This is a genomic window from Flavobacterium aestivum, from assembly GCF_026870175.2.
Classification (GTDB): domain Bacteria; phylum Bacteroidota; class Bacteroidia; order Flavobacteriales; family Flavobacteriaceae; genus Flavobacterium; species Flavobacterium aestivum.
Genome location: NZ_CP113977.2, coordinates 979,925 through 1,095,267, shown reverse-complemented (window position 1 = coordinate 1,095,267; position 115,343 = coordinate 979,925). Strand labels below are relative to the sequence as shown.

96 protein-coding genes, 3 tRNA genes and 1 pseudogene (2 of these 100 running past the window's edge) are annotated in these 115,343 nt (G+C 33.7%); 48 read left to right on the top strand and 52 right to left on the bottom strand.

What is annotated here, in order from left to right:
- Window positions 1-436, top strand: partial view of a hypothetical protein gene (locus OZP08_RS04745; RefSeq protein ID WP_268848160.1) — the 3' portion only. Its footprint begins 143 nt before the window's first position; 436 of the gene's 579 nt are visible here — the last part of the coding sequence; its start codon lies beyond the left edge, outside the window; the stop codon is at window positions 434-436.
- A 340-nt stretch (window positions 437-776) separates the two neighbouring features.
- On the top strand, window positions 777-1,625 hold the full coding sequence (locus OZP08_RS04740; protein ID WP_281322893.1) for a DNA adenine methylase: 849 nt from the start codon (window positions 777-779) through the stop codon (window positions 1,623-1,625).
- An 81-nt stretch (window positions 1,626-1,706) separates the two neighbouring features.
- Here the strand turns inward: OZP08_RS04740 and OZP08_RS04735 are convergent, their stop codons facing one another.
- Window positions 1,707-2,111 carry a hypothetical protein gene (locus OZP08_RS04735; protein WP_268848163.1) on the bottom strand — a complete coding sequence of 135 codons (405 nt, stop codon included), beginning with the start codon at window positions 2,109-2,111 and terminating at the stop codon, window positions 1,707-1,709.
- The gene (locus OZP08_RS04730; RefSeq protein WP_281322894.1) at window positions 2,102-3,343 is read right to left on the bottom strand and encodes a hypothetical protein; all 1,242 of its coding nucleotides are present in this window, start codon (window positions 3,341-3,343) and stop codon (window positions 2,102-2,104) included. Before OZP08_RS04730 ends, OZP08_RS04735 begins: the two co-directional genes overlap by 10 nt.
- A 653-nt stretch (window positions 3,344-3,996) precedes the next feature.
- On the opposite strand from OZP08_RS04730, the pseudogene OZP08_RS19695 reads away from it, so the two are divergent.
- The 3 genes and pseudogenes from OZP08_RS19695 to OZP08_RS04720 form a co-directional block, all read left to right on the top strand.
- A pseudogene (locus OZP08_RS19695) lies at window positions 3,997-4,353 on the top strand (tetratricopeptide repeat protein); the annotation flags it as partial.
- A gap of 78 nt (window positions 4,354-4,431) precedes the next feature.
- On the top strand, window positions 4,432-5,649 hold the full coding sequence (locus OZP08_RS04725) for a sensor histidine kinase (RefSeq protein WP_281323132.1): 1,218 nt from the start codon (window positions 4,432-4,434) through the stop codon (window positions 5,647-5,649).
- The gene (locus OZP08_RS04720) at window positions 5,646-6,341 is read left to right on the top strand and encodes a response regulator (protein WP_268848563.1); all 696 of its coding nucleotides are present in this window, start codon (window positions 5,646-5,648) and stop codon (window positions 6,339-6,341) included. Before OZP08_RS04725 ends, OZP08_RS04720 begins: the two co-directional genes overlap by 4 nt.
- 89 nt (window positions 6,342-6,430) lie before the next feature.
- On the opposite strand, the gene thiL is transcribed toward OZP08_RS04720, so the two are convergent.
- Window positions 6,431-7,477 (bottom strand): thiamine-phosphate kinase, encoded by a 1,047-nt coding sequence (gene thiL / locus OZP08_RS04715; RefSeq protein ID WP_268848562.1) that lies wholly within the window; start codon window positions 7,475-7,477, stop codon window positions 6,431-6,433.
- 189 nt (window positions 7,478-7,666) lie between these two features.
- Between thiL and OZP08_RS04710 the strand changes: the two genes are divergently transcribed.
- Window positions 7,667-8,152 (top strand): DinB family protein, encoded by a 486-nt coding sequence (locus tag OZP08_RS04710; RefSeq protein WP_268848561.1) that lies wholly within the window; start codon window positions 7,667-7,669, stop codon window positions 8,150-8,152.
- A gap of 68 nt (window positions 8,153-8,220) precedes the next feature.
- The gene (locus tag OZP08_RS04705; RefSeq protein ID WP_281323131.1) at window positions 8,221-8,721 is read left to right on the top strand and encodes a DinB family protein; all 501 of its coding nucleotides are present in this window, start codon (window positions 8,221-8,223) and stop codon (window positions 8,719-8,721) included.
- 79 nt (window positions 8,722-8,800) lie between these two features.
- Here OZP08_RS04705 and OZP08_RS04700 read toward each other — a convergent pair whose 3' ends face one another.
- Window positions 8,801-9,760 carry a helix-turn-helix transcriptional regulator gene (locus OZP08_RS04700; RefSeq protein ID WP_268849440.1) on the bottom strand — a complete coding sequence of 320 codons (960 nt, stop codon included), beginning with the start codon at window positions 9,758-9,760 and terminating at the stop codon, window positions 8,801-8,803.
- Window positions 9,761-9,877: 117 nt separating this feature from the next.
- Window positions 9,878-11,674, bottom strand: coding sequence for a translation elongation factor 4 (gene lepA, locus OZP08_RS04695; protein ID WP_281323130.1), 1,797 nt, complete (start codon window positions 11,672-11,674; stop codon window positions 9,878-9,880).
- Between the two features lie 321 nt (window positions 11,675-11,995).
- On the opposite strand from lepA, the gene dusB reads away from it, so the two are divergent.
- Window positions 11,996-12,988: a tRNA dihydrouridine synthase DusB gene (gene dusB, locus OZP08_RS04690; protein ID WP_268848560.1), complete on the top strand. Its 993-nt coding sequence runs from the start codon at window positions 11,996-11,998 to the stop codon at window positions 12,986-12,988.
- A gap of 40 nt (window positions 12,989-13,028) precedes the next feature.
- Here the strand turns inward: dusB and OZP08_RS04685 are convergent, their stop codons facing one another.
- Window positions 13,029-14,228: an ABC transporter permease gene (locus OZP08_RS04685; RefSeq protein WP_281323129.1), complete on the bottom strand. Its 1,200-nt coding sequence runs from the start codon at window positions 14,226-14,228 to the stop codon at window positions 13,029-13,031.
- Between the two features lie 2 nt (window positions 14,229-14,230).
- On the bottom strand, window positions 14,231-14,623 hold the full coding sequence (rbfA, locus tag OZP08_RS04680) for a 30S ribosome-binding factor RbfA (protein WP_268848559.1): 393 nt from the start codon (window positions 14,621-14,623) through the stop codon (window positions 14,231-14,233).
- A 268-nt stretch (window positions 14,624-14,891) separates the two neighbouring features.
- Between rbfA and mce the strand changes: the two genes are divergently transcribed.
- The 3 genes from mce (at window position 14,892) to OZP08_RS04665 (ending at window position 16,135) form a co-directional block, all read left to right on the top strand.
- Entirely contained in the window at window positions 14,892-15,293 is a 402-nt protein-coding gene (mce, locus tag OZP08_RS04675; protein ID WP_281323128.1) for a methylmalonyl-CoA epimerase, read from the top strand.
- 138 nt (window positions 15,294-15,431) lie between these two features.
- A tRNA-Ile gene (locus OZP08_RS04670) sits at window positions 15,432-15,505 on the top strand.
- Window positions 15,506-15,910: 405 nt separating this feature from the next.
- Window positions 15,911-16,135 (top strand): hypothetical protein, encoded by a 225-nt coding sequence (locus tag OZP08_RS04665; RefSeq protein ID WP_281323127.1) that lies wholly within the window; start codon window positions 15,911-15,913, stop codon window positions 16,133-16,135.
- Window positions 16,136-16,178: 43 nt separating this feature from the next.
- On the opposite strand, the gene OZP08_RS04660 is transcribed toward OZP08_RS04665, so the two are convergent.
- On the bottom strand, window positions 16,179-16,766 hold the full coding sequence (locus tag OZP08_RS04660) for a riboflavin synthase (protein WP_268848557.1): 588 nt from the start codon (window positions 16,764-16,766) through the stop codon (window positions 16,179-16,181).
- A 58-nt stretch (window positions 16,767-16,824) separates the two neighbouring features.
- On the opposite strand from OZP08_RS04660, the gene pdxA reads away from it, so the two are divergent.
- From pdxA to OZP08_RS04615, 9 genes are all read left to right on the top strand, one after another.
- Window positions 16,825-17,874, top strand: a complete 1,050-nt coding sequence (gene pdxA, locus OZP08_RS04655) for a 4-hydroxythreonine-4-phosphate dehydrogenase PdxA (protein ID WP_281323596.1) — start codon at window positions 16,825-16,827, stop codon at window positions 17,872-17,874.
- An 84-nt stretch (window positions 17,875-17,958) separates the two neighbouring features.
- Entirely contained in the window at window positions 17,959-18,510 is a 552-nt protein-coding gene (locus tag OZP08_RS04650; RefSeq protein WP_281323126.1) for a YceD family protein, read from the top strand.
- A gap of 9 nt (window positions 18,511-18,519) precedes the next feature.
- Window positions 18,520-18,714 carry a 50S ribosomal protein L32 gene (gene rpmF, locus OZP08_RS04645; protein ID WP_268848556.1) on the top strand — a complete coding sequence of 65 codons (195 nt, stop codon included), beginning with the start codon at window positions 18,520-18,522 and terminating at the stop codon, window positions 18,712-18,714.
- 174 nt (window positions 18,715-18,888) lie between these two features.
- Window positions 18,889-19,887, top strand: a complete 999-nt coding sequence (locus tag OZP08_RS04640; protein ID WP_268848555.1) for a beta-ketoacyl-ACP synthase III — start codon at window positions 18,889-18,891, stop codon at window positions 19,885-19,887.
- A 21-nt stretch (window positions 19,888-19,908) separates the two neighbouring features.
- Window positions 19,909-20,394, top strand: a complete 486-nt coding sequence (gene accB, locus OZP08_RS04635) for an acetyl-CoA carboxylase biotin carboxyl carrier protein (protein WP_268848554.1) — start codon at window positions 19,909-19,911, stop codon at window positions 20,392-20,394.
- 92 nt (window positions 20,395-20,486) lie between these two features.
- Window positions 20,487-21,833, top strand: coding sequence for an acetyl-CoA carboxylase biotin carboxylase subunit (gene accC, locus OZP08_RS04630; protein WP_281323125.1), 1,347 nt, complete (start codon window positions 20,487-20,489; stop codon window positions 21,831-21,833).
- Between the two features lie 362 nt (window positions 21,834-22,195).
- A complete protein-coding gene (locus OZP08_RS04625) occupies window positions 22,196-22,507 on the top strand; it encodes a hypothetical protein (protein ID WP_268848553.1) in 312 nt (103 codons plus the stop codon).
- A 48-nt stretch (window positions 22,508-22,555) separates the two neighbouring features.
- Window positions 22,556-22,852, top strand: coding sequence for a hypothetical protein (locus tag OZP08_RS04620; RefSeq protein WP_281323124.1), 297 nt, complete (start codon window positions 22,556-22,558; stop codon window positions 22,850-22,852).
- 126 nt (window positions 22,853-22,978) lie between these two features.
- On the top strand, window positions 22,979-24,316 hold the full coding sequence (locus OZP08_RS04615) for a sigma-54-dependent transcriptional regulator (RefSeq protein WP_281323123.1): 1,338 nt from the start codon (window positions 22,979-22,981) through the stop codon (window positions 24,314-24,316).
- Here OZP08_RS04615 and OZP08_RS04610 read toward each other — a convergent pair.
- From OZP08_RS04610 to OZP08_RS04590, 5 genes are all read right to left on the bottom strand, one after another.
- Window positions 24,313-26,754, bottom strand: a complete 2,442-nt coding sequence (locus tag OZP08_RS04610; protein ID WP_281323122.1) for an ATP-binding response regulator — start codon at window positions 26,752-26,754, stop codon at window positions 24,313-24,315. The genes OZP08_RS04615 and OZP08_RS04610 overlap by 4 nt on opposite strands.
- Before the next feature lie 147 nt (window positions 26,755-26,901).
- The gene (locus tag OZP08_RS04605) at window positions 26,902-28,098 is read right to left on the bottom strand and encodes a C1 family peptidase (protein WP_281323121.1); all 1,197 of its coding nucleotides are present in this window, start codon (window positions 28,096-28,098) and stop codon (window positions 26,902-26,904) included.
- Window positions 28,099-28,184: 86 nt separating this feature from the next.
- A complete protein-coding gene (locus OZP08_RS04600) occupies window positions 28,185-30,086 on the bottom strand; it encodes a S9 family peptidase (protein WP_268848548.1) in 1,902 nt (633 codons plus the stop codon).
- Window positions 30,087-30,209: 123 nt separating this feature from the next.
- Window positions 30,210-30,623 (bottom strand): hypothetical protein, encoded by a 414-nt coding sequence (locus OZP08_RS04595; RefSeq protein ID WP_268848547.1) that lies wholly within the window; start codon window positions 30,621-30,623, stop codon window positions 30,210-30,212.
- 274 nt (window positions 30,624-30,897) lie between these two features.
- Window positions 30,898-34,878 carry a reprolysin-like metallopeptidase gene (locus OZP08_RS04590; RefSeq protein ID WP_281323120.1) on the bottom strand — a complete coding sequence of 1,327 codons (3,981 nt, stop codon included), beginning with the start codon at window positions 34,876-34,878 and terminating at the stop codon, window positions 30,898-30,900.
- A gap of 250 nt (window positions 34,879-35,128) precedes the next feature.
- On the opposite strand from OZP08_RS04590, the gene OZP08_RS04585 reads away from it, so the two are divergent.
- Together OZP08_RS04585 and mtgA are read left to right on the top strand one after the other, a co-directional pair.
- On the top strand, window positions 35,129-36,241 hold the full coding sequence (locus OZP08_RS04585; RefSeq protein ID WP_281323119.1) for an NAD(P)/FAD-dependent oxidoreductase: 1,113 nt from the start codon (window positions 35,129-35,131) through the stop codon (window positions 36,239-36,241).
- Between the two features lies 1 nt (window position 36,242).
- Window positions 36,243-36,986, top strand: coding sequence for a monofunctional biosynthetic peptidoglycan transglycosylase (gene mtgA, locus OZP08_RS04580; RefSeq protein ID WP_268848544.1), 744 nt, complete (start codon window positions 36,243-36,245; stop codon window positions 36,984-36,986).
- Between the two features lie 54 nt (window positions 36,987-37,040).
- On the opposite strand, the gene OZP08_RS04575 is transcribed toward mtgA, so the two are convergent.
- The 4 genes from OZP08_RS04575 to OZP08_RS04560 all read right to left on the bottom strand — a co-directional run bounded on the left by OZP08_RS04575 (window position 37,041) and on the right by OZP08_RS04560 (window position 41,704).
- Entirely contained in the window at window positions 37,041-37,631 is a 591-nt protein-coding gene (locus tag OZP08_RS04575) for a GNAT family N-acetyltransferase (RefSeq protein ID WP_268848543.1), read from the bottom strand.
- 185 nt (window positions 37,632-37,816) lie between these two features.
- Window positions 37,817-40,024, bottom strand: a complete 2,208-nt coding sequence (locus OZP08_RS04570) for a TonB-dependent receptor (RefSeq protein WP_268848542.1) — start codon at window positions 40,022-40,024, stop codon at window positions 37,817-37,819.
- 244 nt (window positions 40,025-40,268) lie between these two features.
- A complete protein-coding gene (locus OZP08_RS04565; protein ID WP_281323118.1) occupies window positions 40,269-40,613 on the bottom strand; it encodes a hypothetical protein in 345 nt (114 codons plus the stop codon).
- Window positions 40,614-40,714: 101 nt separating this feature from the next.
- Window positions 40,715-41,704, bottom strand: a complete 990-nt coding sequence (locus tag OZP08_RS04560; RefSeq protein WP_268848541.1) for an aspartate-semialdehyde dehydrogenase — start codon at window positions 41,702-41,704, stop codon at window positions 40,715-40,717.
- A 355-nt stretch (window positions 41,705-42,059) separates the two neighbouring features.
- Between OZP08_RS04560 and OZP08_RS04555 the strand changes: the two genes are divergently transcribed.
- On the top strand, window positions 42,060-44,024 hold the full coding sequence (locus tag OZP08_RS04555) for a T9SS type A sorting domain-containing protein (RefSeq protein ID WP_268848540.1): 1,965 nt from the start codon (window positions 42,060-42,062) through the stop codon (window positions 44,022-44,024).
- A 63-nt stretch (window positions 44,025-44,087) separates the two neighbouring features.
- Entirely contained in the window at window positions 44,088-44,507 is a 420-nt protein-coding gene (locus OZP08_RS04550) for a hypothetical protein (RefSeq protein ID WP_268848539.1), read from the top strand.
- 39 nt (window positions 44,508-44,546) lie between these two features.
- Here the strand turns inward: OZP08_RS04550 and mscL are convergent, their stop codons facing one another.
- The 3 genes from mscL to OZP08_RS04535 all read right to left on the bottom strand — a co-directional run bounded on the left by mscL (window position 44,547) and on the right by OZP08_RS04535 (window position 48,104).
- Window positions 44,547-44,960 carry a large conductance mechanosensitive channel protein MscL gene (gene mscL / locus OZP08_RS04545; protein ID WP_268848538.1) on the bottom strand — a complete coding sequence of 138 codons (414 nt, stop codon included), beginning with the start codon at window positions 44,958-44,960 and terminating at the stop codon, window positions 44,547-44,549.
- A gap of 66 nt (window positions 44,961-45,026) precedes the next feature.
- Window positions 45,027-47,474, bottom strand: coding sequence for a bifunctional UDP-N-acetylmuramoyl-tripeptide:D-alanyl-D-alanine ligase/alanine racemase (locus tag OZP08_RS04540; RefSeq protein ID WP_281323117.1), 2,448 nt, complete (start codon window positions 47,472-47,474; stop codon window positions 45,027-45,029).
- Between the two features lie 3 nt (window positions 47,475-47,477).
- Window positions 47,478-48,104: a thymidine kinase gene (locus OZP08_RS04535; protein ID WP_281323116.1), complete on the bottom strand. Its 627-nt coding sequence runs from the start codon at window positions 48,102-48,104 to the stop codon at window positions 47,478-47,480.
- A gap of 236 nt (window positions 48,105-48,340) precedes the next feature.
- Here OZP08_RS04535 and OZP08_RS04530 point away from each other — a divergent pair, with 236 nt between their 5' ends.
- From OZP08_RS04530 to OZP08_RS04510, 5 genes are all read left to right on the top strand, one after another.
- Entirely contained in the window at window positions 48,341-49,378 is a 1,038-nt protein-coding gene (locus OZP08_RS04530) for a DUF8457 domain-containing protein (protein WP_281323115.1), read from the top strand.
- 63 nt (window positions 49,379-49,441) lie between these two features.
- The gene (gene rsmI / locus OZP08_RS04525) at window positions 49,442-50,155 is read left to right on the top strand and encodes a 16S rRNA (cytidine(1402)-2'-O)-methyltransferase (protein WP_281323114.1); all 714 of its coding nucleotides are present in this window, start codon (window positions 49,442-49,444) and stop codon (window positions 50,153-50,155) included.
- Between the two features lie 10 nt (window positions 50,156-50,165).
- Complete coding sequence (locus tag OZP08_RS04520) at window positions 50,166-50,510, top strand: HopJ type III effector protein (protein WP_268848535.1); 345 nt, start codon at window positions 50,166-50,168, stop codon at window positions 50,508-50,510.
- Window positions 50,511-50,551: 41 nt separating this feature from the next.
- Complete coding sequence (gene recJ / locus OZP08_RS04515) at window positions 50,552-52,240, top strand: single-stranded-DNA-specific exonuclease RecJ (RefSeq protein ID WP_281323113.1); 1,689 nt, start codon at window positions 50,552-50,554, stop codon at window positions 52,238-52,240.
- An 11-nt stretch (window positions 52,241-52,251) separates the two neighbouring features.
- Window positions 52,252-53,520, top strand: coding sequence for an MFS transporter (locus OZP08_RS04510; RefSeq protein ID WP_281323112.1), 1,269 nt, complete (start codon window positions 52,252-52,254; stop codon window positions 53,518-53,520).
- Window positions 53,521-53,608: 88 nt separating this feature from the next.
- Here the strand turns inward: OZP08_RS04510 and OZP08_RS04505 are convergent, their stop codons facing one another.
- The 4 genes from OZP08_RS04505 to OZP08_RS04490 form a co-directional block, all read right to left on the bottom strand.
- Entirely contained in the window at window positions 53,609-54,331 is a 723-nt protein-coding gene (locus OZP08_RS04505; RefSeq protein WP_281323111.1) for a CHAD domain-containing protein, read from the bottom strand.
- A gap of 214 nt (window positions 54,332-54,545) precedes the next feature.
- A complete protein-coding gene (locus OZP08_RS04500; RefSeq protein ID WP_281323110.1) occupies window positions 54,546-55,229 on the bottom strand; it encodes a GNAT family N-acetyltransferase in 684 nt (227 codons plus the stop codon).
- A 53-nt stretch (window positions 55,230-55,282) separates the two neighbouring features.
- Complete coding sequence (locus tag OZP08_RS04495) at window positions 55,283-56,038, bottom strand: UDP-2,3-diacylglucosamine diphosphatase (RefSeq protein WP_268848531.1); 756 nt, start codon at window positions 56,036-56,038, stop codon at window positions 55,283-55,285.
- 14 nt (window positions 56,039-56,052) lie between these two features.
- Entirely contained in the window at window positions 56,053-56,505 is a 453-nt protein-coding gene (locus tag OZP08_RS04490; protein WP_268848530.1) for a 6-pyruvoyl trahydropterin synthase family protein, read from the bottom strand.
- A 360-nt stretch (window positions 56,506-56,865) separates the two neighbouring features.
- Between OZP08_RS04490 and OZP08_RS04485 the strand changes: the two genes are divergently transcribed.
- Window positions 56,866-58,545 (top strand): Ig-like domain-containing domain, encoded by a 1,680-nt coding sequence (locus tag OZP08_RS04485; protein WP_268848529.1) that lies wholly within the window; start codon window positions 56,866-56,868, stop codon window positions 58,543-58,545.
- On the opposite strand, the gene OZP08_RS04480 is transcribed toward OZP08_RS04485, so the two are convergent.
- The 4 genes from OZP08_RS04480 to OZP08_RS04465 all read right to left on the bottom strand — a co-directional run bounded on the left by OZP08_RS04480 (window position 58,537) and on the right by OZP08_RS04465 (window position 62,956).
- Window positions 58,537-59,301 carry a nitrilase family protein gene (locus OZP08_RS04480; RefSeq protein ID WP_268848528.1) on the bottom strand — a complete coding sequence of 255 codons (765 nt, stop codon included), beginning with the start codon at window positions 59,299-59,301 and terminating at the stop codon, window positions 58,537-58,539. The two genes, OZP08_RS04485 and OZP08_RS04480, sit on opposite strands and share 9 nt — an antisense overlap.
- 119 nt (window positions 59,302-59,420) lie before the next feature.
- Window positions 59,421-60,182, bottom strand: a complete 762-nt coding sequence (locus OZP08_RS04475; RefSeq protein ID WP_268848527.1) for a succinate dehydrogenase/fumarate reductase iron-sulfur subunit — start codon at window positions 60,180-60,182, stop codon at window positions 59,421-59,423.
- A 6-nt stretch (window positions 60,183-60,188) separates the two neighbouring features.
- Window positions 60,189-62,198 carry a fumarate reductase/succinate dehydrogenase flavoprotein subunit gene (locus OZP08_RS04470; protein WP_268848526.1) on the bottom strand — a complete coding sequence of 670 codons (2,010 nt, stop codon included), beginning with the start codon at window positions 62,196-62,198 and terminating at the stop codon, window positions 60,189-60,191.
- A gap of 92 nt (window positions 62,199-62,290) precedes the next feature.
- On the bottom strand, window positions 62,291-62,956 hold the full coding sequence (locus OZP08_RS04465) for a succinate dehydrogenase cytochrome b subunit (RefSeq protein WP_268848525.1): 666 nt from the start codon (window positions 62,954-62,956) through the stop codon (window positions 62,291-62,293).
- 384 nt (window positions 62,957-63,340) lie between these two features.
- Between OZP08_RS04465 and OZP08_RS04460 the strand changes: the two genes are divergently transcribed.
- Window positions 63,341-64,702, top strand: coding sequence for a hydroxymethylglutaryl-CoA synthase family protein (locus OZP08_RS04460; protein ID WP_268848524.1), 1,362 nt, complete (start codon window positions 63,341-63,343; stop codon window positions 64,700-64,702).
- Window positions 64,703-64,767: 65 nt separating this feature from the next.
- Here OZP08_RS04460 and OZP08_RS04455 read toward each other — a convergent pair whose 3' ends face one another.
- A complete protein-coding gene (locus OZP08_RS04455; protein WP_281323109.1) occupies window positions 64,768-66,249 on the bottom strand; it encodes a helix-turn-helix domain-containing protein in 1,482 nt (493 codons plus the stop codon).
- 121 nt (window positions 66,250-66,370) lie between these two features.
- Between OZP08_RS04455 and aceB the strand changes: the two genes are divergently transcribed.
- The 7 genes from aceB (at window position 66,371) to OZP08_RS04420 (ending at window position 73,717) form a co-directional block, all read left to right on the top strand.
- Window positions 66,371-67,972 carry a malate synthase A gene (gene aceB, locus OZP08_RS04450; protein ID WP_268848523.1) on the top strand — a complete coding sequence of 534 codons (1,602 nt, stop codon included), beginning with the start codon at window positions 66,371-66,373 and terminating at the stop codon, window positions 67,970-67,972.
- A 64-nt stretch (window positions 67,973-68,036) separates the two neighbouring features.
- Window positions 68,037-69,317 (top strand): isocitrate lyase, encoded by a 1,281-nt coding sequence (gene aceA / locus OZP08_RS04445; RefSeq protein WP_281323108.1) that lies wholly within the window; start codon window positions 68,037-68,039, stop codon window positions 69,315-69,317.
- 330 nt (window positions 69,318-69,647) lie between these two features.
- Complete coding sequence (locus OZP08_RS04440; RefSeq protein ID WP_268848522.1) at window positions 69,648-70,940, top strand: aminopeptidase P family protein; 1,293 nt, start codon at window positions 69,648-69,650, stop codon at window positions 70,938-70,940.
- A gap of 6 nt (window positions 70,941-70,946) precedes the next feature.
- Window positions 70,947-71,363, top strand: coding sequence for an alpha/beta fold hydrolase (locus OZP08_RS04435; RefSeq protein WP_281323107.1), 417 nt, complete (start codon window positions 70,947-70,949; stop codon window positions 71,361-71,363).
- A gap of 2 nt (window positions 71,364-71,365) precedes the next feature.
- Window positions 71,366-71,848 carry an alpha/beta fold hydrolase gene (locus OZP08_RS04430; protein WP_268848520.1) on the top strand — a complete coding sequence of 161 codons (483 nt, stop codon included), beginning with the start codon at window positions 71,366-71,368 and terminating at the stop codon, window positions 71,846-71,848.
- 135 nt (window positions 71,849-71,983) lie between these two features.
- Window positions 71,984-72,790: a TIGR00266 family protein gene (locus OZP08_RS04425; RefSeq protein ID WP_281323106.1), complete on the top strand. Its 807-nt coding sequence runs from the start codon at window positions 71,984-71,986 to the stop codon at window positions 72,788-72,790.
- Between the two features lie 144 nt (window positions 72,791-72,934).
- Window positions 72,935-73,717: an alpha/beta fold hydrolase gene (locus tag OZP08_RS04420; RefSeq protein ID WP_268848519.1), complete on the top strand. Its 783-nt coding sequence runs from the start codon at window positions 72,935-72,937 to the stop codon at window positions 73,715-73,717.
- Here OZP08_RS04420 and OZP08_RS04415 read toward each other — a convergent pair.
- The 5 genes from OZP08_RS04415 to OZP08_RS04395 form a co-directional block, all read right to left on the bottom strand.
- Window positions 73,691-74,383 carry an ATP-binding cassette domain-containing protein gene (locus OZP08_RS04415; protein WP_268848518.1) on the bottom strand — a complete coding sequence of 231 codons (693 nt, stop codon included), beginning with the start codon at window positions 74,381-74,383 and terminating at the stop codon, window positions 73,691-73,693. The genes OZP08_RS04420 and OZP08_RS04415 overlap by 27 nt on opposite strands.
- A gap of 297 nt (window positions 74,384-74,680) precedes the next feature.
- On the bottom strand, window positions 74,681-77,446 hold the full coding sequence (locus OZP08_RS04410; RefSeq protein ID WP_281323105.1) for a PD-(D/E)XK nuclease family protein: 2,766 nt from the start codon (window positions 77,444-77,446) through the stop codon (window positions 74,681-74,683).
- 63 nt (window positions 77,447-77,509) lie between these two features.
- Entirely contained in the window at window positions 77,510-78,967 is a 1,458-nt protein-coding gene (locus OZP08_RS04405) for a thrombospondin type 3 repeat-containing protein (protein ID WP_268848516.1), read from the bottom strand.
- Window positions 78,968-79,080: 113 nt separating this feature from the next.
- Complete coding sequence (gene kbl, locus OZP08_RS04400; RefSeq protein ID WP_268848515.1) at window positions 79,081-80,274, bottom strand: glycine C-acetyltransferase; 1,194 nt, start codon at window positions 80,272-80,274, stop codon at window positions 79,081-79,083.
- A gap of 66 nt (window positions 80,275-80,340) precedes the next feature.
- Entirely contained in the window at window positions 80,341-83,514 is a 3,174-nt protein-coding gene (locus OZP08_RS04395) for a UvrD-helicase domain-containing protein (RefSeq protein ID WP_281323104.1), read from the bottom strand.
- Window positions 83,515-83,795: 281 nt separating this feature from the next.
- On the opposite strand from OZP08_RS04395, the gene OZP08_RS04390 reads away from it, so the two are divergent.
- Entirely contained in the window at window positions 83,796-84,404 is a 609-nt protein-coding gene (locus OZP08_RS04390; protein ID WP_268848514.1) for a superoxide dismutase, read from the top strand.
- 731 nt (window positions 84,405-85,135) lie between these two features.
- Here OZP08_RS04390 and OZP08_RS04385 read toward each other — a convergent pair.
- From OZP08_RS04385 to purN, 4 genes are all read right to left on the bottom strand, one after another.
- Entirely contained in the window at window positions 85,136-87,034 is a 1,899-nt protein-coding gene (locus tag OZP08_RS04385; protein WP_281323103.1) for an amidophosphoribosyltransferase, read from the bottom strand.
- A 143-nt stretch (window positions 87,035-87,177) separates the two neighbouring features.
- Entirely contained in the window at window positions 87,178-88,101 is a 924-nt protein-coding gene (locus tag OZP08_RS04380; RefSeq protein ID WP_281323102.1) for a PfkB family carbohydrate kinase, read from the bottom strand.
- A 75-nt stretch (window positions 88,102-88,176) separates the two neighbouring features.
- Window positions 88,177-88,656, bottom strand: a complete 480-nt coding sequence (rnhA, locus tag OZP08_RS04375; protein WP_281323101.1) for a ribonuclease HI — start codon at window positions 88,654-88,656, stop codon at window positions 88,177-88,179.
- A 10-nt stretch (window positions 88,657-88,666) separates the two neighbouring features.
- Window positions 88,667-89,236, bottom strand: coding sequence for a phosphoribosylglycinamide formyltransferase (gene purN, locus OZP08_RS04370; RefSeq protein ID WP_268848512.1), 570 nt, complete (start codon window positions 89,234-89,236; stop codon window positions 88,667-88,669).
- Window positions 89,237-89,413: 177 nt separating this feature from the next.
- On the opposite strand from purN, the gene OZP08_RS04365 reads away from it, so the two are divergent.
- The 5 genes from OZP08_RS04365 to pyk all read left to right on the top strand — a co-directional run bounded on the left by OZP08_RS04365 (window position 89,414) and on the right by pyk (window position 93,866).
- Window positions 89,414-89,650: an acyl carrier protein gene (locus OZP08_RS04365; RefSeq protein WP_007137004.1), complete on the top strand. Its 237-nt coding sequence runs from the start codon at window positions 89,414-89,416 to the stop codon at window positions 89,648-89,650.
- 179 nt (window positions 89,651-89,829) lie between these two features.
- Window positions 89,830-91,089, top strand: a complete 1,260-nt coding sequence (fabF, locus tag OZP08_RS04360; RefSeq protein WP_268848511.1) for a beta-ketoacyl-ACP synthase II — start codon at window positions 89,830-89,832, stop codon at window positions 91,087-91,089.
- Window positions 91,090-91,836, top strand: a complete 747-nt coding sequence (rnc, locus tag OZP08_RS04355) for a ribonuclease III (protein ID WP_281323100.1) — start codon at window positions 91,090-91,092, stop codon at window positions 91,834-91,836. It abuts the gene before it with no gap.
- A 108-nt stretch (window positions 91,837-91,944) separates the two neighbouring features.
- Window positions 91,945-92,430, top strand: a complete 486-nt coding sequence (locus OZP08_RS04350; protein WP_281323099.1) for an IPExxxVDY family protein — start codon at window positions 91,945-91,947, stop codon at window positions 92,428-92,430.
- A gap of 5 nt (window positions 92,431-92,435) precedes the next feature.
- Window positions 92,436-93,866 (top strand): pyruvate kinase, encoded by a 1,431-nt coding sequence (gene pyk, locus OZP08_RS04345; protein ID WP_281323098.1) that lies wholly within the window; start codon window positions 92,436-92,438, stop codon window positions 93,864-93,866.
- 65 nt (window positions 93,867-93,931) lie between these two features.
- Here pyk and OZP08_RS04340 read toward each other — a convergent pair whose 3' ends face one another.
- From OZP08_RS04340 to OZP08_RS04320, 5 genes are all read right to left on the bottom strand, one after another.
- Entirely contained in the window at window positions 93,932-95,281 is a 1,350-nt protein-coding gene (locus OZP08_RS04340; RefSeq protein ID WP_268848508.1) for a DUF5689 domain-containing protein, read from the bottom strand.
- Window positions 95,282-95,299: 18 nt separating this feature from the next.
- Window positions 95,300-98,137 (bottom strand): carboxypeptidase-like regulatory domain-containing protein, encoded by a 2,838-nt coding sequence (locus OZP08_RS04335; protein ID WP_281323097.1) that lies wholly within the window; start codon window positions 98,135-98,137, stop codon window positions 95,300-95,302.
- Between the two features lie 272 nt (window positions 98,138-98,409).
- Entirely contained in the window at window positions 98,410-99,621 is a 1,212-nt protein-coding gene (locus tag OZP08_RS04330) for an MFS transporter (RefSeq protein ID WP_268848507.1), read from the bottom strand.
- 237 nt (window positions 99,622-99,858) lie between these two features.
- Window positions 99,859-100,905, bottom strand: coding sequence for a Gfo/Idh/MocA family oxidoreductase (locus tag OZP08_RS04325; RefSeq protein ID WP_281323096.1), 1,047 nt, complete (start codon window positions 100,903-100,905; stop codon window positions 99,859-99,861).
- Window position 100,906: 1 nt separating this feature from the next.
- On the bottom strand, window positions 100,907-101,977 hold the full coding sequence (locus tag OZP08_RS04320; protein ID WP_281323095.1) for an NADH:flavin oxidoreductase/NADH oxidase: 1,071 nt from the start codon (window positions 101,975-101,977) through the stop codon (window positions 100,907-100,909).
- Window positions 101,978-102,176: 199 nt separating this feature from the next.
- Here OZP08_RS04320 and rseP point away from each other — a divergent pair, with 199 nt between their 5' ends.
- The 3 genes from rseP (at window position 102,177) to OZP08_RS04305 (ending at window position 103,789) form a co-directional block, all read left to right on the top strand.
- The gene (gene rseP / locus OZP08_RS04315; protein WP_268848505.1) at window positions 102,177-103,520 is read left to right on the top strand and encodes an RIP metalloprotease RseP; all 1,344 of its coding nucleotides are present in this window, start codon (window positions 102,177-102,179) and stop codon (window positions 103,518-103,520) included.
- 83 nt (window positions 103,521-103,603) lie between these two features.
- A tRNA-Asn gene (locus tag OZP08_RS04310) sits at window positions 103,604-103,677 on the top strand.
- A gap of 38 nt (window positions 103,678-103,715) precedes the next feature.
- A tRNA-Asn gene (locus OZP08_RS04305) sits at window positions 103,716-103,789 on the top strand.
- A gap of 105 nt (window positions 103,790-103,894) precedes the next feature.
- Here the strand turns inward: OZP08_RS04305 and dinB are convergent.
- A complete protein-coding gene (gene dinB / locus OZP08_RS04300) occupies window positions 103,895-104,977 on the bottom strand; it encodes a DNA polymerase IV (protein WP_281323094.1) in 1,083 nt (360 codons plus the stop codon).
- A gap of 139 nt (window positions 104,978-105,116) precedes the next feature.
- Between dinB and OZP08_RS04295 the strand changes: the two genes are divergently transcribed.
- Complete coding sequence (locus tag OZP08_RS04295) at window positions 105,117-105,584, top strand: CYTH domain-containing protein (protein ID WP_268848504.1); 468 nt, start codon at window positions 105,117-105,119, stop codon at window positions 105,582-105,584.
- 99 nt (window positions 105,585-105,683) lie between these two features.
- Here the strand turns inward: OZP08_RS04295 and OZP08_RS04290 are convergent, their stop codons facing one another.
- The 8 genes from OZP08_RS04290 to hppD all read right to left on the bottom strand — a co-directional run.
- Complete coding sequence (locus tag OZP08_RS04290; RefSeq protein WP_281323093.1) at window positions 105,684-106,187, bottom strand: septal ring lytic transglycosylase RlpA family protein; 504 nt, start codon at window positions 106,185-106,187, stop codon at window positions 105,684-105,686.
- Window positions 106,188-106,268: 81 nt separating this feature from the next.
- The gene (locus tag OZP08_RS04285; protein ID WP_268848503.1) at window positions 106,269-106,691 is read right to left on the bottom strand and encodes a hypothetical protein; all 423 of its coding nucleotides are present in this window, start codon (window positions 106,689-106,691) and stop codon (window positions 106,269-106,271) included.
- Window positions 106,692-106,795: 104 nt separating this feature from the next.
- The gene (locus OZP08_RS04280; RefSeq protein ID WP_281323092.1) at window positions 106,796-109,606 is read right to left on the bottom strand and encodes a TonB-dependent receptor; all 2,811 of its coding nucleotides are present in this window, start codon (window positions 109,604-109,606) and stop codon (window positions 106,796-106,798) included.
- Between the two features lie 302 nt (window positions 109,607-109,908).
- Window positions 109,909-111,552, bottom strand: coding sequence for a glucose-6-phosphate isomerase (gene pgi, locus OZP08_RS04275; protein ID WP_281323091.1), 1,644 nt, complete (start codon window positions 111,550-111,552; stop codon window positions 109,909-109,911).
- Window positions 111,553-111,828: 276 nt separating this feature from the next.
- On the bottom strand, window positions 111,829-113,049 hold the full coding sequence (locus tag OZP08_RS04270; protein ID WP_281323090.1) for a M23 family metallopeptidase: 1,221 nt from the start codon (window positions 113,047-113,049) through the stop codon (window positions 111,829-111,831).
- A gap of 23 nt (window positions 113,050-113,072) precedes the next feature.
- Window positions 113,073-114,005, bottom strand: a complete 933-nt coding sequence (locus OZP08_RS04265; protein ID WP_281323089.1) for a tryptophan 2,3-dioxygenase family protein — start codon at window positions 114,003-114,005, stop codon at window positions 113,073-113,075.
- Window positions 114,002-114,775 carry a DUF3108 domain-containing protein gene (locus OZP08_RS04260; RefSeq protein ID WP_281323088.1) on the bottom strand — a complete coding sequence of 258 codons (774 nt, stop codon included), beginning with the start codon at window positions 114,773-114,775 and terminating at the stop codon, window positions 114,002-114,004. The genes OZP08_RS04265 and OZP08_RS04260 overlap by 4 nt, the downstream gene beginning before the upstream one ends.
- Window positions 114,776-115,188: 413 nt before the next feature.
- Window positions 115,189-115,343, bottom strand: partial view of a 4-hydroxyphenylpyruvate dioxygenase gene (hppD, locus tag OZP08_RS04255; protein ID WP_268848500.1) — the end only. The gene runs 1,006 nt beyond the window's last position; 155 of the gene's 1,161 nt are visible here — the last part of the coding sequence; its start codon lies off the right edge, out of view; its stop codon occupies window positions 115,189-115,191.

The following is a 115,343-nucleotide window of genomic DNA, read 5'->3' as shown; positions in this document are numbered from 1 at the left end:
TCAATTAGATTGGCAAAAAAATCAGTTGGCCATCAATAGTAATTTGGTTTTAACTAGTGTTTCGGAGCTGGATAGTTCCGGGAATAGAATACCATTTCATTACAAACATTTTGTTGATGGTAATTTGAAAGAAGAAATCTATTTAGAAGGAGGCGAAATCAACACCCAAACTGAAACCAAAGAGGCTAAAGCCATCGAAAAAAAGGAAGAATCTAAAGTCGAAAAAGGTAGAATTGAGGTTGATGTTGGACAGAAAAAAGCGATCGAAAAAAGCAAGGCAAAGAAAGCGAAAGTAGCTAAAGTAAAAGGCTTTCAATTTGGCTTTTATGTTTGGTTATTCCTGCTGATTGTAGTAATTATTATACTCAATTGGGTAGCCAAAAAGTTTAAACTTCCAGATAGGTTTAAATCATTATTCAATACAAAAGGAGGGTAAAAAATAGTCCTCCGACATTTAAAAACTTTCTCAGGGTATTTTAAACTTGACGCACTAAAGGTCGTCGGAGGACATAGGTCTTCTGACTCTTTAGTGCGTTTTGTTTTTTTAACCCTGAGAGATGCAAATATACAATCAATAATCATCAATCAAAAAGCGAACATGAATAAATGTCGCTAATTATTAAATTAAATTTTAGGTAGAGGAAAGGAACAAACCTTAATAGGTTATTAAGAGAAGAAACAGCAACTTTTAACCTAAAAAGAGGTAATTAATCACTTCCTAATATACTATGAAGATAGTGTAAAACAATCAATTACGCAAATATTCAATTAAAAAAATGACACAAAAAAGTAAAAAATTCACACAAGCGCCACTACCATTTATGGGGCAAAAGAGACGGTTTTTAAATCAAGTTAAGAAAGTATTAAGCGGTTGTCCAAATGATGCAACATACGTCGATTTATTCGGCGGTTCGGGCTTATTATCACACACTGTTAAGCAACATTATCCATCAGCAAAAGTGGTGTATAATGATTATGATAATTATAGGTTGCGTCTTGACAATGTCAGCCATACCAATAGGTTGATAAGTGATATAAGGACTATCGTATCCAACTGTCCAAAAGATAAACGTATCGTGGAACCTGAACGGGATTTGGTTATCAAAAGAGTACTGCAGGAAGAACAAACAACGGGCTATGTTGACTATATTACTTTGTCGAGTAATGTTCTATTTAGTATGAAGTATGTGCAATCATACGCAGAACTGGAAAAGGAAACGCTATATAATTGCGTTAGAATGAGTGATTATAATACTGAAAACTATTTAGAAGGTGTTGTCATTGAATCCCTTGATTACAAAGAATTGTTCACGAAGTACCAAGACTATACTAATGTGGTGTTTTTAGTTGACCCACCATACTTAAGTACAGAGGTTGGAACGTATAAGAATTATTGGAAATTAAAGGACTATCTTGATGTTCTTGATGTGTTAAACGGTACGAATTATATATACTTTACATCTAATAAATCGCATATAATTGAGCTGTGTGAATGGATGGTAAACAAGCCAGCATTATATAATCCTTTTGCTGGTTCAACCACAAGCACAGTAAACAATCAGGTTAATTTTAGTGCCAGTTATACCGATATAATGTTGCATAAGATAAACTATAAATTTAAATAGGTTTTAAACCCTGTTTAAACTAATGAAAAAAGCTCTCAAATTGAGAGCTTCGGTTTTTTTTGTGTTTTCTCTTAACTAATCTTATTGGACGATTTTTTCACTATTATCCTTTTTTTGAGCTAATAGTATCACTGCTATTGATGTTATTATAAAAGTTCCATATGTAAATACAAACCAAAAATCAATTCTGGCATAGTTCTTTATTAGCCCAGTTGCATACGTTAATGGTAATAATAAAATTAAAAAACAAATAAACAAGATTTTATAGTTTTTACTTTTATAGAAAATAACTAAAGCTGTAAGTATTGGTATAAGAATAAGACCTTCCCAAAATATATGTATAGAATTATTAAATATATCATGAAAAGATTGAAACAAACAGAGTGCTATAAAGGCAAAATTTGGAACTGTATTTTCGTCCAATCCAGGTATCAATAAAAAAGTGACTATTGATACAATTTTTAAAATATTGATAACTAAGGACATGTTCTTTGTGTTTTTGGTGCGTAAGTTGAGTTTGATGTGTGATTCGGTAATGTTGCTAAAATATCTGCAACAGTGTTTGGAGTATCAATCCAGCCTGATGACGAAACTCCTGCAATATTCAGTACTTGAGTTGCAAAATCCGAACAATTATTAAAACCTAAATCGTAAAAGCTATTCTGATATTTTTCTGATAAAGTAATAATTTGTTGCAACTTTTGTGGCGAAATTTGCCCCATGTTGGCTGATACATCATAACGATGTCCTCCATTTTCTCCCATTATACCTGGCCCCGTCATTGCTTGACCTCCACCATTTTTTGGATAATACCCAAAAACCATAGTATTATTGCCTTGTGAGATAGAAATAAATGCATGTCCCACATTTTTGTTTGATAAATTCATATTTTCTGCATAAACAGTTAGATTTACATTTGCAGATTTATTAAAGCAACTTAAGAATTTTATAATATCAGAAATTGGTATTTCTGGTGGAGGAGGCATTATTAATGTTACACCGCCGCCACCGACACCGCCACCGCTAGGTGAAGTAAAACCACCTGTATTTGTTCCGCCCGTCACAGGATTACGCGGCATATATACTACCGGAGTTCCAGTACTGGGACCCGTTATAATAACTGGTCTTAGTGGAATTGGATTTCCGCCGCCGACGCCAGTATTGCAATCCCCATCTTGACAGGGAAGGACAGGCGGTGCTTTACCAGTAACTTTGTCTATCGAAAGTGGTTTTGCAATTCCATTTTCTACAACCTGATTATCCACAAATTTAGCAGCTCTTACAAACCCCGTTTTTATGTCCCAAGTAGTTATATAGCCATTAAAATCTCCTCCATCAATCGTTTGACTGCTTATTTCAGCATTCTTGTCAGGATATATTTCAAACAAGAGTGCTTTGTAATTACCAGTATCTAATTTATAAAGATACAATTTCTGTTCCCATATTTCTTTTTTATCTTGTTTTAATTCAATAATAGGCACAATAATAGTTTCCGTTCCATCTTGAGACTTCGTAATTTTTGCTTGATTCCAGTCGTATTGTGTTTTCTGAAATAATTCATAATTAATTCCATTAGATTCATAATGATTAAACCAATTTTTTGCTTCAATCATTTTGGCATCTTCCGCAGTCAATGGGTTGTCATTTTCGCAACCCAATGTAATAAGAAGAAAGCAGCACAATGCCACTTTTGCAATTCTTTGTAATTTGTTTTTCATTTTTTTTGTTAAGTTATTTAAAAGTTTGATATGAGAAATTATTGAAATTCAAAGCATTATGTACTAATAAGATTCAGACAGATTTTAGGAAATTACATAAAAAAAATCAAGCTACTATCCAGAAGTAACAAGCGAAATGATTTACGCAATAATCATCAATAAATCGACTAGAATTAGGAAAATTTATTGCCTATGGAAAAGTAAATTCTTTTAAATGCTACTAGAAAAATCAACTATTATTTTATCACGATGATTTTGCTTTTGTAATACGAGTGGTATTTATTACAGTTTTTTCCTAAGAAAACGTGAATGTAGATAATTTTATTATAGGAAACAATTTTCAAAATGATTTTTTGACTTTGATGAAGAATATTAATCATTGATATTACCTTGTTAAGGATAAAATTAAAAATCTGGACTTTTTTCCAAAATCTGTTTACGATAAACTTCTTTTACTACTTTGGCATAACGCATAGTCATCATTTTTGAGGTATGTCCATAAAGTTCGCGTAATGTATCAAGGTCAATACCAGCCAATATTTTTTTACTAATTTTTTCCAGAGTTTAGAAGCGCAATCACGGTTTAATCTTCGTGGTCCGGGTCTAAAATCTTCTTGTACTTTTAATCCTCGATTTGAGAGCTTTCTTTTTGTATTTTTGAGGTCAAACCTGTTTGCAATTTTTGCATTTTTGGTTTTGCCGATTATAATCTTGCCAAAACACTATTAAGCAAAGCTAATTTACAATACAATGAAAGTGATTTTTTCAATAGCGAAATAACTATTTTCAAAGTTTTACGAGCTCTAAAAAGAGAAAAATCTAACGAGTTACTTTACGAGGCCTACAATCTGTTAGGTATTTTATACAACGAACAAGAAGAATATACTAAGGCATTAGAATATCATAACAAAGCTTTAAAGAGCCTAGACGATAAATCAATTCCTTTAGATTTCCAGTCCAAAGCCACCTCCTTAAACAATATAGGATATGTATATCTGAACCTGAAAAATTATAATCAAGCCAAGGTCTATTTTCAAAAAGGATTACAAGAAAAAAATTTATTTTTAGACAAACCCAAATTATATGCCATGTTATTGGATAATTTGGCTTATTCTAAATTTAAACTCCAAGAATCTAATGAAGTTCTGAAACAATTTAACAGAGCTCTTAAAATCAGGGATAGTCTACATCTCACTTCAGGAGTTATCATCAATAAAACCCATTTGTCTGAATACTTTGCTGCTAAAAAAGACACTCTTAAAGCAATTCAATATGCTAAGCAAGCACTTGCTTTGTCTCGGAATTCTAACCGTTTAAGAAGTACTCTGGAATCCCTCAATCAAATGAGTATTGTAGATCCAAAAAATGCTTCTGCTTATTCTAAAGAGTACATCGATATTAATGATCGTTTACAAAAAGCAGAACGAAAAATAGGAGAAAAGTTCTCTAGAATAGAGTATGAAACTGATGAGATCATAGACAAAAACAATAGTCTCGAAGATCAGAACAAAAAATTATTATTTATTTTTGCTGGGTTAGCAATTTTTGCCGCATTACTATATACCATTAAAGCACAAAAAGTTAAACAACGAGAGTTATTATTTATGCAACAGCAACAACAAGCCAATACTGACATATACAACTTAATGATTTCTCAACAAAATACTATAGAAATAAATAGTATAAAAGAGAAAAAAAGAGTTGCGCAAGAACTACATGACGGTGTTTTGGGTAGGATGTTTGGTGTTCGAATTAATCTCGACAGTTTAAACAAAATTAAGGATGACTCTGGGATTGAAAAAAGGTTAAATTACTTAACCGAACTCAAGAATATAGAACAAGATATACGTGAGATTTCACATAATCTAAATAGAGAGAAGTCAGAGTTGATTAATAACTTCGTAGCAATAGTCACTAATTTATTTGAAGAGCAAAAGAAAACATATCAATCTGAATTTACTTTTCAAATTGACACAACGATAAAATGGGATTTGATTGATAATGCCGTTAAAATTAATTTATACCGAATACTTCAGGAATCTTTACAAAATTGCAACAAATATGCAAATGCAACAGCTATAAACGTTGATATCATTGAAGAGAATAACGATTTGATTGTAAAAATTATTGATGATGGAATCGGTTTTAATGTAACCAAAGCCAAAAAAGGTATTGGATTACAAAATATAAAATCACGCACGAAAGAATGTAATGGAACACTGGAGCTAAAATCAAAAAAAGGGGAAGGTACCTCTATAACAGTAATTGTGCCGATAGAAGAAATACAAAAAACTATAACAAAATGATAGTTGATTCAAACATAGAGCCATTAATTAAGAAAAATATCTTAATAGTAGATGATCATCCCTTTATCATCGATGGTTATAAAAACGCAATTACAAGATACAATCCTAACCTTTATGAATATTCTTTTTCTCAAGGTAAAGATTGCGAATCAGGATATGAGATTATAACAGATCCGGAAGTACTTCCTTTTGATGTCGCTTTTTTAGACATTAGCATGCCTGCTTTTCCAGAAAAAGGGATCCAATCCGGTGAAGATTTAGCAAAGCTAATCATGGAAATAATGCCCAATTGCAAAATTATTTTGCTCACCATGTATACTGAATTGCTTAAAATAAAAAACATAATAGACACTATTAACCCTACTGGTCTAGTCATAAAAAATGATTTGACATTTGACGAATTGATTTTTGGTTTTGACAAAGTATTAAAAGGTGAAATCTATTACAGTCATTCAATAATCAAAATGTCAAGCCATATTGAAAATGACATCGATGGAATTGATCAGTTTGACAAACTAATTTTATTTCACATCTCTAAGGGAACCAAAACTAGAGAGATAACCCAATACATACCAATCTCTCTAAGCGCCATAGAACGAAGAAAAATTCAATTAAAAGAGTTATTTAAAATTGATGGCGGAAGTGATATAGAATTAGTAAGAGAAGCCAAAAGCAAAGGCATTATTTTCTAAATCAATTAAAAAACAAAAAAAGACACTTAAATAAGTGTCTTTTCTATTTTTAATACTCTCTGTCTAAGAAAAGATCTCTTTCAAAGTATCTATTCACGTATAGCATCCCAACCTCTCGCTTTTAAAGCAATTTTGGTATTGGCTCGAGTAATTAAATGTACTCCTTCACTTTCTTGAGTCATGTGACCAATAATACTGAAATTTGGATTCCCTTTTATCTTATCAAAATCCTCTATCGCAATGGTAAAAAGCAATTCATAATCCTCACCTCCATTGATGGCTACTGTTGTACTATCAATATTAAATTCTTCGCAAACATTTATAAATTGAGGGTCTATTGGTAATTTATCTTCATATAAATTACAACCTACCCCAGATTGTTTACATAAATGCATAATCTCAGAAGACAATCCATCTGAAATATCAATCATAGATGTAGGTTTTATTTCTAAAGCATGCAACAAGGTACGTACATCTTTACGCGCTTCTGGCTTTAGTTGTCGCTCAATCAAATATGTATAAGCATCTAAATCAGGTTGTGAATTAGGATTCACTTGAAAAACCTGTTTTTCTCTTTCTAATACTTGCAATCCCATATATGCAGCTCCGATATCACCAGTAACTACCAATAAATCGGTTTGTTTTGCGCCATTTCTATAGACAATTTCATTTTCATCAGCTTCCCCAATAGCTGTGATACTAATGATCAATCCTTTTTGAGAAGAAGTTGTATCACCACCTATTAGATCTACTTTATACTCTTGGGCTGCGTGGGCAATCCCTTCATACAGCTCTTCTAATGCTTCTAATGGAAAACGATTGGATACCGCTATAGAAACTGTAATTTGAGTTGCTTTAGCATTCATGGCGCAAATATCAGATACATTCACCACAACAGCTTTATATCCCAAATGTTTCAAGGGCACATAAGCCAAATCAAAATGCACACCTTCAATCAACAAATCTGTAGAAACAACAACTTTCTTTTCCTTGAAATCTAATATGGCTGCATCATCCCCAATTCCTTTTAGCGTAGAAAGCTGATTGATTTTGAAGTTCTTTGTTAAATGGTCTATTAAACCAAATTCACCTAGTTGCGCTATACTGGTTCGTTGCGGATTTTTATCTTCGATCATTTTTTTCTTTGTTTTGAGATTGCAAATATACAAAGAAATATCCGCCTTGAATCACGGGGACTTTTACTGATTTCACCCCTAAATAGATTAAAAACTTCAAAAAAATTATAAAATAAAATTACTACTGACAAACTGTTGTCACCAGCCCTATTTAATTTTGGAGAAGTAAAAAAACAAAACTTTAAAATTATGAAAACATTAGCTGCTCAAGTTATTACTCCAGAAGATCTATTAAAACATTGGCAAGGACATCGTGCATTAACACGTCGTGTCATTGAAGCTTTTCCAGAAAAAGATTTTTTTGAATTTTCAATCGCTGGATTGCGTCCTTTTTCGAAACTGACAAATGAACTTTTATCAATTGCTTCACCAGCCTTGAAAGGAATTGTTAATCGAGACAGTCAACCTTTTAGCGAAAAAGATACAGAAGAATTAACTACCAAATCCCAATATCTTGAAAGATGGGATAAAGCCACAGAAGAAATCAATGAAAACTGGCAAAAACTAGCTATCGAAGATTTTGGTGAGACCTTTAACCTTTTTGGGCAATATGAATTTCCAATCATTCACAATATTTTATACTTTATTGATAATGAAGTACATCATAGAGGACAAGGTTACGTATATTTGCGAGCATTAGGTATTGAACCTCCTTTTTTCTGGGAAAGAGAGTAAGTAGTACTCTAAAAAAACAAAAACGTTAAAACAATCAATTTTCAATTATCAATCAAATAAAAAAAATCATGAGCCTAAAAAAATTAATGACTAATTATGCTGACTACAATCTATGGGCCAATCAACAATTTGCCAACTGGCTTTCTACAAAATCTGATGAATTGCTTCATAAAGAACTTCCTTCAAGTTATTCTAGCATTATTAAAACACTTAATCACATTTGGGCTACCGAAGAATATTGGTTTTCTATAATAGCCGAAACCTCAGAATTTGACAAAAGAGATAACGTCGAATTAGTAACGGAGGAAATACTGAAGGGATTATTAAACAGATCAACTCATTTGGCGACACTTATTAAATCATTATCTGAAGAAGAATTGGCAAAAAAAATTAAAATTGATAACCCTTGGTTTCAATGTGAATTGCCAAAATACGATTACCTATTACAAGTCATAAACCACGGAACCTATCATAGAGGACAAATAGTTACTATTGGGCGAAACTTTGGTATTACTGATGCAACAAATACTGACTACAATTTTTATAACGTAGTGAATGCACCTAAATAGGCAAATTTATTAATTCTACTATTTTCAAAAAATTAAACAATCCTGAGAATGACTAAAATCATTTTTAGGATTGTTTTTTTTAAAGAACTCTGCTTTTGTTTATTTCCAACAATTCTAGAATTCTTTCTTTTAATCTTTCTGGTTCCTGTATTGTGGCATAATCTCCAAACGTCAAATACCAACGCGAAAAACCTTCTTTAATATCTTGTGACATAAAAGTCATTTCGATTTTATCTTCTATTTCTTTTTCAGAAACAAAACCATGATATTTTCTCTCGTGCTTTAGATATTGTGCTATTTTTTTATCTACGAGAATACGGACTTTGGTAGTTGAAACATTTTTATTTTTATCCAAAAAAGTTTCTAATGAGTTATGTTCTAATGAAAAAGGAATTTCTGTTTTTTTGATTCCGTGAACACGATCTGCACGGAATTGTCTATAATCTTTACGCAAATGACAATAACCCAACATATACCAATTGTTATGATCGTGAAAAACACCAACAGGCTCTATATGCCGCACAGTAATTCCATTTGAATCAAAAGCCTCATACGAAAGAATGACTTGTGCTTTTTCGGCAATGCTTTCAAAAAGAGTGGCTAAAGTATTTGGGGATTTCTCATTAAAAAGCTTCTCCGATGATTGCATTACAACACTAGACTCAATATTTGAAACCCAGTCTTTATCATCGCTTCTAAGCACGGCTTTTAATTTGTACATAGCCGAGGCATAATAATTCCCAAGAGTTGTATCGGTAAATTTCTGCATTAATTTTTCTGCAGCAATAAAACTACTGGCTTCTTCTCGAGTAAACATTACAGGCGGCAATCTGTAGCCATCCATTAAGGCATAACCAACTCCTGCTTCACTATAAATTGGCACTCCAGAAGCTTCTAACGTTCTAATATCTCTATAGATTGTTCTTAAACTGACTTCAAAACGATCTGCCAATTCTTGAGCTTTTACTATTTTTTTGGATTGCAATTGGATGAGAATTGCTACGATTCGGTCAAACCGCTTTGGGGCTTCATCAAGCATAATAGTAACCTTTTCTGTCAAAGATACTGTTTTAGAAAAGTATTTAGATTACAATTCAAACAAAAAAACCTGACAACTTTCGTCATCAGGTTTTGAATTATTTAATCTTAAAATCTTTTAATCGTTCAATTTAAGAACCGCCATAAACGCTTCTTGTGGGATTTCTACGTTTCCTACTTGACGCATACGTTTTTTACCTTTTTTCTGTTTTTCCAATAATTTACGTTTACGGGAAATATCTCCTCCATAACATTTGGCAGTAACGTCTTTACGTAAGGCTTTTATCGTTTCACGGGCAATAATTTTAGCACCAATCGCCGCCTGAATCGGAATGTCAAATTGCTGTCTCGGAATCAACTCACGTAATTTCTCGCACATTTTCTTTCCGATGTTATACGCATTATCCTCATGAATCAAAGCTGAAAGTGCATCAACAGATTGCGCATTCAATAACACATCCAGTTTTACTAATTTTGAGGTACGCATTCCAATCGGAGAATAATCAAAGGAAGCATATCCTTTAGAAACCGTTTTCAATCTATCATAAAAATCGAATACAATTTCAGCTAATGGCATATCAAAATTCAATTCTACACGCTCAGTTGTCAAATATGTTTGGTTGGTAATCAATCCGCGTTTTTCAATACACAAACTCATAACGTTCCCAACAAAGTCAGCTTTCGTGATTATTGTTGCTTTAATGAAAGGCTCTTCAACTCTATCTAATTTTGATGGTTCCGGTAAATCAGATGGATTGTTAACCACTATAGCTGTTTCCGGTTCTTTTTTGGTGTAAGCCAAATACGAAACGTTAGGAACCGTCGTGATTACTGTCATGTCAAACTCACGCTCCAATCGCTCCTGGATAATCTCCATGTGCAACATTCCCAAGAATCCACAACGGAAACCAAACCCTAAAGCAGCTGAACTCTCAGCAGCAAATACCAAAGAAGCATCATTCAATTGCAGTTTTTCCATAGAAGAACGCAAATCCTCATAATCCTCTGTATCTACAGGATAAATCCCTGCAAATACCATTGGTTTTACATCTTCAAAACCAGTAATCATATTAGTTGTAGGCGTTTTGGCATCGGTAATCGTATCCCCTACTTTTACTTCTTTGGCTTCTTTAATTCCAGAAATCAAATACCCAACATCTCCTGTCGAAATTACATTTTTAGGAACTTGATTCAATTTCAATGTTCCCACTTCATCGGCAAAATATTCATTGCCAGTAGCCATGAATTTTATTTTTTGCCCTTTCTTTATCTCCCCATTCATAACTCTAAAAATAACTTCGATTCCACGAAACGGGTTATAATGAGAGTCAAAAATCAAAGCTTGTAAAGGTTCTTCTTTGTTCCCTTTTGGAGCTGGAATTTTTTCGATAATCGCAGCCAATATATTTTCTACACCAAAACCAGTTTTACCTGAAGCATGTATAATATCTTCTAATTTACATCCCAGTAAATCAATAATATCATCACTTACTTCTTCTGGATTAGCACTTGGTAGATCTACTTTGTTCAAAACAGGAATAATTTCCAAATCATTCTCCAAAGCCAAATACAAGTTAGAAATTGTTTGCGCCTGAATACTCTGTGCAGCATCAACAATCAATAACGCTCCTTCGCAAGCGGCAATAGAACGAGAAACCTCATAGGAGAAATCCACGTGACCCGGAGTATCGATTAGGTTTAAGATGTATTCTTCTCCCTTATACTTATATTCCATTTGTATGGCGTGACTCTTGATCGTGATACCACGTTCACGCTCCAAGTCCATATTGTCAAGCAATTGCGCTTTTTCTTCACGAGCTGTTACGGTTTGAGTTGCACCCAATAATCGGTCAGCCAATGTACTTTTCCCGTGGTCAATATGTGCAATAATGCAAAAATTTCTAATATGTTTCATGTGTAATGATATCTATGTTATTCCGAACAGTCACTGGCTGTTCTCCTCTTAATCTCACCCTATCGATAGCGAATTGGCGAAGCAAATCTCACGCAAACGCCTTAAAGTGACAATTAATCTGCAAATATAATCTAAATTCAGCAGTTTCAAAGTTTCAAAATAGGAAACTCAAGCATTTGACTAAAGTCTTTCCAAATTGTAATACATATTCCCTCCATTTGACTCAAATAGTATTCAAAATCACCCTCTTACCTATCTATTATCATTAAGTCTTTTATCCTTTCATTGAAAAAATGTAATTTTGCAAAAAATTTAAGGACGATGATTAAGATTGGCAACATTATATTACCCGAATTCCCCCTACTGTTAGCACCTATGGAAGATGTGAGCGACCCTCCGTTTCGCCGTTTGTGTAAAGCACATGGTGCCGACTTAATGTACTCTGAATTTATTTCCTCAGAAGGGTTGATTCGTGACGCCATCAAAAGTCGAATGAAATTAGACATCTTCGATTACGAAAGACCTGTAGGAATCCAAATTTTTGGAGGAGACGAAGAAGCAATGGCTTTATCATCTAAAATAGTGTCTACTGTAAATCCTGATTTAATAGACATCAATTTTGGTTGCCCAGTTAAAAAAGTCGTTTGCAAAGGTGCTGGTGCCGGAGTTCTTAAAGATGTAGATTTAATGGTTCGTTTAACCAAAGCCGTTATTGATAGTACACACTTACCAGTTACTGTAAAAACACGTTTGGGTTGGGACGACAACTCCATAAATATAGACGAAGTAGCCGAGCGTTTACAAGATATTGGTGTTGCTGCTTTGAGTATTCACGCTAGAACCCGCGCCCAAATGTACAAAGGCCATTCTGACTGGTCTCATATTGCCCGTGTCAAAAACAACCCTAGAATCACAATGCCTATTTTTGGAAATGGAGATATTGATTCTCCTGAAAAAGCATTGCATTATAAAAATGAATATGGTATCAACGGAATTATGATAGGTCGCGCTGCCATTGGTTACCCATGGATTTTTAACGAAATTAAACATTACTTTAAGACAGGGGAACATTTAGCAAAACCAACCGTTGCAGATAGAGTCGAAGCAGTGAGAAATCACCTCACTTGGGCTATGGAATGGAAAGGAGAAAGACTCGGAATTGTAGAAACGAGACCTCACTATACCAATTATTTCAAAGGAATTCATTCTTTTAAAACATTCAGACAAAAATTAGTTACCCTAGACCGTCCGGAAGAATTATTTGCTCATTTAGATGAGATAAAAGAAGCCTATGCAGATTATGAGGTTGTATAAAGACGCACAGTAGTGCATCTCCATTTCTTGTAACGCAGTTCTAATCCAACAACTTCTTGCTCACACGGCTACTAGCAATTAGCGAAGCAATAAACCCAAGTGTAACAATCGTTGCCATAACAATCCCTACATTTTCGAGGGTAAAAACCACCGGATAAGCCAGTGTAGGCGTTATCATAATCAATTGATATTGTTGTTGCAATAACACAAAAACAATTCCTAATAACAATCCTATAATCCCTCCAAAGACACTCAACAAAGTACCTTGCAGCAAAAATATATTACGCAAATCTTTGATGGCAGTTCCTAGATTAAAAAGTGTTTTGAGGTTTCCTTTCTTATCCAAAATCATCATAATAAGCGCCCCAATCAAATTAAAAAGAGCCACAATAATCACCAAAGTAAATATCAAATACACCGCTATATTCTCTGTATTCAACATTTTATATAAAGCCTCATTCAGTTGCTCTTTATTTTTTATGGTAATTTTATTTTCAAAAATAGACTTCAATTTACCAATAACAGCACTTTCATCAGCTCCTTTTTTTAATTTAATTTCAAGACCAGAAACCTGATTAGTTTTATATTCTAATAATTCCTGTGCTAAACCCAAATCTGCAAAAACATATTTAGAGTCTAAATCCTCACTAATCGCATAAATCCCAACCGGAAAAACATCGGTCGAATTAAACGCTTGAGCTGGATTTTCAATAGCACCCTTTCCTGGTTTAGGAGCAAAAACTTCAAAAGCATTGTTATAGTCTAGCAAGCCCATTGAGAACTTTTGAGCAATACCATATCCCACTACCACTTGATACGTGTTTGGTTTCAGCCATTGCCCGTTGTATAATTTTTTATTAAAATCACTAACAGTGCTAAAAGTAGAATCAACACCTTTTAGATAAGTAACTTCTTGTTTTCCATTAAAAGTAAACAACACCCTTTCCTCAACAATCTTCGAATAGGATGCTACACCTTCAATTTTCTTAATCTCTTCTTCCTGTTTTGGTACAATAAAAAAAGATTTTCCAAGTGTACTGGTTACTTTAAGATCGGGATCAATATCATTCGTAAACGAAAGACTAAATTCCTTCAACCCCGTAAAAACTGAGAGCACGACAAACAATGCCATTGCTCCCACAATAATCCCCATACTGGCAATACGATTAATAATATTGATAGCATTATTTTTACTTTTGCTAAAAATATATCGTTTGGCTATGTAAAGAGGAAAATTCAAATCTATGAATGTCTGCGTTTTTCCAAAAGATCTCTATTCTCAATTGGATTTTCTTTATTTGCCAAAGCATTGTCAATCTTCTCGATATAATCTAAAGAATCATCAATAAAGAAAACCAAATTTGGCACTCTACGCAATTGCAAACGTACTCTTTGCGATAAATCATGCTTAATCAAAGTCGAATTGGTCTTAATTGCTTGCAACGTTTCCTTTGCTTTTTCCTGAGGAAAAATACTTAAATACACAGTTGCTACAGACAAATCTGTAGTCACCGTAACTTTGGATACTGAAATTATCAAATTCGTAATTCCATTTTTTCTCACTTCACCTTGCAAAATGTCAACCAAATCTTTTTGGATAACCCCGCCTATTTTTTTCTGTCTATTTGTTTCCATAGTGCAAAAATACTATTTTTTTGAGAGACCACCTTACAAAGTCATAAACTCATAAAGTTTTTTATATTTGTTTTATGATTTAGGAGCAAAATGTCAGGCATTTTTCAGGAGACAAAGTTCCTGCTGTCCGCTATATTCCCAATTAACAAAAACTACGGCAAAAGCCTTGTTTTTCTAAATCGGGAGATGCCACTTCCATCAGGGCTAAAGAGAAACAGTAGCTCTTTTTTGAAAATATTTAAAAAATAAAAACACAAAATATCACACAATGAGAAAAATAGAACACATTGGCATCGCTGTCAAAAACCTTGAAGTATCCAATTTGCTATTCGAAAAACTCTTTGGCGCACCAGCCTACAAACAAGAAGAAGTTGTCAGCGAAGGTGTAAAAACATCTTTCTTCATGAACGGTCCTAATAAAATAGAACTACTCGAAGCCACCAATCCCGAAAGTCCAATAGCTAAGTTCCTAGAAAAAAAAGGAGAAGGAATTCACCACATCGCTTTTGATGTAGAAGACATCCTTTCCGAAATTGAGCGCCTCAAATCAGAAGGTTTTACTATCCTAAATGAAACCCCAAAAAAAGGAGCCGACAACAAATTAGTCGCTTTTTTACACCCAAAAGGCACTAATGGTGTATTAATTGAATTGTGTCAGGAAATAAAATAAAGAAAATTAAAAATTTAGTCAATTCATAATCAGTCATTTTCAGAATAGTTTAACTCCAATCTCTAAACTACTTAAAAATCTACTGTAAAAATACTTGTAGCAATAAAAAATTTGTAGTAATATTGCAAACTCTTAACCGGTCCTATAGCTCAGTTGGTTAGAGCACCTGACTCATAATCAGGTGGTCCCTGGTTCGAGCCCAGGTGGGACCACAAAAGACCCCTCATATCAACTGATATTGAGGGGTTTATTTTTTGTTACAACCAAGACAAATCCATCACTTATACACTTAAACCAAAAAAACATACAATTCATCGTAATCCTGATTAGAACACACCATAATCTGTATTTTGTTTTAAAAAAAAGCAGTAACTTAGTTGCTTCATTTCGCTAGACATTATAAGCCAAATCTATCTTGCTGTTTTTGTAGGGATTAGATTAATTACAACTTAAAAAGATAAATTTTATCGTTAAAATAAGCATTTTAGGCAATTATCATTTGCCCTTCAAAATATATATCTATAACTTCGCGGCATTGATTTTATAATGTTAGGAGTTTTTAAGTAAAAAGATTCTGTTATTATTTAATAAAATTGATTTATCATTATTATAAAAACATGAAGACTTTCTTAAACAAGACCTTTACTACGGCATTCCTTTTGCTTTTGAGCATTAGCGGATTTGCTGCGCCTGCTCCACCAGCCCCTAATGGACCTAACGGAATTGGTGACCCTCCTCCATTACCTATTGATGAAAACCTTGCAATTTTAACACTTACAGCCTCATTATTTGGCATATATTCAATTTATAAACATTTACAAAAAAGTAAAACGTCAATATAAATACAATTGACGTTTTACTTTTTTGTAGTTTCTTAAAATGAAATTATTTATTACTATACAATCTGGAAACGTATTTCCCAATAACATCAAACTCTAGATTAACTTTTGTGCCAACCACAAAATTCTTAAAATTGGTATATTCATGAGTATATGGAATTATTGCTACACTAAATTCATTTTTTCCAGAATCCACCACTGTCAAGCTCACGCCATTAACAGTAATTGACCCCTTTTCGATAGTAATATTCTGTAATGACGGATCATACTCAAAAGTATAAGCCCAACTCCCATTAGTTTCCTCAACAGCCACACAAGTACCTATTTGATCTACATGTCCCTGCACAATATGACCATCTAAACGATCACCCAACTTCATTGCTCTTTCCAGATTTACACTATCCCCAACTTGCCAATACCCAAGGTTCGTCTTTTTAATCGTCTCACCTATTGCCGTTACCGTATAACAATGATCCGCAATAGCAACAACTGTTAAACACACCCCATTATGAGCCACACTTTGGTCAATTTTCAACTCTCCAGTGATAGAAGAATCTATAGTAATATGAATATTATCTTGTTCTTTTTTAACCTCTTGAACAACCCCTAGGGTTTCTATAATTCCTGTAAACATTTCTTGTTTTATTTTACTAAATTTGCAGTTCAAAATTAGCAATAAATAACTAGAGAGCATTATGAAAAAAGCAGAAAATATAATCGTTGGAATTTCAATAGGAGATTTAAACGGTATTGGAAGCGAGGTCGTCCTTAAAACATTTGAGGATTCTCGAATGCTGGAACTTTGCACCCCCGTTATTTTTGCCAATGTAAAAATACTATCTTTTATTAGAAAAAATCTCGAGTCCACAGTACCACTTCACGGCATAGATAAATTAGACCAAATTGTAATTGGAAAAGTCAATGTATTTAATTTATGGAAGGAAGGAATCGATTTAAACCTTGGAACCAACGATGACAAAGTAGGCCAATACGCTATAAAATCCTTTGTTGCAGCAACCAAAGCTTTAAAAGAAAATACTATTGATGTATTAGTAACTGCTCCGATAAATAAATACAATATTCAATCTGACACTTTCAAATTTCCAGGTCATACAGATTATTTAAACCAAGAATTAGAAGGCGATGCTTTGATGCTAATGGTAAATGACAATTTAAGAGTTGGATTATTAACAGATCACATTCCCCTTAATGAAGTAGCATCACATCTGACAGAAGAACTAATTTTCAAAAAAATTGAAACCATAAAACAATGTCTGATTCAGGATTTCAGTATCAACAAACCTAAAATTGCAGTTCTGGGCTTAAATCCTCATTGTGGCGATGGAGGAGTAATTGGCACAGAAGATGACGTAATTTTAAAGCCTGCATTAAAAAAAATGTTCGATAAAGGAACTTTAGTTTTTGGCCCTTTCGCCGCAGATGGCTTTTTTGGAAGCAATCAATATGAAAAATACGATGCCATTGTAGCAACCTATCACGATCAAGGATTAATACCATTCAAAACACTTTCGTTTGGCAATGGGGTAAATTATACTGCTGGTCTAAATAAAATCAGAACTTCACCTGATCATGGAACCGCTTATGATATCGCTGGAAAAAACATAGCCGACTATAATTCTTTCAAAGAGGCGGTTTATCTTGCAATTGATGTTTATAACTCAAGAAATCAATACGCAGAAATAAGCCAAAAACCCCTAAAAACAAAAGAAAAACAGTTATAAACAAAAAAACGTGAATAACATTATTAGATTTACATTTATTTTATATCTTTGCACTCCCGAAGTTTAGGGCAAATTGTTGTTGAAATGAGCAAGACAAAAGAATATGTAATTCCTTTCGTAGGATTGAAGCTAGGCAAACATAAATTTGAGTATCAAATAAATAACGCGTTCTTTGAAATCTTTGATTATAATGAATTTCAAAATTCAGACATCAGAGTAAATGTAGTTTTAGAAAAAAGAAGTAACATGTTAGAACTAAGTTTTAAACATGTTGGTACGATAAATGTCCCATGCGATCTTACAAGTGAAGATTTTGACATGCCTATAAAAGGAAACATAAAGTTAATTGTTCGATTTGGCGAAGTTTTCAATAATGACAACGAAGAGTTATTGATTTTGCCTTTTGGTGAATTTGAAATAGACATTGCACAGTACATTTATGAAATGATCGTGCTTTCTATACCACTAAAACGAGTACATCCAGGAATCAAAGATGGAAGTTTAAAAACAGAAGCTTTGACAAAACTGAATGAACTAACAATTAAAGAACAAAAGAAAGAAAACAAAAAAGAAGAAAAAGAAGAAAATATTGACCCACGATGGGACAAATTAAAGCAACTATTAACGGATAAATAATATAGTAAAATGGCACATCCTAAGAGAAAAACCTCGAAAACTAGAAGAGATAAAAGAAGAACTCATTACAAAGCTACTGTAGCTCAAATCGCTACTTGTCCAATCACTGGAGAAGCTCATTTATACCACAGAGCCTACTGGCATGAAGGTAAAATGTACTACAGAGGACAAGTTGTTATAGATAAATCTGTAGCTCTTGCATAATACATTTTTCTAAATAATACTGGAACTCTCACCTTGTGAGAGTTTTTTTTGTTGTTTATAATTTTCCGTAAATAAGAAACACTAAGACAGCTAGTTTAGTTTTTTTTATTGTAATTTTAAAGTCTTTTAAAAATTTTTCAAATGGCAACATTTGATAATAAATAATCGCATTCAATGAGTACAATTACAGCCGCAATTACCGCAGTTGGAGGTTATGTTCCAGACTTTGTTCTTTCGAATAAAGTGCTAGAAACCATGGTCGACACTAATGACGAATGGATAACTTCACGCACAGGAATTAAAGAAAGAAGAATCCTTAAAGACGCAGACAAGGGAACTTCATTTCTAGCTATAAAAGCTGCACAAGATTTAATATCCAAAGCAAATATTGACCCCCTAGAAATAGATTTAATACTCATGGCAACTGCAACAGCAGATATGCCAGTTGCAGCAACAGGTGTTTATGTAGCTACCGAAATAGGTGCTACCAATGCTTTTGCTTACGATTTACAAGCCGCTTGTTCTAGTTTCTTATACGGAATGTCAACTGCCGCTGCTTATATTCAATCTGGAAGATATAAAAAAGTATTACTTATTGGAGCAGATAAAATGTCTTCAATAGTAGATTATAAAGATCGTTCAACCTGTATTATTTTTGGTGACGGAGCCGGTGCTGTATTATTCGAACCTAATTATGAAGGTTACGGTTTACAAGACGAGTATTTACGCAGTGATAGCGTAGGTCGTGATTTCTTGAAAATTCCTGCTGGAGGTTCTATTCTTCCTACTTCTTTAGATACGGTAAACAACAATATGCACAATATCATCCAAGATGGTAAAACCGTTTTTAAATATGCAGTTACAAACATGGCAGATGCAAGTGAATTGATTTTGAAAAGAAACAATTTAACTAATGAAGATGTTAGCTGGTTAGTCCCTCATCAAGCAAACAAACGTATTATAGACGCTACTGCTCATAGAATGAATTTAGAAGATGAAAAAGTATTAATGAATATTGAAAAATACGGAAATACTACATCTGCAACTTTACCTTTAGTGTTACATGATTTTGAGCATTTATTCAAAAAAGGTGATACTATCATTTTTGCCGCTTTTGGCGGTGGTTTTACTTGGGGATCCATTTACCTAACATGGGCTTACGATAAAAAATAATTTAAACTAAAAAAAATAATTATGGATTTAAAAGAAATTCAAAATCTAATCAAATTTGTAGCAAATTCAGGTGTTGCAGAAGTAAAATTAGAAATGGATGATGTTAAAATCACCATCAGAACTACTTTAGAAGGAAGTACTACTGAGACAACTTATGTACAACACATACCTGCTCAAGGTGCACTTCCACAAGCTGTAGCTCCTCAACAAATTGCTCCAGTTGCAGCTGCAACTCCAGAAGCACCAGCTGCTGCAGAAAGCTCACGCTATATCACTATAAAATCTCCAATCATTGGTACTTTTTATAGAAAACCATCTCCAGACAAACCAGTATTTGTTGAAGTAGGTAACTCTATCGCAAAAGGAGATGTACTTTGTGTTATTGAAGCAATGAAGTTATTCAACGAAATTGAATCTGAAATATCTGGTAAAATTGTAAAAATATTAGTAGACGATATGTCTCCTGTAGAATTTGACCAACCTTTATTCTTAGTAGATCCATCATAATTTTAGATTACAGATTTTAGATTGCAGATTTGATTTAAAAATCAAATCAAAAAACTAATTATCTAATTGTCTAATTATCTAATTGAAAAAAAATGTTTAAAAAAATACTAATAGCAAATAGAGGGGAAATAGCACTTCGTGTTATTCGTACATGCAAGGAAATGGGTATCAAAACTGTAGCCGTTTATTCTACTGCAGATGCTGAAAGCTTACATGTAAAATTTGCAGATGAAGCCGTTTGTATAGGACCACCACCAAGTAATTTGTCTTACTTAAAAATGTCCAATATTATTGCTGCTGCAGAAATCACAAATGCAGATGCAATTCATCCTGGATACGGATTTTTGTCTGAAAATGCGAAATTTTCTAAAATTTGTCAAGAGCACAACATAAAATTCATAGGCGCATCTCCAGAAATGATTGATAGAATGGGAGACAAAGCTTCTGCGAAAGCAACTATGATTGAAGCTGGTGTACCTTGCGTTCCAGGTTCAGTTGGAATTCTAGAATCTTTTGAACAAGCCGCTGAATTAGCCAATCAATTCGGATACCCTGTCATGCTAAAAGCAACTGCTGGAGGTGGAGGAAAAGGGATGCGTGCTGTTTGGGCTCCAGAAGATTTATTAAAAGCTTGGGAAGGAGCTCGTCAAGAATCAGCTGCCGCATTTGGAAATGACGGAATGTACCTAGAGAAACTAATTGAAGAGCCTCGTCATATCGAAATTCAAATCGTTGGTGATTCTTATGGTAAAGCATGCCACCTTTCAGAAAGAGATTGTTCAGTTCAACGTCGTCACCAAAAATTGACCGAAGAAACTCCTTCGCCATTTATGACAGACGAGTTGCGTTCTAAAATGGGAGAAGCTGCTGTAAAAGCTGCAGAATATATAAAATACGAAGGTGCTGGAACAGTTGAGTTTTTGGTTGACAAACACAGAAACTTTTACTTCATGGAAATGAATACTCGTATCCAAGTAGAACACCCTATTACTGAACAAGTAGTAGATTACGACTTAATTCGTGAGCAAATCTTAGTAGCTGCCGGTGTGCCAATTTCCGGTCGTAACTATTTGCCACAATTACACGCTATAGAATGTCGTATTAATGCTGAAGATCCTTTTAACGACTTTAGACCTTCTCCAGGAAAAATTACTACACTTCATATGCCAGGTGGTCATGGTGTTCGTTTAGACACACACGTATACTCAGGTTATACAATTCCGCCTAATTACGATTCAATGATTGCAAAATTGATTACTACTGCCCAAACTCGTGAAGAAGCTATTAGTAAAATGAGAAGAGCATTAGATGAATTTGTTATTGAAGGAATAAAAACAACCATTCCGTTTCACAGACAGTTAATGGATGACCCTAAATATATCTTAGGTGATTATACCACCGCTTTCATGGATGATTTTAAAATGAATGATCCTGAATAAATCAAATAAAAAATCCCATTCGAATGAATGGGATTTTTTTTGCCCTTAGCTGAACAAAAAAATTGATAAAGTAATCCTTTTCACAGTCGTAGATTAAAATCATTTGTAAACAAAAAGACAATTAAGTCCCGATAAATCAAAAAGTCTTACACAACCGTAAGGCTTTTTTTGTTGCAATCTGAAAAAAGTGTGTAAAATTTACCCAATTGCTATTACAAAATACACACTTTTTGTGAATCTAAAATTTCAAACATTTTTGCAAACATCTACAAATCAACATACTATACAAATAAGAAACAAATTAAATAAGTTGGCATAATAATTTCATTAAGTAAAATGTAAAAATTAAAAAACCTATTACTATGAAAAAATTAATCTTATCAGCCGCAATCCTTTTAGGAAGTTTATCAACATTCGCACAACAATCTATTCAACCAAAAACGGAACAAGCAAAAGCTGAACAAACAACTCAAACTATTCAAGAAAAATATACTGAGATTAAAGTTGAAGAAGTACCAGAAACAGTAAAAAAAGCATTAGTAAAAGCGTATCCAACTGCTATAATTGACAAAGCTTATATAAACGAGAAAAAAGAATACAAACTAGAAATCAAAGTTGGCGAAAAAGCAGGAGCCCTATATGCCGATGCCTCTGGAAACTGGATAAAAAAATAATCATACAAAACAAACAACTCTATTAAATCATTTAAAAAAACAATTATCATGAAAAAATTAATCTTATCAGCAGCAATCATTTTGGGAAGTTTCTCCACATTTGCACAAACTTCTGTAGCCACAAAAACAATTGTTAAAGCACAAACAACTGAAGAAAAATACACAGAAATCAAATTAGAAGAAGTACCAAGTTCCGTAATGTTAGCCATAAAAACTGCTAACCCTGAAGCGGTTATTGAAAAAGCTTATATCAATGAAAAAAAAGAATACAAACTTGATATAAAAGTTGGTGACCAGAAATCTACTGTTTACACAGATGCAACTGGTAACCTAACAAAAAAATAAGTTGGAGAAATCTATCATTCAGACTGAAGAGGAGAGAGATTAATTGAATCTCTCTCCTCTTTTTTTATAAGTTTATTATGAATAACTAATTTTAATAACTTTACTTTAGCAAATAAAGTTATACCCATGTCAAAAATTTTATTGATAGAAGATGATGTTTCCTTTTGCAAGATGTTGGAAAATTTTCTCGTAAAAAAATCTTATTCTGTTACGACTGCTTTTACAGCAGAAGAAGCAAAAATTAAAATCAAAAATCAAAATTTTGATCTTATAATTACAGATTTAAGACTTCCTAATTACGATGGAATTCAACTTATGTCTGAATTTAAAAGCTCATACCCTACCATTCCGGTTATTCTAATGACTGGTTATTCTGATGTTAATACTGCCGTAAAAGCCATAAAAAATGGCGCTGCAGATTATATTTCTAAACCATTTAATCCAGAAGAAGTTTTGCTTGTTATTGCTAATACACTGCAAATTCCTAATGCCAATTTGACGAATGAAACCATTCCAAACAACAATAACAAAACAAAGACTGCAGATGAAGAAACTGTTTTAGGAATTTCTGCCGCTTCAAAAAAATTAGCAGAATACATTAAACTTGTAAGTCCAACTGACATGTCCGTTTTAATTATTGGCGAAAGCGGAACGGGAAAAGAAGTTATTGCAAAAAGCATTCATAAAAATAGCTCTAGAAAAAACAACAATTTCATAGCTGTTGATTGTGGAGCCATTCCAAAAGAATTGGCTGCCAGTGAGTTTTTTGGTCATATAAAAGGTTCTTTTACTGGAGCTATAAATGACAAAGTTGGTTGCTTTGAGGCCGCTAATAAAGGAACCCTTTTCCTTGATGAGATAGGCAATCTTTCTTATGAAAACCAAATTCAGCTCTTAAGAGCTTTACAGGAAAGAAAAATAAAACCTGTAGGAAGTAATAAAGAAATCAATGTTGATATCCGAATAATTACTGCAACGAATGAAGACTTAAGAGAAGCCGTAAAGAAAGGAACCTTTCGTGAAGACCTATACCACAGAATCAATGAATTCTCAATTCAATCACCTTCTCTGAATGAAAGGAATGAAGATTTAATGATTTTTGCAGATTTCTTTCTTGACAAAGCAAATCAACAATTAAATAAAAGCATTATTGGGTTTTCCCCAGAAGTGGTGACTATTTTTGAAAATTACAGATGGCCTGGAAATTTAAGAGAACTCCAAAATGTTATTAAGAGAGCCACCCTATTATCCCAAGGTGATTTTATTGAAAAAAACACGCTCCCAATTGAAGTTTTTCAAGCAGAAAACAGAACTGCTAATGATTTTTCTTTGTTTGAAAATGAAAAAGAAGCCATTTTGAATGCCTTAGAACAAGCAAAAAACAACAAATCTGAAGCAGCTAAATTGCTCAAAATAAACAGAAAAACATTATATAATAAATTAAAACAGTACGATATCAATTAGTTTAGTTCTTTTTCTAAAAGCAGAAAAAGCGATACAATTGCTGTCTTCAAAATTTTGAATTTAACACCCAATTCCTCAAATGAAGATTCCTTAAGCTCCAAATCACTTAAGATTTGGACAATTTCATGAGCTTCAATCTGTTTAAACATTGGTCCCATTCTATGAGCAGTCTCTCTTACTTTTAAAATATCTTTTTCAGAAATACCATCTTCTAATACTACTAAATTTTCTTTTGTAGATGTTATAAAAGGTAACAAAAGCTCTTTCAAAGCTCCCTCTTCATTTGATAAAAATAATTTCAAAGAAGTTAACGAATATTTTTTTGTTGAATCCTCTCCTTGCTCTATTGCATGATTAGTAGATGTGTGTGACTCATTATTATTCAAAATTGAATCTATAATTTCCAGCAATATTTTTGGAGAATATGGTTTTCGTATCACATCTGCAAATCCTGCTTTTATATAAATTTCCCTTTCCAAATCTGTTCTTCCAGTCATTGCTATAACTGGTTTTTTGTCAAAATTTATTATAGTTGACTCTTTTAATTTTTTCAAAAATAGAAATCCGTCTATTTCAGGCATTTGAATATCGGTAATTATAAAATCAAACGGGTTGTTTTCTAGTGCTTCAAGTGCAGCCAAAGCATTGCTAAAAGACAAAACTTTAAAATTATTCTGGTGCAAAATTTCGGTCGTCAAGTTCAGCAAATTAATATCATCATCAACAACAACGGCTGTCAGCTTATTACTGGAATGATCGATTACAGGATTTTTTGAAGCAGAAGAAGGAGATGAATCAAACAACAATGGAAGTTGAATTTCAAAAATACTTCCTTTTCCATAAACACTCTTTAAACTCAATTTACCACCTAAAATTTCAACCATTTTTTTTGAAATTGTAAGCCCTAAACCTGTCCCTCCGTATATTTTCTCAATATTTTTATTGGCTTGAGTAAATTCTTCAAAAATTAATTGTTGTTTATCTTCTTGTATTCCTATTCCAGAATCTTCGATTTTGATTGTAATAAAATGGTTTTCAATATTGGCCTTTACTTCAATCCTAATAAATCCTTCGGAGGTAAATTTAAAGGCGTTGCCTATTATATTCGTAACTATTTGCCGTAATCGGAATGGATCTCCTATAATTTTATTTTGAAAAACCTCCTCAATGTCAATCGAAAGATGGATTGGCTTTTGTTCATACACAGATTGAATACTTTTCGCTACTTCGTTAATAACGTCATACAAAGAAAAAGGAAGTTTCTCAATCGTTATTTTTCCTGCTTCAATTTGTGTAAAATCAAGTAAATCCTGAATCAACTTTGTGATGTATTCGGAAGAACCTTTTATGTTTTTTGCAAAATACAATTGCTTTTTTGTCAATTCAGAATTCCCTAAAAGCTCAGTATACCCTACAATTGTATTTAATGGTGTTTTTAGATCATGGCTTACTGTAGAGATAAGCTGTTCACGATTTCTGAGCAATTTTTTAGTTGTACTGTTGGCTTCCTCAAGTTGCTTTTTATAGGATTGCGTTTTAGAAAAATCATTTAGGATTAAAATTAAAAAAAACAAAGTTGAGAACAATCCAAGTATTGCCGCTATAGTAACGATTTGATTATTCCGTTTTAATGACCTTTCTTTTTCCAGATAGTTTCTTGTTGTATTTCTAATGATTTCTGTTTCGATAATACTCAAAACTTTCCTTAGTTGATCTGAAATTAAAAGTTCATTTTGAAGCAACTTATTTTCTTCAAAATTTAATGTATACTTCTTTTTTAAAGTTGCATTTTTAACCGCATTAAGTAAGGTTTTTGATACCGTTATAATCGAATCCGATTCTTTTTTACTTAATGTATTTGTACTATCATCTGGAATATTTTCGTTTAGATAAGCAACATATTTTTTAAGGACGTTTCGCTGATAATTCCCCAATTCTTCCGGATGTCTGATAAAATCTTCCAACTGGAGTTTTCTAAGCGACGATTCCATTTTTGTCAAATCATTAATGGCTTTTTTGAGTGCCGCTTCATCATTTGATTTATTTTTTATGCTTTTAAGCTCCTTTATATTATTTGTTTTTTTGGATAATAAAAGCTTCACACTATCCAATAATGTAATCTGATATTGAGTAGTGACCAATAGTTTTAAAGAATCAATCTCCACTTTTAAGGAATCTGTCTTGGAAATATAATTTTTAAAATCCTTTTCTGAATCCGATTGAATCGTTATTCTAGCTAAACTTTCGGTTTTATATATATTCGAAAGTAAATTACTAACTTTTAAAATCTTATTATTCTCCTTGGCAGCTTTACTCTCTGTCTCAGAAAAACCTCTGTTTTCAGAATATAAAAACCAGCTTACACCAACAAACAATGCAGCCAAAACCAGATAGCTGATTAAGACTTTTATAGGAATATAGCTTTTTTTATTGTTCATCTTTCAAAGATAAGAATTACAAAAATGAATGGAATTAGATTCTTAAGTAGACTTCATTAAAAACTCTACCTAAGCTCAAATTAGGATTATAAACAAAAACCTCACAATGACGTGAGGTTTCTGTTGTTATTATAGACTTAGATTTAACTAAGCTCCTATTTTCTTAGCGATATCAGCTGGAACACCACCTTTATTTACCATCAGAGAAGTGGTTTTGTATTTTACAAAATTCTTAGTCACGTATAAATAACCTTTATAGTCATTTGTTGCTCCCCAAGAATTTTTCACGATATAATACTCTTTACCCATTTGATCTTTAGCAATTCCAACAATATGCATTGCATGATCATCTGTAGTTTGGTAGTTGTCAAATGCTTTCTGGCGCAATTCATCAGTGATTTCAAGTTCTTGTTTTGGACCGTTGAACATGTTTTCTTTTTCTTCACCGTTCATTTCGTCAAACTTTTTTGTTGGAACATAAGCTATACCATTTTTCCAACTAAAGCTCTTTTCACTCACATCAGACGCCCAAGCAACTGTATAACCGTTTCTTAATGCGTTATCGATGATCGTTGTCATATCGTTCATTTTCACATTATAAACCAAACTAAAAGCCCAGTTGTCCGGAACCATCATCATTGTTTTTTCATAATATGGCTCATTTGAATAAGAAGCAAACTCAACATACTCATCTGGATTAATCCCTACTATTTCTTTTGCGAAACTTTTAGGAGTATAACTTTTTCCTTTATACGTAAAATTTTCCGGAACTTGACCTAAATAAGAATCAATAACAGCTGCATAGGCTTTTTCCCAATTTGGAGTTAGTTCCCCATTTGGATTCTTCACAACTGCCGCCAACATAGCTTCAGTTAAAGCTGACATTTCAGCAAACTTGTTTTTGTTTGTACCGTAATTTAATCCAGTATATATTTCTTGAGGAACTGCACCATATTTTCTGTACATATTAATAACATCATGCAATTCTCCACCATCACCAAGTGTTACGGCTCCATGCATACGCACATAATTTTTTCCTTTTTCTACATAAGCATTTCTAGCCGAAAAAATTTGGGAAAGCTCAACAGGTTGTTTCCCTATTCTAATCATTTCAGATTCTAGAAATGAATTGGTAGTATAACTCCAACAAGTCCCTGAAGATCCTTGATTCTTTATAGAAGTGTTTGCAAGATTGATTACATCTGTAAACTTAAAACTTTCTACACTTTTCTCACTAGCGTTTACTTTTAGAGAATTGACTAATCCGTCTTGGGCCGTCATTGTATTTACACCAACAACTAGAGTTGTTGCAATAAAAAGCGATTTAATTGGAAATTTGTACATCTTAAATATGTTTTTGTTTTACAATATGTAATCAAAGTTATTTTTTTGTTACATATTGATTTCTTAAATATTAATATATTGAGGTTTTACAAAGTTTCTTGTAACCATTTGTAAAACTCTTTTTGCCAAACTTGTGCATTTTGAGGTTTTAACACCCAGTGATTTTCTTCTGGAAAATACAAAAATCTACTTTTTATTCCACGAAGTTGAGCTGCTTGAAAAGCTTCTTGTGACTGACCTATCGCTACTCTAAAATCATTCCCTCCTTGTATAATCAATATTGGGGTATTCCAATTTTGTACAAAATTTATAGGGTTGAAAGTAGTGTATGTTTTTTGGGCAGCTGCATTATCTTTCTCCCAATAAGCACCACCAAAATCCCAATTATTAAAGAAAACTTCTTCTGTAGTTCCAAACATACTTTGAGTGTTAAACACTCCATCATGTGCAATAAATGTTTTAAACCTGTTATTATGTATTCCTGCTAAATAAAACACAGAATATCCTCCATAACTAGCACCAACACAACCTAAACGAGCTTTATCTACATAGCTTTCTTTGGCTACATCATCTATTGCAGATAAATAGTCATTCATTACTTGACCTCCCCAATCTTTACTGATTTGCTCGTTCCATGCTACTCCATGACCTTGCATTCCACGACGGTTTGGCGCCACAACTACATATCCTTGAGCAGCCATTAATGAAAAATTCCAACGGAAAGAATACGCTTGTGTCAATGGAGATTGTGGTCCTCCCTGACAAAACAAAAGAGTTGGGTATTTTTTGGTAGCATCAAAATTAGGTGGCAATATTACCCATACCAACATTTTTTTACCATCTGTTGTAGTTACATAACGCTTCTCTGTTTTACTTAATGCTAATTTTGAGTAAGTATCAGTGTTCACATTAGTCAATTGCTTCCATGTATTTTTCTTTAGATTATAAGAGAAAATCTCAGCAGCATGATTCATATCTGTTCTTGTAACAATCAAATCATCTCCAGAAAAGCCAACCAAATCATGTACATCAAATATACCATCTGTAATTTGTCTTACTGTAACTGCAATTTTAGTCAAACCTGGAAAGTTAACCTCAAAAAGTTGAACTGTTCCATCAACTGGTGCTGTAAAATAGATCTTTCTTCCGTCATTGCTCCATTTGAAACTATTTACTGTTCCGTCCCAATTAGCCGTAAGGTTCATTTTCATTCCTTTGAAACTAACTATCAAATCGTTTTTGTCTGCTTCATAACCATCGCGTTTCATTTGCAACCAAGTTAAATCTCCAGAAGGTGAGAACTGAGGCGCAGTATCGTATCCAAAATTACCTTCGGTTCTATTGATGGTTTTCCCGGTTTCAAGATTGTACTCATAAATGTTTGTATCCGTAGAAATAGCATATTGAGTTCCTGCTTTTTTCTTGCATACATATAGAATGCTTTTACTGTCTGGTGACCAGATATAATCTTCATCTCCTCCAAAAGGTTTTTGTGGACTATCGAAGTTTTCTCCTTTTAGGATGTCTATTCCAACAGCTCCTTCTTTATTTTCTTTATAAAAAACGTGATTAAACTTCCCTACATTCCAAGTGTCCCAATGACGATAATCTAATCCATCGTAGATTTGCACATCTGATTTTTCTAAATTAGGATAATAATCTTTCCCTAACACTTTTGCTTCTTTTACTTCTTCATTATAAACAATAAATTTTCCATCAGCGGAAATGTTTTTATCTGCAAGTATTTCTTTTGTGTCTTTAATTTCTACTGCATTCCCACCATTTACTGGAATTGAGTACAATTTTGAATTGGATTTATTCTCTTCTACAGAAGGTGTAGAGACTTTGTAAACTATATTTTTACCATCTTTAGAAACTCCTAATGGGGTAATTCGTCCTAACTTCCACAGTAATTCTGGAGTCATTACGTTTTGGGCAGTTGCGGTCAAACTTATCATAGTAAACATTAAAAAGAGTGTTTTTCTCATAATTATATAAATATTTATATTCCGATTTCAAATGTACTATTATAATTTTCAAATTAAATAAATAACAGTATATAAAAATATCATAAAATAAGGCACCTGAATTAAATATGAATATCAAAAATGCTAAAACCCTTTTAAAAGTCCTATCGTTAAAAGTGTGATGAGAAAACACAATACCAACACAACTAAACTAGTAATTATCAGCTTTTTGTGAAATAATTGTTTTATTTTTTCAACTTCAGAATTCATATCCGCAACCGGATTGAATTTAGTATATGATTGTATTGTCGAAATGTATTTCATCCATCCTCCATTCTCGAATACATGACGACCAAAATCAGTTAAATCACAGCGAAATCCCTGACTTGATTCTAGTCTCACCAAACCTTTACTGTCTAATATTTCAGAAAACTTCTTAGTGTTCTTGAGATTATATCCAAATTCATCTTTGAAATTGATTCGCATCATGAATTGTGATTTAGATGTATATAGTAATTTTAAATTTACATCTATAAGCTCATCTATATTTTTAAACATAACTGAATAATTTGATTGTCACTTTTATGGAATTAGTCCTTCTATATTTCTTGAAATTATTTACAGGATGAAAAGTGCTCACCCCTTTGAAATACTAATAGCATTGCCTCAATTATAATGCCAAAACATCCTTTTGTAAAAAAAACAACACTAATTTAGACTAGATATAGGTTCCCAAATTTGGTCCAAAAAAAAACTACCTCGTTTGAGGTAGTTTTTAGTTTTAATTTTCTCACCTCATCCTTTTCTGGAATGAGTGAGGAATAATGGATTCTTATTTTTTAATAAAACGTTTTATTGAAGTTGTTTCTTTATCAGTAATTTCTAAAATATAGTTCCCCGCACCTATGTTAGAAACATTAACTGAACCATCAGATAATTTACCTTTTTCAACCACTTGACCCAATAGGTTGTAAACTCTAAATGTAGCATTTTCAGATACTGAAGTTACATTTAAGATTGAAGATGTTGGGTTAGGATATAATTTAATATCTGTTATACTATTACTAGATGTTTCATTTCTAGACGATTCATTTCTGGATATTTCAGATTCTTTAGCACCAGAAACAATGTTCACTGTATAGTCTTCTACTTGACCATAAGAGAAAGCTTCACAAGCAGTTGGAACTCCGTTGTATTTCATGGAAACTCTCATTCTTGTTGCACCTAAAGTAGCTGTAACTGGAATAGTAAATGTCCCTGAAACAGGAGTTGTTGTAGAAGCGGCTTTTGTCCAAACTTGTTCTCCAGAATCAGCGAAATCGCCATCTTGATTATAGTCTATCCAAACAGAATAACCTTCGCTGTAAACTGTGCTGGTCCATGCTGGAGTTACTGTAATAGTGTTAGCTGTTCCAACTGTTAGATTCGTTGAAATACTTGTAAAATCAGTATAACCCGTTCCTCCTGTTGATGTATTACTTATTGTTCCTAACTGAACTTTACCTATTTTCTCATCAGCAACACTGTTCCCTTGAGAAGTACAATACGCTACTGTAGAAGATAAAGTCGTAACATTAACAACATTACTTGAGGCAGATATATTTCCGGCAGCGTCTTTTGCTTTCACTGAAAAAGTATAAGCCGTTGCAGCTGTCAATCCAGTTACAGCATAGGTTGTCCCAGTAACAGTTGCTTTCAAAGTAGCACCTTGATAAACATCATAACCTGTTACTCCAACATTATCCGTAGAAGCTGTCCAAGATAAATTAGTTGTAGTTTGAGCAGTTCCGGATGCTGTTAAGGCGGCTGGAACGGTTGGAGCTTGAGTATCTGCAGCTCCTCCAATAAGATTTACTGTGTAATCTTCTACCTGACCATAAGAAAAAGCTTCGCAAGAAGTTGGAACTCCATTGTATTTCATGGAAACTCTCATTCTGGTTACTCCTTGAGTTGCTGTTGCAGGAATAGTAAATGTTCCGCTCACAGGCGTTGTGGTAGAAGCTGCATTTGTCCATACTTGTTCTCCAGCATCAGCAAAATCACCATCCACATTGTAATCAATCCAAACCGCATAGCCTTCTGGATAAGAAGTACCTGTCCATGTTGGAGTAATGGTAATTGTGTTTGTTGTCCCTAGAGTTGCATTAGTTGAAATGGATGTAAAATCAGTATAACCAGTTCCTCCTGTTGAAGCATTATCGATAGTTCCAAATTTGACTCTTCCAATTAGTTCATCTGTTGCTGAATTTCCTTGAGAAGCACAATAGGTTATCGTTACGGCTGAAGTAGTCACATTTGCTACATTACTTGCTGCAGAAATATTTCCAGCTGCATCTTTTGCTTTTACTGAGAAAGCATAAGCCGTTGATGCGGTTAATCCAGTTACATTATAAGTAGTACCTGTTGCTGTACCTAATAAAGCTGCTCCTTGATAAACATCATAACCAGTTACACCAATATTATCTGTAGATGCTGTCCAAGATAAATTTGTAGTTGTAGCAGTAGTTCCAGATGCTGTCAAAGCTGTAGGCACTGTAGGTGCTGTAGTATCAACAACTGGTGCTAGCGTAGTAACATTTACTACATTACTTGAAGCAGAAATATTTCCGGCTGCATCTTTTGCTTTTACTGAGAAAGTATAAGCTGTTGAAGCAGTTAATCCAGTTACATTATAAGTAGTACCTGTTACTGTACCTAATAGAGTTGCTCCTTGATAAACATCATAACCAGTCACTCCTACATTGTCTGTAGAAGCTGTCCAAGACAAATTAGTTGTTGTTTGTGTAGTTCCTGATGCAGCTAAAGCAGATGGTGCAGATGGTGCAACAGTGTCAGTAGAACCTGCTGTAATTGTAAAGTTCGTATTTGAAACATCAAAAAAGATATGATTCGTTCCTTTAATCATGATTCTGTTTTGTGTTCCAGCCATGTTAGGAATGATTACCGCTTGGGTTCCGTCGTTTGGAGTGGCAGCCAATAATGTAGTTGGGAATGTCAAACCACCATCGGTAGATAATAGAATATCAACATTAGCACAATTTACACCATTTGCAGTTGTTCCTGCAACAGCCCAAGTTACAGTTTGTGAACTTCCACCAACATATGAAACAGCAGTATTTGGTGAACTAACTGCGAATGGTCCAGCGGTAGCATTTACCGTAACTATCATGTCATCACTATTATTTGCAGGTCCACCGGCATGATTGTCACGAACTGTAAGCCTAAAGTTTAATGTTCTGGCTACTGAAGATAAAGCTTCTACCGTAAGTTCTGTTCCTGCTGTGGTTGTTGCACCAGCTAAAACAGAAGGCATTTGAGGAAAATATCTTGTTGGTGAAGTCGAAGAATTATAAGATCTAAAATTCACTCCACTTGTTTTTGTTGCGCTTGGTGCGGCTGAAGTAGTTTGAGAATCCATTTGTTCCCAATTGTAAGTAAGAACATCTCCATTGGCATCCGTTCCTGCTCCTGTTAACATGAATGGAGTACTTTTTGGGATTGTGTAATCCAAACCTGCACTTGCTGTTGGAACTGCATTTCCTGTAGTGATGTTAACAGAACACGTTTTGGCTTTAATATTATTGGTTATTTGTTGAATGGTTACAGCGTGAAAAAAAGCATCTGAATGCGGTTGAACATCAAGAGAGGTTATTCCCGCATACCCCATAATAGTTGAACCACTTCCTGGTTCCATTTGAACACCAGTACCTTCATTACTATGAGTAAAAGTATGGTTTCCACCAAATTGATGACCCATTTCGTGAGCCACATAATCAATGTCGAAATTATCTCCCTGAGGAATCCCATCATTTGGAGAAGTAAATCCACTTCCTTTATTTTTATCAGTCGTACTTGAAGTGTCATCAACACAAACACAACCAATACAACCCGCATTTCCACCTCCTCCAGAAGCACCAAATAAATGCCCAATATCATAAGCGGCGTTGCCTATAACGGAAGTTAACGTGTTTTGTAATTCTGTATTCCAAGCACCGCCGGAACCAGTTGACGCATCTGAATAGGGATCAGTTGAGCCATTGGTGTAAATTACCAGATCAGTATTGGCAATAAGATTCATGTGAACACCACAATCGGTTTCAAAAACGCCATTCACACGTGTCATTGTATTGTTTATTGCTGCCAGAGCCAGTGCTTTTGTCCCTCCAAAATAGGTGGTGTACTCGCCGGTAACCGACATTGCCAAACGGAACGTTCTTAGCTTACCATCATCAGCATTGGGTCTGCTAGTGAGTCTACTGGTATTTAAATCTGTCTTTGCTGTTTCAATTAATCGACACTCAAACTTATTTAATGAAGCGGCTTTGTCTGTTTTTCTGTAAACAGAATAAGTTGACAAATCGGTTGTGTAAGGTTCAATAAAAACTGCTGATTTATCTGCATTGATAGTCATAGTTTGCAAACCTAGTGGCGAAACACTGAAATAGATTGTAGATGCTTTGTTTTCTATTCCTTGTCCAACATATGATTTAATTTCTGGATATTTAGCCGCCAAAGCCGGATCCATGTTAGACATTTCATAAATTCTAAAATTATCTAAACCCCCATCTGCATTAGGAAATGCTATGACTGTACTAGATTTTTTTGAAACATCTCCTCTTTTTGATGCATTTGCCAATGCCTTCTTTAGTTCAATTACATCCAATGCATATAGCTTTGGACTTTTTAGTTCTAATTTGTTCCGAGAAACTGTCGAACTGTTTTTTACCGTTGTCGCTTTCCATAAAGCCCCTCCTTGGGCAAAAGAAAAACTCGTCATGGCAATTAATGCCATTGATAGTAGGTTTTTTTTCATAATGTAGTTTGGTTATTTGGTTAATTATTTAACAGCCAAATATATAACTAATTCTACATTTTTGTTAACAATATAACAAATTAATCTTAATTTGTGTTAAATTACGATTATGATTGAGCTCGCAAGGCTTAATTTTATTAGGATATTTATTAATTAAATGTTAATTCATTTCTCATTAAATTCATATTAAAAATTCTCTGCAATTGAATATAGCATCAAAAAAATATTAATTTTATAAAAAATTTATCTGATGCAACTAAGTTATTGGGAATTAAAAAACTGGTTTACAAATGTAGACTACACCATAGTGGGAAGCGGAATTGTAGGCTTACATACAGCACTACGGTTACGGGAAAAATTTCCTGATAAAAAAATTCTAGTCTTAGAGAAAGGAATTTTACCCCAAGGAGCCAGCACGAAAAATGCCGGTTTTGCATGTTTCGGAAGCCTTTCTGAAATCATTAATGATTTAAAAACACATACCGAGGAAGAGGTCATCCAACTCATCCAAAAAAGATGGAACGGTTTACAACTATTGAGAAAACGCCTTGGAGATTCTACAATAGATTTTAAACCCTTTGGTGGTTATGAGTTGTTCCTAAAGGAAGATGAAAGCAATTATGCTGAATGTTCAAACAAATTATCTTTTGTAAATGAAATTTTAAAGCCTCTTTTTAAAGCTGAAGTTTTTACCAAAGAGGTAGATCGTTTTGGTTTTGGAGGCATTCAGGAATATTTGATTTTCAATCCATTTGAAGCTCAAATTGACACCGGAAATATGATGCAGGCTTTATTGAAACAAGCCGTTGCCGAAGATATTTTAATCCTGAATCAACAAACCGTCACTTCATTTTTGGATAAAGGAAATGATGTAGAAGTTGCATTGGACGATTTTAGCTTTACCACCAAAAAATTATTATTTGCCACCAATGGTTTTGCAAACACACTAACCAAAGGTGCTGTAAAACCAGCAAGGGCACAAGTTTTAATCACTGAACCCATTCCTAACTTAGACATCAAGGGAACGTTTCATTTAGACAAAGGCTATTATTATTTTAGAAATATTGGCGACCGCATATTATTTGGCGGTGGCCGAAATTTAGATTTTGAGACCGAAACGACTACCGAATTTGGTGAAACAGAAATTATTCAAAAAAAATTGGAAGACTTATTAAAAAAAGTAATTTTGCCTAATCAAGATGTCAAAATCCACCATCGCTGGAGCGGAATTATGGGCATTGGTAACAGCAAAAACCCAATTGTAACACAACTGTCTGAAAACGTATACTGTGGCGTTCGACTAGGCGGAATGGGTGTAGCAATAGGCAGTTTAATAGGAACAGAATTAGCAGATTTAGTATAAAATGGCAACCAAAATAACCCCAAAAAAAACAACAAAAAAACCCACTAAAAAAAACTCCGGAAGTTTTATAACCAAAGTAAAATGGTTTCTGCTAAAAGCTTTGATGTGGTTTTTTGGAATTTCAATATTTTTTGTAGTGCTCTTCAAATTTGTACCCGTACCATTTACCCCGCTAATGGTGATGCGTTATTTTGAAAACAAAGCCGCTGGGAAAGAAAATCATTTTAGTCATAACTGGGAACCCATCGATAAAATTTCAATGAACTTACAAAAAGCTGTAATTGCCAGCGAAGATGGAACTTTCCTGACTCATAATGGTTTTGATTTTATTGCCATGCAAAAAGCTTATAAAAGCAATGAGAGAGGTAGGAAGATAAAAGGTGGAAGTACCATATCCCAACAAACCGCCAAAAATGTTTTTCTTTGGCAAGGCCGTAGTTATGTTCGAAAAGGGCTTGAAGCTTATTTTACAGTTCTAATAGAACTCATTTGGGGCAAAAAACGGATCATGGAAGTATACCTCAACAGTATCGAAATGGGCGATGGAGTATACGGAGCCTATGCTGCCACGGAGCATTGGTACAGGAAAGATGCATCGAGCCTTACCCCTATTCAAGCTGCGGGTATTGCTGCTATATTACCCAACCCTAGAAAATTCAAAGCCACTAGCTCATCTTCCTATATCAACAATAGAAAAACAAAAATTGTTCGGATTATGAGACAGATAGGAAAAATAGAATATTAAAATAAAACCCCAATAACATAGCTATTGGGGTTTCTTTTTTTTTAGAACATTAAATTAAAACTCTGAAAAATATTCTCTTTTAGTAGTTTCCCAATCTTTTGAAATAATGCTGTAATAAACATCATCTTTACTTTTTCCTTCAGAATCGATGTAGTTATTTCTAAACAAACCTTCTTTTATAGCACCTAGTTTTTCTATCGCTCTTTGAGATTTTTCATTTTCAAGATCGGCGCTAAATTGTATTCTTCTAAATTGAATATTTTCAAAACCAAAGTTTAGCAACTCAAATTTACAGGCTTTATTTAATCCTGTTCCCTGAAACTCTTTACCATACCATGTCCAACCTATTTCGCATTTTTGGCTTGCGTGGTTTAAATATCCGTATCTGGTACTTCCAGCAACTTTATTTGTGAATTTATCAATAATCAAAAACGGATAACATATTCCATCTCTCTTTTGTTTTAATGTACTTTCAATATAATTTTCAAAATCGGCATCATCTCGAACATACATTCCCATGTATTTCCATATTTCATTATCAAAAATAATTGATTTGAGTTCTATATTTCTTTCATTTTCAAAAGGAATCAATAAAACTTTTTCATTTTCTAAAATGATTTCAGATTGTAATATTTCGCTTTTCATTATTGTTACTTTACTGTTACTTTATTAAAGTGCAAGATAATTATTTTGACATTCTAAATAATTCAATAATAGAAGAAAATTGTTACAAAACCACCACTCGCAGGTGTCCTCAAGTAACAATAGAATATTAAAACAAAATCCCAATAGCTATGTTATTGGGGTTTATTTTTTGGATGAATTTATCTTTAGAATTTAAACGCAACTCCAAGAACAAAATTGGTTCCCAGATTTGGTATTCCAGCTGTTGCCAAACGAGACAAGTGTGGAATATATGTTTTGTTGAGTAAATTATTTCCGTTAAGATTAAGATCGAAAGCTGTCTTACCCAATTTCACTTTACCCCCAAAACCCATATTCAGCAACGTATATCCATCTGAGGAAATATCATATCCGCTTACTTTATCTTGGCTAAAAGTGGTTGAAACATTCAAAGTGGCAAATCCTTCCTCAAGCCATTTACCAATTGTAAAATCTGTTTTTATGGTATTATCCCAATTATTTGCAGGGATTTGAGGTAAATAATCTCCATTTTGCAGCTTACCTGTAACGGTTTCAAAACTGGTTTCAAAATGCAACCAATCTAAAGGATGTGGATGAAAATGCAAAGCTACTTCTCCTCCATACAAATTGGCATTATTCTGAACATAATCATAAACCTTAAATCCATCAATTTCTACACCGGATGGTGATGAGTAAATATAATCGTTGATATGATTGTAAAAAGCACTTACACTAAACTCAAAATGACTTACTTTATATTCCAAGTCCAAATCAGTTTGCAAATTTTGTTCTGTTGTTAAATTAGAATTTCCTATTTCATAACGGAAAGTACCTTCATGGACTCCATTTGATGATAACTCCGCTAAATTTGGCGCTCTAAAACCCGTTGCTGTATTCAATCGGAAAGTCAAATCCTTAGCAAAATTGGTTTTATAACCCAATGAAGCATTAAAACTATCATAGTTTTTATCCAACGTTTCAAAGTATCCTTCTTCATCTACAACGCCATGTTCTTCGGAAACCAAATGTCTGTAATCAAATCGAATGCCGGCTTGCAACGAGTTCACTCCCCAATTGTAAATTCCAGTGGCAAAAACACCAAAATCATTTGTGGTTGCATTTGGGATTAAAAACTCATCGGCTAGATTTTTATTCTCCTGAGACATCCCTTGAATTCCAACAATAGTTTCAACTTTACCCAAAGCTGGCAAATAGTATTTGATATTATAATCAAAAGTATTTAAAATCATATGTAATGCTGCTACCTTGCTGTCTTCAAATTCACTACGATCATTGCGGATATAACCTAAATTTACATCCAATTTTGAATCGCTAAAAAACAGTGTATTATTCAAAGAAAATAAATTATTATAAACACCTTGTTTGGGATAGGTTGTTTTTTTAGTCGTTGTTTGATCTGCAATACCTTCTTCTGGAATTCCAACATCTAAATTATTGTAATTGTATCTCAATACACTAGAAAACTTAGCATTGCTATAACCGATTCCTGCTTTAAAATCCATTTCTTGAAAACGTGTATTGGTTACACGATCACCATCTGGAATTTTATAATCAGATTGTGTATTATAAGCACCACGAATTAGATATTTCCAATTATTGGTAGATGTTTTTAGACCCAAAATAGCATTACTGCCAAGTGTATTCGAAAATAATCTTTGCTCAAAATCCCCTTCAAAGGTATTGGCCGTTGCAAATTTTTCAGGATTAAAAAACAAGACTCCTCCCAACGCATCAGAACCATAAAGCAAAGAGGCCGGTCCTTTTATCACCTCAACATTTTCTACTCCGGAATCGTTCAATCCCAGTCCGTGTTCATCTCCAAATTGCTGGTTCTCTAATCGTATTCCTTGTGTATATACCAAAACCCGGTTTCCGCTTAAACCTCGAATTACCGGTTTTCCTATTGAAGTTCCTGTCGAAACTTGTGAAACTCCAGGAATTGTTGCCAAACCTTCGATCAAAGTGGCGCTTCCTTTTTCCTGCATAGATTTGACACTTTCACGATCTACTTTCATCACGTTTTGGGATTGCAATTTAGAGAAAGGTGTAGACACAATAACCTCATCCATTTGGAAAGCTGTTTCTTCCAGAACAATATCTAGTGTTTGGGTATTTTGGACTTTATCAATTGTTTTATTTTGAGTTGTAAATCCCTCATAAGAAAAAGTTAGGGTTACATTTCCGTTCGGCAGTTGCTTCAATGTGTAATTTCCATTTTCATCAGTGGTAGTGTTTTCATGCAATTCTATAGCTTCGACTGAAACTCCTTTTAATGGATTATTATGGGAATCGATAACTCTTCCGGAAATCGAATTTTGTGCTTGTAAAAAAGTGGTGAGCCCTAGCAATAGAGCCAATATATATGGTTTCATATGTAGATAATATTTGTTTTTTTTGAATATGGAATTCGCATATCTTCATTGGTTTTTGCCACCAATTTAAGATCATGCTCATTTCATTAGAATAACTGTATTGTTTTCCCTAATCAAAGTACTTTATACGAAAGCAAATGATTGAGAATGTTTTATAAATGATTGAGTTACCAATAACATCTCTCAAAAAAAGAAGCTATCAGCAAATGATTTTAAAAACGAAACAACCCGAAAAACGAGTTATTTAAATACAAGTTGGGGGACCGCGATGGGAATACAAACTACCTGAAAATGAAAAAACAGATTCTGTGTTTGTAAAAAAATAAGGTATTTTCCATTTCCCTGCATAAAAAGCATAGGAAAAACTGGTTGGAGTTGTAAAACTACTGAACCCAAATTGACAAACATAACAATGATCAAAATTGTGATGCTGATGGGTAAATTCAGATTTGGAATTGTAGGTATGATGACATTCTTTTTGAGAAAACTTCTCTTGCAAATGGCTTATACTATCAAAAGATTGAAACACTATTGAGAACAATACTGCAACAACCAAAGAAAGATTAAGTATGAGCTGTTTTCTTTTCATCTTTGCAAAGGTAACGAAACAAGAAAAAAGGAAGGTCATTAAAAAACAAAAAACTACAACCGTTTAAAGTTGTAGTTTCTGTTTAATTATTTAAAAATGGATTAAACCAGTTTTGCAGCAATTAAGTATTCAGCTATTTGAATTGTGTTCGTTGCTGCTCCTTTTCTTAAATTATCTGCAACAATCCACATATTCAAAGTGTTTGCTTGGCTTTCGTCACGACGAATTCTACCTACAAAAACATCATTCTTTCCTTCAGCATATCTAGGCATAGGGTATGTAAAAGTATCTAAGTTGTCTTGTACCACTACTCCGTCTGTATGGTGCAAAATGTTTCTAACCTCGCTTACATCAAAATCATTAGTAAATTCTACGTTTACAGCTTCACTATGTCCACCTACAACTGGTACACGAACTGCAGTTGCCGTTACAGCAATCGTTTTATCACTTAATATTTTTTGAGTTTCACGAACCAATTTCATTTCTTCTTTGGTATATCCGTTATCTTCAAAACTATCACATTGTGGAATACAGTTTCTGTTGATTTTGTATTTGTAAACCATATCTCCTTCAACACCTACACACTCATTTTCGAACTGTTGAACCGCTTTTACACCGGTACCGGTAATAGATTGGTAAGTCGAAACAATAATACGTTTAATGTTGTATTTTTTATGCAATGGTGCCAAAGTCAATACCATTTGAATAGTAGAGCAGTTTGGATTAGCAATTATTTTGTCTTCTTTAGTCAATTCTCCAGCATTGATTTCCGGAACAATTAATTTTTTAGTTGAATCCATTCTCCAAGCCGAAGAATTATCAATAACAGTAGTTCCAGCTGCTGCAAATTTTGGAGCCCACTCTAATGATGTTTCTCCTCCTGCAGAGAACAAAGCAATATCCGCTTTCATATCAACTGCAGTTTGCAATCCAACAACTTTGTATTTTTTTCCTTGAAACTCAATCTCTTTTCCTACTGATTTTTCAGAAGCAACAGGAATTAATTCGGTTACAGGAAAATTTCTTTCTGCTAATACTTTTAACATTATTTCGCCAACCATTCCGGTAGCACCTACAACTGCTATTCTCATCGTATATATTTTATAATTACTTAGTCCGTTCGCCTTTCAGGCTCTGGTGAATATTAATTTTTGAAATGCAAAAGTATGTAATATTCAAAACATAACAAGCGGCTTCACAAAAAATAACAAAATGTTACAATTTAAACAATTTGATTTTAGAAGTAAATAACAATGAGCTTTACTTCACTTTTAAAGGGCCAATCAAAAGCGACCTAACTATAAATAATAAACAAACCTGTGCGAAAAACACATAAACCACTGAAAATCAAAAATTTTACATTAATTTTAATAATATTTTATTAATATTAAATTTACAAACAGTGATGCTCAAATAACTAATTTAGCTATCAAACTAACTAAACTTATGAAAAAAACTACCTTTTTGTTACTACTATTTTTTATAGTAATAACCATTAACGCTCAAACTACATTAGTAGCCCAAGGATCCTCTTGGAAGTATATAACTGATGGTTCTAACCAAGGAACAGCTTGGAAAAGCACCACATTTAGCGACACAACCTGGCCATCAGGCCCAGCTCAATTAGGCTACGGAGACGGAGATGAAGCCACTGTTCTTAGTTACGGAACGAATTCTAGCAAAAAATACATTACCACTTATTTTAGAAAAACATTCAATTTAGCAGACCCTTCAATTTTCTCTAATTACACTTTAAATGTAAAAAGAGATGATGGAGTTGTTATTTACATTAATGGAGTCGAAGTATACAGAAACAACATGCCGACAGGAACAATCGCCTACAACACTTTGGCCTCGGCTGCATGTAGTGATGATGGAAGTACTTTTTTGTCTACTACATTAACCCCAGCACAAACAGGATTTATAGCAGGTAATAATACTATTGCTGTTGAAATTCATCAAAATGCTCTTAACAGTTCTGATATTAGTTTTGACTTTTCGCTTACTGGTAATACAAACACTGTTGCATCGGCTATAAAGCAAATACGATGGGGAAGTACTAGTAATCCTTTGGAAGGATTGACGGTTACATGGAGAAATGTTGGGACTGCAGACAAAATAAAATGGGGATATACCAATACTTATGAGCAAGGTACCTTTTCCGCAATAGTAAGAAATGGTTATGCTGATAAGTTTTTCAAATATACTTTCCCTACTGTAACTCCGGATGCCACAATATACTACAGACTTTTTGACGCTACGGCTGGTGTATGGACAGCAGAAAAAACATATCAAACTGCACCACCATTAAACACAACAGCATTCTCCTTTTTAGCTATTGGAGATAGCCGTTCCGGAATGAGTATTTGGAATCAGGTTGCCGCATTGGCAAATACAAAAACACCTGATTTTACAATTTTTAATGGAGATATTGTTAACAATGGAGGATCTACCGCTGATTGGGACAGTTGGTTTACCAACGGAAATACTTTTATAGAAAATAATTTGGTGTATCATTCTATGGGAAATCATGACGCAGCGAGTGTACCTACTTATCAAAATGTTTTTGAGTTACCAAAATCTACTCCTACTAATGGTACCAATCTTTATTACTCATTTACCTATGGTGATGCCGTATTTATTTCTCTTAATTCTGAAGATCCTTCAAATACGACTCAATACAACTGGCTAGTGAGTACATTGCAAGCTAATGCCGGCAAAAAATGGAAAATCATCTTTTTCCACAAACCATTTTTCACTATCGGAAACCATGCCGGAGAGATGAATTCATATTATAACACTTGGTGGAAAGCATTTGATGATTATGGTGTAGATTTAGTCGTTAATGGTCATGACCACATGTACGAGCGTACAAAACCAATGAATCGTAATGTCAGCACTACAGCTCCTGTAGCACAATATGGAAGTCAACCAACACAAGGACGTTGCCAAATAGTTTGTGGTGGTGCTGGTGCTCCATTATACACAGGAAATGCAACTTGGTTTGTAGAAAAATACAAAAGCACATACAATTTTTGCAAATTTGATGTGACTTCTGATTCCATTTGCAATACAACATATGACAATAACGGGAATACTATTGATTCTTTTTGTCTCACCAAAAGCACAGCTATTGCCGCCAAATCTAGTGTTCAAAATTTCAACGCGATCAAAATTATACCAAATCCGGTTACAGACCATTTTACATTAGAATACAATTCCCCTGAAATTGGTGAAGCTACTATCGTAATTTCAGACATGAGCGGAAATGTGGTTATCAACAAAAAAGCCAAAAAAGATGCCGTTGATTTCAAATTCGAAGAAGATATGTCTAAATTTTCTAAAGGAATCTATATCCTTCAAATAACTGTGGGAAATCAAAAAGATTCTTCGTTGCTTAATCTAAAATAATTCTTCAATTAAATATCAAACCACTAATACTTGTCTATTAGTGGTTTTTTTTAACTATACATAATGAAAGAAATTAATCAAAAGCAAGCTGCTTTAAAATTAAATATACTCACCCCCTCTTTGGAAATTATAGCCCGAATAGGTGTTTTTGGCACTTTTTTAGGTCACGGCATTCTTGCAATTGGTGTAAATCCTAAGTGGATTCCGCTCCTTACATCAGTAGGTTTTACAACTCAGCAGTCCATATTTATAATGCCTATTATTGGAATAATAGACGTTCTGGTTGCAATAATTACCCTCTTGTATCCAGTACGCCAAATACTAATCTGGGCAAGCATTTGGGCTTTTTTAGCAGCACTGAGCCGCCCTTTTTCAGGAGAACCTTTTCTAGAATTTGTAGAACGAGCTGCCAATTGGTGTTTACCTTTGGTATTATTAATGTTCCAATATAATCCAGCAAAAAAACCATTGAATATAAATTAAAAAAAAATGCCTCAATTCTTGAGGCATTTTTTTTAAACTTTATTTCTTTAATAAATCTCTAATTTGTGTAAGCAATTCTTCTTGTGTAGGTCCTGCGGGTGCAACTACCACTTCTTCTTTCTTTTTCGCTTTTTCAGCTGCTCTTAAAACCACAAAGATGAAAAATGAAATAATCACAAAATTAATTACAGCTTGAACAAAATTTCCATAAGTAATTACAGATGCTCCAGCTGTTTTTGCCGCAGCTAAATTTGCATAAGTGTTTCCATCTAAAGTGATGAATTTTTGAGTAAAATCTATACCTCCTGTAATCAATCCAACAATTGGCATAATAACATCTTCTACTGCAGAAGCCACAATTTTACCAAATGCGCCACCTATAACCACAGCTGTTGCTAAACTTAACACATCTCCTTTTAGTAAAGAAGCTTTAAAATCGCTAAAAAATCCCATAATATGTAATTTTAATTTGGTTAATACGAATGACGAATATACTTAAATTTTATAAAAATTTTAAAATTACTCTCTATAAAAAACTCTTTTTACCCTTTGTGAAATACTAGTCAAGATTTCATAAGGTATAGTATGCAACTTCTCCGCTATGTAATTGACTGTTGGACTTTCTCCAAAAATAACTACTGCATCACCTTCTTTACATGTTATCTCCGTCACATCAACCATTAGCATATCCATGCAAACACTTCCTAGAATTGAAGCTTTCTTATTCTTTACTGTTATAAATCCAACTCCATTTCCCCAACTTCTTGCAATACCATCGGCATAACCTATAGGAATTGTAGCAATTTTCATGGGCTGGTTAGCAACAAATCGTCTGCCGTAACCCACACTCTCACTAGGCTGTATTGTTCTAATTTGGGATATGATCGATTTTAAAGTCCCAACATTTTCTAATTGTTTTTGCTCTTCTGCGTCGTTTGAAACTCCGTAAAGACCAATCCCTAGGCGCACCATATCATACTGGGCTTCTGGAAAATTACTTATTCCCGAGGTGTTCAAAATATGTCGGATTGGGTTTATTTGCAATTCTTCTATTAATTTAGAAGATAGTTTTTCGAATAAATCTATTTGATAACGCACAAAATCTTCATGTTGCAAATCATCACTAGTGGCCAAATGTGATAAAACACTCTTTACTTTTACCCTTTGGTTTCCTTTTAAGGTTGCGATCAGATCTTCAATCGTATTGGTCTCAAAACCCAAACGGTGCATTCCTGTATCCAGCTTTATATGTATCGGAAAATCTTTTAACTGTTTTTGTTCTGCAATTTTCAGGAAGGCAACAAGTCCCTTCATACTATAAATTTCAGGTTCAAGTTCATGCTGAATTATTGCCGAAAAACTAGTGCTTTCCGGATTCAAAACCATAATAGGCAATTTAATCCCTGCCGTTTTCAACGAAATCCCTTCATCGGCGAAAGCCACTCCTAAATAATCTACTTTGTGATGTTCTAGTAGTTTGGCAATTTCAAAACCTCCATTTCCGTAACCAAATGCCTTTACCATAACCATCATTTTGGTAGTTGGCTTAAGTTTTGATTTAAAGAAATTAAAGTTATGACTAATCGCATTCAGATTAATTTCAAGAACCGTTTCGTGTGTCTTCTCTTCTAATGAGAATACTATTTCTTCGAATTCAAAAGATCTTGCTCCTTTGATTAGAATGGTTTCATTTTCAAAATTTAATCGGTCTACGTTTAGTAAAAACTCGTTGGTGTCTTTGAAAATTATGCAATTCGAAAGTTTATTTTTTAATGCCGAAATTGTTTCTCCTATTCCTATAACACGGTTTATTTTATTAGAAACAATTAATTCTGCCACTTTAGAATACAGAACTTCATTTGTTAAGCCACTTTGAAAAATATCAGAAAGTATAACCGTTTTATTCTGGTGTTGCTTTTGGCTTTCAAGAAAATCTAAAGCAATTTTTAGTGATTGAAAATCTGAGCTATAACTATCATCAATAATACTGCAATTATTGATTCCGTTTTTAACTTTTAATCGCATTTCTACAGGATACAATAATTCTATTCGATTCTGAATAGTTACGGCATCCAGTTTTAAATACAACAATACCATTAGACAAGAAATTGCATTTTCTACTGATGCATCATCCAGAAATGGAATTGTCAGTTTAGAAGCAGCTCCATTATAATTGTACTCAATGGTAGTGCTTTCATTTGTACTTTCTTTTTGGGAAACAAAAACAGTAGCTGTAGAATCTACGAAAGACCACGAAAATGTTTTTGCATGGGAAGGTATGAATTGCTCAACTTTATCATTCTTTTGATAAATCATTACCTCTGAATCTTTGAAAAGCAATACTTTCTCTTTAATTTTTTCTTCTAGATTCTCAAAGCCTTCATCATGTGCAGAACCTATATTGGTCAAAATCCCAATTGTAGGCTGGATGATTTTTTCTAGTTTCTCCATTTCTAAAATGGTAGAAATACCAGCTTCAAAAATACCAAGATTATGATGTTCATTAATCCCAAGCACTGACAAAGGAACTCCAACCTGAGAGTTATAACTTTTGGGGCTTCGGATTATAGTATAATCTGGACTCAAAAGAAAATTGAGCCATTCCTTTACTATTGTTTTACCGTTACTACCCGTTAAACCTATTATAGGAAAAGTAAAAAGTTTACGATGATAAGCTGCTATTTGTTGTAAACCATTAAGGGTATTTTCTACAATTAGAAAATTAGCTTTAGACTCAAGTCCTTCCGGAATATGAGTAACTACAAAATTATGAACGCCTTTTACAATTAAATCTTTTATATATAAATGTGCATCATGATTGCGTCCGACTAATGCAAAAAAAAGGGTTTGTGAACCATTTTGCAAAGAACGACTGTCGATAGAAATATTTTCGATTATGGTATCACTTGTACTACCAAAATATTTGGCATTTAAGACGGAAGTGATTTTATATAAGGGCAAATTCACCTTTTACTCTTTGTTTTTGTTATCAGGGGCGTTATTCTCCCCTTTTTCAAGATTTTTCTTCATCGCATGATAATAGGCCGCTCGGCTCAAGGGCTCGTATTCCTCAGTTTCCCCAAGCATTACCAGCTTGTCATTATCAGCTTTTCTAAAACTAAAATGGGCAAGATTCCCTGTTCTGGTACATATTGCATGTACTTTAGTAACATACTCTGCAGTTGCCATAAGTGCTGGCATAGGACCAAAAGGATTTCCTTTAAAATCCATGTCTAAACCGGCTACAATCACCCTAATTCCCTGATTAGCGAGGTCATTACAAACAGTAACGATTTCATCATCAAAAAACTGGGCTTCATCAATCCCTATCACATCACAACCTTGTGCCAAAATAGAAATATTGGCTGCAGCTGGAACTGGTGTAGATCGAATTTCATTACTGTCATGTGAAACAACCATTTCGTCATGATAGCGGGTATCTATGGCAGGCTTAAATATTTCTACCCTTTGCTTGGCAAATTGAGCTCGTTTTAATCTACGGATAAGCTCTTCGGTTTTACCCGAAAACATTGATCCACAAATAACCTCAATCCACCCAAATTGTTCTTTTTGATTTACTGTATTTTCGAGAAACATTTTGTATTTTTCTGCCTTAAAAAATGAATAGTTTTTATTACTTTGTAACGGTAATAAATCGACTGGGTAAAGATCTGTTTTTACCTTGTCTCAAAAGTAGAAAATTTTTATCAAATCAAAGATTTAGGAGGACTTATTTCAAAAATAAAATCCAACAACAAAAGGACAATCCCCCATTAACAAATCACCAATAAACAAGTTTTACAAAGACAGTACACCTTATAATTTCGAAAGTCATGAAAAAAAAATTGGAAGCAGATTTAATCAGCATTGCACATAGAATATTACAGCTAAAAAATAAATCAGACATCAACCAATTGTATATAGAAACACAGAAGTTATATGAAAAACTAGCTGTTTTACGATTTGTTGAAGATCATTTTGCAGAGCCAAAACCTACTATTGGCCAAGCTGAAATAATTGAGAAAATTGAAGAAGTTTTCGAAAATGATGCAGTACCAGAATTCCAAAGAAATTTTGAAAGTGACGAAATAGTTACAAAAGAAATTGCTACAGAAGAAATCATTGAAACCAAAATTACTACAAATGAGCCTTTAGAAGAGGTAATCACCGAAGAGCAGCCTATAATTGTTGAGGAGATTAACGCTGAGTCTAAAGAAATTGAGGAAATCAAATCGGAAGAAGATAGCGCATTAACTGAAGATCAAGCAATAGAAACTGATTCTACAGAAGATCAGCCTATCTCTGAATTAGATGAAACAGAAGATTCTGTTACAAACGATGAAGAACCGATTGAAGAGACAAAATCTGTTATTGAAGAAAAAACTGAAGAAGTAAAATCCGAAGAACTCTCAAAGAAAACAGAAGCTGTACAAATTTCGTTTGAAGATCTTTTGGGAGGGAATTATACCGAGCCACAATTTGTAAAAAGGTCAACCCTTGAGCAAACTTTAGAAAACAAGACAATTGATAAAACCCCAATGTCTTTTGGTTTTCAATCAGAACCTATATCGAGCTCCAATCAACAGGTTTTGGAAAGAGAAGAGCCAAAATCCATTACATTAAATGATAAATTAGCAAAAGGAATTTCAATTGGATTAAACGACAGAATTGCTTTTGTAAAACATCTTTTTGGTGGCAACACTGAAGATTACAATCGTGTACTAAGCCAGTTAATCACTTTTGATACTTTTCAGGAAACCAAGGCTTTTATCGATGAAATGGTAAAGCCTGATTACAACAATTGGGCAGGAAAAGAGGATTTTGAAAATCGTTTTATGGAAATTATAGAAAAGAAATTCTTGTCATTTTAAGTACTGATATTCTTTTGTATTCCAATTTTATATTCCATTAAACACTCTCTTTAAGCAGTAAAAATGTCAAAATTATATATAGTCCCTACTCCTATTGGTAACCTCGAAGACATGACTTTTCGTGCCATCAGAATCCTAAAAGAAGTAGATTTAATTCTAGCGGAAGACACTAGAACAAGTGGGAAATTGCTCAAACATTTCGAGATTGGCACACATATGCACAGTCATCACATGCATAACGAGCACAAAACAATCGAGAATTTAATTTCAAGATTGAAAGCTGGAGAAACAATAGCTTTAATATCTGATGCAGGAACACCAGCTATTTCAGATCCTGGTTTTTTGCTAACCCGAGCCTGTATCGAAAACGGAATAGCCGTAGAATGTTTGCCCGGTGCAACGGCTTTTGTACCGGCATTAGTCAATAGCGGATTACCCAATGACAAATTTGTTTTTGAAGGTTTCTTACCCGAAAAAAAAGGAAGACAAACCCGTTATTTGGAACTAGCTGAGGAAACCCGAACCATGATTTTGTATGTTTCCCCACATAAGTTGGTTAAAACTTTAGCCGAATTTATTACCTACTTTGGCGAAGACCGCTCCATTTGTGTTTGTAGAGAATTATCAAAACTACACGAAGAAAATGTACGGGGAACAGCACGCGAAGTGTTAACCCATTTTGAAAAAACAGCTCCGCGTGGTGAAATAGTCGTAGTTGTGGCTGGAAAAACAATTGTAAAAGAAGCCAAGAAAAACAAATTTCAAAAAGAAGAATAAATATATCAATATGACCATCAATACCTTTTTAGACAAACTAAAACAAACTCCAACCGCTATAACATTTGCAGAAACAATTGCAACAATAGAAGAAAACTACACGTTTACGCCAACCCCGTTCCAAAACGGAGAACAACATAATGCAGCCGGAGAAAACTCAGGATCTTGTAAACTATTTACTTTTGCGCTATTGCAAAAATTATCCGTTGATGAAACATTAGCCTGTTTTGGAGCTTATTATTTTGAAGAAGTTTTGGGAGATCCTAATGGAACCAATCATCAAAACATTCGCAACTTCATGAAAACAGGTTGGGATGGAATTCAGTTTGAAGGAGAAGCTCTGCTTTTGAATTAAAATCAATAATCATCAATCTTAATTCAAAAATCAACAATCAAATGCGTTGGACCATTAAGCCAAAACCCGCTGAAGAAAAAATAAAGCACTTAGCTCAAGTTTTGAATGTAGAAGAATTCATCGCAACTCTATTAATACAAAGAGGAATCGAGACTTTTGAAGAAGCTAAACTTTTTTTCAGACCAAGTTTAAATGATTTACATGATCCTTATCTAATGAAAGATATGGATAAAGCTGTCGAACGCATCGAGAAAGCCATTGCAAATCAAGAAAACATTCTCATATTTGGAGATTATGACGTTGATGGAACCACGGCTGTTTCTCTTGTTTCTTCTTATTTAAAAACCTATTACCCTAATATTGCCACCTATATTCCTGATCGGTATACCGAAGGTTATGGTGTCTCTTACAAAGGAATTGATTTTGCTGATGACAACGGATTTTCACTTATCATAGCTCTAGATTGCGGGATTAAATCTATAGATCATGTCGCTTACGCAAAAGAACGAAATATTGATTTCATCATTTGCGATCACCACAGACCCGGAGCAGTTTTACCAGAGGCTATTGCAGTTCTGGATCCAAAACGAGAAGATTGCCAATATCCTTATGATGAATTATGCGGCTGTGGCGTAGGGTTTAAACTCATTCAGGCACTAGGAGCCAATAGAAACCAAACTATAGACGATCTTGTATTGTACCTTGATTTGGTCGCTACAGCAATCGCAGCAGATATCGTTCCCATGACTGGTGAAAACCGAGTATTGGCCTATTTTGGGTTACAGGTTATTAATACTGAACCAAGACCAGGAATCAAAGCATTAGTACATCAAGTAAAAAAGAAAATACTGGACATTACTGATGTTGTATTTATAATTGCCCCTCGAATTAATGCAGCAGGTCGCATCAAGCACGGCAATCACGCTGTAGAACTACTAACTGAATTTGATTTTGAACAAGTCCAACAATTTGCTTCTGAAATAGAACAATACAACTCAGATCGAAAAGGCTTAGACAAACAAATAACCAAAGAAGCGCTTTTACAAATAACCCAAAATCAAGAAGAGAAAAATTTCACTTCGGTAGTTTTTCAAGAAGATTGGCACAAAGGTGTAATTGGTATTGTGGCTTCCAGACTTATTGAAACTTATTATCGTCCCACATTGGTTTTTACTAAAAGTGGCGATAAATATGCTGCTTCAGCACGTTCCGTAAAAGGGTTTGACGTATACAATGCATTAGAAGCATGTTCCGAACATCTAGAACAATTTGGAGGACACATGTACGCTGCTGGAATGACTTTAAAAGAAGAAAACTATCAAAACTTTAAAAATGCTTTTGAAAAAATTGTCAAACAAACTATACAACCTGATCAATTAATTCCAGAAATCACAATCGATGCCGAAATTAATTTTGACGATATTTCTCCTAAATTAATCCGAATTCTAAAACAATTCGAACCTTTTGGTCCATTAAATATGACCCCCGTTTTTTTAACCAAAAAAATAAAAGACACTGGTTATGCCAAAACACTAGGTTCTGAGGATGAGCATTTAAAACTATTTGTAAAACAAAATAACTCCGAAGGTATTAATGCCATTGGTTTTGGACTAGGTAATAAAAAAGATTTAGCTAGTAATCAAAAAGAATTTGATGCCGTATATTGCATCGATGAAAATGAATGGAATGACAAAGTGAGCATTCAATTACGATTAAAAGACATTAAATAATAGAATTTATTATGAAGAAAAATGACCCCTATGCAGCCCTCCGATTTAAGGAATTTAACACCTTCTTGCTTATTCGTTTTGCCATGGTTTTTGCTTGGTCCATGCAGTTCATTATTATTGAATGGGAAGTCTATAGAATTACAAAAAACGCTTTATCCCTAGGGATCATTGGCTTAATGGAAATTATTCCAGCCATAGCAGTATCATTATTTGCCGGACATGTTGTTGATCAAAATGAAAAAAAAGGTCTTTTATCCAAATGTATTCTGGGATTTTCAGTAATTAGTCTAGGATTGTTTTTAATCACTTGGCCAGAAATAAACTCTGGTTTACCTACAACTACTATTCTATATACGATTTATTTCTTAGTGTTCTTTGGCGGAATTGTTCGTTCATTTTTAGGCCCTACTGTTTTCTCTCTTTTAGCATTAATTGTTCCTAAAAAAGCCTATTCAAACGCAGCTACTTGGAGTAGTTCAGTTTGGCAAGTAGGAGCTGTGGTGGGACCTGCAGTCGCAGGTTTTTCTATTCACTTGATCGGAGTTCACTGGTCTATGAGTTTAGTTCTTGCATGCTCTATTTTTGCTTTAATAATACTTACTCAAATTAAAAAGAAGCCCATTTTGAATCCAAAGATTGGTGAACCTGTTATGGACAGTTTAAAAGAGGGAGTCAAATTTGTTTATAACAACAAGTCTATTTTAAATGCTTTAACCCTTGATATGGCTGCAGTTTTGTTTGGAGGAGCAGTCGCATTATTACCTATTTTTGCTTTAGACATCTTGAAAGTAGGCCCTCAAGGATTTGGATTTTTAAGAGCTGCACCGGCAGTTGGCGCCATTTTGACCATGTTTTTTGCAGCCTATGTTCCTTTGAATAAAAATGCCGGGATGAAATTATTGACCGCCATCTTCCTATTTGGAGTATGCATCATCATATTTGGTCTTTCTACAAGTTTTTGGATTTCGCTTTTGGCTCTATTTTTCAGTGGGGTTGTTGATGGGATTTCTATGGTTATTCGACAAACCATTTTACAACTCAAAACTCCCGATCACATGCGAGGTCGTGTAGCCTCTGTAAATTCTATATTTGTAGGTTCTTCAAATGAGCTGGGAGCTTTTGAAAGTGGATTGACTGCAAAACTAATGGGAACTGTTCCTGCTGTAGTCTTTGGTGGTAGCATGACGCTTCTTATTGTACTTTTCACTGGTTTTATATCTCCTGAATTTAGAAAATTAGATTTACAGAAAGATTTAGAAGAGCATGAAAAACATGAATAACATAAAGTTATAAATTATTTATTTTAAATAGAAAACAAACAATCCCCTTAGCATTTATTTGAATGTTAAGGGGATTGTTATTAATGTCTTATCTATTTGCAAATAATGCATTAAATTGCCTCATTTCTTTTTGTTTCAGCTTTGAAATATACTCAGCCGATTTTTTCTTAAAAGATTGATACGAGAGAAACTCAATAGAAGAATAAGTATCATGCCAATTACCTACTTTCTCTTGCAATTTATTAATATGTTGCTCATCTAAATTGACTTCTTTTTTTATTTTTTTAGGCAAAACGTTATATACAAACATTAGTTTCTTTATGCTCTTTCTAAATTGATGCAACCCTTCCCTATCTTGATTCTGAAAATCTTGATTTGCTTTCTTCAACCCACTCTCGAAATAATCTTTAATTATTTGTTTATCGGGCAGAGCCGATGGTAAATTGACTTCTTTACGGAAACTTTCTATAAATTTTATATACTTAGGAATATCTTTTCGAAACTGTTTCCTTAAGAAACTTTCTTTCTTTTTTAATTCACGAATAAGTTTTCCCGGAAGATGTTTAGAAGAACTAATTATTTGGATTTCCCTTATTTCTCCCGTTTTTTGAAATACAGATTTCAATTCAATAGCGCTGTAGGGCTCATTATACAAGTCTTCTGCAAAGGAGAATAAAGCTTTTGTGACCTTTATATCTAATCTCAAAAGATGAAGATGTTTTGGTTTTCTATCTTTCGAATAGGCATAAAGATGCTTCTCTAAAGACTTTAAATGATCTGAAACATGATAATATAATAAATTCTCTTTCATTAGTTTTTGTCTACTGATGAACTATAGTACTTATATATAATTTTTTTTTATGAAACTGTTATTGGGTTATAATCTAGATAAATTTAAAGTGTATTATTAAGCATAATAACTCCTATCAAAAATACGCATATTTATTTACAACCTAAAGCATTTGTAATTAAACACTTTACGTTCTGTTTTTATCCAAAACATGCTAATGGAGTTATTTATCTCCCTAAAAATTGGGAACAATATTCCAAACACTTATTTTTTTCCTGGTTTGAAAACCTAATTTTTCATACAACTTAATTGCTCCAATATTAGACTCAGCAACATGTAAGAATGGGGTTTTATTTTGCTCGAAAATAGCATTAACAACATGAGTGACTAATTGCTTTGCATATCCTTTACCTGTATGCTCCGGGTGTGTAATTACGGCACTTACTTCGGTATATTCATCCATTTGCATTCGCTCTCCAGCTACGGCAACGAGTTGATTGTTTTTGTAAATCCCATAATAATTCCCCAATGAGGAAGTTTTCTTTTTAAAATAATCGGGATATACAATTTTAACCAATCCTAATAAATCTGCTAAATGTTCCTCTTCCAATTTGACAATCTTATCTTCGATAGTTCCATCTATTTTGGCACGAATGATCATTTGCAAACAAACCAGTTCATTATTCAATTTTAGATTATCGGGAACATTTGGTTTTTGCCCAATAATAAAAAAACTGTCTGTTAATTTAGCATATTCAGAGATGGAGTTTTCTATATCATCAAGAGCGATAAAGCCTCCAAAAGGACAATAATCAGGGTGATAAAATTTTATGGTACCGCAATCAATTCCAAAATCTTTATGAGTTTCGGATATTGAATACCAAACGGGATTATCTAATTTATTTTCACCTATTGTCATTTTATTTTCATTATAAGATACCGATAAGCATGTTCTAGTTAGACTAGTGGCGTTTATTCAAACTTTTTGACCTCGAATGTTTCTCCATCAAAGACCCCGTAGGTAAAATAAGTAATCCAATCTCCTAAATTCACATATTCTGAATTTTCCCCTACCGATTTAATCATCGGTAAATGACGGTGACCAAAAACAAAATAATTATAATGTTTGGTTTCTAGTTTACGCTTGGCATAAAGTATGAGCCATTCGTTTTCGTCACCCAAAAACTTCACATCCTCGGCTCCCGAAATCAATTTATTTTTAACCGATAGATATTGTGCCAAACTCACTCCTACATCTGGATGGAGCCATCTAAAAAGCCATTTAGAAAAAGGATTCGTGAATACTTTCTTCATGCGCTTATATCCCAAATCTCCCGGGCCTTTACCATCTCCGTGACCTATTAAAAAGGTCTTATTGCAAAAGGTAAATTCTTTGTTATCGTGATAAACAGGAATATTAAGCTCGGTTTCAAAATAATCGGACATCCATAAATCATGGTTACCCACAAAAAAATAAATAGGAATACCGCTGTCACGAATTTCGGCCAATTTGCCCAAAACACGAACAAATCCTTTAGGAATTACGGTTTTATATTCGAACCAAAAATCAAATAAATCACCTAAAAGAAATATAGCTTCCGCATCTCCTTTTACTTCATCAAGCCAAGCCACAAACTTTTGCTCTCTTGGAAGACTAAGTTCTGGAGTTGGTGCACCAAAATGCTGATCGGAGGCGAAATAGATTTTTTTATTATTTGGTAATTGCATGAACTATGAATAGATTATTGATTGTCGCTTGCAAACCATTCTGCAAAGGAAGACTCCGTTTCTTGTAACTTTAAAGAAAAAAGTTCAATGTTTTTAGGTAATCTACTGATGATTCTTTTAGAAAAATCTACCACCATATTTTCACTAGTTGGCTGATAATCTACTAAAATTACATGATGCCCACGGTTTTTCAACTCTTTTGCTAACTCAATATGTGGAGTTGTTTCATTAAAAACGGTAGCATGATCAAACTGATCGACAATCTCTTCTTTTACAATCTTTTTTAGGTCCGAAAAATCGATAACCATACCAAATTTCACATTGTCTCGATCCGTAATAGGTTTTCCTATAACGGTAACCGATAATTTATAACTATGACCATGTACATTTTTACATTTGCCATCATATCCGTATAGGGCGTGACCGGTTTCGAAATTAAATTGTTTGGTAATTCTAATATTGCTCATCGAAGATCTCTTTTGGGTGCAAATTTAATGAATTCGCTCGAGAAATGCTCAGTAAATGTAAGGCAAACGTTTTTACAAGGTTATCACACAAAGATTTTTAATTGTTTACAATCTAAACCAAATTGAACTCGTAAAAAAACTGAATGTATTTTTTAATCCTATTTAAGTTCACTTATATATGCATGCATTCCTTTTATATATCTAATTTTAAAGATCATAAATATGTTTTTGCATCCATGAAGCCCTTGCCCAAAAGGAAATCTAAAATTCAACGAAGTAAAATAGCTCCTAATAATTTGCGAAATATTTCGATTACAGTAAATATAATTGTTATTTTGTAGAATCAAATTTTAGCACATTATGTTGAAAAACAATTTTAAATATATTCCTCTTATATTACTGATTCTTTGTGTGAGTTGTGCCAAAAGAGGCACTATTACTGGTGGCTTGAAAGACACCATTGCTCCTACATTAAAATCAAGTTTCCCAGAAAATTACTCTGTTAAATTTCAAGGCAATAAAATCAAACTTGTTTTTGACGAAAATATCAAGCTTAAAAATCTAAACAAGCAATTGATTATTTCACCTCCAATGAAGAACGAACCACTAATCGTTCCGACAACTCCAACAAAAGTATTAACAATAACTCTAAAAGATACTTTACCACCTAATACCACTTATAGCCTAAATTTTGGCCAAAGTATTGCCGATAATAACGAAGGAAATCCCTTCAATCAGTTTAAATATGTATTTTCTACCGGAGATTATATTGACTCATTGGCTTTAGGCGGAAGGGTAAAAGATGCGTACGACAAAGAAGTTGCTTCTTTTGTTTCGATTATGCTTTATGAGGCAAATGAAAAGTTTAACGATTCTACCATTTACAAAGAAACTCCTCGATACATTACCAATACACTGGATAGTTTGAAAACGTTCCGATTAGAAAATCTAAAAGCCGGAAACTACCATTTAATTGCTCTGAAAGATAATAATGGGAATAATAAATTTAACCCTAAAACTGACCGAATTGGTTTTTGCAAACAAATCGTAAAAGTCCCAAATGATACTGTTTTTGAATTAGAATTATTTAAAGAAATACTCCCTTTTAAAGCATTCAAGCCAACCCAAGCCTCAGGAAACAGAGCGTTACTTGGTTATGAAGGAAAAATTAGCAAAAATGAAAAGCCAAAAATCACTTTAAAGAACAAAAACGAAATCTTACCTATTGTTGTCACAAAACTGGCTAAAAAAGATTCTTTACAGCTTTGGTTTAAACCATTGAAAGCAGATTCTCTTTCGCTAAATATTGAGAAAGACAAGTACAAAAAAGACTTTACTTTTAGAATTAAAAACCAAAAAAGTGATACCTTGAATCTTAAGGCTATTCAAAATGGAATATTGAATTTTAGAGAACGATTTACTTTAGAATCTAGTACTCCTTTGACTCAATTTGACAACTCGAAAATAAAATTAACCGATAAGGATTTGGTTGCTGTTCCTTTCACTACAGCTTATGATGATTATACCCAAGAGTTATTTATTGATTTTAAAAAAGAAGAAGCCCAGAAATATAATTTAAAATTTCTACCCGGAGCTCTTACTGATTTTTTTGAGAAAAAGAATGATACCTTGACTTATACCATCGGTACAAAAAACTTTGCTGATTATGGAAATTTAACCGTAAGTCTAAAAAATGTAAATCGCTTTCCTGTAATTGTAGAATTAACCAATGAGAAAGGCGATATAATTTCGGCTAGCGAATATACAGACAGCAAAACGGAAATTGAGTTTAATCTTCTCGAACCAAGTATATATACGCTTAGGGCCATTTATGACGATAATAAAAACAAAGAATGGGATACTGGAGATTATCTTAAAAAACTACAAGCTGAGGAAATAATTTATTTTTCTAAAGGAGTCGATGTTCGAACTAACTGGGATGTCAATCAAGCATTTGATTTAAGCATTCCCTACTCTCCTGAACCCAAAAAGAAAAAAGAAAAAGAGAAAGGAAAACCTAAATCAAAAGGTTCATTTTAATATAAAAGCATCTTGATCATTCAAAAAATTGAACTTCTTTCTAGCTAGAAGCAATTCGGCTTTATTTAGTTCGACTATAAAAACTCCTTTATTCTCAATAGGTTCTAAAATGTACTCGCCCAAGAAATTTACCACTTGGGTGTGTCCATCGTACTGATGTCCGTTATTATCTTCCCCTATTCTATTTACCCCAATAGCATAACTCATATTCTCTATGGCACGTGCCTTTAGCAGAGCGTCCCATGCATTTATTCTTATTTTTGGCCAATTGGCAACATACAGCAACACATCATATTCCTCAACATTTCTTGCAAAAACTGGAAAGCGTAAATCATAACAAATCAAGGGACAAATTTTCCAGCCTTTATATTCTACAATTAATTTTTGGTTACCGGCAGTATAGATTTCATCCTCCCCAGCCAAAGTAAACAAATGCTTTTTGTCATAAAATTGAATTTCACCAGATGGAAAAACAAAAACCAATCGGTTATAAAAATTACCTTCCTCTGTGATAACCAAACTTCCCACGATAGCAGCATTTTTATCTTCCGACAACTGTTTTAGCAAAGTAATCGTTTCCCCCTGCATGGTTTCTGCAACCGTATTGGGTTCCATAGTAAATCCTGAAGTAAACATTTCGGGCAGTACGATTAAATCAACGCTCTCGGAAATAGCATTGATTTTTTCACCGAGTTTTTTTCTGTTCTTTTCTGGGCTTTCCCAGGCCAATGAGGATTGAATAAGTGCTATTTTCATTTTGAATAATTTGCTATTCCACAAAGATACATAAAGATAAAAAGAGATGCACGAAGGTTTTATATAAACAAAAAACGTCCCGATTACCGGGACGTTTTTGATATAATCTATTTGAAATACTATTTCAAACTTGCTGATAAAAACTCTCTGTTCATACGTGCAATGTTTTCCAAAGAAATTCCTTTTGGACATTCGATTTCGCAAGCACCAGTATTAGTACAGTTACCAAAACCTTCTTCGTCCATTTGACGCACCATGTTCAATACACGTGCTGTAGCTTCTACTCTACCTTGTGGTAACAATGCATATTGAGATACTTTTGCTCCAACAAATAACATTGCTGAACCATTTTTACAAGTAGCTACACATGCACCACAACCGATACAAGCTGCTGCTTCAAAAGCTTTGTCTGCATCTTCCTTAGGAATTGGAGTTGCATTCGCATCGATAGTATTTCCTGAAGTATTTACAGAAACGAAACCTCCTGCTTGTTGAATTCTATCGAAAGATGTTCTGTCAACAATTAAATCTTTGATTACTGGAAAAGCCGCAGAACGCCATGGCTCGATAACGATTGTATCTCCATCATTGAACATTCTCATGTGCAATTGACAAGTAGTGATTCCTGTATCTGGCCCGTGTGCACGACCATTGATATACAAAGAACACATTCCGCAAATTCCTTCACGACAATCGTGGTCAAAAGCAACTGGTTCTTTTCTTTCGTTTACTAATTGTTCGTTCAATTGGTCCAACATTTCCAAAAATGAACTTGCTGTAGAAACATCATTTAATTTATATGTTTCCATTTTCCCTTTTTCTTTGGAGTTCTTTTGACGCCAAATTTGAAGGCTTATATTGATATTTTTTGCTGCGCTCATGATCTCTTATTTGTAATTTCTTGCGGCTATTTTAATAAACTCGTATTTCAATTCTTCTTTGTGAAGCTCTTCATTTTTGATGTCGTAGCCTTTGTATTCCCAAGCTCCTACAAATTTGAAGTTTTCGTCATCACGTAGAGTTTCCCCTTCAGCATCTTGATATTCTTCACGGAAGTGACCTCCACAAGATTCTTTACGTTGTAATCCGTCAATAGCCATTAATTGTCCTAATTCAATGAAATCGGCAACACGTAGTGCTTTTTCCAACTCAGGATTCAATTCATCAGCATTTCCAGGTACATAAACATCTTTGAAGAATTCTTCTTTCAAAGCAGCAATTTCTTCAATAGCTTCTTTTAGACCTTGCTCATTACGTCCCATTCCAACTTTATTCCACATAATGTTTCCTAAACGTTTGTGGAAATGATCCACCGATTTAGTTCCATTATTAGATAAAAATTTATTGATGCTATCTTTTACGCTCTTCTCAGCTTCAACGAATTCCGGTAAATCTGTAGAGATTTTTCCAGTACGGATATCATCTGCCAAATAATTAGAAACGGTGTAAGGCAATACAAAATATCCGTCAGCCAAACCTTGCATTAAAGCAGAAGCTCCCAAACGGTTCGCTCCGTGATCAGAGAAGTTAGCCTCTCCTGCTACAAAACAACCTGGAATTGTAGACTGTAAGTTATAATCTACCCAAACTCCACCCATAGTATAGTGAACTGCAGGATAGATTTTCATTGGAGTTTCATAAGGATTTTCATCCGTAATTTTTTGGTACATTGTAAACAAGTTACCGTATTTTTCCTCCAACCATGCCTTCCCTAAAGTTGTGATTTCTTCTTGAGAAGGGTTGTGATTTCCTTTTGCGTAAGCTGTCTGCTTACCTTTGTTTTGAATCTCTGTTGAGAAATCCAAATAAACTCCTTCGTTTGTATCGTTGGCCTCAATTCCGAAACCAGCATCGCAACGCTCTTTTGCAGCTCTTGAAGCCACATCACGAGGAACCAAGTTTCCAAACGCAGGATATCTTCTTTCTAAGTAATAATCTCTATCTTCTTCAGCAATTTGTGTTGGTTTCAACTTACCAGCACGAATAGCTTCTGCATCTTCTTTTTTCTTTGGAACCCAAATACGTCCAGAGTTTCTTAACGACTCTGACATCAACGTCAATTTAGATTGATTCGTTCCGTGAACCGGAATACAAGTTGGGTGAATTTGTACATAACAAGGGTTTGCGAATAAAGCTCCTTGCTTGTGAATTTTCCAACCTGCAGTTACATTCGATCCCATTGCATTTGTAGAAAGGAAATAAACGTTTCCGTATCCTCCAGAAGCAATGATTACAGCATGTGCAGAATGTCTTTCGATCTCACCAGTAATCAAGTTACGAGCGATGATTCCACGAGCTTTACCATCAACTTTTACCAATTCTAACATTTCGTGACGGTTGTACATATCTACACGACCCAAACCGATTTGTCTTGATAAAGAAGAATAAGCTCCTAATAATAATTGTTGACCTGTTTGTCCTGCAGCGTAAAAAGTACGTTGTACTTGTGTACCACCAAAAGAACGGTTGTCCAACAATCCTCCGTAATCACGTGCAAAAGGAACTCCTTGAGCCACACATTGGTCAATGATGTTTCCAGAAACTTCAGCTAAACGGTGAACGTTTGCCTCACGAGCTCTGTAATCCCCACCTTTGATTGTATCATAAAATAAACGGAAAGTACTGTCACCGTCATTTTGATAATTTTTTGCTGCATTGATACCTCCTTGTGCTGCGATTGAGTGCGCACGACGCGGAGAATCTTGGTAACAAAATGCTTTTACATTATAACCCATTTCGGCAAAAGATGCTGCTGCAGAAGCTCCAGCTAATCCTGTTCCTACTACGATAATATCTATTTTTGGTCGGTTGTTTGGTGCAACTAACTTTAAGTGATCTTTATAATCAGTCCATTTCTGTGAAATGTGACCTTCTGGTATTTTAGAATCTAGTTTCATATGTTGATATGTATTTTTTTTATCGGTCATATGTAATTCGCATATCATTATTGGTTGTATTGAACCAAATATGCTCATTTCATAGACTGATATTAATTATTAAAATGATGAAATAATGCAATGAAAATAAATCCAAAAGGAACTATAATTGCAAATGCATAACATATTTTATGCAATGACTTTCCTATTTTGCTATCAAATCCTATAGATTGCAAAGAAGAAGTAAAACCATGCCAAAGGTGTAACGCTAATAATATAAAAGCAACACTGTACAATCCTGTACGAACTGGACTTTCAAATTTAGCAACCAATTCATGATAATATCTTGTTTCATCAATTGCATTAACATCTACATATTTGTAAACCATTTCGTGAACCCAGAAATCATAAAAATGCAAGCCTAAAAACGCCAATACTACTAACCCAGAAATAATCATATTTCTAGATGCCCATGATGCATTTGCCGCACCATCGTACTTTACATAAGCAACAGGTCTAGCGTTTCTATTTTTCAACTCCAATACAAATCCCATAACGAAGTGAAAAACAACACCCACAACCAAGACTGGTTGCATTACAAACTGGATTAACGGATTATAACCCATAAAATGTGACATCGCATTGAATGAATCGGCACTGAAAACCGAAACAAAATTAATAAAGAAATGCAGCGATAGAAACATAATCAAAAAAAGTCCTGAAAGCGCCATAGCTACTTTTTTAGCTATAGACGACTTCAATATTGCAGATTTTGCCATAATAGTATAAATGTTTTGTTTTTTTTAAAAAGTCGAACAAAATTAGGTTAATTAGGAAAGAATTACAACCATTTACTCATTTTTACCGCGCTATTTATAATCATTTTAAAGTGTTTATATGAGAAACCAACAAATATTTAAAAACAAATCACTATTGCACTAATAACCATACAGTTGAATCAATAAAATTCAAATAAACCCAAAAAAGCATTTTATGAATCTTATAGAAATATCAAAATAAAAGAGGAAATAATTATTCATTATTCAATTTTATAAATAATTATTTTACAAATAAGTAAAAACACAAAAAACAAGAATTTTGTATCCCTAAAAAAATTGTCATTCAATCTTGTAGTTTTAATTTTACCAATTAAAAAATTGAAAATGAAAATCGGAATTGACGCTATAACTTTTGATGTTGCCAAAATACATTTACCCATAAAAACATTGGCTTTAGCCAGAAATATTGAACCCGAAAAACTAGAAAAAGGATTAGGCTTAATAAAAATGACTTTACCCGATATCCACCAAGATACGGTGGTATTTGGAGCCAACGCCTTAACAAAATTAATACTGGACAACAATATCAAGTTAGACGAAATTGCCCGAATATATGTTGGAACCGAAAGTGCAATTGATAGCGCAAAACCCATAAGCTCTTTCTTGATTTCCTTAATGGAACAAAAATTTGGAGAAAATACTTTATCAGAATGCGACGTTGTAGATTTTACTTTTGCCTGTATTGGTGGCGTTGATGCTTTACAAAACTGCCTAGACTTTGTCCAACTCAATCCGACCAAAAAAGCAATTGTTGTTACAACTGATTTTGCCAAATATGACTTAAATTCGACTGGAGAATACACTCAAGGAGCCGGTGCCGTGGCAATGTTGATTACCGCAAATCCTAAAATAATTTCTTTTGAGAACCATTGGGGCGTAAACACAAAAGGGGTTTTTGATTTCTTCAAGCCTTACAGAACGATTTCAAAACAAGAAATTACAGGAAACACAAACAACGAATCTTGGTTTGATAATCTGGAAAGCGAAATTGAAATCCACAAAGACCAACCTGTTTTTGACGGACAATATTCGAACCAATGTTATATGGATAGAACTAAAGTAGCATATTTTTCATTCAAGAAATTAAAAAACACACAAGACACTGTTTATCATTCCTGGAAAAGCATTGTAATGCATTTGCCTTATGCTTTCCAAGGACGTAGAATGCTACCTGAGATTTATGCTTTAGATTCTAAAACTCCAATTATTTCAGATGAAGAAAACACTTCAGAATATCAAAACAAACTAAAAGAAATCAGCAAATCTGATGATTATAAAACATTTGTTTCCGAAAAATTACAGCCTGCAGAATTAGCTTCTTCTTTAATCGGAAACTTATATACTGGCTCCATTTTCATGGGATTACTTTCTACTCTAGCTCATTTTTACGACACTAAAAAGGAAATTACATCTGAGAAATTTGGTTTTCTAGCCTACGGAAGCGGATCTAAATCTAAAGTTTTTGAAGGAACCATTCAGCCCGAATGGAAATCAGCCATAGCCAGTGTTGTGCTTTTTGAAACGCTAGAGAAAAGTTTTGAAATTGATTTTGAAACTTATGAAAAATTACACAAAAAAGAACAAAAACAAAACATACAAAAACCTAAAAGCGAATGGATTTTAGATAGAATTGAAACAGAAATCCCAAACTTAATTGGAGCTCGTTACTACAAATGGGTTGATTAATTATCATAGATAACAAACAAAAAAAGAGCCACGAAAGATATAAATTCATTTGTGGCTCTTTTGCTTTAGCTAAATTTAGCTATATATTCTTGAACAGTCGCATCAGTCTTTTCATTTCTAAGTTTTTGCTCTAAATGAATAGGAGGCGATGCTCTCTCCAAACAATTCTGTACTGAGCAAGTCTCACAAGTAACTCCAACTAGTTGTTTTTTTACCGAGCCTCCTTCAATAAACTTAAACTTTTTCTTAATGGTAGGCGTAATCAAAATTCCAACCGATATACTTCTCAAACAATTTTTCTTAAAAGGATCAGGTGTGGCCGATGAAAAAACGAGATATTCATTATTACTGTTTTCATAACGCGAAATCTGTGCATCAAAAAAATGCTCTTTCTTTTGTTTCAAAGACTCCACTATTGTTTTTATCGAAACCCATCTTCTGCAGTAATGCTCATTCATTTCGTTCGCATGAGGTTCTTGCTGATTCGTAATGTGTAATTCTTTTTTTATTTGATAAGTGTCCGTACCGATTTCATGAGACAAACGAAGAAAAAAGAGGTTCTTTATCTGAAAATCTTTCGGCAAAATATTAGTCAATCGTTGATAAAATGATTCTGGAGAAACCGTAAATTTATTCATCAGCTGAATCATCTCTTGTGGTTTTGGATCTTCATTTGACAAAAATAAATTCAATTCATTTATCAATCGTCCTCTTGGGATAAGCAATGCTCCTGCAAAATAAGAAGCATAAAAATTATTAAGAACCTGATCAAAATTATCAAACTTAATCCAACTAAACGTAAACAACCTTTCTTTGATTTCAAGAAAATTATACGCAATTTCTTTAGCCAGAATAAATGCTTTTTGAGAATCATCTATCCCAACCGAAAGCAATAATGTTTTACTTTTTGGCACAAAAATAGACCTCAAATCACCTAATTCTTCTTGTTCAGAAAAAGCTATTTCTTTTATACTATAACCATATTCCTCAATCAATATTGCAGACAATTCATCTATAGAAATAGTAGCTTCTTCATCAATATGAAATGCTTTGCAAAACAATAACACTTTTTCCTCAAGATCTTCAAAGTAATTATTATGTGCTTCTTGATAAGAGCGTAATGCCGCCAAGAAAAAACTTTCCCTTGTCAGGTTATAATGCTGTGCAATTTCAATAATGGTACTGATAAAGGCATTCACTTTGGCTGGAGCATTAGCGATAATATCAATTAAATCAGCTTCTTGAATTCCAAAGAGATCCAACGGAATCTCCTTCAAAACTCCTGATTTTAAAATCTCACCAATTGGCGCGAGATTATTATCGAGCTTCAAAGACACCATATGGTCATAGGAAACATCTAATTTCTCTGCCAAAAGAATGATTTTATCCGTTTTGGGATATTTTTTTCCTTTTTCTATTTCGTTTAAATACGATTTAGACAGCTCCGTTATTTTGGCCAAACCAAATAATGACAAATCCTTATTAGTACGAGCCTGCTTGAGTTTAAGCCCAAAAATTAACTTGATATATTCCTTTTCCATGTTCATAAAATCAAAGATAAACTAAAAAAACAAAAACCACAAAAAATATTATTTTCATTTTTAGCGTACGTTCGCTTGTTTTGTAAAAAACTTTTTGTACTATTGTAAAAGAAAAAAAGAACTAACCATGATAAACCAAACCGAAACCACCGAAAAAAAATTCCAAATAACCAATGGAATAAACCAGCAGTACCCTAAAATACTAACAGAGGAAGCAATAGAATTCCTAACTGAACTCCATCAAAAATTTAACAACAGAAGACTTTCACTATTAGAAGACCGCAAAAAACAACAAGTCTTATTTGATGCCGGAGCATTACCTTGTTTTCCGCCCGAAACAAGAATGATTAGAGAAAGTAATTGGAGAGCTGCAACTACCCCAAGAGATTTATTAGATCGAAGAGTAGAAATCACTGGTCCGGTAGATCGAAAAATGGTCATCAATGCTCTTAATTCTGGAGCCAAAACATTCATGGCCGATTTTGAAGATAGCACGTCTCCAACTTGGAGCAATCTAATGGAAGGACAACAAAACCTAATAGATGCCGTAAACAAAACCATAACTCTTGAAGATCCTATAAAAAATAAAAAATACGCTCTAAAAGAAAAAACAGCCGTTTTAATTGTAAGACCTCGCGGATTGCATTTGAATGAAAAAAACATTCTTATCGATGGACAAGAAACTTCGGGTTCATTAGTTGATTTTGGACTATATGCTTTTCACAATCACGAACAATTATCCAAAAATGGAACTGCTCCTTATTTCTATTTACCTAAGCTGGAACATTACCTAGAAGCAAGATGGTGGAATGAAGTTTTTGAATTTGCACAAGAATATCTAGGGGAACAAAACGGAACTTTCAAAGCTACTGTATTGATAGAAACGATTACTGCAAGTTTTCAACTGGACGAAATCATCTTCGAATTAAGAGACCATATTGTAGGATTGAATTGTGGCCGATGGGATTATATCTTTTCATACATCAAAAAATTAAGAAAAAACAAAACTTTCATTGTTCCAAACCGTGATCAGGTTACTATGACTTCGCCTTTTATGAGTGCTTATTCACAATTGGTTATTCAGAGATGTCACAAGCGAAACATACACGCAATTGGCGGAATGGCAGCTCAGATTCCAATCAAGAATAATGAAGAAGCAAACACTATCGCTTTTAACAAAGTAACAACCGATAAACAAAGAGAAGTACAAAACGGACATGATGGTACATGGGTAGCTCATCCCGATTTAGTTCCCTTAGCTCAATCTGTTTTTGATAGATACATGCCAACTCTAAATCAGATTCATGTAAAAAGAGAAGATGTAAACGTAACCGAAAAAGACTTATTAGCCGTTCCAGAAGGCACTATTACTGAAGAAGGAGTTCGTAAAAACATCAGTATTTCTGTTCTCTATATCGCTTCATGGCTTAATGGTCAAGGTGCAGCAGCTTTACATCACCTAATGGAAGACGCTGCTACTGCAGAAATCTCAAGATCCCAATTATGGCAATGGCTACAAAACGAAGTGGTTTTGGATAATAATAAAACACTAACCGAAGATTATTATCATCGTTTGGCCATGGAAGAATTTGAAAAAATTAAAAAACTAGTTGGTGATGAAAACCACGAGGAACAAAATTATCATTTGGCCGAAGAACTATTAGACAAGCTAGTTGTAAATAACAATTTTATAGAATTTCTAACCCTAGTCGGATACAAATATCTATAACAGTATCAATCAAGAAATAAAACCAACCAAAATAAATAACCAACAATCGTATTAAACAAAGACCATGAAAACAACCGAAACAAGAATTCAAGAATTAGTTACCGACTGGATTACAAACCCAAGATGGAAAGGAATAGAACGCCCTTATACTGCCGAAGAAGTGGTAAAACTTCAAGGATCTTACCAAATCGAGCATAGTATTGCAAAAATGGGAGCAACCAAATTATGGAGCAAACTCAATTCTCAAGATTTCGTTGCAGGATTGGGCGCACTTACTGGGAACCAAGCCATTCAAGAAGTAGAAGCTGGACTTGAAGCCATCTACCTAAGCGGCTGGCAAGTAGCAGCAGATGCCAATGTAGCAGGCGAAATGTATCCTGATCAATCTTTGTACCCTGCCAACAGCGTTCCTTTGGTAGTAAAAAGAATCAACAACGCACTTTTGAGAGCCGATCAAATTCAAGTAGTAAACGGAACGATCGACAAAAAAGACTATTTGGTTCCAATAGTTGCCGATGCAGAAGCTGGCTTTGGAGGCAATCTGAATGCATTCGAATTAATGAAATCAATGATTGAATCAGGAGCATCAGGAGTTCACTTTGAAGACCAATTGAGCTCTGCCAAAAAATGTGGACATCTTGGAGGAAAAGTTTTAGTACCAACACAAGAAGCAATCAACAAACTAATTGCCGCAAGATTAGCTACTGATGTAATGGGAACGCCAACACTTATCGTGGCAAGAACTGATGCCGATGCCGCTAATTTATTAACTAGTGATATCGATCCAAGAGATGCTAAATTCATTACTGGAGAAAAAACATCCGAAGGTTTCTTCTATGTAAACTGCGGCATCGAACAAGGAATTGATCGTGGATTGAGCTATGCACCTTATGCCGATTTGATTTGGATGGAAACCAGCAATCCTGATTTAGCTTATGCCAAACAATTTGCCGAAGCTATTCACAAACAGTTTCCTGGAAAAATGTTAGCTTACAATTGCTCACCTTCATTCAACTGGGCTGCCAAATTATCTGTTGCCGAAATGGAAACCTTCAGAGAAGACTTAGCAGCAATGGGGTACAAATTCCAATTCATCACTTTGGCTGGATTCCATGCCTTGAACACTAGTATGTTTGAATTATCAAAAGCCTACAAAGAAAGAGGAATGGCAGGTTATTCTGAATTACAGGAAAGAGAATTCGCATTACAGCAGCATGGTTTCAAAGCCGTAAAACATCAAGGTTTTGTTGGAACATCTTATTTTGATGCTGTACAAAATACCGTTACAACAGGAAAAACTTCAACAACAGCCATGAAAGATTCTACCGAAGTAGCACAGTTTTAATTTCAAATACCTTTCTAAAAGCATGGAGAAACCCTCATTTCTTCATGCTTTTTTTATCGATTAAATCAAAAAATTTGGGTGTGTCCCCATACTAAAAAAGGGGCTTACTTTACATACCGCTTAGTCGCCCCTTTTTAGCATGCGGTCGAGCTATCCACACTAGTTCGGTAGCTAATTCCTATCCCTCACACGGCCAAAACAAGGACTTTAGCACAAAAAATTATCATTAGTTTAAACCCCTCATTAAAAACTCAAAAAAAACAACATAAACACTAATTTCATTTTTAAACTTAGTATTTTTGATGATTCAACATCTAAAATCATTCTAAAATGAAATATCATCAAATAGACCGTGCTCTTTTTATAAAAAATCGAGCAAAATTCATGGCTCAAATGAAGCCAAACAGTGTAGCAGTTTTTAATTCAAATGATATTTATCCTATTTCTGCAGATAGTACATTGCCATTTGAACAACATCGCGATATCTTTTATTTATCGGGAGTAGATCAAGAAGAAAGTATCTTATTACTTTTTCCAGATGCCCCTTACGAGAATCAAAGAGAAATGTTATTCCTAAAAGAAACTAGTGAACTTATTGCCATTTGGGAAGGCGAAAAACTAACCAAAGAACGTGCTTTTGAAGTTTCTGGAATTAAAACCGTGTATTGGTTACAAGATTTCGAAAAGGTTTTAAATGAAATGATGACTTACTCAGACATCATGTACATCAATACCAACGAACATTATCGTGCAACAATAGAAACCGAAACACGTGAAGCTCGTTTTATAAAATGGTGGAAAGCCAAATATCCTGCACATCAAGTTGCCAAAAGTAATCCGATATTACAACGCATTCGTTCTGTTAAAGAAACCGAAGAAATAGATTTAATCCAAAATGCTTGTAATATAACCGAAAAAGGTTTCAGAAGATTACTGTCATTTGTAAAACCAAATGTAGCAGAATACGAAATCGAAGCCGAATTGATTCATGAATTTATACGTAATCGCTCAAAAGGTTTTGCTTACACACCAATTATTGCTTCTGGAAATAATGCCAATGTTTTACATTATATTGAAAACAATCAACAATGTAAAGCAGGTGATTTAGTATTACTGGACGTTGCTGCAGAATATGCCAACTATTCTAGTGATATGACTCGTGTGATCCCAGCTTCAGGAAGATTCACTGACAGACAAAAAGACGTTTACAATGCTGTTTTACGCGTTAAGAACGAAGCTACCAAAATGCTTACTCCAGGAACTCTTTGGAAACAATATCATGTAGAAGTTGGTAAAATTATGACTTCTGAATTACTTGGCTTAGGATTAATTGATAAAGCCGATGTACAGAATGAAAACCCAGAATGGCCAGCATACAAAAAATATTTCATGCACGGAACATCACACCACTTGGGATTAAACACACATGACTATGGATTATTACACGAGCCAATGAAAGCCAACATGGTTTTCACCGTTGAGCCAGGAATTTACATCCCTGCCGAAGGTTTCGGAATTCGTTTAGAAGATAATATAGTAATACAAGAAAAAGGAGAACCTATCAACTTAATGAAAAACATCCCGATTGAAGTGGAAGAAATCGAAAGTTTGATGAACTCTTAATATAAGATGATAAAAAAAATATTCTTATTTGTCTTTCTATCTCTTTTTGGGCATTCATTTGCCCAAAAAGATGGTTATTCCAAAAACGAAGATTCAAGTCAAACCTATTATAAAATCTTTGGCAAGGGTACACCAATTTTAATAATAAATGGAGGTCCTGGAATGAATAGTAATGGATTTGAACCTATGGCAAAAATTTTGGCTGAGAAACATCAAACCATTATCTATGACCAAAGAGGAACAGGGAAATCAACCTTAAAAGAGTTAAACGACAAAACAATTTCTATGAAATTAATGGCCGATGATATCGAGTCATTAAGAAAACATTTGAAAATCAAAAAGTGGACAATACTTGGTCATTCTTTTGGTGGAATGTTAGCTTCTTACTATGCCACAATTTACCCAAACACATTGACAAATTAATTTTGTCATCTTCTGGCGGAGTAGATTTAAGCCTATTAAAAGGAGAAAACCTTATCGAAGCTGGTCTAAGCAAAACGGAGAAAGATTCTTTGAACTATTGGAACGATAAAATCGAAAAAGGTGACACGACTTATACTGCAAGAATTGGCAGAGGAAGAGCCATGGCACCCGCTTATGTTTTCGATAAAAAATTTATCCCAATCATTGCTCAAAGATTAACACAAGGCAATTCAACCATAAACTCGTTATTATGGGGTGACATGCAAAAAACAAATTTTGACTGTAAAAACAAGGTTTCAAATTTCAAAAATCCTGTTTTAATCATTCAAGGCGAAGAAGACATCATTAGTCCGGCAATTGGAGAAATTAGTTTAAAAGCATTCCCAAATTCAAAAATGATTCTGCTTGAAAATTGCAAACATTACGGTTGGCTTGATGCAAAAGAAAAGTATTTCAATACAATTGAATCTTTTTTAAAGAGTTAAAATAATTGATTTTATAAATTACAGAAACGGTTTTCAGCAATGGGAGCCGTTTTTTGTTGGCAAAAAATTCTCGCTTGCTTTGTAACATTCTAAATCCACATTCGACTTATTCGGTAAAACAAAATCATATCAATCATGCAAGCACACGAAATAGATTATCAGATTTTTGGAGAAGAAATGCAATATGTAGAAATAGAGCTTGATCCACAAGAAATAGTAATTGCCGAAGCAGGCAGTTTTATGATGATGGAAAACAATATCCAGATGGAAACGATATTTGGAGATGGTTCCGCGCAACAATCAGGTTCAGGCTTGTTTGGTAAACTTCTGAATGCTGGGAAAAGAGTTTTAACAGGCGAAAGCTTGTTCATGACAGCATTTTTAAACCAAGGAAATAGCAAAAGCAAAGTTTCTTTTGCCTCACCATATCCTGGAAAAATTCTTCCGATTGATTTAACACAATTTCAAGGTAAATTTATCTGCCAAAAAAGTTCATTCTTATGTGCGGCCAAAGGCGTTTCGGTTGGAATAGAATTCTCCCAAAAACTAGGTCGCGGTCTATTTGGAGGTGAAGGTTTCATCATGCAAAAAATAGAAGGAGACGGAATGGCATTTGTACATTCTGGAGGAACAATGGCAAAAAAAGAATTAGCTCCTGGCGAAGTCCTAAAAGTAGATACGGGTTGTATTATTGGTTTTACAAAAGACGTAGATTATGACATCGAATTTATAGGCGGTATCAAGAACTCTCTTTTTGGAGGAGAAGGTTTATTTTACGCAACCCTTCGTGGTCCAGGAACTGTTTACATACAATCATTACCTTTCAGCAGATTAGCGGATAGAATCATCGCATCGGCACCAAGATCAGGTGGTAATAGCCGTGAAGAAGGAAGTTTACTTGGCGGACTAGGAAATCTTTTGGATGGTGATAATCGTTTTTAATCTTTTATAAACTACAATTACAAACGGCTTTCAGAAATGAGAGCCGTTTTTTATTTTTACAAAAATGCTTTTCCCAAGTATAGCATTTTGGATTATAAAAAATTATTTTTGCATTTTTAAACTATCAATATAATCTCTGCCCCTTTGGAAACACTTCTCTACAAAAACACACAAATTTCATACTCAGATACTGGAAAAGGAACTGCTGTAGTATTGCTACACGGTTTTCTAGAAAACAAAACCATGTGGGATGTTTATGTTTCTGAATTAAGTAGAAAAAATAGAATCATAACCATCGATTTATTAGGACACGGAGAAACCGAAAGTTTGGGTTATATTCAAACCATGGAAGAAAATGCCGATGTGGTTCACGAAGTTTTATCCAAATTACGAATTAGGAAAGCCATTCTAGTAGGACATTCTATGGGAGGATATGTTGCTCTGGCTTTCGCCGAATTGTATCCAGAAAAAATGAAAGGACTGGTATTACTCAACTCTACCTCCAAAGAAGACAGCCCCGAAAGGAAGAAAAACAGAGACCGAGCCATCAAAGCCGTTAAAAAAGATTATGAAACCTTCATTAGACTTTCTATTGCCAATTTGTTTAGTGAAGAAAGCAGAGAAAAACATATTGTCGAAATAGAAGAAGTAAAAACACAAGCCCTAAAAACACCTTTACAAAGTATTATTGCCTCCCTTGAAGGCATGAAAATAAGAAAAGATCGAGAAGTCCTATTACATACGACTAACTACCCAAAATTATTAATTCTGGGAGAAAAAGACCCAGTTCTGAATTACGAAGAAAATAAAAAACAAATAGAAGATACAGCTGTTGAATTAGTTACTTTTCCAGATGGACATGTGAGTTCTATTGAAAACCAAACTGAATTGCTTGATGTTTTAACTTCTTTTATCAAAATTAGCTAACTTCCCCTCTATCAAATATCCTTTCTCTATTAGCTCTTCTTTGCAAAGCAAATGATGCGCCTTACCTTCTTTGAGTAAAACCAATTTGTTTGACACTTTAATTACATTTTCATAATTATGATCAGAAATAATAATTCCCTTAGTTTTTGAATTCTCAACAATTAATTCATTTACCTTCTCAACCATCAAAGGAGACAAGCCATTATAAGGCTCATCTAGCAAAACAAATTTAGAAGAATTATTGAGAACAATTTTAATTTCTAAATAACGTAATTCTCCTCCAGACAAATTAGAAACTTTCTTATCTAACATTGTCCTAATCATTTCATCTCCACAAAACTCTAGAATCTTCTCTTCTGAGACTGAAAGTTGTATCGCTTTTTTAATTGAGAATACCTTAGGAATACAATTATCTTGTGGCAAATAGCTAATTTCTGCAAATAAATCTTTGGTTTTGGCTTTCACACAACCGTCAATTCTAATGAACTTAAAATCGGCACGGGTTATCCCAAAAATAATCTTTAACAAAGTTGATTTTCCCGAACCATTTCTACCAAGAAGTCCAATAATATCGCTAGTTTCACATTTTAAATAAACATCGGACAATATGTTTTTGTTGTCAAAAGTTTTTTGAATGCTATCAATCTCCAATAAATGATTTTTCAAAATAACTTCCTTATCAAATTAAAAACAAAAACACAAATCACTAAAAAAACAAAAGTAAAGCACCATGAATATACCCAAAGCTGCATTTTGGAAATTTTATTATTGAAATAAAACACATACTCATTTTTAGCATTAACTTCTTTGAAAAGAAAACTTAAACCAAAACCAAAACTGAGAACAGAATAATTAAAAGCCATTAATCCTCCTAAAAGAAAAACTAAAAAGCTAGCAGCTAAATTAATCGCAAGAGTACTTTTAAAAAACTCAAATAAATTACTCCATTTTTTACTCATTCAGTTATATAATTTTTTCTTCAAAAGGAATTGTTACATCCAATATTTCAGTTAATAACAAAATAATTTGTTCCAAATAATTAGATTGTATTTCATCATTTATAATAGCAATACTCTCTTTTTCTTCTTTAAAATTAAAGGGCAAAAAACCTGCTTTTAAATTTTTAAAAGAAATAATTCCCGCTTCTATGGGTTTCCCATTTGCGTTTTCCTCATACATATAGGCATATGCAAGAACCTGAATTATTTTATCATTTTTTATATCTTCCGTCAAACCTTTCCACGACTTAAGCATGACACTAGATTTCTCTACTTTACCCGTTTTGTAATCAATAATTCTGATTATTCCGTTGCGTTCTTCAATCCTATCTACATTTCCTCTAATCAAAACAGGAAAAGGCAAACCTGGGTGTTGCAGCATTCTTTCGAAAGTTTTTTCAAGTTCCAGAATCTTTATAACATCCCCATTTTTGATACTTTCGAGCTCTACTTTCAAGAAGTTAAAAACATTACGCTTTGCTACTTCAAAAGCCAATAAATTCCTTCCTTTCTTTATTTCTCCTTCTTTATAAACCAATTTAAATTGAGTCAAAACTTCAGAGTCAATTCGTTTGATACAATTTTGAATATCAGTTTCTGAAATAAACTTACCAACCAAAGGCTCAAATAAAACCCGCAAAGTCTCATGTATAATTGTCCCCAAAGTATTCAAGGCAATGTTTTCCTCAACCTCTTCGACTTCACTTATTCTCAAAACCTTCTGAAAATAAAACTCAATCGGATTTCGCATATAACTCGTCAGTGCCGAAGGTGAAAAGCCTTTTTCAGCTATTTCCTTCAAACGCGTCATCACCTTCTCCGATTTTGGGATTTTCATTGGCAAATAAGCAGTTTCAGGCAAAACCGCATTATAAATTTCATGGGATAAAATGTGCTTACTTTTTTTCTCTACCTCCAATTGGGTAATGAAGCGACTTTTTTCTCCAGCATCCAGTCCCTCACTTTCGGTATTATACAGTAAATAAATATTTTTAGCACGTTGTAATAAATGATAAAAATGATAAGTATAAATAGCATCTTTCTCTTTGAAAGTAGGCAATCCCAATTCACGCTTCACATCATATGGAATGAAAGAGTTTTGTGATTTACCAGCTGGAAATTTACCTTCATTCATAGAAGTAATAATTACGGTTTCAAAATCCAAAACCCTACTTTCAAGAACCCCCATAATTTGCAAACCATTCAAAGGTTCCCCTTCAAAAGAAACTTCCGCTAAATCAATTACTTGCTTGTAAATTGCATATAATGTATCAATCGTGTCAATTTCTTTATGTTTAGAATAGTAATTAATTAGTTTGTTAATCACTTTAAAAATGGCATAAACAAAAGTTTTGGCTATTTTTTCTTCTTCATTTTCATTATTCAAATTATTCTTCACTTTCAACAACAAACTAGAGATAGTTTCTAAAACTGCAATAGAACCTTTCTCCCATTTTTGAAATACAAGTAAGAATAAATCGCTAGAGTTATCACTTAACTCCAATAACTTATGATGACTGATAAATGTGTAATTATTTTTATTGATAATTCCAACTAAAGCGCTAGTGTTCGCATAAGGTTCAATTAATGGGTGAGTTAATATATCCAATACATCTTTATAATAAAAAACATAGCTGCTATTGCTTCTAGATAATGCATTAGTGTGCATCTTAAATAATTTAGCAATCAGAATTTGAGCTGGATTATTTTTACTCGAATATCCCATGGTAATATTCAAAGCTCCTACAGTATTGGGCAGAGAATACAACAATGGAATCAACAAATTCTCTTCACCTAAAACAATAGCCACCTTATCTAATGTAGCACTTGGATTTTCAATATTGATTTTTTCTATAATACTTCCCGCAATCTTAGCTTGACCAATCGTCTTTGGAGTACCAATAATTTGAATGTTTTTTGTATTCGAAAAATCATCTACAATCCATTCAAAAGGATGTGATTTATAGTGTTTCCAACTTTCTTTAAAACGGCGTACAAATAAACCGGCATCATGATAAGGATCATTTAGAAATGTTTGATCGGCATCCCAATATATTTTTGCCTGATCTGAAGCAATAAGATGTTGAATTATTTTTTCCTCTGAAGCATTCAAAGCATTAAAACCTGCAAAAATAAATTGCTTCCCTAATATTGATTTTGAAAAACTACCAATATTTTTCACCGCTTCCCGATAAATCAAACCTTGATAACCTATTCCATTTTTAAGCAAATGTTCATATAGAGATTGATAATATTTTGGAAGTAATTTCCAAAAATCAATATAATTTTCGAGCAACTGAGTTTTACTTTCAACCTCAATTCCCCATTTTTTGATATCTTCTATATCTTTTAAATACGATAAAACATGATTGGAGTCTAATAGATATCTATCTATTTCATTAAAATCTTGCAATAAAGTTTTTGCCCAATTGGCAAAAATTTCAAAAGACTGTTGATTCTTTTTTTCTGTAATTGACAAATAGACTTCATAAAACTCAAAAAGCAATTCAATTGGGTCGACAGCTCTTATCCCTGCAATACTTTGAACAAAATCTTCAATACTAATAATTTCTGGAGAAAATATATTCCCTTCAGTTTGTTTCTTTAATGCTTCAATAAGAAATATTTTAGCCCTTTTATTAGGCAATACTATAATTGTATCAGCTAATAAATCATTGTATTCTGTTATTATTACTGTTGCAATTTTATCTAGAAAAGAGGTATTTGTCATTTTATAAATATAAAAAAAGCCATTCAATTAAGAATGGCTTTTTAAAATTATTTAGAGTATTGATTACAATTTACCTTCGTAAACTGAACCTATGTGTCTAATTTCTGTTCTTCTGTTAAGTGCTCTACCTTCTTTAGTTTTGTTAGTAGCTACTGGTTTAGTTGAACCAAAACCAGCTGAAGTTAAGTTAGCAGGGTTAACACCTTTTTCAATTAACTTATCCATAACAACTTTAGCTCTATCTTCAGAAAGTTTTTGGTTTACTTTAGCGCTACCAGTGTTATCTGTGTGACCTTCGATAGCAAATTTAGCATTAGGGTAGTTTTTAAGGATTTCTTTAATCGCTTCTAATCTACCATCTGTAGCTCCTTTATCAGCAGTTGCCAATACAGCTTTACCAGTTACGAAGTATACCGCTCTAGCTTGTACTTTAAGTTCTTGTAATACTTGCTCAGTTACTTCTGGACATCCTTTGTTGCTAGCAGGACCAGCTACTGTAGGACAAGCATCTTCTTTGTCGATAACACCATCTTTGTCAGAATCTAATTCAGGACAACCACCATTGCTAGCTGGACCAGCAACTGTAGGACATTTGTCTGAAGCATCAGTAACACCGTCACCGTCTGTATCAGGACATCCTTTAAGTTGTTTTAAACCTGCAACTTCTGGACAAGCATCATCTGGATCAGCTATACCGTCTCCGTCTGTATCAGGACATCCTTGGAATTCAGCTGGACCAGCAATCGTAGGACATTTGTCTGAAGCATCAGTAATACCATCACCGTCTGTATCAGGACAACCATTGAATTGTTTTAAACCTGCAACGTCTGGACAAGCATCATCTTTATCATAGATTCCATCTCCATCAGTATCTTTAGCACCAAACTTGAAAGTAATACCTGCAGAATATTGAGTGTAAGAAGGAGCATCTGGAGTATTAGTTCCAGCATATTGTCTGTCTCCGAAAGATTTTTTGTAAGTTCCCAATAAAGAAAGACCAACGTTTTCAGTAAACCAAAGGTTTAATCCTATTCCAGGATTTACAGTTCCGTAGCTCTCATCTCCTAAGAAAGTATAACCACCACCAACGCTTAAAGTTGGCTCAATTACTTTAGACTTGATTAATTCCATGAAGCTATAAGTAACTGTAGCATCAATACCATAATACATTAAATCTCCAGGATTTACAACTGCATAATCATTAGGTCCATTAAGAGTTTTTCCTGCAACTGGCACTACAAATCTATCAATTTGGTTGATAGACCCTGTAAGTCCAACGATAAATCCACTTCCTACGTATCTAGAAGCGTTAATATAAGAAACTGAAGGAAGAATGTTCCAGTTATCACTTACCATAAAAGGTTGATCAAAATGACTCATAAAGTCATCACCAGCACTAGATCTGTAGTCAATCGCGTTAACTCCAAAACCGATAGCCCATTTATTGTCCCTGTCTTGCGCTTGAGAACTTAATCCCACTGCCATAGTTACAGCAACTAAAAGTTTGTTAAGATGTTTCATACTTTGTTTTTTTAATTACAATTTAGTTAATTTAGGAACAAAAATAGTACGATTTTATTTAACATCAAAATAAAATGTTAAATAAAACATTCAAACAAGGCAAAAATTAACACTTATATTACATTAAAAGTCTGTCCTACAGTTATAAATGCCTGAATGGCTTTATCCAAATGTTCCTTAGAATGTGCCGCAGATAATTGCACTCTTATCCTAGCTTTGTCTTTAGGTACCACTGGAAAAAAGAAGCCAATTACATAAATTCCTTCCTTTAGAAGTTCATTTGCCATAGACTGTGCTAATTTAGCATCATAAAGCATTACTGGCACAATAGCAGAATCTCCATCTATTATATCAAAACCTGCTTTTTTCATTCCTGCTTTGAAATAATTAGTATTCCATTCTAACTTATCTCTAAGTGTAGTATCTTTTTCTAACAATTCAAACACCTTAATAGATGCACCAACAATAGCAGGAGCTAATGAATTTGAAAATAAATATGGTCTTGAACGTTGACGCAACAATTCTATTATTTCCTTCTTAGCGGTTGTATATCCGCCCATGGCTCCTCCCAATGCTTTCCCTAAAGTTCCTGTAATAATATCTACACGTCCCATTACACCTTTAGCTTCAAGGGTTCCTTTTCCTGTTGCTCCTATAAATCCTGCTGCATGACATTCATCAACCATAACCAAGGCATCATACTTATCCGCTAGGTCACATATTTTATCTAATGGCGCCACAACTCCATCCATAGAGAAGACACCATCAGTAACTATTATTTTAAAGCGAGCTCCAGCAGCATTAGCTTTTATCAATTGCTGCTCTAGATCTTCCATATTACTATTTTCATAGCGGTATCTGGCCGATTTACACAAACGCACCCCGTCTATTATAGACGCATGATTCAAACTATCTGAGATAATAGCATCGTTTTCTCCAAACAACGGCTCAAACACCCCTCCGTTTGCATCAAAAGCCGCTGCATATAATATAGTATCTTCAGTTCCATAAAAATCGGCTATCTTTTTTTCTAATGTTTTATGAATATCTTGTGTCCCACAAATAAAACGAACTGATGACATTCCAAAACCATGAGTATCCAAAGCATCTTTAGCTGCTTGCACCACTTCTAGATGTGAAGACAGCCCTAAATAATTATTGGCACAAAAATTTAAAACTGTTTCTCCTGTTGAAATGGTAATTTCAGCCCCTTGTGGAGAAGTAATAATTCTTTCTTTTTTGAAAATTCCGTTTTCTTCAATAGCTTGAAGCTCTGACTGAAGGTGTTGTTGTATTTTTCCGTACATTTTTATTTAATTAAAATTAAGACTTATGGATTTAAAAACCTTTTACTATTATATTTTATTAATTGCTCACAAATGTACTACATCAATATTGACTCCTATATATACAAGTGCTTTTTTTACAACTTTATAGCCCATTTTTTCAATTGCATTTTGATAATTTTCCAATTGTCGATGATATTTTGCATTTGGAAGCCCCGTTTTATAGTCTAATAAAAAAACTTCTTTTGCTTTATTAATCACCATTCGATCTGGCTTAATCACACCTCCCTCTTTTTGAATGATGGTTTTCTCATTTAAAACTTCGTTCCCTTCAGCAAAATGTTCCGTCAATTCCTGATGATTCAGAATTTCAATAATAGTACTATAAACAACTTCTTTTTGCAGAGTCGTAATTAGTCCATTTTCAATTGCTTTAGCAATAGCCAATTCTATATCACTCTTTGTTTCTATAAAAGAAAGTATTTCATGCACTACATTCCCAAATTCTATGGCTTCGAGCTGGTGTGTTCCCCACATTAATGCCTCTCTTTGGGCTATTTTTATATTTCTTGGATTCAGTACCTCAGAAACTACTGGAATACTTTTGGTAGTATCAATATGCTTCTCTTTTACAGACAACTTTACAGATTTCCCAAATTTATATTCTAATTGATTTTCATCATAAAAACCTTTTTGTATCAAAAATTTTATAAAAAATGAAGCCATATTGTTTGGATACTCTCCATCTTTTCTGGGTTTTACATTTTGAGAAATAACATACAATTGTTCTTCAGCTCTAGTTAAAGCCACATACAACACATTAATATTATCTAATAATTCTTCTTGCTTTTTTAAATTATAAACAACCGAAGCTTCTTCTCCAAATTCTTCTATAGCACTGCTATTGTCTACTAACACTTTTGGCATATCAAAATCTTGTTCTTCTGAATTCAGCCATAACTTATCTTTCGGTTTTCTATTATAATCTTCTTCGGCAAAAGGCATTATTACAACTGGAAATTCCAATCCTTTTGATTTATGAATAGTCATTATTCGAACCGCATTCGTCCCTTCGGGAGAAGGAATGCTAAACTTCTCTGAGTTTTTATCCCAATAATTTAGAAAATCAGAAATTCCAGCTTGATTGCGTACATCTCGTTCGAGAACAATATCTAAAAAATATTGTACATAAGCTGTTCCCGAAGGAAGTGTATCCAGATTCTCATTGGTTTTTAAAAACTTTGAAATAATAATCTCAACTGCTTCATACAATGATTTTTTTCTAATGTTTTGAAAAGAAAGTTCTATACTGCAGTTTTCGAGCCATTTTTCGAAAGCAGCTTCTTCTTTTATGTCCATTCCTTTGGCTATAAAATCATGAACAGGCAATTCATCTTGTTTATTTTGAGCTAAATATTGCAAGAAGTTAGCCTTTGACTCCAAATCCGAACTATTCTTCAAATATTTTAATGTATGAATAATCAATTGAACTTCGGTTGCATTTTGAATCATCAATGTTTCGGAAGACAAAAGCGGGATGCCTTGTTCTGTTAAATAATTCGCAATCGCAATTCCTTGACTTCGCTTTCTAGTTAGAATTACAATATCTTTATATTCAAATCCTTCGCTAATTACTTTTTGAATAGTATTTAGCGTTGCCAAAACATACAAATCTGTTTTATCTAATGTATCTTCATCCTCTTCTGAAGATTCAATTTCTGGCAAAAAAGAAATATTCACATAACCACCCACCTTATTATTTATCTTCTGATAGCTATGATTTTCGTATAAATCTTTATAATCTGTATTGCTAAATTCATTGGACAATAGTTGAAAAAAATCATTATTAAACTCAATCACTTGAGAATAACTTCTGTAATTTTTATCTAAATGTTCCAGTTTTTTATCAGGATTACTAAAAGGATTCTGATCTTTACTCAACTCTATAAACTGTTCAGCTTTTCCTCCACGCCAACGATAAATAGATTGTTTGGGATCTCCCACAATCATTAAGGTTCCTTTTTGCCCAAAATCATCTTGACCAGAAAGCGCATTATCAATAAGCGGAATCAAGTTTTGCCATTGCATTTCGGAAGTATCCTGAAATTCGTCAATAAAAAAGTGACGATAACGCTCTCCTAACCGTTCATATATAAAAGGAGCAGGCTGGTTTTGGATTTCTCGGTGAATTATGGCATTGAACTCAGATATCGAAAGTATGTTTTGTTCGTTTTGAATTTTTTCCAATTCATTACTAACCGTGTTTAATAATGAAAGAGGTGTAATATTTTTCAAAAAGGCTTTATAGAAATTTCGTTTTTCGAAATTCTTGTAAATTTCTACAAGACTTTGCAATAAATCCGGTATGATATTTTCTATTAACGCTCGATCTTTTGCTGTTTTATTGATTGCAATATCATCAAACTCCCTAAACATCTTGTTTTTTGGATTAAATTTCCCATCCGCTATACTTTGAAGATGATTAGGAAAAGTTCCTCTGGAGAATGATTTCAAATCAATTCCGTTTCTATCAATTAGCAATAATAATTCGCTAGCACTAGTAGCATTTTCATTTTCCAAATCCTTACAGAGTTGAACTAATTTTTCTTTTACCGCTATAAAATCACGTATTGATTTATCATGAAAATGTACAATTTCATTTCGATTATTTTCATTCAGCACTAATTTTCCTGTTTCTAAAATCTCCCGCGAAATGTCCCAAGATTTATCATCATCGGTTTTTTCCATCGTGAAATCGATCAGTAATTTCGTCAACGTTTCATCTTCACCTGCTTGTGCAATAATGGCATCAACCGCTTCTATCAGCAGATTTTCGGTATCCAAAGTTACCTCGAAAGTCATGGGCAATCCCAAATCATGCGCGAAAGCACGAATCACTTTATGAGTAAATTTATCAATCGTAGATATATCAAAAGCAGCATAATTATGAATAATATGCTTGATAATTTGTTGCGATTTGGTTTTAATCTCAATTAAAGAGAGTCCCGTATCTATAGACAGATCCTGCATTAAATCCGATGCTTTAGAATTGGGTTCGTCTTTAGCAAATTCAGACAGACTTCCTACGATTCTGCTTTTCATTTCGTGCACCGCCTTGTTGGTAAACGTTATGGCCAGAATATTTCGGTAAGCATCATTCTTGTTTGCCGTGAGAATAATTCTAAGATATTCTTTTACAAGAGCATATGTTTTTCCGGATCCTGCAGAGGCATCATATATAGCAAAAGAAGGTCTTTCCATCGAGATTTTTGATTTATGATTTTAGATTTCTGATTTACACTAAGACTTCTTCAAAGCTCAAATGCCATAGCCCCGATAGAAGCGGCATCCTTTATGTTTTTTCTTTAAAAACATAAAGATATAGCAGATAGCGGGAAATGGCTCCTAACTATTTTGATCAATATAATCAGAATTGTACTATCATTTTATTTGATGAAATTATAACGAAATAGAATTTTCAATTCCAAAGTTAAATGTTTAATTTTGATTAAAATATTTATAAATCATTAAACAACTATATTATGGCTTTTGAATTACCACAATTACCTTATGCGTATGACGCATTAGAACCTCATATTGATGCACGTACAATGGAAATTCACCATTCAAAGCACCACAATGCTTACACAACAAATTTGAATGCAGCTATTGCTGGAACTGATTTGGAAGGGAAAACAATTGAAAATATCTTAATCAATTTAGATAAAACTAATGCTGCAGTACGTAATAATGGTGGTGGTTTTTACAATCACAACTTATTTTGGACTGTTATGGCTCCAAACGGTGGTGGATTACCAACTGGTGAATTGCTAGCCGCTATTGAAAGTTCCTTTGGTTCTTTTGACGAATTTAAGGCAAAATTTTCTAAAGCTGGTGCTACTCAATTTGGTTCTGGATGGGCTTGGTTATGTGTACAAAAAGGCGGTAAACTTGACGTTTGCGGAACTCCTAATCAAGACAATCCATTGATGCCAGAAGTAGGTTGTGGAGGAACTCCAATTTTAGGAATGGATGTTTGGGAGCATGCTTACTACTTGCATTATCAAAATAGAAGACCAGATTATATTGAAGCTTTCTTCAACGTAATTAACTGGACTGAAGTAGCTAGACGTTTTGCTTTAGAGAAATAGAAAAATAATAGACTCTTAAATGATAGACGAATTGACTAAAAAGTTGGTTCGTCTATTTTTTTTATAATTTATTTTCTATTCTCACATTTTGAGACTTTATTCCAATAAAAAAGGTGGAATTTACTTCCACCCTTTTTGCCCCAAATCTACCATAAACTTAACCTACTAAAATTATGGTATGTAAATGTACTTCGATAGCGCAGATTTTTAAAATATACTCGACGAATGCCCTATAAAGTCGTTGATTTACTATAATATTGATTTTCAATATCATTTTTTGAAAAAATATTCAAGAAAACTAAAATATTTTATAAAAATCTTGCTCTAATTATTTGATTTAAGCCCAATAAAAAAGGTGGAATTTCTTCCACCCTTTTTGCCCCAAATCTACCATAAACTTAACCTACTAAAATCATGGTAGTCAAATGTACATCGATAAAAGATTTATTAAAAATATACTCGATGAATGTCCTATAATTTCGTTTAATGGGTAATCGTTTAATTATCAGCATTATATAGATAAATTCCCTATACAAGAAAAGAAATCCTTTATTAAATTACTTAACTTTTTCCCAATAAAAAAGGTGGAATTTCACTTCCACCCTTTTTGCCCCAAATCTACCATAAACTTAACCTACTAAAATTATGGTGGTCAAATATACTTTGTCATTCAAGACTATAAAAATAAATCCGATAAAGTACCAGAAAAACCGTTTATCGAAGTTTTACTATTAATATGCTCTAGCATCTTTACCTTCGTAGAAATTCATAAATGCTCGATTTACTACACGATTACCTCCTGGTGTTGGGTAATCTCCTGTAAAATACCAATCTCCAAGATTCTTTGGACATGCAATATGTAAATCTTCAACAGTTTGAAAAATAATTTTTACTTCGGCATTGATATCTGAAGAGCTTAACATTTCAGCAATTTTATCTGATATTTCTTGAGCTGTAAAAGGAGCATATATAGCAGTCACATAATTTACAACTTCGCTATCTTTAAAATTTTCTTGTGCTTTACATTTAGCATACACTTCATCAACGATGTGATATAAGTTTCTTTCTTTCAATAATTCCAATGCAGCTCTAAAGGCAACCAATCCTTCCAATTTTGCCATATCAATTCCATAGCAATCCGGAAAACGAATTTGAGGCGCAGAAGAAACAATTACAATTCTCTTTGGATTCAAACGATCCATCATTTTGATAATACTCATTTTAAGAGTTGTTCCCCTTACAATACTATCATCTATAATAACAAGATTATCTGTTGGTTTAATTACACCATATGTAACATCATAAACGTGAGCCACTAAATCATCTCTACTGCTATCTTCAGTAATAAAGGTTCTTAATTTAGCATCTTTTATAGCTACTTTTTCGGTTCTAATTTTTACGGAAAGTAATTTCTCTAAAGTATCATCACTCAAAAGATCTTTATTTTCAAGAATGAAATTTTTCTTTCTTTGATTCAAGAAATCTTGTGCAGCCTCAACCAATCCGTAAAAAGAAGTTTCGGCTGTATTAGGAATATAAGAGAAAACCGTATTGTCTGTATCGTTATCTATTGACTCCAATACTGCTGGCAAAATAAGTTTCCCTAAGTCTTTTCTTTCTTGATAGATTTCTGCATCACTCCCTCTAGAAAAATAAATGCGTTCAAAAGAACAAGCTTTCTTAACCGTTGGTTCCAAGATTTGATTCATGGTAACCTTTCCGTTTTTCTTAATAATTAAGGCACTTCCCGGATCAATCTCTTGCACTTTATCAAAAGGAACATTGAAAACAGTTTGTATTACTGGTCGCTCTGAAGCCACCACCACAATCTCATCATCTTGATAAAAATAAGCTGGGCGGATTCCTGCCGGATCTCTAAAAACAAAAGCATCTCCATGACCTAAAAGACCGGCCATAGCATATCCTCCGTCAAGATTTTTGGAAGAACGCGCCAATATTTTAGCAACATCTAATCGTTCTGCAATTACAGGTGAAGCTTCTCTTTTAGACAATCCTTCCGCTTTACAATCTTGATACAATTGCATCACTTCTTTGTCTAGAAAATGACCAATTTTTTCCATTACTGTAACCGTATCTGCCATCTCTTTAGGATGTTGTCCTAATTCAACTAAATTTTGAAAAAGCTCTTTTACATTGGTCATGTTAAAATTACCTGCCAAAATTAAGTTACGGTGCATCCAGTTACTCTGACGTAAAAATGGGTGTACACTTTCAATACTATTTTTACCAAAAGTTCCGTAACGAACGTGACCTAAAAACAATTCTCCTACATAAGGAATATTTGATTTTAGTTGTGCCATATCATCCGCATATTCCGGATGTGCCACCATCTCTTCGTTTATTCTTTCATTAATTTGTTTAAAAACATCTTGGATGGGTTGAGCATGATTGGAACGTACACGACTTATGTATCTTTCCCCAGGTTCGACATCCAATTTAATACTTGCAAAACCAGCACCATCTTGACCACGGTTGTGCTGTTTTTCCATAAGCAAATACATTTTTTGTATGCCATAGAAAGCAGTTCCGTATTTTTCCTTATAGAATTCAAGAGGCTTAAGAAGTCTAACTAAAGCTATACCACATTCATGTTTTAAAGCGTCGCTCATTGTGTTTTTGTTTGTAGTTAATTTGGTATTTAAAAGGTAAACATTTTTATTTTTATCATTAAAATACGAAACAAGCTCGTACTTTTCTCATAAAAATTTTCTGTATTAATTAAAAAAAGCCCCGTTTGAGAGGCTTTAGATTATTATAATTCTATATCAAACTGTGTCAAAGATTTAAACTGTTGTAATCTTGAGACCACTTCTTTTTTGTCTAAATCAATCATTCTTTCAGTTCCAAATTTCTCAACACTAAAGGAAGCTAAATTAGAACCTTGAATTACTGCATTTTTCATATTCTCAAAAGAAACATTTTCGCTTTGAGCAATAAACCCGGCAAAACCTCCAGCGAAAGTATCTCCTGCTCCAGTTGGATCAAAAACCTCTTCTAATGGTAATGCTGGTGCAAAGAATATTTTTTCTCCATGAAACAATAATGCTCCATGTTCTCCTTTTTTAATTACAATATATTTAGGTCCCATTGTATGGATTTTGGCTGCAGCCTTAACCAAAGAATATTCCCCTGAAAGTTGACGGGCTTCTTCGTCATTAATTGTAATAACATCTACACGTTTAATTATATCCAGTAATTCTGGTAAAGCACAGTCCATCCAAAAGTTCATAGTATCTAAAACTACTAACTTAGGTTTGGTCTCCATTTGATCCAAAACACTACTTTGTACTAATGGATGTAGATTTCCTAACATCACAATTTCGGCATTTTTATAATCTTGAGGAACTTTTGGTTGAAAATCAGCCAAAACATTAAGTTCCGTTACTAACGTATCTCTTGAATTCAAATCATTATGATATAATCCACTCCAAAAGAATGTTTTCCCTCCTTTGACAACTTCAATTCCAGAAATGTCAATATTTCTTTCTACTAATAAGTCTAGGTATTCTTGAGGAAAGTCATCTCCAACTACAGAAACTATAGCTGATTGTAGCTTAAAAAAAGAAGCTGAGATTCCAATATACGTTGCTGCTCCACCAAGAATTTTATCTGTTTTTCCAAAAGGAGTTTCAATTGCGTCGAAAGCTACTGTTCCAACAATCAATAATTTATTCATTATATGAGTTTCGAATTAAGGTGCAAAGGTACTTCATAAGTTGCAATATTGCAAAGGGTCATGCTCTCAAAGTTTTCATAAAAATTTACCCTCTTCTTTTTCATAAAAAGCATCAATGGAAAGTTCTTTTTGCATCGACGCCATAACGGCCAATTCATCACATCTTTCGTTTTGAGAATGGTTATTATGTCCTTTAATCCATTTAAAATCTACTTGATGCTTTCTATAAACAATTAGAAAGCGTTTCCAAAGGTCTGGGTTTTTTTTTCCTACAAACCCTTTTTTTTCCCATCCAAAAACCCATTTTTTTTGTACAGAATCTACAACATACTTAGAGTCCGAGATTACTAAAACTGTCGTATTCTCTTTCTTTAATTTTTCTAAGCCTACAATAACAGCCAACAATTCCATTCTATTATTGGTTGTATGCCTAAAACCCTCATAGAACTCTTTTTTATACGGTTTCCCAACCCACTCCATAACCACTCCATAACCTCCGTTTCCGGGGTTTCCTTTGGCAGCACCATCTGTATATATATGTACGTCGTAATTCAACAGCTAAGATTTAAAGATTATTTAGAAGTAATTTTTCTATTTCCTCCGGGAAATGTTTTTGCTCTAATATATGAATTTTTGCAGCTACATCATCAGGAGTATCTGTTTCTGACAAAGCAACACTTTGCTGAAAAATAACATTTCCTTCATCATAATTTTCATTTACATAATGAATAGTAATCCCAGTTTCTTTTTCATTATTTGCAACAACAGCATTATGAATATGCATCCCGTACATTCCTTTTCCTCCATATTTAGGAAGCAGAGCTGGATGTATATTTATAATTTGATTAGGATAAACTTCTATTATGTTTTCTGGAAATTTCAACAAAAAACCAGCAAGAACGATTAAATCTGGCTGAATTGCATTTAAATTTTGTAGTACTTTTCCTGAATTTAAGTCGTCTTTAGGAAAAATTACCGTTGGTACATCCAGTTTTTTTGCTCTTTCAATAACTTTTGCATTAGCATTATTTGTAAAAACCGCAACTACATTTCCTGTATTCTTAGTAGAAAAATACTTGATAACGTTTTCGGCGTTAGTCCCCGATCCAGAAGCAAAAACCACAATTTTTTTCATAATTTAATTCATTATTTTATGCAAAAAAAGGAATAAAAATTGAAAATAAAGTAGGATTGAGAAATCTTTACAAAATAAATTTTATAAATTAGTACTCATATTTATTCACTAAATAGTTGTTTTAAAATAAAGTTGTTTTATTTTTGCCAACAAATTAAATTCTAAAATTAAAAGATTATGTCAGACATTGCATCAAGAGTAAAAGCGATTATCGTAGACAAATTAGGTGTTGACGAAAACGAAGTTGTAACAGAAGCAAGCTTCACTAATGATTTAGGAGCTGACTCATTAGACACTGTTGAGCTTATTATGGAGTTCGAAAAAGAATTTGATATCCAAATTCCAGACGATCAAGCAGAAAACATCGCTACTGTAGGTCAAGCTATCTCTTACATCGAGGAAGCTAAGAAATAATAATTAAACACCCGTTTACAATCTTGTACTCGGGTGTTATTATTTTTTAAATTAATTTTTTGATTGAAATTCAATCTAAATATATTTATATTGTAATACCCATTGCTCTTTTACAATACTGATACAGTATAGAAAGCATGGGCTTTATTTGTTTAAAAAAATAGCAAAACAAAAAAGTTATGGTTTTAAGAAGAGTTGTGGTAACAGGCCTTGGTGCTCTTACTCCCATTGGAAATAATATCGAGGAATTTTGGAATGGTTTAATTAATGGTGTTAGTGGAGCTGCTCCAATAACATATTTTGATGCGTCAAAATTTAGAACAAAATTTGCCTGCGAAGTAAAAAACTTCAATGTAGAAGATTTTATTGATCGAAAAGAGGCCAGAAAAATGGACCGTTACGCACAATATGCCGTGGTTGCATCAGACGAAGCTATAAATGATGCTGGTTTTAATTTTGACACATTAGATAAAGACAGAGTAGGTGTAATTTGGGGTTCAGGAATTGGAGGATTAGAAACTTTTCAAATAGAAGTTCTTAATTTTGCAGAAGGTGACGGTACTCCAAAATTCAATCCTTTCTTCATACCAAAAATGATTGCTGATATAGCTGGAGGTCATATTTCAATGAAATACGGATTAAGAGGTCCTAATTTCACAACAGTATCTGCCTGTGCATCATCAACAAACGCAATTATTGACGCATTCAATTATATCCGATTGGGTCATGCTGATGCAATTGTAACTGGTGGATCTGAAGCCGCTGTAACTATAGCAGGAATGGGTGGTTTTAATGCCATGCATGCCTTGTCTACAAGAAATGACGATCCAAAAACAGCTTCAAGACCAATGGATAAAGACAGAGATGGATTTGTACTAGGTGAAGGTGCTGGAGCATTAGTTCTAGAAGAATACGAACATGCTGTAGCTCGTGGAGCAAAAATATACTGTGAGATTGGTGGAGGCGGAATGTCTGCTGATGCCTATCACATTACTGCCCCACATCCTGAAGGATTAGGTGCGAAAAATGTAATGCTAAACTGCTTGAGAGATGCTGGTCTAGAACCAACTGACGTTGATGGTGTAAATATGCACGGAACATCAACTCCACTTGGTGATATTGGAGAATCAAAAGCAATTTTACAAGTTTTTGGTGAACATGCATATACCATGAATTTGAATTCAACAAAATCAATGACAGGCCATTTACTTGGAGCTACTGGTGCAATTGAAGCAATATCATGTATTCTTTCGTTAAAACACGGAGTTGTACCTCCAACAATCAATCATTTTACAGATGATGAAAATATTGATCCAAAATTAAACTTTACTTTTAACGTTGCTCAAAAAAGAGAAATGAACGTAATTATGAGTAATACATTTGGTTTTGGTGGTCACAATGCATGTGTTTTGGTTAAAAAATTAGATTACAAAGCATAAATGCGTTTTATTAAAAAAATATTCTCAAAATCCCGTTCTCTAGAAGACGGGATTTTTTTTGATGCTATTCAACCCATACTAGGATTTAGCCCAATAACTCTTGAATTTTACAGAAAAGCATTCACTCACCGCTCCTCTAACCGGTTAGATTTAAAAGGAAATCCCATTAATTATGAAAGGCTTGAATTTCTTGGTGATGCAATGCTAAGTTCAGTAATTGCAGCATATTTATTCAATGAAGCCCCTTTAGGAGATGAAGGTTACCTTACCAAAATGCGCTCTAAAATTGTTAGTAGAGAGCATTTAAATGAATTGGGGAAAGATTTAAATCTTATTCAATTTATTGAGAGCAAAGTTCCTGTACATCATTTTGGAGAAAACATACATGGTAATATTTTCGAATCACTGATTGGGGCAATTTACTTGGATAAAGGCTATGAGCATTGCGAAAAATTTATTCAAAAAAGAGTAATCACACCTTATGTAGATATCGCTCGATTAGAAGGAAAAGTAATCAGTTATAAAAGTTTGGTTATCGAATGGTGTCAAAAAGAAAAAAAAGTCTTTCATTATGACATCTTTGAAGATAACGCTATAGATGGTCAAAAATTATTTGGCGTAAAACTTAGTATTGATGACAAAGTTATTGCCAGAGCCAGAGCCACTTCAAAAAAGAAAGCTGAAGAAAAAGCATCCCAACGTGCTTATTTTGCTTTTCAAGAAAAAATTGACAGAAAGCAACTATAACATTAGTAATACTACATCGTTTTCGTTAATAAAATATTAAAGTCACAGCTATTTACCTTCTATTTGCTTGAATAGAAATGGTATATTTACGCATTATAATTTGATATAATGGCTATCCATAAATTAGATCTTGGCGAATTTGACGAAATAGACTATAGCCTTATTGCTATTTATACTCCTTTAGATGATTATCGATTGGCCTATTTTATCAATCAAAAATTTAATGTAAGCCTAAGTAAATCTAAAAAGGAAATTCAAATTACTGGGAAAGAAGGTGAAGCTCATTTTTCAAGATTTCATTATTATGAAAAGAAAAAAGAAATTTCTTGGGATTTGATACAGAACAAAAACGAAATCATTCATAAACAAAAAAAAGAGAATCTCAACTTATTTTCTGATATAGACATGGAAGTCTCATCAAAAATATATATGCTTCCAGAATTCAAAAAAGTAGATTACTTTTTAAAAATAGAAAACGGGGATGACTTAAATGTTTTAAAAATACAAAATACGCTAAATACGATTGACAATATAACTACGATGTATATTGCTGATACTGACAAAATAAAATCTAAAAACAATTTAATTTTTTAATACCAATGCTTACGAACAAAAAAACCAAAATTGTAGCCACACTTGGACCTGCATGTAGTACACGAGAAATCATAAAGGACATGATCGATGCAGGTGTAAATGTGTTTAGAGTAAATTTTTCGCATGCTGATTACGAAGATGTAAAACAAAAAATAAGCATCATACGAGGCTTAAACGAAGAATTTGGATATACTACCGCAATTCTTGGAGACTTACAAGGACCTAAACTGCGCGTTGGAGTTATGAAAGATGGTGTCGTTGTAAATGACGGTGACTTAATTACTTTCACAACTGCAGAAGATATAGTTGGAACTGCCAAGAAAGTGTTCATGAAATACCAAAACTTTCCTAATGATGTTAATCCTGGAGAAAGAATATTATTAGATGATGGAAAATTAATTTTCGAAATCGTTGAAACTGATAAGAAGTCTGAAGTTAAAGCTCGTGTAATTCAAGGTGGTGAATTAAAATCTAAGAAAGGGGTAAATTTACCAAACACTAAAATTTCTTTACCAGCTATGACTGAAAAAGATGTTGCTGATGCCCTTTTTGCAATTGAACAAAATTTAGACTGGATTGCTCTTTCCTTCGTAAAAACACCTCGCGATTTACAAGACCTTCAAGATTTAATTGCTAAACATTCTACCTACAAAATTCCGATTATTGCTAAGATAGAAATGCCTGAAGCATTAGAAAACATGGATAGAATTGTTGCTTATTGCGATGCTTTGATGGTGGCTCGTGGTGATTTAGGTGTTGAACTTCCTGCACATGAAGTACCATTGGTTCAAAAAGAATTAATTCGTAGAGCAAAAACAGCTAGAATCCCTGTAATTGTTGCTACTCAGATGATGGAAACAATGATCACTAGCTTGACGCCAACTCGTGCTGAAGTAAATGATGTTGCCAACTCTGTTATGGATGGTGCTGATGCCGTAATGCTTTCTGGAGAAACAGCTACAGGAAATTACCCAGTACAAGTAATCAAGAAAATGACTCAAATTATTGAAGCAGTCGAAGATTCACCGCTTATCCAAGTTCCTCAAAACACACCACAGGTAAGAACAAACCGTTTTATTACTAAAACAATTTGTCATCATGCTGCTCTTATGGCTAATGTGATCAAAGCAAAAGCAATTTGTACGTTGACCAATAGTGGATATACGGCTTTTCAAATATCAGCTTGGAGACCATCTGCCCATATTTTGGTTTTTACTTCAAATAAAAAAATCCTTACCCAACTTAATTTATTATGGGGAGTAAAATCTTTTTATTATGACAAAAGAGTAAGTACTGATGATACCGTTACAGATGTAAATGCTATTGTAAAAGAAAAAGGTTTTGTGAAAAAAGGTGATTTCCTTATTAACTTAGCTGCAATGCCTATTATTGAAAAAGGTATGGTAAATACATTGAGAATTTCTGAAATAGATTAATTTCAAAAACTCATACACATCACTTATAAGCCGTCTTGTTTCTTAAATAGATTCAAGACGGTTCTTTATTTATCCCCAAAAATCTGCACATCATCTATCTGGAAAGCGCCATCTAAAGCAAGATTTTTCCCCGAACCTGTGTACTTGAAAGCTATATTTATTTTCCCTTTATAAGATGATAAATCCACTCCTCCAGAACCTACAAACTGATACCAAGGTGTGGCTTGTTTAGGCAATACAACTTTGACTGGAATCCAAGTAGCTTTAGTGACATTCAACCCATCAAAATTATTAGAAACATACACTTCTAACGAGTTTAAGGGAGAATCTACATCTAAGTGATGCTGTGCTGTTCTAAAAGTGAGCACCTCATTGGTATGCAAATCCATATCTATTTTTGGCGAAATTAACCAAGCTATATTCGACGCTACTTTTGTTCCTGTAGTGTTAAACTCGGCATAGCCATTTCCTGCATAGACCGTACCTAACCAAAATTTCGTACCTTTTTCGACTAGATTTGACCAACCTGGAAGATTAAGCTTGGTATTCGTTTCTACACTTTGAAAACTTTCAGAAAAGAAAGGAACTGCAGCAGCGCCATTGAGCATAACATCTTTTTCTGATCGTGCCAATAATTGATAATCTGATCCAAATTTGGTTAAAACCCCTCGTATTTTTCCGCTCCCATCAGGGACAATTTTATCAGCAAAGTCAGCAAAACTACTTGTTCTAAACAAAACTTGATTCCCTAATTTATCCATCAAACTCCAATTGGTTCCTCCTCCAACATCGTTAGATTCTTCATAATAATGCCGCCCAATGGCTTCTTTTATGAATTGCACATCCGACAATTCTACTAATGTATTAATGTTTTCATCCTGCAACAAATCTGGAATAGAAATAGTGCGAACCAAGAGATCCTCACTTACCATTGTACAAGAAGCATTTAATACATTTTTATAATCGTTTGGAGAAATTCTACCAACACCTCCTTCATTATAGATATTGACATAAATACTCCCGATACGCATTCCTCCAAAATAAATATCTGTATATTGATTTTTCATTTTAATATACACTTTATTACCTAATCTAAAATCTATGTACGTATTAGAGGCATCTACAGGAACACTAAAACCCATTGCAGGAGCTGAGGCTGTCGCCAAAGTTTGAAATGAAATTGTCTTGAAAAAATTTCCGGCTTCATCACTAGAGACCACATACGCCTCTATAATATCATCGTATGTATATTGTGTCACTATAGAACTTGTGCTCGCACGTACTTCTTCGACAGTACGATTAACTTTTAAATCCGGCTGTGTACATGTCAGTTTTGGCACATTGAATTCTTCCTTTGCACAGCTACCGAAAGTTACTGCAATTCCTAAAAAAACTGTATAGAATTTTAAGTTCATCTTTCTTTTGTTTAAAATTTATAAATTGATGTACAGGTTCACAAAATAAGTTCTCCCATAACCATAAAAATATTTGTTGCCAAAATTTGGAGTTCCGCTTGAGACATCTTGATTGAGCTGTCTAAAATTGGCGTTTCTGGCTTGTTCGTATCCGCCTGTTTTATAAGTGAGGTCCAAAACATTATTTATAGTTGCAAAAAGTCCAATGTTTTTCCCCTTTATTCTCCATGATTTTCCTCCAGAAATGTTTAATAAAAAGGTCGGATCAAATTCTTCCTGCTTTAATAATTCTCTGGCTCTTTCCTCTGAAGCTTCCGGAAAATTAAAACCGCTTGCTGGATTCTTATAGAAAGTAGCAGTTCTGGAAATAGGAGAAACATCTATAAAACTATTGGCCAGATAATTGATATTGCCTCCAACCCACCAATATTTAGGGTCCCTATATTCAATTCCTAAAGCATATGCCTGTTGTGGCATTCCCGCTTGATGATAATTTTTTAATGATGAAGTTCCAAAATCAAATACAGGGTTGGGATTTTCTATAGTAGCCTGAGCATCATTGGTTATAGTAACATTTGGGTTGCTATCAAATGTAAACTGACCATAAGCTGCTGAAAAATTAGTCATTAGCGTTGGGCTTAATTGGTATTGAAAACTAAATTCCGCTCCTAAATTTTCCTTATCCAAATTTGTCAATGTCTGACTTACAAAAGCATCGGTATTGGCATATCCTGCTCCATCATCAAAAATTCCCTCGGCATAAAAGAAAGACGTTTGTGTTATGTTTTTTATTTTGGCATAAAAAAGAGTAAGACGGGTTTGCCATTTTGGAGTTCTAAAAAAATAACTCGCATCCAAGCTGCTTATATTTTCATTTTCTAAACCCACAACAACCGAGTTATTCAAGCGAGAATTAGGAAACGTATTCCGTATTGTTGGCGCATTGGAAAGATAAGCACCATTAAAATTCAATTGTTGTTTACCCGAAATTTTGAAAAGAATTCCTCCTTTGAAACCAAAATTTTCGAATTGCACTTTCTCACTTTTCCCAAAAGAATTGGTTGGATAAATTCCGTTTTGATACAAACCTTCTCTCTGATAATTTGTGCTTATAAAATTTTGTGCCAGATAAAAATCAACTTTATCATACGTAAATTTAAAGTCGGTAAAAAGGTTTAAAGTATTCGCTATATAATTAAAGTTGTAGCCATAAGTATCTCCCTCCACAACTTGCCTATCGGGATGATTCAAATCCGATTGTGCTTGATTCCCATTGTAAAAAACATCTATATCATCAAAATATAAACCTCCTAACAGATCCGTTAATTGTTGATAATTATGCGATTTTAAGTGACTATAAAAACCTCCAGCTGTCAAGAAAAGATTGTCACTCAATTGGGTGTTAAAAACTGAATTGGCCGTTATCGTTTGGTCATCAGTTCTATCCTCATACAAAACATAATTACTTTTGGCAGGGGTATATCCTGTTATTTTTCCGTTAGCATCCAAAATTGGAGATTGATTGGCATAATACAAAGCATTCCAATCGATTTGATTATTGGTTAGAAACAGCTCTTTACTTTTCTCAGCATTCACATAATCAGGTGTGTATTCTCCCGAAAACTCACCATTATCTGCTGCATACATTGAAGTGTAATAGCTTGGCATTTTTTTGTAATAGGTTGGATCGGGGCTATTACCATTTTGATAATCAATATTGCTGTTAGTGATTTTACCAAATTGGTACGTTAAACTTGAATTCAGCGTTGTAGATTCATTAATTGTATAAAAATGATTCAGCATCAAGATCGGCTCCTCAATGGTTTTTATTCTGGCATTTCGCTTTTTTCCGTCTTGCCAACCCCAATACGAATTGTATTTTTCACTTGTTAATTCAGTGACTTCAGCAGTATTTGGCGAATTCTTGGCTCGTGAATTTGGTGTATAAAATCCAGAAAAATTAAGGGAATTGCGATCGTTTATTCTTTTTTCAACACTGATAAAACCCGCGATGGCATTATAATTTGTACCTTCAAAATATCCTTCCTCAGCCCAACGAGTTCCTGCTGAAACCACAAAAGCCCAACCTTTGTTACTCATTCCGGATGCATACGTTCCCATCATTCTCCAGGAATAATTGGTATTAGTACCCGAAAAAGATAAAATCGTTCCAGGTCTATAAATAGAAGCACGAGTATTGATTTCTTGTGTACCCAAAATACCTCCAAAAGCATAATCAGAAGGAAAAGAACCTACTGTAAATTCTTGATTCCGAATTGCATTATTCAATCCGCCCCAATCTCCCCATTGTGGTCTCCCGTCAAACAGTTTGTTCATCGTTACGCCATTGATCATCGTAGTTGCATATTGGCTATCTAACCCCCGAATCCTAAACCGAGCTTGTCCCCAGTTAAAAGCTGCCGCTTGCTGAAAAGCGTCTCTTGAAGATTGCAAAAGTCCCGAGGTACTTTCGGAGCCACTATTATCATCACTTAAATCACTTTCAAGAAGTGTGATTATCCCTGTTTGTTCCTCTGAAGTTTGATTATCCTCCAATGGAATCACACCCAAATCAAGCATTTGCTCTTTAATAATCACAATAGGAAACAATGCATCTTTGAATCCTTGACTATGCAAAAGCAACAATTGATTTCCTGGAATAACTGTATAAAAACTAAAAATACCATCGCTAGTTGTAAGTTGCATAAGCTGTGTATTTTCAATAGTTACTACTACATTCCCTAAAGGTTTTTGGGTTTTAGAATCAATAATTTTTCCCTTAATTCCTGTTGGCTTCTGAGCTAATACAAAAGTCATATTCAATAAAGAGAGCATTCCTAACAAAAATTTATCCATATAGTATTCTTAAACTTATTGGATCCGTTTTATGCAAAAACACTGCATACAACAGATTCAAAAATTAGATACGTTCTAAAAAGGATAAAAAAGTTTTGGGAAAAAGTGTCACGAAGACGCTAAATCAGACGTGGAATTTTAAATTTCTATCAAATAATATCCAGTAGAAATTCTTGTCGCGAACTTAGAAAAAAAACTATTAAATAATAAATAAAAAGTACTCCTTTTCTTATTTATAACAAAATAGAAAGAAATAGTTTATAATTATGAGTTTAATCAATGGCCTTAATTCGGGTAACCATAAAGGCTATTAGAAACCCAAAGATTCCGATAAAAGCAAAAGAGAATCGCAAATTTGAAATCTCAGCAATGTATCCTATTATTGGCGGTCCCATCAAAAAACCTAGAAAACTCACACTTGAAACAATTGTCAAAGCTTCTCCAGGAGGAACTGTTTTATTTTTACCCGCAACGCTATAAACTGTAGGAACAATAGTAGACACCCCAAAACCAACCAACATAAAGGCTAGTGTTGATGGAATTATAAAAGGAAAAAAGACTGCTGTAAAAAGCCCGATAGAAATCATAAGACCACCAATTTTCAGAACCAATTTCTTTCCATGTCTATGGATTAAATGGTCTCCAAAAAATCTCCCGCTTGCCATTGAAATCATAAACGAAGTATACCCCAAAATGACCAATGCTCCGGGAACTTTAATAATATCTTTAAAATAAACACCACTCCAATCAAACATCACACCTTCACTCGCCATGCAACAAAAACCAATTATTCCTAGCCAGATTAAAGCACTATCAGGTTTTGAGAATAATTTTTTCTTTTCAGTTTTTAAGGTTTCTTTAGCTTTGATCAGAAATTTATAATTAAAACCTATTAACAACAATACGATTATTGCAACTATTAAGAAATGTTCATAAGGCGTCAATTTTAAAGCCAGCATTCCTAAACCAACCAAAGCGCCTGTAAATCCCGCCAAACTCCACATTCCGTGAAAAGATGACATGATAGTTTTTTTATAAAGAACTTCGGTATAAACGCCTTGAGTGTTTACGGCAATATTAGATAAGTTTCCAAATATTCCGAACAAGAACAACCCAAGAGATAATTGCCAGGTTTCTTGAGCCAATCCTAAATTGGTTAAACTAAAAATATATAATAACAAGGCGAAAATCAAAACTCGGTGACTACCAAAACGGGTAACTAATTTGCCCGAAAAAGGCATGATTATAAGTTGTCCAAGCGGAAGAGCGAACAATACAGTACCCAAGCTCCCGTCACTCAAATGCAAAGCTGTTTTAATATCCGGAATTCTACTGGCCCAAGTCGCAAAACTCAAACCCATCCCAAAATAAAACATCGATACTGCCCAACGAATTCTGGATAAGTAAGATGCTTTTATGACTTTATAAGTTCTCTTGTATTTTGCTTTTGTACGTGACCTTCCAATAAAATTTAAATCTATCAAAACGATTCTTTTAGGGGGTTATTTTTTCAAAAGTACAAAAAGAAAAAAAGCATACGCAAAATCAACAAATTAACTAAGAACTACAACGTTATTGTTAAAAAGTATATGATAATAACATCAGAATAAGATTTATTTTGAGATTCCACCATTAGAAAAAGGGACCAACTTAGCTATCGCTTAATTGGTCACTTTCCCAACCTGCAAAACCAGCTATTGAGAGCTAGAAACATCATTTTATTACAATAATACTACAATAACTTTCCCTTCAATATTGCTTTCTATGGCAGCTTCAATGATTTGCATCACCTGTAATCCTTCATTAGCCGTAACTGGCTCTTTTACATCTTTACTAATTGATTGATAAACTCCTTCGAAAAAATCATAATAATTACCCTGTAATGTTGAGATTTTCTCTTTAATCTCTTTATCATCAATGACCGTATGTAACAATCCTTCATAACCGGGAGCTTCTTTCCCCCAAGTAGTAAGATTTGGTTTCTTTCCTAGTTTCAACTCATCTTCTTGTACATCTCCACGAGATTTCAAAAAAGAGCCTTTTTTTCCGTGAATAACATACGCAGGATTAGCTTCTCTAACAAAAAATCCAGCTTTCAGTCTCACTCGAAAATCATGATAATAAAGCAAAACATCAATCCAATCGTCTACTAAAGAATGTTCACGAGTCACCCGAATATCAGCAAAAACTGCTATAGGCATCCCAAATAAATACAACGCCTGATCTATTAAATGCGGTCCTAAATCCTTTAGAATTCCAGCGCCGGAATTAGCGGTTTCTTTATGTCCTTTTGCACTCAATAGCGGGTTGTAGCGATCAAAATGAAACTCCGCCTCCACCAATTCCCCCAGCACTTTATCGGAAATAACTTTTTGCACGGTTTTAAAATCACTATCCCATCTTCGGTTCTGGAAAACCGAAAGTTTCAATCCTTTTTCTTTGGCTAAATTATCTAATTCCTGAGCTTCAGCAGCTGTAGTTGTAAAAGCTTTTTCTACAACAACATGTTTTCCTGCGAGCAACACTTTTTTGGCATATTCAAAATGGGTTTCGACAGGTGTGTTTACAATAACCAAATCAATATCATCTTGGAGTAATTCTTCAAGAGTCTCATAGCTTTTTGCATTCGGATAATCCTGTTGAATGAGTTTCTTACTTCTCTCCCATGAGCCAACTAATTCAAACCCATCGTGAAATTCTATAAAAGGGGCGTGAAAAACTTTTCCTGACATCCCGTAGGATAGTAATGCGGTTTTTATTTTTTGCATGTTATTTTATTTTAGCCCTATCATATTGTTTTGGCCATTCTATATCTACACCTAATTCTTTGGCAAAATCCAATCCTAAATTAGGATTTCTAAGTGACTCTCTGGCAAACAAAACTAAGTCGGCTTTTCCAGTAGCAATAACATCTTCTGCCTGTTGAGACGTTGTGATTAAACCAACCGCACCGGTCAAAATTCCAGTTTCTTTTTTTATCTGTTCTGCAAAAGGAACCTGATAATTGGGTCCCAAAGGAATTAGTTGATGAGATACTAATCCGCCAGACGAAACATCTATTAAATCGACTCCATTTTCTTTTAATATTTCTGAAAGACGCAAAGCTTCTTCAACATTCCATCCTCCTTCTGCCCAATCTGTGGCAGAGATTCTAACCAATAAAGGAAATTCCTTAGACCATTCGGATTGAACTGCTTTGACTACTTCAAGTAGTAACCGTATTCTATTCTCAAAAGAACTACCGTATTCATCTGTCCTTAAATTAGATAAAGGCGAAAGAAATTGATGCAACAAATATCCATGTGCTGCATGAATTTCTAGTACTTGGTATCCTGCCTGAACCGCTCTTCTGGCGGCCGATTTAAAATCTGAAATTACTTTTTGTATCCCTACAAAATCCAATCGTGTAGGTACATGCTCATAATCATGAAAGGCAACAGCACTTGGCGCTACTGTTTCCCATCCTCCTTGATTTTGAGCTATTTTTTTATTTCCGTACCAAGGTGATGAAACACTGGCTTTTCTTCCTGCGTGAGCCAGTTGTATTCCCGGAACTGAATTTTGATCAATAATAAACTTAGTGATAGACTGTAATTTTGGTATCTGTTCATCATCCCATAACCCTAAATCGCTGGGAGAAATTCTACCTTCTGGAGAAACAGCTGTAGCTTCTTGAATAATTAGACCCGCACCACCTGTAGCACGACTGCCAAGATGCACCAAATGCCAATCATTTGCAAAACCTTCTTGAGCCGAATATTGACACATTGGTGATACCGTTATTCTGTTTTTAAGAGTAATACTTTTTATCTGTAAAGGTGAAAATAATTGAGACGACATATAACGGATATTAATTGTTTTAATTTTAAGAGCATTAAAACGAGATTTATATGTAGTAAAGTTATTGCACTAAGTTGAAATTAAAAAACGAAAAAAGCATTAATTAACAAACTTTTAAAACGATACCCAACAATATACCACAAATAATATAATAGAAAATAGTATTTTTGTCAGTCATTATAGAACCGAAAATTTAAAAATGGAAATATTTATCAAGCTTTCTCAATTTTTATTGAGCTTATCATTACTTATTATACTTCACGAATTAGGACATTTCATTCCCGCTAAATTATTCAAAACCAGAGTCGAAAAATTTTATTTGTTTTTTGATGTTAAATATTCACTTCTAAAAAAGAAAATTGGCGAAACTGAATACGGTATCGGTTGGTTACCTCTTGGTGGTTATGTAAAAATATCTGGTATGATCGATGAGAGCATGGACAAGGAACAAATGGCTTTGCCTGCACAACCATGGGAATTTAGATCTAAACCAGCTTGGCAACGTTTGATTATCATGTTGGGTGGTGTTACGGTAAACTTTATCTTGGCCTTCATTATTTATATTGGTATGGCATATGCTTATGGAGATTCCTATGTTGCAAATGCCGACATGAAAGACGGTCTTTTAATAGAAAACCAAGCAATGATCAATGCCGGATTCAAATCTGGAGATAAAATTATTGCTGTTGATGGAGCAAAAATTATTCGCTTTGACAAGGAAATCAGCTCTAAACTTATTTTGGCCAAAGAAGTCACTATTGATAGAAATGGCACCGAACAAACGATTAAAATGCCAAATGATTTTGTTGACCAATTGTCTAAAGTCGAAAAAGCGCCATTGGCTACCATTAGAATTCCATTTGTTATCGGTAACGTATCTGATGAGTCGGCAAACCAAAATCTTAAAACAAAAGATATTCTTTTATCACTAAACGGACAAACCACAAAATACCTAGATCAGGCCAAAGCAGTTCTAGAAAACAATAAGAACAAAACAATTTCAGCATTGGTTTTGAGAGATCAAAAACAAATAACTTTAGACCTAAAAGTAAACAAAGAAGGCAAACTTGGTGTTCAACTTGCTGCTTTAGGACTTGATTCTTTAGAAAAACTAGGGTACTATAAAATTACACATCAAAAGTACAGTTTCTTTGAATCGATTCCTTTTGGAATTGAAAAAGGAAAAGATCAATTGGTTGGATACGGTAAACAGTTAAAAATGATTTTCAATCCAGAAACCAAAGCTTACAAACAAGTAGGTGGTTTTAAAGCTATATTCGACATTTTTCCTAGTTCTTGGAGCTGGGAAGTTTTCTGGAGCATCACGGCTATATTATCGATTATGCTTGGAGTTATGAACTTATTGCCAATTCCAGCCCTAGATGGTGGTCACGTAATGTTTTTATTGTTTGAAATCGTAAGTGGTAAAAAACCTAGTGACAAATTCCTTGAAAACGCACAAATGGTTGGCTTTGTTTTACTTATATCATTGCTTTTATTTGCTAACGGAAACGACATTTACAAAGCAATTACAGGCAAGTAAAAATATTTATTAAAAAGAGTGAAAATATTTTTGTCAAACCAAAAAAACATCTATATTTGCACTCGCTAAAAAGAGCAACAACTTCCTCCTTAGCTCAGTTGGTTAGAGCATCTGACTGTTAATCAGAGGGTCCTTGGTTCGAGCCCAAGAGGGGGAGCAACTTTTTTTAGCAAACATATTTACCTTTAAGGTGATTCCTCCTTAGCTCAGTTGGTTAGAGCATCTGACTGTTAATCAGAGGGTCCTTGGTTCGAGCCCAAGAGGGGGAGCTTAAAAAAAAGACTATCATTACGATAGTCTTTTTTTTGCATTGAATTTTCCACACATATCCTATTTAACCCGTTAGATATTTCGAATCAACACTGAAAACTAAATCAAAAATCAAATTTAAGCTGCACCACAATTGTCTTTTTGATTTCGGTATTTAGGTTACTCAAAGAAATCCCGAGAAGCCGTACCGAATCTTTCATTTTCTCCTGATACAACAATTCTTTAACCGTTTCTAGAATCAACGCTTTATCCGATATAAAATAAGGCATTGTTTTACTTCGTGTTTGTTGGGTAAAATCGCTATACTTAATTTTTAGAGTGATTGTCTTTCCGGAAATATTATGCTTTTTTAAACGTCGCTCTAATTCATTTGCTATTTTTTCAAGCTTTTCAACCATAAACACCTCAGAAGAAAGATTACTATCAAAAGTATATTCTGCCGCAACCGATTTTGTAATTCGATTTGACCTTACTTCACTATTATAAATACCCCGAACCACATTATAGTAGAAACTTCCAGACTTGCCAAAATGCTTTTCCAAGAATTCTACCGATTTACTTTTAAGATCCAAGCCTGTAAAAATTCCGAGCTGAAACATTTTTTCGGTAGTGACCTTCCCTACTCCATAGAATTTTTGAATAGGCAAAGCCTCTAGAAAAGCTATAACTTCATCTGGATTGACCGTTTTTTGTCCGTTGGGCTTATTATAATCACTCGCAATTTTGGCAACAAATTTATTGACCGATATCCCAGCCGAAGCCGTTAGCCCTACTTCATTAAAAATACGCAATCGTATTTCCTGCGCCAATAAACTCGCACTAGGATTCCCTTTTTTGTTTTGGGTAACATCCAGATAGGCTTCATCAAGCGAAAGTGGCTCGATCAAATCTGTATAATCACGGAATATTTTGTGAATTTTTTTTGAAATCTCTCTATAACGATCAAAACGCGGTTTTACAAAAATAAGTTCTGGACAATATTTTTTGGCCAAAACACCACTTATAGCACTTCGAACCCCAAATTTTCGAGCTTCATAACTCGCCGCCGATACCACTCCTCTATTTTCGGCGCCACCAACAGCAATTGGTTTTCCTCGCAATTCCGGATTATCCATTTGCTCAACCGAGGCATAGAAAGCATCCATGTCGATGTGTATGATTTTTCTATTTGGTATGGATTCGAGCATGATACAAATTTAGAAACGTTTTGAATGAAATGAAACGACTCAACTGTTAAAAATAAATGAATATCTTTGATCTACATACTAACCCCACATAAAATCGGGAATATAACAAAGTGCTGGGTATAGCTCCTAAAATAGAAAAATGATAGAAATAGAAAGAAAATTTTTAGTCACTTCGGATGCATTCAAAAAAGAAGCATTTACTCAAAACCGAATAAAACAAGGTTATTTGAACTCCGTTCCTGAAAGAACTGTAAGAGTACGGATAAAAGGAAACAAAGGCTTCTTGACCATAAAAGGCATCTCTAACGACTCAGGTTTATCCCGTTTTGAATGGGAAAAAGAAATACCTATTGACGAAGCTGAAAAATTGCTGTTATTGTGTGAAGCCGGTGTTATTGACAAAACCCGTTTTGAAATCAAAACAAGTAATCATATCATAGAAGTAGATGAATTCTATGGAGAAAACGAAGGGTTGATTATGGCTGAAATTGAATTAAATTCAGAAACAGAATCTTTTGAAAGACCCATTTGGTTAGGCGAAGAGGTCACCAATGACAAAAGATATTACAACGCCTATTTGAACAACCACCCTTTTAAGAATTGGTGATTATTAGAATCAGCAAAGAGTAATTGGCAATGCGGTTTATGACTAGATTTCTTCAACCACCAAAAGCTAATTACTCTTTACTAATTACTGAAAGAATTATCATTTTTGTAATTCCTCAATTTTTACAATTACAGAACCACTTCCTTTGTTTGAAGTAATTTCCATAAATGCTTTTTTACTTAAATCTATCTCTCTCCCTCTCGCAAATGGACCTCTATCGATCACTTCGACTACTACCGATTTGCCATTAGCTTCATTAGTAATCCTGAGTTTGGTTCCAAAAGGAAATTTTCTGTGGGCAGCGCTAAGCTTTTTATTATCAAATCGCTTTCCGCTTGCTGTTCTTTTACCATTAAATTTGTCATGATAATAGGAAGCGTGCGCATTTTTTTTGAAGAATACAAACTTTCCAGTCTCGACAATTACAGAATCTGGGGCTACTGCAACTGGTTCAACTTCTTTTTCAACTTTTTCAACAACCTTCGTTGTTTTTTTTAAAGTATCTTTTTTAATGGAAAATTTTTTGCTGTTTATAATTGAACTTTGACTACTCACTAAACCAATATTGGCTAGTAAAAATAAAAGTGTGATTATTTTTTTCATTTATAGTTTATTAGGTGAAACTTTGAATTGCAAAAAACTTTTTGGTAAAAAAAAGTCCTTTTCAGGACTTTCTATATTGTATTAGAACCACAATGACCAAGGAATTCTACTTAAGATAAGCACCAGTCCTAAACCGTAGAATATAGAAAAGGTTTTGAATTTTGATTCGCTGGTTGTTAGTTTTTTATGTTTAGACCAGCCTATAGTAATTAAAGCAATTGCAATTATATTGATTAATGGGTGCTCTAATGAAGTCAAACGCAATGCTTTATCAGACATTTGCCCAAAAGAAGCCAATCCTAACGGAGACACAAAATACAAAATCAAACCTATCAATAATTGAACGTGAGCTCCAATCAAACCAAACAAAGCAATTTTTCGATCTTTGGCAGTAAATTCTTTTTTAGAAGACATTCCCATTATGGCATTGATAACCGCTATAACAAGAACTAATAATGCAACATAAGCCCAACCTGAGTGAAATTTTTGTAAAATAGTGTACATAAATAAGATTTTAATTTGAACAAATATAAGCAAAAAAGTCATTAAAAAACCCCAATCAGCTAAAAAGCGATTGGGGTATTTCTTGACTTTATTCTGATTCTTTCTTAGAAATCGTAACGTAAATTAAAGTTCCAAGTTCTTCCAAATCCGAAGAAAACTTCATTTGCAGTTGCTACACCATTATAAAGCTTTCCGTTAGAAAGGTAAGTCCCTTTTGAACCAGCTGGTTGTCCAGTTGCAACAGGAAGATTATCATCAGCAAAGATGTTAGTTCTAGATTCTGCAATATAAGTTTTATCTAAAACGTTGTTCACATTAATTCTGAAGTTTACTGATTTATTTTTTTTCGCACCAACAAGCATCTTATAAGAGAAACCAGCATCCATCAATCCGTAAGAAGGCAATTGTAATGATCCTTTATTATTTGCATTAGAGAATTTATCTGGTGAAATTGCAGCATATAAATTATCATTAAAATTATAATTAGCATCCAAAGTAACTCTTGTCAAAACCTCATAAGAAGCACCCAAAGAAGCTGTCATTTGAGCAGCATCACCAACCTTAACATTATCCAAGTACAGAACTCCTGAACTCAACTCATTATTAGCATTATCATACAACGTAGATTTTGCTTGTCCACTATATTCCCAAATTCCATAAGAGAACATTCCATTCACTCTCAACTTATCAGTTACCCTAGCATTTCCTTCAAATTCAACACCAGAATGTGTTTCTGCAAGTCCAGTATAATCGAAATATCCACCAGGATTAGTAGTTGCAGCATCATTTACTCTTAAATTTCTATCTTTCCAAGTCGTATAATACAAATTCACATTAGCTGTAAATATTCTTGAACGGAAACCATATCCAGCTTCAACAGCCATAATTTTTTCATTCACTAAATACGGATTAACAATAGATGCGTTTCCAGGATACACCGCATTAAAGAACGGTTGTTTTGAATAATACCCAGCATTAGCAAAAACATTATGCTTTTCATTAATATTATAGTTTGCTCCTCCTTTTACGTTACCTCCAAGTATGTTTTCGTAATCTGTAGAAGAAAGTGGATCAGAACTTAAATATTTGAAATAATCTACTCTTTTAAAACCTTGTTGAGAAATAGCTCCTTGAATGAATGCAGTCAAATTGTCTTTAGAATATTCCAATTGAGTAAAAGCACCGTACCAGTTTACATTTCCATCATTGTAAAAATTAATTTTATCTCCATTAGTCGCACTCGCAAAAGGATTTCCTGAAGGCTTAGTTGTGTACGTATCAGTTAAAATTCTATTTGGATTATTCTTATCAGTATTATCAAAATACTCATCTGCACCTAATAAATTATTTAGATTTTGATAATGAATACCTGTATAAGTTCTAGCATCTATACCTAAATCCCAAGTTAGATTATTTGAGAATTTTTTATTAAAATTAATAACACCACCATACCAGTCATGAGAATTGACAGATGAAATTTGAGAAATACCTGAAGTACTATTATAAACATATGGAGAAGCTGGAGTCCCTGCACCAGTTCTACCTGTACTTGAACTATTTTGGAAATTACCATTAATCTGAGTTCTTGTTGTAGCAACCCCATTAATCATAACCGTTTGACCAGAGTTATAGGCTTGAATTTTATCAAAATCAACTAAACCATCGGCAGTTCTAAAAGCACTATTTAAATAATTTAATCCTCTAACTCCTCCAGCACCTCTAGTTCCACCTCCACGGCCCCAAGAACCATAAAGTACTGTTGACAATTTTGAAGTTTCATTTATTTTGTAATCCCAGTTAATAGAACCAACTGGCTTGTGAAAATAGTTTCTTGTCATATTAAACTTTTCTCCATTCAAATAACCCCAATCCGAGTTATATCTTGTATTTGGCTCTCCATTAGAACCATACTTTTGATATGTTTCGATTGTAATACTTGAGTTTCTTTGGTCATGCCATTGTGGTGCACCTGTAAAAGTAAATTGAAAATCGTGTTTGTTATTTTTTGTTGCATATCCTAAAGCAACAAAATAATTATCTCCTACAAATTCAGTTCCATTTACATAACCATCTCCCATAGTATGACTATACAATATAGAAGCAGAAAGTCCATTCTCTAATTTTCCAGTATTATAAGATGCTTGTGTTTTAAGATAGTTTGCGTTTCCAAAAGAAGACCCAATAGACCCTCCTTCTTTTTTATCAGAAGATTTAGTCAATATATTGATTGTTCCTCCAACAGATGAGATAGCCAATTTTGAAGAACCTAATCCTCTTTGTACTTGCATCGCTGAAGTTACATCAGATAATCCAGCCCAGTTACTCCAATATACAGCACTAGTCTCCATATCGTTAATAGGCATACCATTTATCATAACAGCAATGTTCTTTTGGTCAAATCCACGAATGTTAATTCTAGAATCTCCAAAACCACCACCACCTTTTGTAGCATATACTGAAGGTGTATTTTTCAAAATTTCTGGAAATTCCTGAGTTCCTAATTTTTCTTGAATTTCAGCCGCTTTAATTGTAGATACAGCAACTGGTGTTTTTCTGTCTTTTGCAACATCGACTACTGTCGATTTAACAACTATTTCACCCAATTCGTTAGAGTTAGACACTAAAACAATGTTTCCTAAATCTGTAGAAACACCGTTTGCAATTGTAAAATTAACAGTTTTGTTGTCAAAACCGATGTAAGAAATATTCAATTGTCCAGCATTTACAGTTGAGTTAATGGTGAATTTACCATCAAAACCTGTTGATGCGCCAGCACCACCTTTTATAGCAATATTTGCTCCAGGCAGAGGATTTTGTCCATCTGTAATGGTTCCTGTAATTTTCCCTTGTGAGAATACTGTCGAAACCACTAAAAATAGTACTCCTGAAAGTAACCAATTTTTCATTGTCTTCATTATTGTTAGTTTATTTATTTTTGGCAAAATTATAACATTCAAATCAATTTATGTTAAGAAACCTTTAAGGAATTGCACATTTAGCAATACTTCTGGATAATATAATAGCATTATAATTATTAGGTTAAAAAATTGAATAATTTTCACAAATAAACCATTTAGCATATTAAATTCACATCACAACAAAGACCAAAAGGGATGGTTTTACTCTTCCTTCAAAAATATTTTTTGTCTTTTTCCCAAAAAAAAGTCCTGATTGTGATAAATCAGGACTTTTTAAAATAAGTTTTACAGAAACTTAACTATTTGTTTTCCAAGAAATGTTGTAGTAAAAACCTTGTAGAACTATCATGTTTTTTAATCTCTTTTGTATTGATTTCTTCCAATATGGAATTAGCCAGCTGTTTACCCAATTCTACCCCCCATTGATCAAAACTAAAGATGTTCCAAATAATACCTTGTACAAAAATTTTATGCTCATACATAGCTATCAAAGATCCTAAAGATTTAGGTGTTAATTTTTGGATCAATATTGTATTAGTTGACTTATTACCACTAAACACTTTGAAAGGCAGAAGCACTTTCGCTTTATCAGCATTAAGGCCTTGCTTATCAAACTCTGCCTGAACTTGCTCTTCTGATTTACCATTCATCAAGGCTTCGGTTTGAGCAAAAAAGTTTGACATCAATTTATCATGATGATCTTCGTCTCCGTATAATGGTTTTACAAATCCAATGAAATCAGAAGGAATTAATTTGGTTCCCTGATGGATTAACTGAAAAAAGGCATGCTGAGCATTTGTACCCGGCTCTCCCCAAATAATAGTTCCGGTTTCATAATTCACCGGTTTTCCATCGCGACCAATACTCTTACCATTACTTTCCATAGTTCCTTGTTGTAAATAAGGAGCTAGTTTTTGTAAATATTGTGTATATGGAATTAAAGCTTCACTCTCGGCACCAAAGAAATTATTATACCAAACACTCAATAATGCTAATACAACTGGGATATTCTTATCAAAGTCGGCAGTTTTAAAGTGCTCATCCATTTCATTAGCTCCACTCAACAGTTCATCAAAATTTTCAAAACCAACTGCTAGACTTATAGAAAGCCCCACGGCACTCCATAGAGAGAAACGTCCTCCAACCCAATCCCACATAGGGAAAATATTGTCTGGATTAATCCCAAATTCAGTTACTTTTTGAATATTGGTTGAAACTGCCACAAAATGTTTAGCCACATCTTCCTGACTAGCCGATTTTAGAAACCATGCTTTAATAGTTTCTGAATTCGTTAAAGTTTCTTGAGTAGTAAAGGTTTTTGAAACAATTACAAATAAGGTAGTCTCTGGATTAAGTTTTTTAATAATTTCATTTACGTGATCACCATCTACATTAGAAGCAAAATGAACATTTAAATGATTTTTATAATATTGCAAAGCCTCAACTGCCATCACTGGTCCTAAATCCGAACCACCTATACCTATATTTACAACATCTGTAAATGGTTTTCCAGTATATCCTGTTCTTTGCCCTGAGATTACTTCATTTGTAAACGATTTTACTTTATTCTTTACAGCATATACTTCTGGCATTACATTAATACCGTCTACATGTATTACAGCCGACTCTTTGGCGCGTAAAGCTGTATGCAATACCGCTCTATTTTCCGTTTGATTAATAAGTGCTCCTCCAAAGTAATCTGAAATAGCATTTTTCAAACCCGTTTCATTTGCTAGCTCCAAAAGCAAATCAATAGTTTCCTGATTAATTCTGTTTTTGGAATAATCAACCAAAAAATCATTCCACTTCAAATGAAATTTTTCTGTTCTTGAATTATCAACCTGAAACATTGCTGACATTGAAGCTTTTTGCATTTCAGCATAGTGCAACTGAAGTTTTTCCCAAGCTGATGTTTCAGTTGGGTTTATTGTGTTTAAAGCCATTTATTTTAGTTTTTTATAATTGCGCTAATTTACTGAAATATGTTTGAATCATGTGAATTCATCATATTATATAACAATTTAGCTAAAAATTTACTGGATTAATTTACAGAACAAATACCTTAAAAAATATTTAGGTATTTACTGATTATCAAAGTTTAATCAGTAAAAATTTTCTTTACTTGTTAACTGCCAACAGTCCTGATTATATGTGAAAAAATTATTAACCATTTTAAAAACAGCAGTTACAAAATAGTTCTATGTAGTAAAAATAGGATTCTATAAATTAGAAACACTGTCTAATTCAAATTTCAAAGGTTCGATATGTTTCAAAAAACGCTCTTTGTTTTTTCCACTCATCGGTTCTCCATTAGGAAGTTTTAATCGTAGAGCATCTACTTGCACTCCGTTTTTCCAAAAACGATAACATACATGTGGTCCGGTTGCCAATCCTGTGCTTCCCACTAAACCTATTTTTTGCCCCTGATTGACATGCTGACCGCGTCTTACCAATATTCTTGACATGTGTAAATATTGAGTAGAATAGGTTCCATTATGTTTCACCTTGACAAAATTTCCGTTCCCTGCCGTGTAGCCCGTTTGTTCTACTATTCCGGAAGCAGTTGTAGAAATAGGCGTTCCATAAGGTGCGGCATAATCTGTTCCTTTGTGTGCTTTCCAGATTTGTTGAACGGGATGAAAACGATTTGAAGTAAAATGTGAAGTAATGCGGCTAAACTTTATTGGGGTTTTAAGAAAGAAATTCTTCAGTGTTTTTCCATCTTCATCATAATATTCTATTCTACCTGAACCAGGGTTTTGTTCAAAGGGAAAAGCATAAATTATCTTCCCTTTATATTCAAAAAAAGCTGCCTGAAGACTATCTACTCCATCATAAATAGAATCATTAATATATCTTTCTGTAAAAGTCAATCCAAATCTATCTCCTTTTTTTATTTTAAAGAAATCGACAGACCATGCAAATATTTTTGAAATCCTACTTGCCAATGCTCCTTCTACATTTGCAGATTCTAACGTTTCGGATAAAGAGCCTTTTAATACCCCACCAATAGTTCTTTGTTTCAAGGTTAAAGGCTTTGTTTTTTTATGGACGACCGCTATAGAATCTCGCAAATCAACTACATAATAATGCAAAGGATCTGGTTGGTAAATAAAAACATTTAGTTTATTGGTTTTACCTTTAGACCTAAGCAAGGTATACGGTTTGTTTATTTTAATAGTGCGAACATCAAAAGTATCTTTTACCTGTGCAACAATATCATACACTTTTTTGTCACCAATATTTTGTCCTTGAACAATACTGCCAAAAGTGTCGCCAGATTTTATAGAATCATTAATTACATTATAGTCAGACAAAGTAAATCCGAAGTCACTTATTTTGGACTGTTTCTTTACTGGTTCATTTCTTAAGGTATCTTCATTCCTATTACAGGACAATAAAGAAAATAATACTGCTAAAATTATAATGACTTGTTTCAAGCGACCTCTTTATTATATTTATTTTATTTTTCTACACCCCAATTGGCAAGTTCATCTTCACTCCATAATTCCGGGAAGAAAATTCTTCTTTGGTATTTTGGGTGCATGTATTTTTTCCAATCACTTCCTCCTGTAGCCTCTCCATCACCTTTTCCGCTATCTATATATTTTCTGGCCGCATTCAAGTGCCCCATAACCCACGTAATGTTTACGGTATGGTCGTAATGACGCATAGCTTTTATCAGTTCTGGATTTTTTTGATCTGATTCTGGCAATTGTTTGAATTTTTGCCAAAGGTTTATAGTATTGTATTCTTGCATTTGAGTTATAAATGCCGCTTTATATTTGCGTTCAAATTCTAAAAGCAAATATGATTTTTCACCCGTTTGATGATCTTTCCCAGCTGCCTGCCAGTACATGTGATCTAAGGCATGCTCGTAAGGTGTATTCCTATCGATAGTTGCTCGGAAACGATAATCTATAAGATTGATTAAGTCTGTAGAAGCAATCTCTATCATCCTATATTGTGCACTTTGAAAACCACTTGCCGGAGTAAGTGTGTTTCTAAATTTCATGTACTGATCCACTTCCATTCCGTCTCCCATGATATCAAACGATGTGGTAAGCATATCAAAGTAACGACTCACTCTCATTAATCTTTCGGTAAAAAAATCAGTAGTTAGGGATTCTGCATGTGAGATTTGACGCATTTCCCACAGTATCATTTTAAAAAGCAATTCGTTTACTTGATGATACATAATAAAAACCATTTCATCAGGCAATGTTGTTCTTTGAACTTGTAAATTCAATAGAGCATCCGTTTGAATATAATCCCAATATGTTATTGGCTTTGACCAAAGCAATCCTTCTAGATGAGTTTCCGTTTTTTGACCTATAGCTTGGTATTTTTGTTCAATTTCTTCTAAAATTGATGCAGTAGTATCTTTTATTGTCATTTTAATTTTAATTTAAACGGATTTCTTAACCCTCTGTAATCTTCCAAATCTGCCTTAAGGGATCCTACCAAAAGACTTGCTTTTATTCTAACAGGTATTTTATTGTAGTCATCTGAAATCCAAATCGTTAAACTTTCCTCTTCTTTAAACACACGTCCAGATTGCACTAAAGGCTTAAAAATCATTGTAGAAACAATGCCAAATTTAGTTGTAATATCTTCTCTTCCTATGAATTTTAACTTAAATTTTGTAGTCTCATTATCAAAAAACATGTCAATAATAACGGATTCTCCAGATTTTATTTTATTAATGTTTGGGTAATTTCTTAAATAATAAAATGAAGACAAAATATCTTGTGTATTTTTAGAAAAATCAAATGTTTTTTCGGTACTGTGTTTATAGTCTTTTACCGTTACTTTATTCGATTTCTGATCAAAGAATCCTTCTTGATTTTTGGTATATCCGCCTTCATTTATCTTTCGAACAAATCTATAAGGGTTTCTTGTGTTCTTGTTAATATAACTCTCATACACATCTTCGACTTTAAAAAAGAATTTTGTCATTCCTGTAGAATAACCCCTGCCAATAACATGATAAGTTGATTGATCGTTAAGTGAAGCATCTTTTACTTCGATTGTAGCGTAACCTGCATTTATTATTCCGTAATGCACTTTATACTTTAGAAATTCTCCAACTGAAAAAGCTTCTTCTTTTTGTGTATCAAAACCTAAGATTACCACCAGTAATAAGAAAATTGCAATTTTTTTCATATGAAGATAATATCGTTTTTTGTTGGAATATGGGATTAGCTCCAACTTAATATTATTTCTCGGAGTTGTTGAACTTGTTTCACACATCTTCATTTGTGGTTACAACAAATTTGTTGTCATGCTCATTGCACTGGTTAGAATTCATCAAAATTAAAATACCATCAAATGTACCAAAACAAAAAAACTCAGTCAAATTAATGACTGAGTTTTTATGCTATTAACTAACCAAAAAACTATAAATTATGTAAATTTATATGAAACTAAGCAGGAAACCACCCCTTCTTAATTTGCGACTGCAAAGGTATTGTATAAATCAAGGTTTTTTTAGCAAAAAATCAAGTTTAACACAACATTTGCAACTTTAAGAGTTAATTAACTATTATTTTTTTTGATAATGCAAAAATAATGAAATTTTATAACGTTCCTCGCAATTGCTGTTCACGTTCTATAGACTCAAAAAGCGCTTTGAAGTTTCCTGCACCAAAGCCTTTCGCTCCCATTCTTTGAATAATCTCAAAAAACAAAGTAGGACGATCTTGAACCGGTTTAGTAAAAATTTGCAATAAAT

Bases quoted from the DNA above. Each gene is read 5' to 3' on its own strand.
- dusB (WP_268848560.1), top strand. From the start codon at position 11,996: ATGATTAAGATTGGCAACATTATATTACCCGAATTCCCCCTACTGTTA.
- mce (WP_281323128.1), top strand. From the start codon at position 14,892: ATGAGAAAAATAGAACACATTGGCATCGCTGTCAAAAACCTTGAAGTA.
- rnc (WP_281323100.1), top strand. From the start codon at position 91,090: ATGCGTTTTATTAAAAAAATATTCTCAAAATCCCGTTCTCTAGAAGAC.
- OZP08_RS04575 (WP_268848543.1), bottom strand. From the start codon at position 37,631: ATGAAAAGCGAAATATTACAATCTGAAATCATTTTAGAAAATGAAAAA.
- OZP08_RS04455 (WP_281323109.1), bottom strand. From the start codon at position 66,249: ATGAACATGGAAAAGGAATATATCAAGTTAATTTTTGGGCTTAAACTC.
- OZP08_RS04440 (WP_268848522.1), top strand. From the start codon at position 69,648: ATGAAATATCATCAAATAGACCGTGCTCTTTTTATAAAAAATCGAGCA.
- OZP08_RS04510 (WP_281323112.1), top strand. From the start codon at position 52,252: ATGAAGAAAAATGACCCCTATGCAGCCCTCCGATTTAAGGAATTTAAC.
- rseP (WP_268848505.1), top strand. From the start codon at position 102,177: ATGGAAATATTTATCAAGCTTTCTCAATTTTTATTGAGCTTATCATTA.
- OZP08_RS04560 (WP_268848541.1), bottom strand. From the start codon at position 41,704: ATGAGAATAGCAGTTGTAGGTGCTACCGGAATGGTTGGCGAAATAATG.
- OZP08_RS04535 (WP_281323116.1), bottom strand. From the start codon at position 48,104: ATGTTTCTCGAAAATACAGTAAATCAAAAAGAACAATTTGGGTGGATT.
- OZP08_RS04620 (WP_281323124.1), top strand. From the start codon at position 22,556: ATGAAAAAATTAATCTTATCAGCAGCAATCATTTTGGGAAGTTTCTCC.
- dinB (WP_281323094.1), bottom strand. From the start codon at position 104,977: ATGCTCGAATCCATACCAAATAGAAAAATCATACACATCGACATGGAT.
- OZP08_RS04550 (WP_268848539.1), top strand. From the start codon at position 44,088: ATGAAAGAAATTAATCAAAAGCAAGCTGCTTTAAAATTAAATATACTC.
- thiL (WP_268848562.1), bottom strand. From the start codon at position 7,477: ATGATCGAAGATAAAAATCCGCAACGAACCAGTATAGCGCAACTAGGT.
- OZP08_RS04460 (WP_268848524.1), top strand. From the start codon at position 63,341: ATGAAAATCGGAATTGACGCTATAACTTTTGATGTTGCCAAAATACAT.
- lepA (WP_281323130.1), bottom strand. From the start codon at position 11,674: ATGAAACATATTAGAAATTTTTGCATTATTGCACATATTGACCACGGG.
- OZP08_RS04660 (WP_268848557.1), bottom strand. From the start codon at position 16,766: ATGTTTACAGGAATTATAGAAACCCTAGGGGTTGTTCAAGAGGTTAAA.
- OZP08_RS04340 (WP_268848508.1), bottom strand. From the start codon at position 95,281: ATGAACTTAAAATTCTATACAGTTTTTTTAGGAATTGCAGTAACTTTC.
- OZP08_RS04470 (WP_268848526.1), bottom strand. From the start codon at position 62,198: ATGAAACTAGATTCTAAAATACCAGAAGGTCACATTTCACAGAAATGG.
- OZP08_RS04730 (WP_281322894.1), bottom strand. From the start codon at position 3,343: ATGAAAAACAAATTACAAAGAATTGCAAAAGTGGCATTGTGCTGCTTT.
- OZP08_RS04735 (WP_268848163.1), bottom strand. From the start codon at position 2,111: ATGTCCTTAGTTATCAATATTTTAAAAATTGTATCAATAGTCACTTTT.
- OZP08_RS04585 (WP_281323119.1), top strand. From the start codon at position 35,129: ATGCAACTAAGTTATTGGGAATTAAAAAACTGGTTTACAAATGTAGAC.
- OZP08_RS04435 (WP_281323107.1), top strand. From the start codon at position 70,947: ATGATAAAAAAAATATTCTTATTTGTCTTTCTATCTCTTTTTGGGCAT.
- OZP08_RS04570 (WP_268848542.1), bottom strand. From the start codon at position 40,024: ATGAAACCATATATATTGGCTCTATTGCTAGGGCTCACCACTTTTTTA.
- OZP08_RS04740 (WP_281322893.1), top strand. From the start codon at position 777: ATGACACAAAAAAGTAAAAAATTCACACAAGCGCCACTACCATTTATG.
- OZP08_RS04625 (WP_268848553.1), top strand. From the start codon at position 22,196: ATGAAAAAATTAATCTTATCAGCCGCAATCCTTTTAGGAAGTTTATCA.
- pgi (WP_281323091.1), bottom strand. From the start codon at position 111,552: ATGGCTTTAAACACAATAAACCCAACTGAAACATCAGCTTGGGAAAAA.
- OZP08_RS04425 (WP_281323106.1), top strand. From the start codon at position 71,984: ATGCAAGCACACGAAATAGATTATCAGATTTTTGGAGAAGAAATGCAA.
- OZP08_RS04720 (WP_268848563.1), top strand. From the start codon at position 5,646: ATGATAGTTGATTCAAACATAGAGCCATTAATTAAGAAAAATATCTTA.
- OZP08_RS04710 (WP_268848561.1), top strand. From the start codon at position 7,667: ATGAAAACATTAGCTGCTCAAGTTATTACTCCAGAAGATCTATTAAAA.
- OZP08_RS04530 (WP_281323115.1), top strand. From the start codon at position 48,341: ATGAAAAAAAAATTGGAAGCAGATTTAATCAGCATTGCACATAGAATA.
- accB (WP_268848554.1), top strand. From the start codon at position 19,909: ATGGATTTAAAAGAAATTCAAAATCTAATCAAATTTGTAGCAAATTCA.
- kbl (WP_268848515.1), bottom strand. From the start codon at position 80,274: ATGTACGGAAAAATACAACAACACCTTCAGTCAGAGCTTCAAGCTATT.
- OZP08_RS04490 (WP_268848530.1), bottom strand. From the start codon at position 56,505: ATGAGCAATATTAGAATTACCAAACAATTTAATTTCGAAACCGGTCAC.
- recJ (WP_281323113.1), top strand. From the start codon at position 50,552: ATGCGTTGGACCATTAAGCCAAAACCCGCTGAAGAAAAAATAAAGCAC.
- OZP08_RS04410 (WP_281323105.1), bottom strand. From the start codon at position 77,446: ATGACAAATACCTCTTTTCTAGATAAAATTGCAACAGTAATAATAACA.
- OZP08_RS04725 (WP_281323132.1), top strand. From the start codon at position 4,432: ATGTTATTGGATAATTTGGCTTATTCTAAATTTAAACTCCAAGAATCT.
- OZP08_RS04290 (WP_281323093.1), bottom strand. From the start codon at position 106,187: ATGAAAAAAATAATCACACTTTTATTTTTACTAGCCAATATTGGTTTA.
- OZP08_RS04325 (WP_281323096.1), bottom strand. From the start codon at position 100,905: ATGCAAAAAATAAAAACCGCATTACTATCCTACGGGATGTCAGGAAAA.
- OZP08_RS04320 (WP_281323095.1), bottom strand. From the start codon at position 101,977: ATGTCGTCTCAATTATTTTCACCTTTACAGATAAAAAGTATTACTCTT.
- accC (WP_281323125.1), top strand. From the start codon at position 20,487: ATGTTTAAAAAAATACTAATAGCAAATAGAGGGGAAATAGCACTTCGT.
- pyk (WP_281323098.1), top strand. From the start codon at position 92,436: ATGCTTACGAACAAAAAAACCAAAATTGTAGCCACACTTGGACCTGCA.
- OZP08_RS04485 (WP_268848529.1), top strand. From the start codon at position 56,866: ATGTTGAAAAACAATTTTAAATATATTCCTCTTATATTACTGATTCTT.
- OZP08_RS04385 (WP_281323103.1), bottom strand. From the start codon at position 87,034: ATGAGCGACGCTTTAAAACATGAATGTGGTATAGCTTTAGTTAGACTT.
- OZP08_RS04480 (WP_268848528.1), bottom strand. From the start codon at position 59,301: ATGAAAATAGCACTTATTCAATCCTCATTGGCCTGGGAAAGCCCAGAA.
- OZP08_RS04600 (WP_268848548.1), bottom strand. From the start codon at position 30,086: ATGAGAAAAACACTCTTTTTAATGTTTACTATGATAAGTTTGACCGCA.
- OZP08_RS04365 (WP_007137004.1), top strand. From the start codon at position 89,414: ATGTCAGACATTGCATCAAGAGTAAAAGCGATTATCGTAGACAAATTA.
- rbfA (WP_268848559.1), bottom strand. From the start codon at position 14,623: ATGGAAACAAATAGACAGAAAAAAATAGGCGGGGTTATCCAAAAAGAT.
- OZP08_RS04640 (WP_268848555.1), top strand. From the start codon at position 18,889: ATGAGTACAATTACAGCCGCAATTACCGCAGTTGGAGGTTATGTTCCA.
- mtgA (WP_268848544.1), top strand. From the start codon at position 36,243: ATGGCAACCAAAATAACCCCAAAAAAAACAACAAAAAAACCCACTAAA.
- OZP08_RS04265 (WP_281323089.1), bottom strand. From the start codon at position 114,005: ATGACAATAAAAGATACTACTGCATCAATTTTAGAAGAAATTGAACAA.
- OZP08_RS04565 (WP_281323118.1), bottom strand. From the start codon at position 40,613: ATGAAAAGAAAACAGCTCATACTTAATCTTTCTTTGGTTGTTGCAGTA.
- OZP08_RS04465 (WP_268848525.1), bottom strand. From the start codon at position 62,956: ATGGCAAAATCTGCAATATTGAAGTCGTCTATAGCTAAAAAAGTAGCT.
- OZP08_RS04595 (WP_268848547.1), bottom strand. From the start codon at position 30,623: ATGTTTAAAAATATAGATGAGCTTATAGATGTAAATTTAAAATTACTA.
- OZP08_RS04700 (WP_268849440.1), bottom strand. From the start codon at position 9,760: ATGCTTGATGAAGCCCCAAAGCGGTTTGACCGAATCGTAGCAATTCTC.
- OZP08_RS04615 (WP_281323123.1), top strand. From the start codon at position 22,979: ATGTCAAAAATTTTATTGATAGAAGATGATGTTTCCTTTTGCAAGATG.
- OZP08_RS04555 (WP_268848540.1), top strand. From the start codon at position 42,060: ATGAAAAAAACTACCTTTTTGTTACTACTATTTTTTATAGTAATAACC.
- OZP08_RS04505 (WP_281323111.1), bottom strand. From the start codon at position 54,331: ATGAAAGAGAATTTATTATATTATCATGTTTCAGATCATTTAAAGTCT.
- OZP08_RS04610 (WP_281323122.1), bottom strand. From the start codon at position 26,754: ATGAACAATAAAAAAAGCTATATTCCTATAAAAGTCTTAATCAGCTAT.
- OZP08_RS04650 (WP_281323126.1), top strand. From the start codon at position 17,959: ATGAGCAAGACAAAAGAATATGTAATTCCTTTCGTAGGATTGAAGCTA.
- OZP08_RS04605 (WP_281323121.1), bottom strand. From the start codon at position 28,098: ATGTACAAATTTCCAATTAAATCGCTTTTTATTGCAACAACTCTAGTT.
- rpmF (WP_268848556.1), top strand. From the start codon at position 18,520: ATGGCACATCCTAAGAGAAAAACCTCGAAAACTAGAAGAGATAAAAGA.
- OZP08_RS04705 (WP_281323131.1), top strand. From the start codon at position 8,221: ATGAGCCTAAAAAAATTAATGACTAATTATGCTGACTACAATCTATGG.
- OZP08_RS04590 (WP_281323120.1), bottom strand. From the start codon at position 34,878: ATGAAAAAAAACCTACTATCAATGGCATTAATTGCCATGACGAGTTTT.
- OZP08_RS04280 (WP_281323092.1), bottom strand. From the start codon at position 109,606: ATGAAGACAATGAAAAATTGGTTACTTTCAGGAGTACTATTTTTAGTG.
- mscL (WP_268848538.1), bottom strand. From the start codon at position 44,960: ATGGGATTTTTTAGCGATTTTAAAGCTTCTTTACTAAAAGGAGATGTG.
- OZP08_RS04495 (WP_268848531.1), bottom strand. From the start codon at position 56,038: ATGCAATTACCAAATAATAAAAAAATCTATTTCGCCTCCGATCAGCAT.
- OZP08_RS04395 (WP_281323104.1), bottom strand. From the start codon at position 83,514: ATGGAAAGACCTTCTTTTGCTATATATGATGCCTCTGCAGGATCCGGA.
- rsmI (WP_281323114.1), top strand. From the start codon at position 49,442: ATGTCAAAATTATATATAGTCCCTACTCCTATTGGTAACCTCGAAGAC.
- purN (WP_268848512.1), bottom strand. From the start codon at position 89,236: ATGAAAAAAATTGTGGTTTTTGCTTCTGGATCGGGGACTAACGCCGAA.
- OZP08_RS04405 (WP_268848516.1), bottom strand. From the start codon at position 78,967: ATGAAACATCTTAACAAACTTTTAGTTGCTGTAACTATGGCAGTGGGA.
- OZP08_RS04260 (WP_281323088.1), bottom strand. From the start codon at position 114,775: ATGAAAAAAATTGCAATTTTCTTATTACTGGTGGTAATCTTAGGTTTT.
- OZP08_RS04500 (WP_281323110.1), bottom strand. From the start codon at position 55,229: ATGACAATAGGTGAAAATAAATTAGATAATCCCGTTTGGTATTCAATA.
- OZP08_RS04295 (WP_268848504.1), top strand. From the start codon at position 105,117: ATGATAGAAATAGAAAGAAAATTTTTAGTCACTTCGGATGCATTCAAA.
- OZP08_RS04390 (WP_268848514.1), top strand. From the start codon at position 83,796: ATGGCTTTTGAATTACCACAATTACCTTATGCGTATGACGCATTAGAA.
- fabF (WP_268848511.1), top strand. From the start codon at position 89,830: ATGGTTTTAAGAAGAGTTGTGGTAACAGGCCTTGGTGCTCTTACTCCC.
- OZP08_RS04475 (WP_268848527.1), bottom strand. From the start codon at position 60,182: ATGAGCGCAGCAAAAAATATCAATATAAGCCTTCAAATTTGGCGTCAA.
- OZP08_RS04285 (WP_268848503.1), bottom strand. From the start codon at position 106,691: ATGTACACTATTTTACAAAAATTTCACTCAGGTTGGGCTTATGTTGCA.
- aceA (WP_281323108.1), top strand. From the start codon at position 68,037: ATGAAAACAACCGAAACAAGAATTCAAGAATTAGTTACCGACTGGATT.
- OZP08_RS04665 (WP_281323127.1), top strand. From the start codon at position 15,911: ATGAAGACTTTCTTAAACAAGACCTTTACTACGGCATTCCTTTTGCTT.
- OZP08_RS04350 (WP_281323099.1), top strand. From the start codon at position 91,945: ATGGCTATCCATAAATTAGATCTTGGCGAATTTGACGAAATAGACTAT.
- OZP08_RS04335 (WP_281323097.1), bottom strand. From the start codon at position 98,137: ATGGATAAATTTTTGTTAGGAATGCTCTCTTTATTGAATATGACTTTT.
- aceB (WP_268848523.1), top strand. From the start codon at position 66,371: ATGATAAACCAAACCGAAACCACCGAAAAAAAATTCCAAATAACCAAT.
- OZP08_RS04520 (WP_268848535.1), top strand. From the start codon at position 50,166: ATGACCATCAATACCTTTTTAGACAAACTAAAACAAACTCCAACCGCT.
- OZP08_RS04380 (WP_281323102.1), bottom strand. From the start codon at position 88,101: ATGAATAAATTATTGATTGTTGGAACAGTAGCTTTCGACGCAATTGAA.